General features: G+C 59.0%; 106 protein-coding genes, 2 tRNA genes and 1 pseudogene (2 of these 109 only partly in view). 56 read left to right on the top strand and 53 right to left on the bottom strand.

What is annotated here, in order from left to right; all coding sequences use genetic code 11:
- From QRN31_RS18045 to hutC, 4 genes are all read right to left on the bottom strand, one after another.
- A protein-coding gene (locus tag QRN31_RS18045; RefSeq protein WP_285433515.1) for a purine-cytosine permease family protein crosses the window boundary here: on the bottom strand, window positions 1–1,359 show its 5' portion. It extends 117 nt beyond the left edge of the window; only the first 1,359 of its 1,476 coding nucleotides appear in the window; the start codon lies at window positions 1,357–1,359; its stop codon lies beyond the left edge, outside the window.
- 149 nt (window positions 1,360–1,508) lie between these two features.
- Window positions 1,509–3,197 (bottom strand): urocanate hydratase, encoded by a 1,689-nt coding sequence (gene hutU, locus QRN31_RS18040; protein WP_090176693.1) that lies wholly within the window; start codon window positions 3,195–3,197, stop codon window positions 1,509–1,511.
- A 463-nt stretch (window positions 3,198–3,660) separates the two neighbouring features.
- Window positions 3,661–4,230: a HutD/Ves family protein gene (locus tag QRN31_RS18035; protein WP_285433514.1), complete on the bottom strand. Its 570-nt coding sequence runs from the start codon at window positions 4,228–4,230 to the stop codon at window positions 3,661–3,663.
- Window positions 4,231–4,240: 10 nt separating this feature from the next.
- Complete coding sequence (gene hutC, locus QRN31_RS18030) at window positions 4,241–4,951, bottom strand: histidine utilization transcriptional repressor HutC (RefSeq protein WP_162441046.1); 711 nt, start codon at window positions 4,949–4,951, stop codon at window positions 4,241–4,243.
- A 146-nt stretch (window positions 4,952–5,097) separates the two neighbouring features.
- Here hutC and QRN31_RS18025 point away from each other — a divergent pair, with 146 nt between their 5' ends.
- The gene (locus tag QRN31_RS18025) at window positions 5,098–6,462 is read left to right on the top strand and encodes a formimidoylglutamate deiminase (protein WP_285433512.1); all 1,365 of its coding nucleotides are present in this window, start codon (window positions 5,098–5,100) and stop codon (window positions 6,460–6,462) included.
- Window positions 6,463–6,587: 125 nt separating this feature from the next.
- On the opposite strand, the gene QRN31_RS18020 is transcribed toward QRN31_RS18025, so the two are convergent.
- On the bottom strand, window positions 6,588–7,157 hold the full coding sequence (locus QRN31_RS18020; protein ID WP_285433511.1) for a lipocalin family protein: 570 nt from the start codon (window positions 7,155–7,157) through the stop codon (window positions 6,588–6,590).
- Between the two features lie 31 nt (window positions 7,158–7,188).
- Window positions 7,189–7,443: a hypothetical protein gene (locus tag QRN31_RS18015; RefSeq protein WP_090176709.1), complete on the bottom strand. Its 255-nt coding sequence runs from the start codon at window positions 7,441–7,443 to the stop codon at window positions 7,189–7,191.
- Window positions 7,444–7,728: 285 nt separating this feature from the next.
- Here QRN31_RS18015 and QRN31_RS31610 point away from each other — a divergent pair.
- Window positions 7,729–8,763: pseudogene (locus QRN31_RS31610) on the top strand (HAMP domain-containing protein); the annotation flags it as partial.
- Window positions 8,743–9,621 carry a methyl-accepting chemotaxis protein gene (locus QRN31_RS31605; RefSeq protein ID WP_502942500.1) on the top strand — a complete coding sequence of 293 codons (879 nt, stop codon included), beginning with the start codon at window positions 8,743–8,745 and terminating at the stop codon, window positions 9,619–9,621. The pseudogene QRN31_RS31610 and the gene QRN31_RS31605, both read left to right, overlap by 21 nt.
- A gap of 117 nt (window positions 9,622–9,738) precedes the next feature.
- Here the strand turns inward: QRN31_RS31605 and QRN31_RS18005 are convergent, their stop codons facing one another.
- The 5 genes from QRN31_RS18005 to QRN31_RS17985 all read right to left on the bottom strand — a co-directional run bounded on the left by QRN31_RS18005 (window position 9,739) and on the right by QRN31_RS17985 (window position 19,223).
- Complete coding sequence (locus QRN31_RS18005; protein WP_285433507.1) at window positions 9,739–10,341, bottom strand: DUF924 family protein; 603 nt, start codon at window positions 10,339–10,341, stop codon at window positions 9,739–9,741.
- Window positions 10,342–10,344: 3 nt separating this feature from the next.
- Window positions 10,345–11,355, bottom strand: coding sequence for a class 1 fructose-bisphosphatase (locus QRN31_RS18000; RefSeq protein ID WP_259155756.1), 1,011 nt, complete (start codon window positions 11,353–11,355; stop codon window positions 10,345–10,347).
- Between the two features lie 238 nt (window positions 11,356–11,593).
- Window positions 11,594–12,967, bottom strand: a complete 1,374-nt coding sequence (locus QRN31_RS17995) for a DUF3999 domain-containing protein (RefSeq protein WP_285433504.1) — start codon at window positions 12,965–12,967, stop codon at window positions 11,594–11,596.
- Window positions 12,964–16,551, bottom strand: coding sequence for a DUF2339 domain-containing protein (locus tag QRN31_RS17990; RefSeq protein ID WP_285433502.1), 3,588 nt, complete (start codon window positions 16,549–16,551; stop codon window positions 12,964–12,966). The genes QRN31_RS17995 and QRN31_RS17990 overlap by 4 nt, the downstream gene beginning before the upstream one ends.
- Window positions 16,552–16,772: 221 nt before the next feature.
- The gene (locus QRN31_RS17985; RefSeq protein WP_285433500.1) at window positions 16,773–19,223 is read right to left on the bottom strand and encodes a glycogen/starch/alpha-glucan phosphorylase; all 2,451 of its coding nucleotides are present in this window, start codon (window positions 19,221–19,223) and stop codon (window positions 16,773–16,775) included.
- A gap of 259 nt (window positions 19,224–19,482) precedes the next feature.
- Here QRN31_RS17985 and QRN31_RS17980 point away from each other — a divergent pair, with 259 nt between their 5' ends.
- On the top strand, window positions 19,483–19,923 hold the full coding sequence (locus tag QRN31_RS17980) for a YkgJ family cysteine cluster protein (protein ID WP_285433647.1): 441 nt from the start codon (window positions 19,483–19,485) through the stop codon (window positions 19,921–19,923).
- 215 nt (window positions 19,924–20,138) lie between these two features.
- Here the strand turns inward: QRN31_RS17980 and typA are convergent, their stop codons facing one another.
- Window positions 20,139–21,959: a translational GTPase TypA gene (typA, locus tag QRN31_RS17975; protein ID WP_208670478.1), complete on the bottom strand. Its 1,821-nt coding sequence runs from the start codon at window positions 21,957–21,959 to the stop codon at window positions 20,139–20,141.
- 139 nt (window positions 21,960–22,098) lie between these two features.
- Window positions 22,099–23,553 carry a tRNA uracil 4-sulfurtransferase ThiI gene (thiI, locus tag QRN31_RS17970; RefSeq protein WP_285433497.1) on the bottom strand — a complete coding sequence of 485 codons (1,455 nt, stop codon included), beginning with the start codon at window positions 23,551–23,553 and terminating at the stop codon, window positions 22,099–22,101.
- A gap of 330 nt (window positions 23,554–23,883) precedes the next feature.
- Here thiI and glnA point away from each other — a divergent pair, with 330 nt between their 5' ends.
- The 6 genes from glnA to ntrC all read left to right on the top strand — a co-directional run bounded on the left by glnA (window position 23,884) and on the right by ntrC (window position 29,798).
- Window positions 23,884–25,290, top strand: coding sequence for a glutamate--ammonia ligase (gene glnA, locus QRN31_RS17965; RefSeq protein ID WP_010464555.1), 1,407 nt, complete (start codon window positions 23,884–23,886; stop codon window positions 25,288–25,290).
- Window positions 25,291–25,471: 181 nt separating this feature from the next.
- The gene (locus QRN31_RS17960; RefSeq protein WP_285433496.1) at window positions 25,472–25,894 is read left to right on the top strand and encodes a cupin domain-containing protein; all 423 of its coding nucleotides are present in this window, start codon (window positions 25,472–25,474) and stop codon (window positions 25,892–25,894) included.
- Window positions 25,895–25,919: 25 nt separating this feature from the next.
- Window positions 25,920–26,429 (top strand): DUF4124 domain-containing protein, encoded by a 510-nt coding sequence (locus QRN31_RS17955; RefSeq protein WP_285433495.1) that lies wholly within the window; start codon window positions 25,920–25,922, stop codon window positions 26,427–26,429.
- Window positions 26,426–27,049, top strand: a complete 624-nt coding sequence (locus QRN31_RS17950; protein ID WP_285433494.1) for a DUF4124 domain-containing protein — start codon at window positions 26,426–26,428, stop codon at window positions 27,047–27,049. Before QRN31_RS17955 ends, QRN31_RS17950 begins: the two co-directional genes overlap by 4 nt.
- 230 nt (window positions 27,050–27,279) lie before the next feature.
- On the top strand, window positions 27,280–28,365 hold the full coding sequence (gene glnL, locus QRN31_RS17945; RefSeq protein ID WP_285433492.1) for a nitrogen regulation protein NR(II): 1,086 nt from the start codon (window positions 27,280–27,282) through the stop codon (window positions 28,363–28,365).
- A complete protein-coding gene (ntrC, locus tag QRN31_RS17940) occupies window positions 28,362–29,798 on the top strand; it encodes a nitrogen regulation protein NR(I) (RefSeq protein WP_090176747.1) in 1,437 nt (478 codons plus the stop codon). The genes glnL and ntrC overlap by 4 nt, the downstream gene beginning before the upstream one ends.
- A gap of 552 nt (window positions 29,799–30,350) precedes the next feature.
- On the opposite strand, the gene QRN31_RS17935 is transcribed toward ntrC, so the two are convergent.
- Window positions 30,351–30,791 carry a hypothetical protein gene (locus QRN31_RS17935; protein ID WP_285433491.1) on the bottom strand — a complete coding sequence of 147 codons (441 nt, stop codon included), beginning with the start codon at window positions 30,789–30,791 and terminating at the stop codon, window positions 30,351–30,353.
- Here QRN31_RS17935 and QRN31_RS17930 point away from each other — a divergent pair.
- A complete protein-coding gene (locus QRN31_RS17930; RefSeq protein WP_007949025.1) occupies window positions 30,790–31,245 on the top strand; it encodes a tRNA (cytidine(34)-2'-O)-methyltransferase in 456 nt (151 codons plus the stop codon). The genes QRN31_RS17935 and QRN31_RS17930 overlap by 2 nt on opposite strands.
- Window positions 31,246–31,359: 114 nt before the next feature.
- On the opposite strand, the gene secB is transcribed toward QRN31_RS17930, so the two are convergent.
- Genes secB through QRN31_RS17915 form a run of 3 tightly spaced genes read right to left on the bottom strand, consistent with a single transcriptional unit; the run spans window position 31,360 to window position 32,556 of the window.
- A complete protein-coding gene (gene secB / locus QRN31_RS17925) occupies window positions 31,360–31,845 on the bottom strand; it encodes a protein-export chaperone SecB (RefSeq protein ID WP_150702707.1) in 486 nt (161 codons plus the stop codon).
- Between the two features lie 41 nt (window positions 31,846–31,886).
- Window positions 31,887–32,141 (bottom strand): glutaredoxin 3, encoded by a 255-nt coding sequence (grxC, locus tag QRN31_RS17920; protein WP_222589389.1) that lies wholly within the window; start codon window positions 32,139–32,141, stop codon window positions 31,887–31,889.
- A gap of 1 nt (window position 32,142) precedes the next feature.
- Window positions 32,143–32,556, bottom strand: a complete 414-nt coding sequence (locus QRN31_RS17915) for a rhodanese-like domain-containing protein (RefSeq protein ID WP_285433486.1) — start codon at window positions 32,554–32,556, stop codon at window positions 32,143–32,145.
- A gap of 153 nt (window positions 32,557–32,709) precedes the next feature.
- Here QRN31_RS17915 and gpmI point away from each other — a divergent pair, with 153 nt between their 5' ends.
- The 4 genes from gpmI (at window position 32,710) to QRN31_RS17895 (ending at window position 37,901) form a co-directional block, all read left to right on the top strand.
- On the top strand, window positions 32,710–34,239 hold the full coding sequence (gene gpmI, locus QRN31_RS17910) for a 2,3-bisphosphoglycerate-independent phosphoglycerate mutase (protein ID WP_285433484.1): 1,530 nt from the start codon (window positions 32,710–32,712) through the stop codon (window positions 34,237–34,239).
- A 240-nt stretch (window positions 34,240–34,479) separates the two neighbouring features.
- A complete protein-coding gene (locus QRN31_RS17905; protein ID WP_285433482.1) occupies window positions 34,480–35,778 on the top strand; it encodes a murein hydrolase activator EnvC family protein in 1,299 nt (432 codons plus the stop codon).
- 34 nt (window positions 35,779–35,812) lie between these two features.
- A complete protein-coding gene (locus QRN31_RS17900) occupies window positions 35,813–37,132 on the top strand; it encodes a S41 family peptidase (RefSeq protein WP_285433481.1) in 1,320 nt (439 codons plus the stop codon).
- Between the two features lies 1 nt (window position 37,133).
- A complete protein-coding gene (locus QRN31_RS17895) occupies window positions 37,134–37,901 on the top strand; it encodes a divergent polysaccharide deacetylase family protein (protein ID WP_285433480.1) in 768 nt (255 codons plus the stop codon).
- Between the two features lie 145 nt (window positions 37,902–38,046).
- On the opposite strand, the gene QRN31_RS17890 is transcribed toward QRN31_RS17895, so the two are convergent.
- Complete coding sequence (locus tag QRN31_RS17890) at window positions 38,047–38,802, bottom strand: substrate-binding periplasmic protein (RefSeq protein WP_285433478.1); 756 nt, start codon at window positions 38,800–38,802, stop codon at window positions 38,047–38,049.
- Between the two features lie 211 nt (window positions 38,803–39,013).
- Here QRN31_RS17890 and QRN31_RS17885 point away from each other — a divergent pair, with 211 nt between their 5' ends.
- Window positions 39,014–40,537, top strand: a complete 1,524-nt coding sequence (locus QRN31_RS17885) for a trypsin-like serine peptidase (RefSeq protein ID WP_285433476.1) — start codon at window positions 39,014–39,016, stop codon at window positions 40,535–40,537.
- A gap of 35 nt (window positions 40,538–40,572) precedes the next feature.
- Here the strand turns inward: QRN31_RS17885 and hisF are convergent, their stop codons facing one another.
- The 6 genes from hisF to QRN31_RS17855 all read right to left on the bottom strand — a co-directional run bounded on the left by hisF (window position 40,573) and on the right by QRN31_RS17855 (window position 45,557).
- Window positions 40,573–41,343, bottom strand: a complete 771-nt coding sequence (gene hisF, locus QRN31_RS17880; protein WP_007897430.1) for an imidazole glycerol phosphate synthase subunit HisF — start codon at window positions 41,341–41,343, stop codon at window positions 40,573–40,575.
- 9 nt (window positions 41,344–41,352) lie between these two features.
- The gene (gene hisA / locus QRN31_RS17875) at window positions 41,353–42,090 is read right to left on the bottom strand and encodes a 1-(5-phosphoribosyl)-5-[(5-phosphoribosylamino)methylideneamino]imidazole-4-carboxamide isomerase (protein WP_017336056.1); all 738 of its coding nucleotides are present in this window, start codon (window positions 42,088–42,090) and stop codon (window positions 41,353–41,355) included.
- A gap of 42 nt (window positions 42,091–42,132) precedes the next feature.
- On the bottom strand, window positions 42,133–42,390 hold the full coding sequence (locus QRN31_RS17870) for a DUF2164 domain-containing protein (protein WP_050682512.1): 258 nt from the start codon (window positions 42,388–42,390) through the stop codon (window positions 42,133–42,135).
- Window positions 42,391–43,029, bottom strand: coding sequence for an imidazole glycerol phosphate synthase subunit HisH (gene hisH / locus QRN31_RS17865; RefSeq protein WP_285433472.1), 639 nt, complete (start codon window positions 43,027–43,029; stop codon window positions 42,391–42,393).
- Window positions 43,029–43,622 (bottom strand): imidazoleglycerol-phosphate dehydratase HisB, encoded by a 594-nt coding sequence (gene hisB / locus QRN31_RS17860; RefSeq protein ID WP_003218037.1) that lies wholly within the window; start codon window positions 43,620–43,622, stop codon window positions 43,029–43,031. The genes hisH and hisB overlap by 1 nt, the downstream gene beginning before the upstream one ends.
- Window positions 43,623–43,892: 270 nt before the next feature.
- A complete protein-coding gene (locus tag QRN31_RS17855; RefSeq protein ID WP_285433470.1) occupies window positions 43,893–45,557 on the bottom strand; it encodes an OFA family MFS transporter in 1,665 nt (554 codons plus the stop codon).
- A 221-nt stretch (window positions 45,558–45,778) separates the two neighbouring features.
- On the opposite strand from QRN31_RS17855, the gene QRN31_RS17850 reads away from it, so the two are divergent.
- The 5 genes from QRN31_RS17850 to QRN31_RS17830 all read left to right on the top strand — a co-directional run bounded on the left by QRN31_RS17850 (window position 45,779) and on the right by QRN31_RS17830 (window position 50,002).
- Window positions 45,779–46,183 carry an acetyl-CoA sensor PanZ family protein gene (locus QRN31_RS17850; protein ID WP_285433469.1) on the top strand — a complete coding sequence of 135 codons (405 nt, stop codon included), beginning with the start codon at window positions 45,779–45,781 and terminating at the stop codon, window positions 46,181–46,183.
- 78 nt (window positions 46,184–46,261) lie between these two features.
- Window positions 46,262–48,490 carry an AsmA family protein gene (locus tag QRN31_RS17845; RefSeq protein ID WP_285433468.1) on the top strand — a complete coding sequence of 743 codons (2,229 nt, stop codon included), beginning with the start codon at window positions 46,262–46,264 and terminating at the stop codon, window positions 48,488–48,490.
- Window positions 48,487–49,554: an A/G-specific adenine glycosylase gene (gene mutY, locus QRN31_RS17840; protein WP_285433466.1), complete on the top strand. Its 1,068-nt coding sequence runs from the start codon at window positions 48,487–48,489 to the stop codon at window positions 49,552–49,554. Before QRN31_RS17845 ends, mutY begins: the two co-directional genes overlap by 4 nt.
- A complete protein-coding gene (locus QRN31_RS17835; RefSeq protein WP_090176790.1) occupies window positions 49,551–49,823 on the top strand; it encodes an oxidative damage protection protein in 273 nt (90 codons plus the stop codon). Before mutY ends, QRN31_RS17835 begins: the two co-directional genes overlap by 4 nt.
- A 103-nt stretch (window positions 49,824–49,926) precedes the next feature.
- Window positions 49,927–50,002 (top strand) — tRNA-Phe (locus QRN31_RS17830).
- A 171-nt stretch (window positions 50,003–50,173) separates the two neighbouring features.
- On the opposite strand, the gene QRN31_RS17825 is transcribed toward QRN31_RS17830, so the two are convergent.
- Window positions 50,174–50,635 carry a carboxypeptidase regulatory-like domain-containing protein gene (locus tag QRN31_RS17825; RefSeq protein WP_285433463.1) on the bottom strand — a complete coding sequence of 154 codons (462 nt, stop codon included), beginning with the start codon at window positions 50,633–50,635 and terminating at the stop codon, window positions 50,174–50,176.
- A 216-nt stretch (window positions 50,636–50,851) separates the two neighbouring features.
- The gene (locus QRN31_RS17820) at window positions 50,852–51,301 is read right to left on the bottom strand and encodes a carboxypeptidase regulatory-like domain-containing protein (protein ID WP_285433461.1); all 450 of its coding nucleotides are present in this window, start codon (window positions 51,299–51,301) and stop codon (window positions 50,852–50,854) included.
- Between the two features lie 262 nt (window positions 51,302–51,563).
- On the opposite strand from QRN31_RS17820, the gene QRN31_RS17815 reads away from it, so the two are divergent.
- From QRN31_RS17815 to QRN31_RS17800, 4 genes are all read left to right on the top strand, one after another.
- Entirely contained in the window at window positions 51,564–52,622 is a 1,059-nt protein-coding gene (locus QRN31_RS17815) for a PDDEXK nuclease domain-containing protein (RefSeq protein ID WP_285433460.1), read from the top strand.
- A gap of 69 nt (window positions 52,623–52,691) precedes the next feature.
- Complete coding sequence (locus tag QRN31_RS17810) at window positions 52,692–53,666, top strand: alpha/beta hydrolase family protein (protein WP_285433458.1); 975 nt, start codon at window positions 52,692–52,694, stop codon at window positions 53,664–53,666.
- A gap of 37 nt (window positions 53,667–53,703) precedes the next feature.
- Window positions 53,704–54,120: a hypothetical protein gene (locus tag QRN31_RS17805; RefSeq protein WP_222589373.1), complete on the top strand. Its 417-nt coding sequence runs from the start codon at window positions 53,704–53,706 to the stop codon at window positions 54,118–54,120.
- 6 nt (window positions 54,121–54,126) lie between these two features.
- Window positions 54,127–54,579: a hypothetical protein gene (locus QRN31_RS17800; RefSeq protein ID WP_090176806.1), complete on the top strand. Its 453-nt coding sequence runs from the start codon at window positions 54,127–54,129 to the stop codon at window positions 54,577–54,579.
- Between the two features lie 79 nt (window positions 54,580–54,658).
- Here QRN31_RS17800 and QRN31_RS17795 read toward each other — a convergent pair whose 3' ends face one another.
- Window positions 54,659–54,985: a hypothetical protein gene (locus tag QRN31_RS17795; RefSeq protein ID WP_285433457.1), complete on the bottom strand. Its 327-nt coding sequence runs from the start codon at window positions 54,983–54,985 to the stop codon at window positions 54,659–54,661.
- Window positions 54,986–55,345: 360 nt separating this feature from the next.
- Entirely contained in the window at window positions 55,346–56,737 is a 1,392-nt protein-coding gene (gene gabP, locus QRN31_RS17790; RefSeq protein WP_285433455.1) for a GABA permease, read from the bottom strand.
- Between the two features lie 563 nt (window positions 56,738–57,300).
- On the opposite strand from gabP, the gene QRN31_RS17785 reads away from it, so the two are divergent.
- The 7 genes from QRN31_RS17785 to QRN31_RS17755 all read left to right on the top strand — a co-directional run bounded on the left by QRN31_RS17785 (window position 57,301) and on the right by QRN31_RS17755 (window position 62,827).
- The gene (locus QRN31_RS17785; RefSeq protein WP_027922189.1) at window positions 57,301–58,074 is read left to right on the top strand and encodes an ABC transporter ATP-binding protein; all 774 of its coding nucleotides are present in this window, start codon (window positions 57,301–57,303) and stop codon (window positions 58,072–58,074) included.
- 13 nt (window positions 58,075–58,087) lie between these two features.
- Window positions 58,088–58,834 (top strand): ABC transporter substrate-binding protein, encoded by a 747-nt coding sequence (locus QRN31_RS17780; protein ID WP_222589371.1) that lies wholly within the window; start codon window positions 58,088–58,090, stop codon window positions 58,832–58,834.
- A 78-nt stretch (window positions 58,835–58,912) separates the two neighbouring features.
- A complete protein-coding gene (locus QRN31_RS17775) occupies window positions 58,913–59,608 on the top strand; it encodes an ABC transporter permease (RefSeq protein ID WP_090176818.1) in 696 nt (231 codons plus the stop codon).
- Window positions 59,605–60,294 carry an ABC transporter permease gene (locus QRN31_RS17770; RefSeq protein WP_208670505.1) on the top strand — a complete coding sequence of 230 codons (690 nt, stop codon included), beginning with the start codon at window positions 59,605–59,607 and terminating at the stop codon, window positions 60,292–60,294. Before QRN31_RS17775 ends, QRN31_RS17770 begins: the two co-directional genes overlap by 4 nt.
- Window positions 60,275–61,504: a methyltransferase gene (locus tag QRN31_RS17765; protein ID WP_285433453.1), complete on the top strand. Its 1,230-nt coding sequence runs from the start codon at window positions 60,275–60,277 to the stop codon at window positions 61,502–61,504. The genes QRN31_RS17770 and QRN31_RS17765 overlap by 20 nt, the downstream gene beginning before the upstream one ends.
- Before the next feature lie 344 nt (window positions 61,505–61,848).
- Complete coding sequence (locus tag QRN31_RS17760; RefSeq protein ID WP_285433452.1) at window positions 61,849–62,673, top strand: FkbM family methyltransferase; 825 nt, start codon at window positions 61,849–61,851, stop codon at window positions 62,671–62,673.
- Between the two features lie 78 nt (window positions 62,674–62,751).
- A tRNA-Thr gene (locus tag QRN31_RS17755) sits at window positions 62,752–62,827 on the top strand.
- A 328-nt stretch (window positions 62,828–63,155) separates the two neighbouring features.
- Here QRN31_RS17755 and QRN31_RS17750 read toward each other — a convergent pair.
- The 4 genes from QRN31_RS17750 to QRN31_RS17735 all read right to left on the bottom strand — a co-directional run bounded on the left by QRN31_RS17750 (window position 63,156) and on the right by QRN31_RS17735 (window position 65,697).
- Window positions 63,156–63,998, bottom strand: a complete 843-nt coding sequence (locus QRN31_RS17750) for an oxidoreductase (protein WP_285433450.1) — start codon at window positions 63,996–63,998, stop codon at window positions 63,156–63,158.
- 67 nt (window positions 63,999–64,065) lie between these two features.
- Window positions 64,066–64,776 carry an SDR family NAD(P)-dependent oxidoreductase gene (locus tag QRN31_RS17745; protein WP_285433448.1) on the bottom strand — a complete coding sequence of 237 codons (711 nt, stop codon included), beginning with the start codon at window positions 64,774–64,776 and terminating at the stop codon, window positions 64,066–64,068.
- A 46-nt stretch (window positions 64,777–64,822) separates the two neighbouring features.
- Window positions 64,823–65,479 carry a DsbA family oxidoreductase gene (locus QRN31_RS17740; RefSeq protein WP_285433446.1) on the bottom strand — a complete coding sequence of 219 codons (657 nt, stop codon included), beginning with the start codon at window positions 65,477–65,479 and terminating at the stop codon, window positions 64,823–64,825.
- The gene (locus tag QRN31_RS17735) at window positions 65,476–65,697 is read right to left on the bottom strand and encodes a tautomerase family protein (RefSeq protein ID WP_027922199.1); all 222 of its coding nucleotides are present in this window, start codon (window positions 65,695–65,697) and stop codon (window positions 65,476–65,478) included. Before QRN31_RS17735 ends, QRN31_RS17740 begins: the two co-directional genes overlap by 4 nt.
- Window positions 65,698–66,051: 354 nt before the next feature.
- Between QRN31_RS17735 and QRN31_RS17730 the strand changes: the two genes are divergently transcribed.
- Entirely contained in the window at window positions 66,052–67,200 is a 1,149-nt protein-coding gene (locus QRN31_RS17730; RefSeq protein WP_285433444.1) for an AAA family ATPase, read from the top strand.
- A 139-nt stretch (window positions 67,201–67,339) separates the two neighbouring features.
- Here the strand turns inward: QRN31_RS17730 and QRN31_RS17725 are convergent, their stop codons facing one another.
- Window positions 67,340–67,648 (bottom strand): type II toxin-antitoxin system RelB/DinJ family antitoxin, encoded by a 309-nt coding sequence (locus QRN31_RS17725; RefSeq protein WP_285433442.1) that lies wholly within the window; start codon window positions 67,646–67,648, stop codon window positions 67,340–67,342.
- 458 nt (window positions 67,649–68,106) lie between these two features.
- On the opposite strand from QRN31_RS17725, the gene QRN31_RS17720 reads away from it, so the two are divergent.
- Window positions 68,107–69,033 carry a LysR family transcriptional regulator gene (locus tag QRN31_RS17720; protein WP_090176870.1) on the top strand — a complete coding sequence of 309 codons (927 nt, stop codon included), beginning with the start codon at window positions 68,107–68,109 and terminating at the stop codon, window positions 69,031–69,033.
- On the opposite strand, the gene QRN31_RS17715 is transcribed toward QRN31_RS17720, so the two are convergent.
- From QRN31_RS17715 to QRN31_RS17675, 9 genes are all read right to left on the bottom strand, one after another.
- Window positions 68,950–69,267, bottom strand: a complete 318-nt coding sequence (locus QRN31_RS17715) for an AzlD domain-containing protein (RefSeq protein WP_222589356.1) — start codon at window positions 69,265–69,267, stop codon at window positions 68,950–68,952. The two genes, QRN31_RS17720 and QRN31_RS17715, sit on opposite strands and share 84 nt — an antisense overlap.
- A complete protein-coding gene (locus QRN31_RS17710; RefSeq protein ID WP_208670518.1) occupies window positions 69,246–69,962 on the bottom strand; it encodes an AzlC family ABC transporter permease in 717 nt (238 codons plus the stop codon). Before QRN31_RS17710 ends, QRN31_RS17715 begins: the two co-directional genes overlap by 22 nt.
- Window positions 69,959–70,372: a GNAT family N-acetyltransferase gene (locus QRN31_RS17705; RefSeq protein WP_259157498.1), complete on the bottom strand. Its 414-nt coding sequence runs from the start codon at window positions 70,370–70,372 to the stop codon at window positions 69,959–69,961. Before QRN31_RS17705 ends, QRN31_RS17710 begins: the two co-directional genes overlap by 4 nt.
- A 46-nt stretch (window positions 70,373–70,418) precedes the next feature.
- On the bottom strand, window positions 70,419–71,168 hold the full coding sequence (locus tag QRN31_RS17700; RefSeq protein WP_285433440.1) for a 2OG-Fe dioxygenase family protein: 750 nt from the start codon (window positions 71,166–71,168) through the stop codon (window positions 70,419–70,421).
- 228 nt (window positions 71,169–71,396) lie between these two features.
- Window positions 71,397–72,683: an OprD family porin gene (locus QRN31_RS17695; RefSeq protein ID WP_285433438.1), complete on the bottom strand. Its 1,287-nt coding sequence runs from the start codon at window positions 72,681–72,683 to the stop codon at window positions 71,397–71,399.
- A 468-nt stretch (window positions 72,684–73,151) separates the two neighbouring features.
- Window positions 73,152–73,364 carry a hypothetical protein gene (locus QRN31_RS17690; RefSeq protein WP_222589352.1) on the bottom strand — a complete coding sequence of 71 codons (213 nt, stop codon included), beginning with the start codon at window positions 73,362–73,364 and terminating at the stop codon, window positions 73,152–73,154.
- Between the two features lie 246 nt (window positions 73,365–73,610).
- Complete coding sequence (gene aguA, locus QRN31_RS17685; RefSeq protein WP_285433436.1) at window positions 73,611–74,717, bottom strand: agmatine deiminase; 1,107 nt, start codon at window positions 74,715–74,717, stop codon at window positions 73,611–73,613.
- Window positions 74,718–74,721: 4 nt separating this feature from the next.
- A complete protein-coding gene (gene aguB / locus QRN31_RS17680) occupies window positions 74,722–75,600 on the bottom strand; it encodes an N-carbamoylputrescine amidase (RefSeq protein ID WP_285433434.1) in 879 nt (292 codons plus the stop codon).
- Between the two features lie 240 nt (window positions 75,601–75,840).
- Entirely contained in the window at window positions 75,841–78,753 is a 2,913-nt protein-coding gene (locus QRN31_RS17675) for an aminotransferase (RefSeq protein ID WP_285433433.1), read from the bottom strand.
- Between the two features lie 144 nt (window positions 78,754–78,897).
- Between QRN31_RS17675 and rfbC the strand changes: the two genes are divergently transcribed.
- The 4 genes from rfbC to QRN31_RS17655 all read left to right on the top strand — a co-directional run bounded on the left by rfbC (window position 78,898) and on the right by QRN31_RS17655 (window position 83,244).
- Window positions 78,898–79,443, top strand: a complete 546-nt coding sequence (rfbC, locus tag QRN31_RS17670) for a dTDP-4-dehydrorhamnose 3,5-epimerase (RefSeq protein ID WP_285433431.1) — start codon at window positions 78,898–78,900, stop codon at window positions 79,441–79,443.
- A gap of 105 nt (window positions 79,444–79,548) precedes the next feature.
- Window positions 79,549–81,357 carry a sensor histidine kinase gene (locus tag QRN31_RS17665; RefSeq protein WP_285433429.1) on the top strand — a complete coding sequence of 603 codons (1,809 nt, stop codon included), beginning with the start codon at window positions 79,549–79,551 and terminating at the stop codon, window positions 81,355–81,357.
- Complete coding sequence (locus tag QRN31_RS17660) at window positions 81,354–82,748, top strand: sigma-54-dependent transcriptional regulator (protein ID WP_285433427.1); 1,395 nt, start codon at window positions 81,354–81,356, stop codon at window positions 82,746–82,748. The genes QRN31_RS17665 and QRN31_RS17660 overlap by 4 nt, the downstream gene beginning before the upstream one ends.
- 40 nt (window positions 82,749–82,788) lie before the next feature.
- Window positions 82,789–83,244: a thioesterase domain-containing protein gene (locus tag QRN31_RS17655; RefSeq protein ID WP_285433426.1), complete on the top strand. Its 456-nt coding sequence runs from the start codon at window positions 82,789–82,791 to the stop codon at window positions 83,242–83,244.
- A 100-nt stretch (window positions 83,245–83,344) separates the two neighbouring features.
- Here the strand turns inward: QRN31_RS17655 and cysQ are convergent, their stop codons facing one another.
- Window positions 83,345–84,172 (bottom strand): 3'(2'),5'-bisphosphate nucleotidase CysQ, encoded by an 828-nt coding sequence (gene cysQ, locus QRN31_RS17650; RefSeq protein ID WP_285433424.1) that lies wholly within the window; start codon window positions 84,170–84,172, stop codon window positions 83,345–83,347.
- Window positions 84,169–84,735: an ADP compounds hydrolase NudE gene (gene nudE / locus QRN31_RS17645; RefSeq protein WP_208670534.1), complete on the bottom strand. Its 567-nt coding sequence runs from the start codon at window positions 84,733–84,735 to the stop codon at window positions 84,169–84,171. The genes cysQ and nudE overlap by 4 nt, the downstream gene beginning before the upstream one ends.
- Window positions 84,736–84,826: 91 nt before the next feature.
- Between nudE and yrfG the strand changes: the two genes are divergently transcribed.
- Window positions 84,827–85,489 carry a GMP/IMP nucleotidase gene (gene yrfG, locus QRN31_RS17640; protein ID WP_285433423.1) on the top strand — a complete coding sequence of 221 codons (663 nt, stop codon included), beginning with the start codon at window positions 84,827–84,829 and terminating at the stop codon, window positions 85,487–85,489.
- 119 nt (window positions 85,490–85,608) lie between these two features.
- Here the strand turns inward: yrfG and lysM are convergent, their stop codons facing one another.
- Window positions 85,609–86,049 carry a peptidoglycan-binding protein LysM gene (lysM, locus tag QRN31_RS17635; RefSeq protein ID WP_090176912.1) on the bottom strand — a complete coding sequence of 147 codons (441 nt, stop codon included), beginning with the start codon at window positions 86,047–86,049 and terminating at the stop codon, window positions 85,609–85,611.
- Between the two features lie 136 nt (window positions 86,050–86,185).
- Here lysM and QRN31_RS17630 point away from each other — a divergent pair, with 136 nt between their 5' ends.
- The 4 genes from QRN31_RS17630 (at window position 86,186) to QRN31_RS17615 (ending at window position 91,183) form a co-directional block, all read left to right on the top strand.
- Entirely contained in the window at window positions 86,186–87,073 is an 888-nt protein-coding gene (locus QRN31_RS17630) for a LysR family transcriptional regulator (RefSeq protein ID WP_285433421.1), read from the top strand.
- 94 nt (window positions 87,074–87,167) lie between these two features.
- Window positions 87,168–88,019 carry a formate dehydrogenase accessory sulfurtransferase FdhD gene (gene fdhD, locus QRN31_RS17625; RefSeq protein ID WP_285433419.1) on the top strand — a complete coding sequence of 284 codons (852 nt, stop codon included), beginning with the start codon at window positions 87,168–87,170 and terminating at the stop codon, window positions 88,017–88,019.
- Window positions 88,016–90,364: an FdhF/YdeP family oxidoreductase gene (locus tag QRN31_RS17620; protein ID WP_285433417.1), complete on the top strand. Its 2,349-nt coding sequence runs from the start codon at window positions 88,016–88,018 to the stop codon at window positions 90,362–90,364. The genes fdhD and QRN31_RS17620 overlap by 4 nt, the downstream gene beginning before the upstream one ends.
- 336 nt (window positions 90,365–90,700) lie before the next feature.
- A complete protein-coding gene (locus QRN31_RS17615; RefSeq protein ID WP_285433416.1) occupies window positions 90,701–91,183 on the top strand; it encodes a glycine zipper domain-containing protein in 483 nt (160 codons plus the stop codon).
- 67 nt (window positions 91,184–91,250) lie between these two features.
- On the opposite strand, the gene QRN31_RS17610 is transcribed toward QRN31_RS17615, so the two are convergent.
- From QRN31_RS17610 to QRN31_RS17600, 3 genes are all read right to left on the bottom strand, one after another.
- Window positions 91,251–91,670: an acyl-CoA thioesterase gene (locus tag QRN31_RS17610; protein WP_285433415.1), complete on the bottom strand. Its 420-nt coding sequence runs from the start codon at window positions 91,668–91,670 to the stop codon at window positions 91,251–91,253.
- Between the two features lie 137 nt (window positions 91,671–91,807).
- Complete coding sequence (locus tag QRN31_RS17605) at window positions 91,808–93,034, bottom strand: 3-hydroxyacyl-CoA dehydrogenase (protein ID WP_285433414.1); 1,227 nt, start codon at window positions 93,032–93,034, stop codon at window positions 91,808–91,810.
- A gap of 102 nt (window positions 93,035–93,136) precedes the next feature.
- Window positions 93,137–95,071: a RecQ family ATP-dependent DNA helicase gene (locus QRN31_RS17600; protein WP_285433413.1), complete on the bottom strand. Its 1,935-nt coding sequence runs from the start codon at window positions 95,069–95,071 to the stop codon at window positions 93,137–93,139.
- A 263-nt stretch (window positions 95,072–95,334) separates the two neighbouring features.
- Here QRN31_RS17600 and QRN31_RS17595 point away from each other — a divergent pair, with 263 nt between their 5' ends.
- From QRN31_RS17595 to QRN31_RS17585, 3 genes are all read left to right on the top strand, one after another.
- Window positions 95,335–95,481, top strand: coding sequence for a hypothetical protein (locus QRN31_RS17595; protein ID WP_285433411.1), 147 nt, complete (start codon window positions 95,335–95,337; stop codon window positions 95,479–95,481).
- A 595-nt stretch (window positions 95,482–96,076) separates the two neighbouring features.
- Window positions 96,077–96,373: a hypothetical protein gene (locus QRN31_RS17590; protein ID WP_285433409.1), complete on the top strand. Its 297-nt coding sequence runs from the start codon at window positions 96,077–96,079 to the stop codon at window positions 96,371–96,373.
- Window positions 96,374–96,580: 207 nt separating this feature from the next.
- Window positions 96,581–96,946: a DUF1493 family protein gene (locus QRN31_RS17585; RefSeq protein ID WP_285433407.1), complete on the top strand. Its 366-nt coding sequence runs from the start codon at window positions 96,581–96,583 to the stop codon at window positions 96,944–96,946.
- 130 nt (window positions 96,947–97,076) lie between these two features.
- Here the strand turns inward: QRN31_RS17585 and QRN31_RS17580 are convergent, their stop codons facing one another.
- Complete coding sequence (locus tag QRN31_RS17580; protein WP_285433405.1) at window positions 97,077–98,618, bottom strand: phosphoenolpyruvate carboxykinase; 1,542 nt, start codon at window positions 98,616–98,618, stop codon at window positions 97,077–97,079.
- A gap of 182 nt (window positions 98,619–98,800) precedes the next feature.
- Window positions 98,801–99,703 (bottom strand): Hsp33 family molecular chaperone HslO, encoded by a 903-nt coding sequence (gene hslO / locus QRN31_RS17575; RefSeq protein ID WP_285433403.1) that lies wholly within the window; start codon window positions 99,701–99,703, stop codon window positions 98,801–98,803.
- A gap of 102 nt (window positions 99,704–99,805) precedes the next feature.
- On the opposite strand from hslO, the gene QRN31_RS17570 reads away from it, so the two are divergent.
- Window positions 99,806–100,606: a phosphatase PAP2 family protein gene (locus QRN31_RS17570; RefSeq protein ID WP_285433401.1), complete on the top strand. Its 801-nt coding sequence runs from the start codon at window positions 99,806–99,808 to the stop codon at window positions 100,604–100,606.
- A 50-nt stretch (window positions 100,607–100,656) separates the two neighbouring features.
- On the opposite strand, the gene QRN31_RS17565 is transcribed toward QRN31_RS17570, so the two are convergent.
- Window positions 100,657–101,064: an RNA-binding S4 domain-containing protein gene (locus tag QRN31_RS17565; RefSeq protein ID WP_090176956.1), complete on the bottom strand. Its 408-nt coding sequence runs from the start codon at window positions 101,062–101,064 to the stop codon at window positions 100,657–100,659.
- A gap of 114 nt (window positions 101,065–101,178) precedes the next feature.
- Here QRN31_RS17565 and rimA point away from each other — a divergent pair, with 114 nt between their 5' ends.
- Genes rimA through rimK form a run of 3 tightly spaced genes read left to right on the top strand, consistent with a single transcriptional unit; the run spans window position 101,179 to window position 103,357 of the window.
- Entirely contained in the window at window positions 101,179–101,958 is a 780-nt protein-coding gene (gene rimA, locus QRN31_RS17560) for a S6 modification regulatory phosphodiesterase RimA (protein WP_285433398.1), read from the top strand.
- A 17-nt stretch (window positions 101,959–101,975) separates the two neighbouring features.
- Window positions 101,976–102,455: a retropepsin-like aspartic endopeptidase RimB gene (gene rimB, locus QRN31_RS17555; RefSeq protein ID WP_090176961.1), complete on the top strand. Its 480-nt coding sequence runs from the start codon at window positions 101,976–101,978 to the stop codon at window positions 102,453–102,455.
- Entirely contained in the window at window positions 102,452–103,357 is a 906-nt protein-coding gene (rimK, locus tag QRN31_RS17550; protein WP_007949201.1) for a 30S ribosomal protein S6--L-glutamate ligase, read from the top strand. The genes rimB and rimK overlap by 4 nt, the downstream gene beginning before the upstream one ends.
- A 214-nt stretch (window positions 103,358–103,571) precedes the next feature.
- Here rimK and QRN31_RS17545 read toward each other — a convergent pair whose 3' ends face one another.
- Window positions 103,572–104,885, bottom strand: coding sequence for an ATP-binding protein (locus QRN31_RS17545; protein ID WP_090176964.1), 1,314 nt, complete (start codon window positions 104,883–104,885; stop codon window positions 103,572–103,574).
- 115 nt (window positions 104,886–105,000) lie between these two features.
- Window positions 105,001–105,741, bottom strand: coding sequence for an osmolarity response regulator transcription factor OmpR (gene ompR, locus QRN31_RS17540; RefSeq protein WP_027922237.1), 741 nt, complete (start codon window positions 105,739–105,741; stop codon window positions 105,001–105,003).
- Between the two features lie 360 nt (window positions 105,742–106,101).
- Between ompR and QRN31_RS17535 the strand changes: the two genes are divergently transcribed.
- The 6 genes from QRN31_RS17535 to tauC form a co-directional block, all read left to right on the top strand.
- Window positions 106,102–108,426 carry a Tex family protein gene (locus tag QRN31_RS17535; RefSeq protein ID WP_285433396.1) on the top strand — a complete coding sequence of 775 codons (2,325 nt, stop codon included), beginning with the start codon at window positions 106,102–106,104 and terminating at the stop codon, window positions 108,424–108,426.
- Window positions 108,426–108,809 (top strand): PaaI family thioesterase, encoded by a 384-nt coding sequence (locus QRN31_RS17530; protein ID WP_090176969.1) that lies wholly within the window; start codon window positions 108,426–108,428, stop codon window positions 108,807–108,809. The genes QRN31_RS17535 and QRN31_RS17530 overlap by 1 nt, the downstream gene beginning before the upstream one ends.
- A 278-nt stretch (window positions 108,810–109,087) precedes the next feature.
- A complete protein-coding gene (gene gshA / locus QRN31_RS17525) occupies window positions 109,088–110,671 on the top strand; it encodes a glutamate--cysteine ligase (RefSeq protein WP_285433393.1) in 1,584 nt (527 codons plus the stop codon).
- 182 nt (window positions 110,672–110,853) lie between these two features.
- Window positions 110,854–111,831: a taurine ABC transporter substrate-binding protein gene (gene tauA, locus QRN31_RS17520; protein WP_208670555.1), complete on the top strand. Its 978-nt coding sequence runs from the start codon at window positions 110,854–110,856 to the stop codon at window positions 111,829–111,831.
- Between the two features lie 16 nt (window positions 111,832–111,847).
- Window positions 111,848–112,642 (top strand): taurine ABC transporter ATP-binding subunit, encoded by a 795-nt coding sequence (gene tauB, locus QRN31_RS17515; protein ID WP_285433391.1) that lies wholly within the window; start codon window positions 111,848–111,850, stop codon window positions 112,640–112,642.
- On the top strand, window positions 112,639–113,083 hold the 5' portion of the coding sequence (gene tauC / locus QRN31_RS17510; protein ID WP_259157370.1) for a taurine ABC transporter permease TauC. The gene runs 389 nt beyond the window's last position; the window shows 445 of its 834 coding nt (coding positions 1–445); the start codon lies at window positions 112,639–112,641; the stop codon falls past the right edge of the window. The genes tauB and tauC overlap by 4 nt, the downstream gene beginning before the upstream one ends.

Raw genomic sequence — 113,083 nt, 5'->3', positions numbered from 1 at the left:
CACGTAGTACACGGCTGCGGGAAGCACCAGGCCGATGATCCAGGAAATATCCACATCGCCCAGGGCCGCCACCATCGGACCGGTATAGAACTTGGTAGAGATGAACGGCAGCTGTACCAGCACACCGAACACATAGACGCTGATACCGAGGATATTCCAACGGCCGTAGCGACCGTTCGGATCGGCCAGCGCCGGTACGTCATAGCGCTCGCGAGTGATGCAGTAGTAGTCCACCAGGTTGATCGCGCTCCATGGCGTAAAGAACGCCAGCAGGAACAGGATGAAGGACTTGAACGCACCGAGGAACGAGTGCTGGCCGAGCAACGCCATCAGGGTCGCAGCCCCGACGATGACCAGCACGAACACCAGACGCTGCAAGCGCGATACTTTCAGGTCTCCACGGAAACCGCTGATGATGGTCGCGATGCACATGAAGCTGCCATAGGAGTTCAGCGTGGAGATGGTGACCTTGCCGAACGCGATGCTGAAGTACAGCAACGCAGCGGTGGCACCGGTACCGCCCAGACCCACGATATAGGCCACTTCGTGACCGGCGAATTGCCCATTGGCCGAGGCCGCGGCAAATACACCGAGGACCATCGCCACTTGTGCGCCAATGACCGAACCCGCGCCTGCGGCGAAAAAGGTTTTCACCGAGGAAATCTTGCTCGGCAGGTAGCGTGAATAGTCAGCCACGTAGGGGCCGAAGGCGATCTGCCAGGACGCCGCGAGCGACACCGCAAGCAGGAAGCTGCTCCAGCTAAAGTGACGGATTTGCAGCAGTGCGCCAACGTCAGTCTGACTCATCAGACGAGCGAACAGATAGACGAAGGCAATCACACCGATGACGCTGGCGATACGGCCAATCCAATGGATTACCCGATAACCGAGCACTGTCACCAGTACGATGACGCTGGCAAAAATAAGGATACCGACGCTGTCGCTGACGCCAAACAACTGGCCCAGCGCCTGGCCGGAAAGCACGGTGCCCGTCGCGGTAAAACCCAGGTACATCAGGCAGACCAGTACGATCGGGATGGCCGCGCCATAAACGCCGAACTGCACGCGACTGGAGATCATCTGCGGCAGACCGAGCTTGGGACCTTGCGCGGCATGCAGCGCCATCACGCCGCCGCCGAGCAGTTGGCCGATCAGCAGACCGATCAACGACCAGAACACATCACCACCCAACACCACGGCCAGGGCCCCGGTGACAATTGCGGTGATTTGCAGGTTGGCACCCATCCACAGGGTGAACTGGCTAAACAGACGACCGTGTCTTTCCGCTTCCGGGATGTAGTCGATCGAGCGTTTCTCGATCAACGGTTTACTGCCTGCACGATCGCTGTTAACAGCCATGATTCAACCTCTGTGGATTGTTAATGAAATTACTGTCTGCATGAGATCCCTGTGGGAGCGAGCTTGCTCGCGATGAGGTCGGCACATCCAACATCTACATTGGCTGACACATCGCTATCGCGAGCAGGCTCGCTCCTACAGGGCAAGCATTACTTGCCGGTAATCATCGGCAGGTTCAGACCCTGTTCCTTGGCGCAATCAATCGCGATCTGGTAACCCGCATCGGCGTGACGCATGACACCGGTCGCCGGGTCGTTGTGCAGCACGCGAGCAATACGCTCAGCCGCTTCATCAGTACCGTCGCAGACAATCACCATGCCCGAGTGTTGGGAGAAGCCCATGCCGACACCGCCGCCGTGGTGCAGGGAAACCCAGGTCGCGCCGCTCGCAGTGTTGAGCAGGGCGTTGAGCAGAGGCCAGTCGGACACAGCGTCGGAACCGTCCTGCATCGACTCGGTTTCGCGGTTCGGGCTGGCTACCGAACCGGAGTCCAGGTGGTCGCGGCCGATAACGATTGGCGCGGACAATTCACCGCTGCGCACCATTTCGTTGAACGCCAGGCCAAGCTTGGCGCGCAGACCCAGGCCAACCCAGCAGATACGCGCCGGCAGACCCTGGAAGCTGATGCGCTCACGGGCCATGTCCAGCCAGTTGTGCAGGTGGGCGTCGTCCGGGATCAGCTCTTTGACTTTGGCGTCGGTCTTGTAGATGTCTTCAGCGTTGCCCGACAGTGCAGCCCAACGGAACGGGCCGATGCCACGGCAGAACAATGGACGGATGTAAGCCGGTACGAAGCCTGGGAAATCGAAAGCGTTTTCCACGCCCTCTTCCTGAGCCATCTGACGGATGTTGTTGCCGTAGTCGAAAGTCGGGATGCCCATTTTCTGGAATTCGAGCATCGCTTTGACGTGCACAGCCATCGATTGCTTGGCGGCTTTAACCACGGCAGCAGGCTCGGTCTTGGCACGAGCGCGGTACTCTTCCCAAGTCCAGCCAGCCGGCAGGTAACCGTTGAGCGGGTCGTGGGCGCTGGTCTGGTCGGTGACCATGTCCGGGCGCACGCCGCGCTTGACCAGTTCCGGCAGGATTTCAGCCGCGTTGCCCAGCAGCGCGATGGAAATCGCCTTGCCTTCTTTAGTGTATTTGGCGATGCGGGCCAGTGCGTCGTCGAGGTCGGTAGCCTGCTCGTCGACATAACGGCTGTTCAGGCGGAAATCGATGCTGACCTGCTGGCATTCAATGTTCAGCGAGCAAGCGCCGGCCAGGGTGGCAGCCAGTGGTTGAGCGCCGCCCATGCCGCCCAGGCCTGCGGTCAGGACCCAACGACCTTTCAGGTCATCGTTGTAGTGCTGGCGACCGGCTTCGACGAAGGTTTCGTAGGTGCCCTGGACGATGCCCTGGCTGCCGATGTAGATCCAGCTGCCGGCGGTCATCTGGCCGTACATGGCCAGGCCTTTGGCGTCCAGTTCGTTGAAGTGTTCCCAGCTCGCCCAGTGTGGCACCAGGTTGGAGTTGGCGATCAGTACGCGCGGGGCGTTGGTGTGAGTCTTGAACACGCCGACCGGTTTGCCGGATTGCACCAGCAGGGTCTCGTCGTCGTTCAGGTTGGTCAGGCTTTCGACGATCTTGTCGTAGCATTCCCAGTTACGCGCTGCACGACCGATACCACCGTAAACCACCAGTTCTTTAGGGTTCTCGGCAACTTCCGGGTCGAGGTTGTTCATCAACATGCGCAGCGGCGCTTCAGTCAGCCAGCTCTTGGCGGTCAGCTTGTTACCACGTGCGGCACGGATTTCTACGTTGCGGTACTTGGTAGGTTTCTGGGTATTGTCAGTCACGAAAAAGACTCCTCAGCGATCAATTCAAACCAACCCTGGCGGTGGGCAAGCCAGCCTGTGCGCGTCAACGCGCCACAAGCGAATCAGTGGACGCTGCGGAGAGTCTCGATCAACTCATACGCATACGTCTTTACTTGTACATACAAGCATATGCAATCAAGCGGCCAACTTGCTGGATGGGTGTTCAAGAAAAATTCTCGAACGGGGTTAAAAGCCTGTAGATCAAGGGTTTTGACGCCGAGGAAATTTTTGAGAGGGGATTTGCGGGGTAGGTTGCAGCAGCGTGGCGGCTGTTACTTGAGCGTGGTTTTGCGCCACGCTGGGGCGTTCGGTAACAAATTGGTGCGCATTGGGGAACGGATTCACGGCAACGGAAAGCATCGCGGGCAAGCCCGCTCCCACAGAATCTTCACTGGACCTGTGGGAGCGGGCTTGCCCGCGATAGTGTCGCTTGAGTTCTGGATCAGCGTGCAGTCAGTTCAATCACACAGCACGGGCCATTAGTGGAGACTTCCAACAGGCCAGCATTACCGTCAAGTTGCAGGCAATCGTGACGCCCCAGTTGCGCGTCACTGTTACCGGCCTTCACTTCAAGCCGCTCGGTGACACTGAACACCAACACCGTACCCGCCGAACTGAAAAACCGCTGCTCGCCGTCAAGCCACTGCAGCCGCGCGTTGTAGCGGAGTGGCGCGTAGATCAGGTTGAAATCGCGAATGGCCCCACCGAGCAACGTGCAGGACACCTGGCTCTCACCGCTAAAGGCAAACGGGTCCAGCGGTAACAACGGCCGCGTGTCCTGGCCATCAACGCGCAAGGTCATGCCCTCGCCTTGCAGCACGGTAATCACTCGCTCGTAACCGGCGAATGTGGAAAACCCGCCCGACTCGCCTATATCGGCAATCGACAGGCGCCAGCCGAATCCTTCCAGGCCAGTGCCTGCATCACGGGTGATTTCTTCAGTGCTGCCACCGCCGTTTTTCCACGGCATGCGTGGGTAGTCTTTTGCGCGTAGAACCTTCGTTACATTCATTTATGGCTCTCTATTTATGAAACCGACCTTCCAGACGATGACGGGAACCGGGGTGGATCAAACGGGCGGCGGTCACCGGCTGACGGCCGGACCAGGTGCGGCGGCGAATCAGCAGGCACGGCTCGCCCTTTTCAATCTGCAGCAACTTGCATTCGGTCGCCTCGGCCAGAATCGCCTCGACCACGTGCTCGCCTTCGGTCAGCGGCGCGACCTGGTTCAGGTAGGCGTAGGGCGTTTGCAGGGTGAAATCCTGCTTGAGGTAGTCCGGCGCCACCAGCGCGTTGACGAAACGGTCTTCGATTTGCACCGGGATGTCATTTTCGAAATGCACGATCAGCGAGTGGAACACCTTCTGGCCTTCGCGCATATCCAGGGCCAGTGCGCGCTCCGAGCCGGCAGCCTCTTCTTCGAGGGTGATCACCTTGCAGGTGTGGCGATGGCCGCGGGAGGCAATTTCGTCGGCGATGTTGTGCACTTCAAATAGCGCGGACTGGCTTTTAGGCTCGGCGACGAAGGTGCCGACACCCTGCATTCGCACCAACAGACCGTCGGCGGTCATCTCGCGTAAGGCGCGATTGATGGTCATGCGGCTGAAGCCGAGTTGGCTGACCAGCTCGCTTTCCGACGGAACGCGGTAGTGCGGCGGCCAGTTTCCACTGTCGATTTGCTGGGTAATCATCTGTTTGACGCGGGCGTACAAGGGCGCCGGACTGTCGCCCATGTTCGCGGCCAACGGTGACACTGGGGGCGGAGTCGGCACGGTTAATCCTTGTTCATTTGGAATAGGTTGCTAGCTTGCCGGAGTTTACCGAGCAGGCAAACGTCTGTATATGTATATACAAATAACACACGATGGGGTGCTGAACCATGTCCGCCTTCTTTGCCGAACGCGCACTGCTGCCTAGTGGATGGGCCAATAATGTACGTCTTGAAGTCAGCGCCGACGGCGTTTTGACCCAAATCCAGGCCGATTCTCATGCAGATGGTGCCGAACGGCTAAGCGGTCCGCTGCTGCCGGGCATGCCCAATCTGCACTCTCACGCGTTCCAGCGGGCGATGGCCGGGCTGGCCGAAGTGGCGGGTAATCCGAACGACAGTTTCTGGACCTGGCGCGATTTGATGTATCGCCTCGTCGGAAAAATCAGCCCTGACCAACTTGGCGTGATCGCGCGTCAGCTGTACATCGAAATGCTCAAGGCCGGTTACACCTCGGTCGCGGAATTTCATTACGTGCATCACGACATCAACGGCCAGCCTTATGCAGATCCGGCCGAACTGGCGCTGCGCATCAGCCAGGCCGCCAGTTCGGCCGGTATCGGCTTGACCCTTCTGCCCGTGCTTTACAGCCACTCCGGTTTCGGCGGCCAGGCCCCGAACGATGGCCAGCGGCGCTTTATCAACAGCACCGAAAACTACCTCAAGCTTCAGACGCGTTTGCAGCCGATCCTGGCGCAGCAACCGGCGCAATCGCTGGGCCTGTGCTTCCACTCGTTGCGCGCGGTCACACCGCAGCAGATCAGCGAAGTGCTGGCCGCCAGCGACAAGCAGTGCCCGGTGCACATTCACATCGCCGAACAGCAGAAGGAAGTCGATGACTGCCTGAGCTGGAGTGGCCGCCGTCCGCTGCAATGGCTGTACGAAAATACCGACGTCGATCAGCGCTGGTGCCTGGTCCACGCGACCCACGCCAACCCGGAAGAAGTCACGCTGATGGCCAAGAGTCGCGCCATCGCCGGCCTGTGCCTGACCACCGAAGCCAACCTTGGCGACGGGATTTTCCCGGCGGTGGACTTCCTCGCTCAGGGCGGGCGTATGGGCATCGGTTCCGACAGCCATGTGTCATTGAGCGTGGTCGAAGAATTGCGCTGGCTGGAATATGGTCAGCGTCTGCGCGATCAGCGGCGTAACCGTTTGTATGGCGCGGATCAGCCGATGGTTGGGCGCACACTGTTTGACTCAGCACTGGATGGCGGCGCTCAGGCGCTGGGGCAACCGATCGGCGCGCTGCAAGTGGGCAAGCGTGCGGATTGGCTGGTGCTGGACGGCAACGATCCGTATCTGGCGACCGCCAGTGGCGACGGGATTCTCAATCGTTGGCTGTTTGCCGGCGGCGACCGTCAGGTTCGCGACGTGCTGGTCAATGGTCAGTGGGTCGTGCGGGATGGGCGTCATGCCGGCGAAGAGGAAAGCAATCGCGCATTCACCCAAGTCCTGCGCGAACTGTTGGGCTGATTCTAAACTGATCGTTCCCACGCTCCGCGTGGGAATGCCTCAATGGACGCTCTGCGTCCGCTTGGGACGCGGAGCGTCCCGGGCTGCATTCCCACGCGGAGCGTGGCAACGATCATGCAGTGTCGTCAGTTAGAAGTCTTGGCCATCTGTTTATCCGATGCGCGCCAGATCAATCGCGTCGTGTCGTAACCCTGCTGACGCGCCTTGCTCAGCAGTTCTTCACGCACCACACCATTAACCGTCGGCGTGCGAGACAACAGCCACAGATACTTACGGCTTGGGTCACCGACGATGGCGGTCTTGTAATCGTCGCTGACGTACAGCACCCAGTATTCCCCCTTCGCCACGCCTGGCAGCAATCGCGAGAACCAGGTATCGAACTCGACCCACAATTTGTCGGTCTTGCCCGGTACCTGTGGATAAGCCGTGCCCTTGGCCTCTTCCCACTCCCAGTCCGCCGTCAGGCAGCGATTCAACACCTGGATGTTGCCATCAGGCTTGAGCGAGTAATGAGCTTCGGATTGCGCACAGTTGCGCTGAAAGTACATCGGCAGGCGGGCCAACTCGTACCAGGTGCCCTGATATTTCTTGAGATTGACGCTGTTGACGGTCTTCGGTGCCAGTGGATCTTCGCCAGAAGTGGCGCAGCCGGCCAATACCAGGCCGGCAAAAAGCAGGATCAATAAACGCTTCATTATTTTTCTCCCGTGGGCGTATTGCCCCGGTTTACTTCAGGCCTTGGCCAGAAAACATAAGCACTTTGTCACCGGCGTACTGCACGCTGATAAAGCTGTTCTTGTCACCCCAGGTGCAACTGGACATGCCGAGCGCGCCCGAACAATCAGTGGCTTTACCCAGCAAGGCTTCAACCTCTGCCTTGGGCATGCCGGCCGACAGCTTCGAGTAGTTTTCCTGATTAATCTTGCTGCAAGCGGCCAACAGCACGCAGAACGAAAGCAAGGCGATAGATCGCAGCGACATGGTGTAGCTCCTGGAACGAAGGGGGATGGCATAGCTGCCAAGCAGAAGCTTAGAAGAGAAAACCCCCATCTGGTTCCCCGAGCGCCCGGCTATTTATCGGGCCGCTCGTCTGCATGTTTTTTTGAAAAATCAGCCACTTTCTCTGGCTATTGGGTATTTCGTCGGCTTTCGCAAAAAGACCCCTAATCTTTGGCGCTGCCCAGTCGACATAGAAGCAGCGCAAAGCCCCTAGTGTGGCAAATTGACGCCCCCTCGCTGACCAGCCCCTCCGTGGTAGTGCACTCAATGACCAGAAACATGAAATTCAGCCACAAGATCCTGCTGGCAGCCGCCCTCGTGGTCGCCGTTGCGTTCGCCTGCTTTATCTTGTTCAACGACTACCGCCAGCGCCAGACCCTGCGCAGCAGCACCGAGTCTTCGATGCAGGAACTCGGCAGCCTGACCACCAGCAACATCAAGACCTGGCTCGAAAGCCGTATTCAGTTACTGCAATCGCTGTCCCAACAGATCGCCGTGGACGGCAGTGCCCAAGCCAACCTCAAACGCGCCATCGACTTGCCGGCCTACACCAGCAACTTCCAGCTCAGCTATTTCGGTGGCACTGATGGCGTGATGTTCTCGGTCCCGGCCGGCAATCGCGCCGCGGATTACGATCCCCGCGCCCGTGGCTGGTACAAGGCCGCCAACAGCGCGCAACAGACCATCGTTACCGAGCCGTACATCGCCGCCTCCTCCGGCAAACTGGTGATCACCGTGGCCACACCGGTGCAGCATCAGGGCCAGATGATCGGCGTTGCCGGCGCGGACATCGACCTGTCCAGCGTCAGCGCGATCATCAACTCGCTGAACTTCGGCGGTCACGGTCATGCATTTATCGTCAGCGCCGACGGCAAGATCCTGATCCACCCGGACAGCAAACTGGTGCTCAAAAGCCTCGCCGACGCCTATCCGAACGGCGCTCCGAACGTTAGCCCAGGCATGAAAGAAGTCGAACTCGACGGCAAGACGCAATTCATCTCCTTCACCCACGTCAACGGCGTGCCGTCAGCGGACTGGTACGTGGCACTGGTGCTGGATCAAGACACTGCATTCTCGATGCTCAGCGAGTTCCGTACTTCAGCGATCATCGCCATGGTCATTGCCGTGGTCATCATCATTGCGCTGCTGGGCATGCTCATCAGTTTCCTGATGCAGCCGCTGCTGACCATGGGTCGCGCCATGCATGACATCGCCGAGGGAGAGGGCGACCTGACCAAGCGCCTGACCATCCATGGTCACGATGAATTCGGGGCGTTGGGCATGTCGTTCAACCGCTTTGTGGAGCGTATTCACACCTCGATCCGTGAAGTCGCCTCGGCCACCGGCCAGGTCAATGAAGTCGCGCTGCGCGTGGTGGCTGCGTCGAACTCGTCGATGTTCAACTCTGATCAACAAGCTTCGCGCACCAGCAGCGTGGCAGCCGCCATCAACGAACTGGGCGCCGCGGCTCAGGAAATCGCCCAGAACGCCGCCCTCGCCTCCCAGCATTCGAGCGACGCACGCGAATTGGCCGAAGATGGCCAACAAGTGGTGGATAAAACCATCGCGGCGATGCACCAGCTCTCGGCGAAGATCAGCGATTCGTGCGGCAACATCGAAACGCTCAACAGCAATACCGTGAACATCGGGCAGATTCTGGAAGTGATCACCAGCATCTCTCAGCAGACCAACCTGCTCGCGCTGAACGCTGCCATCGAAGCCGCACGCGCCGGTGAAGCCGGCCGTGGTTTTGCCGTGGTGGCGGATGAAGTGCGCAACCTCGCCCACCGCACTCAGGATTCGGCGCAGCAAGTGCAGAAGATGATCGAGGAACTGCAAGTCGGCGCCCGCGAAGCGGTCAGCACCATGACCGACAGCCAGCGTCAGAGTGAAAGCAGCGTTGGCATCGCCAATCAGGCGGGCGAGCGCCTGAGCAGCGTGACTCAGCGCATTGGCGAGATCGACGGGATGAACCAGTCGGTGGCCACCGCGACCGAAGAGCAGACCGCTGTCGTGGAGTCGATCAACGTCGACATCACCGAGATCAACACGCTGAACCAGGAAGGCGTGGAGAACCTGCAGGCGACCTTGCGGGCGTGCTCGGATCTTGAGCAGCAGGCGGCGCGGTTGAAGCAGTTGGTGGGTAGCTTCCGGATATAAGCTGCTTTCACTGGCCCCATCGCCAGCAGGCTGGCTCCCACAGGGGATTTGTGAACCACACAAACCAAATGTGGGAGCCAGCCTGCTGGCGATGGCGGCATCAGCTACAGCAGAAAACTAAAAGCGAGACCCAGGCCCCGAAAGAAACTCGATTTCCTCTGCCGTCGACTCCCGCCCCAACACCGCATTGCGATGCGGAAACCGCCCAAACCGCGCAATCACTTTCTGATGCTTTTCGGCATAACTCAGGTAATCGGTAAACAGTGCCCGGTCGGCCTCAGGCTGCTGCGCCACCAGATCGATAAACCGCGAAACAGCCTCGTTCTGCACCGCCAGATTCTCGCAATGCTCAAACACCAGGTAGATAAACACCCGCTGAATCGGCCGCAACTGTCGATCGAAATCCGCAGCAATGCCTTGCGCCACCAGCTTTTGGGCTCGTAGATCACCAGAGAACGATTTGGGAGTGTCGCGATAGATCATGCGCGGGAGCTGATCGAGCAGCAGCACCAGGGCCAGCCAACCTTCGGGGCGTTGCGCCCAGTCAGTCAAACCGCCGGCCAGTGCCTGCTCGACCCAGTCCCCGAAACGCTCGCGCGCTTCGAGGTCCTGGCTGTCGCGCTTTCCGAACCATAACCTGCCCTTTTCTGCCGCTATCTCGCTGGGGGATTCGAAGTTTCCGAACCACCAGTCGAGCAACGGCTGCCAGGGCGCGGTCATGGTTTATTCCTTGTGGTAAGCCGTGATGCGTGCGACTTCTTCTTTCGAGCCGAGGAATACCGCGACACGCTGGTGCAAGCCATCAGGCTTGATGTCGAGGATGCGCTGATGGCCATCGGTGGAAGCGCCGCCAGCCTGTTCCACCAGGAACGACATCGGGTTGGCTTCGTACATCAAGCGCAGTTTGCCCGGCTTCGAGGGTTCGCGGCTGTCGCGTGGGTACATGAACAGACCGCCACGGGTCAGGATACGGTGCACGTCGGCAACCATCGCGGCGACCCAGCGCATGTTGTAGTTCTTTTTCAGTGGACCTTCATCTCCCGCCAGCAATTCGCTGACGTAGCGCTGTACCGGCGCTTCCCAATGACGCTGGTTGGACGAGTTGATCGCGAATTCCTGGGTGGATTCCGGGATCGTGATGTCTTCGTGGGTCAGTACGAAGCTGCCCATTTCACGGTCGAGGGTGAAGCCTTTCACGCCATTGCCCAGGGTCAGCACCAGCATGGTCTGTGGACCGTAAATCGCATAACCGGCGGCAACCTGCTGAGTGCCTGGCTGCAGGAAGGCCTTTTCGTTCAAAGGCTCGTTCTGGGTCAGGTATTCATTCGGGCAACGCAGTACCGAGAAGATCGTACCGACCGGCGCGTTGATGTCGATGTTCGACGAACCGTCCAGTGGGTCGAATACCAGCAGGTAGGCGCCTTTCGGGTATTTGCCAGGAATCTGGTAGGCATTGTCCATTTCTTCGGACGCCATGCCGGCCAGGTGACCGCCCCATTCGTTGGCTTCGAGCAGGATGTCGTTGGACATCACATCAAGCTTCTTCTGCACTTCGCCTTGGACGTTTTCAGTGCCCATGCTGCCCAGAACACCGCCCAGGGCGCCTTTGGACACGGCGTGGCTGATTTCCTTGCAAGCACGCGCCACCACTTCGATCAGGAAACGCAGATCGGCAGGGGTGTTGTTGCTACGGGTCTGCTCAATCAAATAGCGACTCAGGGTAACGCGGGACATGGAAGGCTCCGGTGGAATTGGGGGCTAAAAAACCCGCGCAGTTTAACGCGAGTCGAGGCGCATTTCCTCCTATCAGACGTGATCCGCCCAATAGAGTTCATGCGCCCGGTTGAGCGTAGTTCGAAACGGGCATTTTACCGTCAGATATACCGCTATCGCGAGCAGGCTCGCTCCCACAGGAGTTCGCATTCCCCTGTAGGAGCGAGCCTGCTCGCGATCGGGTGCGCAGCACCCGCTTTCAAGGTTTGACAGGCGGTTTTCGCAGCAAGCTGAACGCCATCGCCGCCAGGAAAAAAACGCCCAGCAACAACACCGCCCACAGCCCGAACTTCTTCCAGTTGGTATCAGTCGTCGTTGCCGCTGTCACCGTGGAAGTGCTGCTCACCACTGCCGCGCCCTCGACCGAAGCCTTGCCCAACGCAGCAAACTTCGCGGCGCTGTAATCGGGAACCAGTGTCGACAACGGCAGGTTCGCGGCCTTCACCGTCGCGTTGCCCAGCGCCAGCGTGTAAGGCCCGGCGCCACGAGCCAGGAACACCACCTGCGTCGAGCGCACGGCAAACTTCAACGTTGGCGCTTGTGCACCAAAGCCACCGCCGCGTTCGTCCACGTCTAGCTTCAGTTGCTGTACGGTTTGCCCCGACAGCTGCAATTCGTTCTGCACCACGTCCTGGCCATTCTGGGTCAGGCGATAGAGCAATCCGCTACTCAGGGACTGCCACGGCAGGCTGCTCTCGCGCCGCCCGGACAACGTCACCGGCGCCAGGCTGTTGGGCTGACTCACTTCGACCTGCACGCGCTCGACATTCAGTCCCATCGGCAATTGCCAGGTGTATTCACCGCTCTTCACGCTGCTGCCGGCCAACGGTTGCGACCAGACCAACGGCAGCGGCAGGCTGCGGATACTGGCGCTTTCCAGTTGCGCCGACGTCAGCGTCGGCGCCGATTGCGATGAATTCCACAGCAAGCGCAGATACCGCGCCGATTGCCCCGGCAGGCCCACCTCATGTTGCTCAACCCGTTCGTCGGCAAACGTCAGGCGCGCCACCTGCCCTTCGCCCCACGACTGCCAATGCTGCAAGTCGTCGCTGGCTTCGATGCTGAAACGCTGGAAGCCATCGCGCTCGCTGGTCCAGTCAAGGACCAACTGCTGCAACGGCGCCTTGATGCCGCTGGCGTCGAGCAACCAGCCGCGCAGCACTTCCTCGCCCGCCTCCAGCTCAGTGGAGGGCTGCACTTCGACCAACGTGCCGTTCGCGTTCGATTGCACGCGTATGCCCGGTGCGCGCTCCGTGGCGTCCGCTGAGTTGTACAGCGGGAACCATTTCACGTCGTTCAGTGTGCGGCTCTCGCGGGTTGACGCTATTTCGCGGGCCAAGGCGTAGGCCTGGACCTCGCCAGCGGCGTTGAACACGCGAACATCGCTGAGATCCGTTTGCCGCGCATTGAGCTGCACGGCCAAGGGCAATTCAAGGCGATACCACGGCCCTTCGCCACTCACCGACAACGGCACTTGCGTGGCGAAGTCCGCCGGTTTGTCCTGGGCGTTGGCCGACAGCGCCACACCCAGCGCAACAGCGCCCAACCAGCCCAGGTTCAGCTTATGACTCAAGACGACACTCCTTCGGTTTGCGGGGCCGGTTTTTCAGCATCCGGTGTAGCCTCGGCACGCTTGGGCGGCAGCGGAGCGAAATAGCCCACCACCAGCAGCAAGACGCCGACGCCGATAAACGACACGATCCGCGCCAGGCCGCCGCGGTTACTCAGTTCGACAAAGAACAGTTTGGCCACCACCACGCCGATCAGCGCGGCGCCGATCAGCCAGACTTCGCGGCGATGACGCAGATGGCCGCCGATCATCAGGCTCAGCGCCATCAGGGTCCAGACGATCGACAAACCGGCCTGCACCAGCATCGATTCGAGCAAGGCATCCAGCTCGAACGGCACGCCGCCCCAATGGTGGGCGGTGCGCATCACCAGCGCGGTGAAGAAGGCAAACAGCGAAACACCGGCGATCAGTTGCGTGGCCTGTTCGGCGTAGTCCTTGCGAATCGCCAGTTGCGCCACGGCACTGCGGGACCAGACATACACACCGAACAGGGCAAACAGCAGGCCCAGCTCCAACGGGTTGATCAGCGGCACATAGGGCAGCGGCTCGGCGGTGCCGTCACTGGCGATGTTCGCCAGCCAGAACCAGCCAAGCATCAGCAACGCTAGAGGTGCCGCAGCGTAGACACGATACTCGCGGGCGTAGGTCGACACCGGCCATGGCCAATTGCGCGGCGCAGCCATCAGCACCAGATACAGGCTCGGCAGGATCGCCCAGCCCAGCCAGCGCCAGGCGTTGTACTGCTCGGACAACAGCAGCAAACCGTAACGCAGCTCCAGCGCCAGCACGCCGATCAACAGCCAGGCTCCGAGCACATGGGCGGTGCTCAGAGCGCGCGCCGGCAGCATTGGCGCCAAGCGTCGCAGGGAGACGAAATGCACGGCGAATACGGCCGTCCACACCAGCCAGCCAAAGTCGGCGGCCGGGTGATAACGTGAATGCCACGCGGCGAGCAGCACAAGCGCGGCGGCGGGTATCAGTAAGGTGCAGAGCAGGCCGAGGGACGGCCATTTCAGGCGCAATGCCAGCGCCGCCCACAGCGCCACGCTCACGGCCGCGACCGCCAGCAACAACGTCGCTTGCAGATTCAACGGCGCAAAGCGCAACACTTCGCTGATCCACGCCAGCGCCCACCAACCCGCGCCCCACACCAGCAACACTTCAGATAAGCGCTGCAAACTCAGCGCATCGAACGCCGAGCCGTGATTGCCAAGTTGCAAGCGCCAAGCCCCGACCAACGCGGCCAGGCCCAACACCAATGGCGTCCAGAAACCGCTGTGCGCCAGCGGCCTCAGACCTTCGCTGGCCAGCGGGCCGAGCAGTTCCGGCCCGGCCAGCAGAAACGCGCCGCCGCCGATAACCTGCAACAGCAAGCCGAAGACAAAACTCACCCGCTGCTTGAGGTACAGACTGAGCCAAATGATGAACAAACCGCTCGCCGCCCACACCGCACTCGCGGTTTGCCAAGGCAGCACGAACAGCACGGCCAGATTGATCAGCACCAGACCGGCAAGCAGCACCACCGACAGGCCACGCAACAGTCGAACGTCGTTGCGCACCATGTCGTCACGCGCGGCGAGCAACATGCCGGCGATCAGTGCCAGGCCGATCAGGGACGCGCTGAGCAAGCCGCTCCAGCCCGCGCTGAACACGGCGCCGGACTCACCGCCAGCGCCCTGCAATCGCAGCAGGAACAACGCACCGCCGAGCAACTGCACGGCGAATGCGGTGAACAGGAGCGTGCGCGATTGCAGACGCAGGCCGACAAACAAGGTCGCCAAGCCCGCCAGCGCCCAACTGATTGCAGTGCCTTGGGTGAAAAAGAACAACGGCGCCAGCAAATAGAGGAACGTCAGACCAAGACACGCCAGGACCGGCAATCCTTTGCGCTCCCAGTCCGACGTTTGCTCGGGCAAGGCTTTGCGCAATTGGTAGAAGCTGAACAGCAAGGCCGCCCCGAGCATCAACGCACCCAGCGGAGCGCCGTCGAGCAGGCTGCTTTCGCCCGTGCGCAGTTCACTGAGAAACGCCAGCGCCGAACCGAGTTGCAGCAGTAAGGCAAATGCACGGGCCAGCGGTCGATGCTGACGCAGGCCAAGCCAGAAAATCCCCGCCCCTTCTACAGCCCAAGCGGCTGAAGTCCAGCGAGCGTCGAGCCCCAGTGGAATCGCCAGGCTGGCGAAGATCACGCCCAGCGCCAGACAGGTTTCCGCCAGCAGCAACGCCCGTCCGCCCATCAGCAGACGAGCGAGCCCCATGTAGATCATGCCTAACGCCAATGCGCTGAACGCCGCGGCAAATTCCAGATGCTGAACCAGTGCGAACTGCAAACCGAAGCCCACCAGCGGCGGGCCGAACAACATCGTTCCGTCGACGTAATCACCCTTGCGCGCCGACCAGCGCAGCAGCGCCTCGCGGCTGTCGTCTTCGGGCGCATCGCTCATTTCCAGCAGTTTGCGCCGGGTGAACAGCAGGCCGATGGCCAGGTACATCAGGAAGAACAGAATCAGGAACGGCTCGGTGCTCCATAGCAATTCCGGCGTGTAGGAGCGCAGCCCCCAGGCGAAGCCGATGCCGAAGGTGCCGACAAAGCCAATCAGGTTGAGCACACGCCAGGCCTTGAACCAGGCAATGGCGAGGATGCCGGCATTGAGTAAGGCGAAATAGCTGAACAGCGCAACATGGTTGCCGGCGCCGGTCGACGTCAGGATCGGCGCAGCGAAACCGCCCAGTGCGGCGACGCACGCCAGCGCCAGGGAATCCTGGGTGATTGCCAGAATCGCGGAGAACACGGTCACCGCCACCAACAGGCCCAGGGCTGCCGTGGGATCGAGCAGCGGATGCAAACGCATGGCGGCGAACACCGTCAGGTACAACACGGCAATCCCGGTGCCTTGCAGCATCAGTGCGTAATTATTATTGCGATGGCGCAGCCACCAGCCCAACCCGAGCAAGCCCAGCGCAGCCGCTGCCACCCCGGCGTAACGCAGTTCGATCGGCACCACCATGCCTTCAGTGGCATAACGCAACAGGAAGGCCAGGCCGAGAAACAACAGAACCACGCCGACGCGCAGCACGGTGTTGCCGCCGAACAGCCAGTTACGGGCGCCGCTGATGGCTCGGTCAATGAAATTGGGGCCACGGGGGATGGCGGGTTGTTGCGGCTCGCGTGCGACCGGTTCGGGCTTCCAGACATCGACTGGCAGCGGGCGACTGGTTTCAGTGGCTGCGGCAGTGATCGGCTGGAGTTCGGGTGGGAGGTCCCAGATCAGCTCCGGGGTCTCGACGGGGATTTCGTCGAGTGTAAATTCAGCTGTCGGGGCCGGTTCGCTGACCGCCGAATCGCTGGCCTCAGGCGCCTTGACGCCAGACACTTCGAGCAATGCCAGGCGTTGCTGCACGGCATTGAGCGCAACCTGTGCCTGCTCCAGAAGAACGCGCTGCTCGGCGGTTTGTGAGCCCAAGCGAGCGATACGGATGGCCTGGCCAATACCCAACCCGAGCAACGCGCCCAACAGCGCATCGCTGAACGACTCGTCAAGTATCCAGCCCAGCACCAGCCCAATCAGCATGAAAATCCATTGCATGGTCGATATCCCTAAGCGGCCCATTGCCTTGTAGCGCCTACGCTGACGCCATCGCGGGCAAGCCACGCTCCCACAGGTCATATGCGATCTTGCGACCCATAAACATCCTGTGGGAGCGTGGCTTGCCCGCGATTGAGCGCGCAGCGCTCACTGAAACTGGTGCTTAGTATATCGATCAGGCCCAACAACCGTCGGGCCTTACTCGCAATTATTGCTAAAAGTTACTCCAGAGCTTTCCAAATCTCCGTGGCGTACTCGCGAATGGTCCGGTCGGAAGAGAACCAACCCATCCGCGAAGTGCTCAAGACTGCCGAGCGCCACCAAGCCTGGGAGTCGTGCCAATGGGCTTCCACGCGCATCTGCGCTTCCCAATAGGAATCGAAATCGGCGCAGACCAGGAAGCGGTCGTAGTCGATCAGCGAATCGATCAACCCTGTGTAACGGGCCGGATCATCCGGCGAGAACACCCCGCCACGAATCGCTTGCAGCACATCGTTCAGACGGTGGGACGCGGCAATGTCCGGCGTCGCGTTGAACTCGTGGTTCTGCTTGCGCGCCTCAACCTGCTGGGCGCTGAGGCCGAAGATGAACATGTGCTCGGCACCGATGCGCTCGCACATTTCCACGTTGGCGCCGTCGAGGGTGCCGATGGTCAGCGCGCCGTTGAGGCCGAACTTCATGTTGCTGGTGCCCGAGGCTTCGAAACCAGCGGTGGAAATCTGCTCCGACAAATCCGCCGCCGGGATGATGCTCTCCGCCAGGCTGACGTTGTAGTTGGGCAGGAACACCACTTTGAGCAAACCACGCACAGTCGGGTCGTTGTTCACCACACGCGCAATGTCATTGGTCAGTTTGATGATCAGCTTGGCCTGGTGATAACTGGCCGCTGCCTTGCCGGCGAAGATCTTCACCCGCGGCACCCAGTCGATTTCCGGCTCGGCGCGAATCGCCTGATACAACGCCACGGTGTGCATCAAGTTGAGCAACTGGCGTTTGTATTCGTGAATCCGTTTGACCTGCACGTCGAACATCGCCGCCGGGTTGACCGCAATACCCAGCCGTTCATGAATCAGGTAAGCCAAGGCTTTTTTGCTGTGCAAACGCTGTTCGGCGAACGCCTTGCGGAACGCGGTTTTTTCGGCGAAAGGCTCCAGGCCCGCCAAGCCTTGTTCCGGGTCGTCCAACAGTTCCGGGCCAAGGGCGTCGACCAGCATCGACGTCAGTTCAGGGTTGGCCTGGTAGAGCCAGCGGCGGAAGGTGATGCCGTTGGTCTTGTTGTTGATCCGCTCCGGGTAGAGCTTGTGCAGTTCCGAGAACACGGTTTTGCGCATCAACTGCGTGTGCAGCGCGGACACGCCGTTGACGCTGTGAGAACCCAGGAACGCGAGGTTCCCCATGCGCACGCGGCGGCCGTTGTCTTCTTCGATCAGCGACACCGCGCGCAGCACGTCAAAGTCGTGAATGCCTTTGGCGCGCAGCGAGTCGATGTGCTGGGCGTTGATCAGGTAGATGATCTGCATGTGCCGTGGCAGCATGCGCTCCATCAAACCGACCGGCCAGGTTTCCAGCGCTTCGGGCAGCAACGTGTGGTTGGTGTACGAGAGCGTGTCGACGGTGACTTGCCATGCCGCATCCCACGCGACGTCGTAGACGTCAACGAGTTGGCGCATCAGCTCGGCCACGGCAATCGAGGGGTGAGTGTCGTTGAGCTGGATTGCGGCGTGATCGCCCAGTGTCAGCACGGAGGTGTGCATGTTCCGGTGGCGGCGCAGCAAGTCCTGCAAGGACGCGGCGACGAAGAAGTATTCCTGGCGCAGACGCAGTTCCTGGCCGGCTTCGGTACTGTCGGCCGGGTAGAGGACGCGCGAAATACTTTCCGCCCGGGCAACTTCAGCTACCGCGCCCAAGTGGTCACCGGCGTTGAAGCGCTCCAGGTGCAAATCTTCCACCGCCCGGGCACGCCACAGGCGCAACGTATTGACGCTCGCTCCGCGCCAGCCAACCACCGGCGTGTCGTAGGCAATGGCGCGAACGGTTTCCACCGGGGTCCAGACCTGCTTGGTCTTGCCTGCTTCGTCGGTGACGGTTTCGACACTGCCGCCAAAACCGATCGGGTAAACGACCTCTGGCCGTTCGAACTCCCAAGGGTTGCCGAAATCCAGCCAGTGCTCGGTTTGCTCCTGCTGCCAGCCATCGACGATGGCCTGACGGAACAAACCGTGTTCATAACGAATGCCATAGCCATGGCCGGCGATACCCAGGGTCGACATGCTTTCCATAAAGCACGCCGCCAGGCGACCGAGGCCACCATTGCCAAGGGCCGCGTCGGGTTCCAGCAGGCGAATGCGTTCAAGGTCGACGCCCAGTTCGGTCAGGGCTTCGCGGGCGACGTCCAGCAGGCCGAGGTTGCTCAGGCTGTCGTAGAGCAACCGGCCAATGAGAAATTCCAGGGAGAGGTAGTAAACCCGTTTCTGACCTTTGCGGTAGATCTGCCGGGTGTGATCCATCCAGTGCTCGACCATGTGATCGCGCGCTGCCAATGCAATCGCTTCGAACCAGTCGTGGTCAAACGCGTGATCCGGGTCTTTGCCCACCGCGTAGGTGAGTTTCGTCAAGACGGCATCGCGGAATGCGGCCACCTCTGCTTCGCGAACAAGTGGTTCTTGAGTCATCGATAGGACCTCGAGCGAGCGTGAAGTTGTTGAGCCTAGACGGTCTGACCGGCCGCGGGGGCTCTGGTTCGGCAGTTTTTCCTGATAGTGCGAGATAGGTCGACATTACATTGTCATGTGCCTTAATCAATGCAGGGCCCGTGCCGGATTAACGGTGCCATCGGGCGGTTGTCGAAAAAAACTGGCGAAAGGTTGTTCAAAAATCCACCAGTCCCGGTATGATCGCGCGCCCTGATGCACACGCTGGTAACAACCGATGATGAAGTCCAACCTGATCGCTGCCGCCGAGATCGATCGCCTCGACACCTGGGCCAAATATTCTGCGCCAATGTGCGGCTCCTGTGTGTCCAGTTGCTGCACGCTGCCGGTCGAGGTCAAGATCAAGGATCTGATCCGTATCGGTATCGTCGACGAGTTCGAGCGCGGCGAACCGGCGAAGAACATCGCCAAGCGCCTGCAGAAGGAAGGGATCGTCGAGCGCTATAACCAGAAATCCGAAATCTTCACGCTCCAGCGCATGAGCAACAACGATTGCCTGTACCTGGATCGTAAGAGCCGTCTGTGCACTATTTATGAAAAGCGCCCGGACACTTGCCGCAATCACCCGAAGATCGGCCCGCGTCCGGGTTACTGCGCTTACAAGCCTAAAGAAGTGGCGCGTGAGAGCAGCGAGAGCCGCAGGCCGCTCGATAAATTCTGATCCGCAATCTCGTTGCCCGATAGGGCCTCATCGCGAGCAAGCTCGCTCCCACATTGGATCTTCAGTGTTTGCACTATCGAGTGAACACCATAAATCCCTGTGGGAGCGAGCTTGCTCGCGATGAGGCCAGCACAAACACCGCACAAACCCCAGACAAACAAAAACGCCCCCGACCTTGCGGTCGGGGGCGTTTTTTTTGCAGCTAACTAAATGACTTAGTTACCAGCTTTTTTCGCAGCGCGGGTACGCTCGCTTTCGCCCAGGATCTTCTTGCGAAGACGGATGGACTTAGGAGTGACTTCGCACAATTCGTCTTCTTGAACGAATTCCAGAGCCTGCTCCAGGGTGAAGCGGATAGGCGGAACCAGAGCGATGGTTTCGTCTTTACCCGAAGCACGCATGTTGTCGAGCTTCTTGCCTTTGGTTGGGTTAACGCCCAGGTCGTTGTCGCGGCTGTTGATGCCGACGATTTGACCTTCGTACACGTCTTCACCGTGACCCAGGAACAGTTTGCCGCGAGCTTGCAGGGTTTCCAGCGAGTAAGTCAGAGCCTTACCGGTAGCAACCGAAACCAGCACGCCGTTCTGACGGCCGGACATGTCGCCGGACTTCATCACATCGTAACGGTCGAAGATCGAGGTCAGGATGCCTGCACCGGAGGTCAGGGTCAGGAACTCGTTACGGAAACCGATCAAGCCACGAGCCGGGATGTTGTACTCAAGGCGCACACGGCCCTTGCCATCCGGAACCATGTTGGTCAGGTCGCCTTTACGGATACCGATCTGTTCCATGATCGAACCTTGCGATTCTTCCGGCAGGTCGATGGTCACGTTTTCGTACGGTTCGTGCTTGACGCCGTCAACCATGCGGATGATCACTTCAGGACGACCAACACCCATTTCGAAGCCTTCGCGACGCATGGTTTCGATCAGTACCGAGAGGTGCAGCTCACCACGGCCGGATACTTTGAACTTGTCGGCGGAGTCGCCTTCTTCAACGCGCAGAGCAACGTTGTAGAGCAGTTCCTTGTCCAGACGTTCCTTGATGTTACGGCTGGTGACGAACTTGCCTTCACGACCGCAGAACGGCGAGTCGTTAACCTGGAAGGTCATGGAAACAGTTGGTTCGTCAACGGTCAGCGGCTTCATCGCTTCGACGTTCAGTGGGTCGCACAGAGTGTCGGAGATGAACAGCTGGTCGAAGCCGCTGATGCAGACGATGTCGCCGGCAGCTGCTTCGTCAACGTCGATACGGTGCAGACCGTGGTGACCCATCAGCTTCAGGATACGACCGTTACGGCGCTTGCCGTCGGCGTCGATAGCCACAACTTGAGTGTTCGGCTTGACGCGACCACGGGCGATACGGCCAACACCGATAACACCCAGGAAGCTGTTGTAGTCCAGTGCCGAGATTTGCATCTGGAACGGACCGTCACGGTCGACTTTTGGAGCCGGCACGTGGTCAATGATCGCCTGGTACAGCGGGGTCATGTCTTCAGCCATGTCGGTGTGTTCCAGACCGGCAATGCCGTTCAGGGCCGAGGCGTAGACGACTTTGAAGTCCAGCTGTTCTTCGGTAGCACCGAGGTTGTCGAACAGGTCGAAGATCTGATCCAGAACCCAGTCCGGACGCGCGCCTGGACGGTCAACCTTGTTGATGACCACGATTGGACGCAGGCCGGCTTCGAAAGCCTTCTTGGTCACGAAACGGGTTTGCGGCATAGGGCCGTCTTGAGCGTCAACCAGCAGCAGAACGGAGTCAACCATCGACATTACGCGTTCAACTTCGCCGCCGAAGTCGGCGTGGCCCGGGGTGTCCACGATGTTGATGTGGTGGCCGTTCCAGTTGATGGCGGTGTTTTTCGCCAGAATGGTAATACCGCGTTCTTTCTCCTGGTCGTTGGAGTCCATCACGCGCTCGTCGTTGAGCTCGTTGCGCTCCAGGGTGCCGGATTGACGCAAGAGTTTGTCTACCAGGGTGGTTTTACCATGGTCAACGTGAGCAATGATGGCGATGTTGCGTAGATTTTCGATCACTTGTGTATCTCGATCAGAGGATTCGGTGTGCTGACAAGTCTTGGCAGCGATTTACAGTAGAGTCAGGCCTTGCCGTTACAGCTTGACGGCAGAGTCGGGGGGCCGGTGACGCAGGCCACAGGCATACAGCCCCGGGCTCTTAGCTCGGTCGATAAACGCGCACATTGGCATGCCCCTCACTGAGCAAATGGTGGGCATGCAGGCGACTCATCACGCCTTTGTCGCAATACAGCAGGTACTGGCGAGTAGGGTCCAGTTCCTTGAAACGAGCGTTCAATGCATAAAACGGCATCGTTTGTACCTCAATGCCAGCAAGCTCCAGCGGGTCGTCTTCAGCGGCATCCGGATGACGGATATCGATGATGATTTGCCCCGCCAGCGCTTCGCTGACTTCTTCGATCTGCAAGTCCTGGCCCAATTCGTCGATCACGCGATCGATCGGCACCAGCTTGGCATTCTCGAGCGCACGCTCAAGGACTGCCATGTCGAACTGTTGTTCTTCGTACTCCACGCGCGGTCGCTTGGCGTGGGTTTTCGGGTTCACCGAAATGACCCCGCAATATTCCGGCATGTGCTTGGCGAAGTCGGCGGTACCGATTTCGTTGGCCAGATCAATGATGTCCTGCTTGTGACTAGCGATCAGCGGACGCAAGACCAGCTTGTCGGTCACGCAGTCGATCACGGACAGGTTCGGCAATGTCTGGCTCGACACCTGGGAAATCGCTTCGCCGGTGACCAGCGCTTCGATCTCCAGCCGATCAGCAATACGGGAAGCAGCGCGCAACATCATACGCTTCAAAACTACGCCCATATGACTGTTATCGACTTTACCGAGAATTTCTCCCAGTACTTCCTCGAACGGCACACTCACAAATAACACGCGTTGGGAGCTGCCGTACTTCTTCCAGATGAAGTGCGCGACTTCCATGACGCCCAGTTCATGGGCACGTCCGCCCAGATTAAAGAAGCAGAAATGGCTCATCAGCCCGCGGCGCATGATCTGGTACGCGGCAACGGTGGAATCGAAGCCGCCGGACATCAGTACAAGCGTCTGTTCCAGGGCTCCCAGCGGATAACCGCCGATGCTGTTGTGCTGGCTGTGGATCACGAACAACCGTTTGTCGCGAATTTCGATGCGAACTTCGATTTGCGGCTCTTTCAGCGAGATTCCGGCGGCACCGCACTGACGACGCAGTTGACTGCCGACGTATTTCTCGACATCCATCGAGCTGAATTCATGCTTGCCGGCGCGCTTGCAGCGCACCGAAAAAATCTTCCCGGCCAGCGCATCACCGAAGTGCTGCTTGCACTTGGCGACGATGTCGTCGAAGTCGCCCAGCGGGTATTCATCGACCTGCAGGAAATGCGCAATGCCGGGCATGCAGCTCAGGCGCTCGGTCATCTCCTTCAGGGCCTTGGGCTCGCTGACGCGGGTTTCCAGCTCGAGATTGTCCCACACACCGTTCACCACCACAGCCGGGTCCAGGTCACGGAGCACGGTACGGATATTTTTGGCCAACTGGCGGATGAAACGCATCCGTACCGGGCGGCTCTTGATGGTGATCTCGGGAAAGACTTTTACGATTAATTTCATGAAAACAGCGCGCGCAGGCCCAGCCGAAAAAGGGGGGCGCGGATTATAGCGGAAATTGCTCAAGGTTTAACCAGTTAATGTGCAGAAGGTTTTGCGCGCACCAAAACGGGTCATTTAGCGAATTAAGCGCTACATTACAGGGCGCAATTTTCGGCTTTGCGCCGCTTTGTACCTTTATAAGCGTGAAATTGGGGCAAAAAACCCATGGTGGGGCACTGGCATGCAATTTGCTCCCTTGTGAGGCAGGTTGCCTTGGCAGAGTATTCGCGCCGGCATCACCCACATTCTAAGGGCATCCACTACTAAGCCCGAAGCCACCCGGAGGACACTATGTCGAAGTCGGTTCAACTCATCAAAGATCATGACGTCAAGTGGATTGATCTGCGCTTCACGGACACCAAAGGCACTCAGCACCACGTGACCATGCCGGCTCGCGACGCGCTGGATGAAGCTTTCTTCGAAGAAGGCAAAATGTTCGACGGTTCCTCCATCGCTGGCTGGAAAGGCATCGAAGCTTCCGACATGATCCTGATGCCGGACGACAGCACCGCTGTCCTCGACCCGTTCACCGAAGAGCCAACCCTGATCCTGGTTTGCGACGTGATCGAGCCTTCGACCATGCAAGGCTACGACCGTGACCCACGTGCGATCGCCAAGCGTGCCGAGGAATACCTGAAGTCGACCGGTATCGGCGACACCGTATTTGTTGGCCCAGAGCCAGAATTCTTCATCTTCGACGAAGTGAAGTTCAAGTCTGATATCTCCGGCTCCATGTTCAAAATCTACTCCGAACAAGGTTCGTGGATGTCCGACCAGGACGTGGAAGGCGGCAACAAAGGCCACCGTCCAGGCGTCAAAGGCGGCTACTTCCCGGTTCCGCCGTTCGACCACGACCACGAAATCCGTACCTCCATGTGCAACGCCATGGAAGAAATGGGCCTGGTCATCGAAGTTCACCACCACGAAGTGGCCACTGCCGGCCAGAACGAAATCGGTGTGAAGTTCAACACCCTGGTTGCCAAGGCTGACGAAGTTCAGACCCTGAAATACTGCGTACACAACGTTGCTGATGCATACGGCCGCACCGCGACCTTCATGCCTAAGCCGCTGTACGGCGACAACGGTTCGGGTATGCACGTCCACCTGTCCATCGCCAAAGATGGCAAGAACACCTTCGCTGGCGAAGGTTATGCCGGCCTGTCCGACACCGCCCTGTACTTCATCGGCGGCATCATCAAGCACGGTAAGGCCCTGAACGGCTTCACCAACCCGTCGACCAACTCGTACAAGCGTCTGGTCCCAGGTTTCGAAGCTCCAGTAATGCTGGCCTACTCGGCTCGCAACCGTTCCGCTTCGATCCGCATTCCTTACGTGTCCAGCCCTCGCGCTCGCCGTATCGAAGCCCGCTTCCCGGATCCAGCAGCTAACCCGTACCTGGGCTTTGCTGCACTGTTGATGGCTGGCCTGGACGGCATCCAGAACAAGATCCACCCAGGCGATGCTGCTGACAAAAACCTGTACGACCTGCCGCCTGAAGAGGCGAAAGAGATCCCACAAGTTTGCGGCAGCCTGAAAGAAGCCCTGGAAGAGCTGGACAAAGGTCGTGCGTTCCTGACCAAAGGCGGCGTTTTCAGCGACGACTTCATCGACGCTTACATCGCCCTGAAAAGCGAAGAAGAAATCAAGGTTCGTACCTTCGTACACCCACTGGAATATGAGCTGTACTACAGCTGCTAATCCGGTAGCGCCGCGTCACGCGGCGTAAAAAAGAGAGGCCTCCTTCGGGAGGCCTTTTTTTTTTGGAGCCATTTCCGACAACGACTTTCCCCATCTCCTCGGGCATTCACAGCATCGTCCGGCATAAACCTCTTTGAGTTGCTCGTAGCCTTGGGGCTGCTTTCACTCAAAGGATGGGACAATGAATATCTATTCGCTCAAGGCATTACTTCTCGCTCTCGTGCCCCTGGCTCTGCTGGCATGCACCACGCCCTCCGCACCGACAGGCATAGAACGCAGCCTGTTGCTTCAAAGCAGCACTTCCTGGGACGGCACGCGTTACGCGCACTACCCCAGTACCGCGCCAGAACTGTCCCTGCTCAAACTCAAGATACCGGCTAACACCGAACTTCAATGGCACACTCACCCCATCTCTAATGCGGCGTACATTCTTGCCGGAGAGCTGACCATTGAAAGCAGGGACAGCGGCCAGACTCGACGTTACAAGCGAGGCGAAGCATTGGCCGAAATGGTCAACATTACTCATCGTGGGAAAACCGGTGACGAGCCGGTCGAACTTATTGTGTTCTATGCTGGCAGCCAGGGTATTCCATTATCGGAGTAATCCTCGCTGTCCACAGGGAGTCTGAATGCGGCCATTTTTTATGTTTATGCTGCTGTCTTTGGCTTTTCCCGTGATGGCCCAGATTTACAAATACACCGATGCCGACGGCAACACCGCCTATAGCAATCAGCCGCCTGATGGCGTCGCAGCGCAGGCGGTCGAGCTGCCACCGCTTAACAGCGTCGAGCCTCAGCGCCCTTCTGCGCCGCCCAGCGAAGCCTTGAGCCGCGAACAGCCCCATAGCGCTTACGAGGTGCTGGAGCTGACCAACTTGCCCACCACCGAAGCGTTGCGCGCCAATAACGGCACTTTCACCGTCAGCGTCATGATCAAACCGCGGCTTCAAGCGCCGCATCTGCTGAGGTTGCTGCTTGATGATCAGCCCTACGGCCAATCGAGCAACGTGCCGATCCTGCAACTGGTCAATATTGATCGCGGCACGCACAGTCTCGCAGTGCAGGTCATCGACGGAGAAAACATCGTGCAGCAAAGTCCCGGCGTGACCTTCACCGTGCAACGGGTGCACAAGCCGTGAGGTTATGGCTTCTGGTCGCCTGCTTGTGCGCCCTGCCGGCGGCGGCCGAGGTTTTCACCTACGTCGACGCCCAAGGCAATCGTGTCTACACCGACCAGCCAGGCTCCGGCAGCGCCAAACGCGTGCCGCTGGCGACAGGCAACCGTATGTCCGCTAAACCTGGCGGCGGTGCAGCACCGGTGATCGCTGACAAGAAGACTGAAACAAAGCCGCTGTTCCACTACGACATGCTCAGAATACTGGTGCCAGAGCCCGACGCCACGGTTCGCAACAACGCTGGCGAGCTGATCGTCAGCGTCACCAGCGAACCCGGCCTGCAACGCGGGCATCGCTACCGTTTGCTGCTCGATGGTCAACCCACCGCCGAACCGGGGCCGAGCCCGGTTTTCGCGCTGAATAACATCGACCGTGGCAGCCACAATCTCTCAGTGGAAATCCTCGACGAGCAAGGTCGCACTGTCGAACGCACCGCCAACCAGCCCTTCCACATGCTGCGTATCTCCCTGGCGCAAAAACGCCAAGTCAAACCCTGCGTCCTCGCCGACTACGGCCAACGGCCGGAATGTCCGCTCAAGGACAAGCCTGAAGAAGAAAAAAGTCCCTTCTGGCGTTTCTTCTAACCTCGTTCAGGTTTGCGCACTATATTGGTGCAATAGATTGCACCGTACTCACATCGCATCCCATTTTGGTTCGAAACTACCCGCAAAAGCTGGCAGAACGCCACGCAAACGAGCGTCAAACGCCCGTTTCAGGCCTTAAACGCTTCTTTTCGGAGCCTTGGTTTGGTTTTTGCATTTTCCTCGTATCGGCGCGTTATTCATGCGCATGCCCTGCTCCAAAAGAGGTCCTGATGACCATTAGCGACGCACTGCATCGACTGCTACTCGACAACCTGACCACCGCCACCATCCTGCTCGACGCCGACTTGCGCCTCGAGTACATGAACCCGGCGGCGGAGATGCTCCTGGCCATCAGCGGCCAGCGTAGCCATGGGCAGTTCATCAGTGAGTTGTTCACCGAATCCACCGAAGCACTGAATTCATTGCGCCAGGCGGTGGAGCATGCGCACCCCTTCACCAAGCGCGAAGCGATGCTCACCGCCCTCACCGGCCAGACACTGACCGTCGACTATGCGGTGACGCCAATCCTGGCCAACGGCGACACCATGCTGCTGCTTGAAGTCCATCCCCGTGACCGCTTGCTGCGGATCACCAAGGAAGAGGCGCAGCTGTCCAAACAGGAAACCAGCAAGATGCTGGTGCGCGGCCTCGCCCACGAAATCAAGAATCCACTGGGCGGCATTCGCGGTGCGGCGCAATTGCTCGCCCGTGAGCTGCCCGAAGAAAGCCTGCGCGACTACACCAACGTGATCATTGAAGAGGCCGACCGTCTGCGCAATCTCGTAGACCGCATGCTCGGCTCCAACAAACTGCCGTCGCTGGCCATGTGCAACATCCACGAAGTGCTGGAGCGCGTCTCTCATCTGGTGGAAGCCGAAAGCCAGGGCTGCATCACGCTGGTGCGCGACTACGACCCAAGCATTCCCGACGTATTGATCGATCGCGAACAAATGATCCAGGCGGTCCTGAACATCGTGCGCAACGCGATGCAAGCCATCAGCAGCCAGAACGAGCTGCGCCTGGGGCGCATCAGTTTGCGCACCCGCGCCATGCGCCAGTTCACCATCGGCCACGTACGCCATCGCCTGGTGACCAAGATCGAAATCATCGACAACGGTCCCGGCATTCCCGCGGACCTGCAGGAAACCATCTTCTTCCCCATGGTCAGCGGCCGCCCGGACGGTACCGGGCTGGGCCTGGCCATTACCCAGAACATCATCAGCCAGCACCAGGGCTTGATCGAGTGTGACAGCCACCCAGGCCACACCACCTTCTCGATCTTTCTGCCACTGGAACAAGGAGCCACATCGACATGAGCCGTAGTGAAACCGTGTGGATCGTCGATGACGACCGTTCTATCCGTTGGGTCCTGGAAAAAGCCTTGCAGCAAGAAGGCATGACCACGCAAAGCTTCGACAGCGCCGATGGCGTGATGAGCCGCCTGGCGCGCCAGCAGCCGGACGTGATCATTTCCGACATCCGCATGCCGGGCGCCAGCGGTCTGGACCTTCTGGCACGGATTCGCGAGCAACACCCACGGTTGCCGGTGATCATCATGACTGCGCACTCCGATCTGGACAGCGCTGTCGCGTCCTATCAGGGCGGCGCGTTTGAATACCTGCCAAAGCCGTTCGACGTTGACGAAGCGGTCTCTCTGGTCAAACGTGCCAACCAGCACGCCCAGGAACAGCAAGGCCTGGAAGTCCCGGTCGCCCTGACCCGCACCCCGGAAATCATCGGTGAAGCTCCGGCAATGCAGGAAGTGTTTCGTGCCATCGGACGCTTGAGCCACTCCAACATCACCGTGCTGATCAACGGCGAGTCCGGTACCGGTAAAGAGCTGGTGGCCCACGCCCTGCACCGCCACAGCCCACGCGCGGCGTCGCCTTTTATTGCCCTGAACATGGCGGCGATCCCCAAGGATCTGATGGAGTCCGAGTTGTTCGGCCATGAAAAAGGCGCGTTCACCGGTGCGGCGAACCTGCGTCGCGGTCGCTTTGAGCAGGCGGACGGCGGCACCCTGTTCCTTGATGAAATCGGCGACATGCCGGCCGACACTCAGACCCGTTTGCTGCGCGTACTGGCCGATGGCGAGTTCTACCGCGTCGGGGGTCATGTACCGGTGAAGGTCGATGTGCGAATCATCGCCGCAACCCACCAGAATCTGGAAACCCTGGTGCACGCCGGGAAATTCCGTGAGGACTTGTTCCACCGTCTCAACGTGATCCGCATTCACATTCCAAGGCTGTCGGACCGTCGCGAAGACATCCCGACCCTCGCCAAGCACTTCCTCAGCCGCGCCGCGCAGGAGCTGGCGGTGGAGCCGAAGCTGCTCAAAAGCGAAACCGAGGAATACCTGAAGAACCTGCCGTGGGGCGGCAACGTTCGCCAGTTGGAAAACACCTGCCGCTGGATCACGGTGATGGCATCGGGTCGCGAAGTGCACATCAGCGACCTGCCGCCAGAGCTGTTGAACCTGCCGCAGGATTCGGCGCCTGTGACCAACTGGGAGCAAGCGCTGCGCCAGTGGGCTGACCAGGCATTGGCTCGCGGTCAATCGAGTCTGCTCGACAGCGCCGTGCCGGCATTCGAGAGAATCATGATCGAAACCGCCCTCAAACACACCGCCGGCCGCCGCCGCGACGCCGCCGTCCTGCTGGGCTGGGGACGCAATACCCTGACGCGCAAGATCAAGGAACTGGGGATGAAGGTCGATGGCGCGGATGATGATGAGGGAGAAGAGGGTTAATCACCCCCCAGATCTTCGCTGACGGTTACATCCAATCGCGGGCAAGCCCGCTCCCACAGAGGACTTCGGTGTCGTCACAATTTTGTGAACACCTTTGAACCTGTGGGAGCGGGCTTGCCCGCGATGCTTTTGGGGCCGGCGTGCACCGCCTGAATGCACCGTGAACCGCAATCGCGCACGGCTACTGACCTTGAATCCCGCCTGCTTTCGCTATCAAACCCTTATCTAAAAAACGCGAAAGCCCCGTAATACGGGGCTTTCAGCGTTTCAGCGAGACTTTCTGTTTCAACTTGTTAAGACCTGGCACGCCGCCTGCAATAGTCCATTCAGTGATTCAGTTCACTACCCGGTTTCGGGGACCTTGGTACAGGCAGGCCGGGGATTCCCCTCTTTACATCGGGCTCACACCGCACACAGCGACGAGCCCACCCCGTTTTGGGGCCCTTGATACAGGCAGGTCAGGGGTTCCTTCTTTACACCGGGCTTGCGACGCAATGCGCAAGCCCTGCCGTTTTGGGAACCTTGGTACAGGCAGGCCGGGGATTCCCTCTTTTATTGCTCTCGGAGATGGATCTCCAGCCGCCAGCGGCCATCGACCTCGCTGCCAGCCCACTCACCCAGCAGTGGCCGGGCCGCCACCACCGTCAACAGCAACCCTCCATCACTCAAACGCGTACGCCAGTTCACAACTTTGTCGTTGAGCTTGAGCTGACCTTTCTGCGCCTTGCCTTCAGCCTCGAACAGCAGTGCGAGGCTACCGTCCACGAACTCGCCGTGGGACTTGGGTTCGTTGTTGAACCACACCACCAGGCCGTCGCTCGTTACTTCAACCTGCTGCAGTTCGCAGGGGTCGGGCGTCGTCAGACGGCCAATCATCAACCCCACCATCAGTCCGACAATTGCCAGCGAAGCCATCACGCGCGGGAATAGTTTCGAACGTGTGTCGGTTGGCGGCGTAGAATGCCGCTCATCTTTACCTTCGGAGCCGTGCATGTTTCACGTCATCCTTTTCCAACCAGAAATTCCGCCGAATACCGGCAACGTTATCAGGCTGTGCGCCAACAGCGGCTGCCACCTGCATTTGATCGAACCGCTGGGCTTCGAGATGGACGACAAGCGTCTGCGCCGGGCGGGCCTCGATTACCACGAGTATGCCACCTTGCAACGCCATGCCGACCTTGCCAGCTGCCTGGAGAGCCTTGGCCATCCTCGCTTGTTCGCGTTCACCACCAAAGGCTCGCGTCCGTTCCACGATGCCAGTTTTGCCGAGGGTGACGCCTTCCTGTTCGGCCCGGAAAGCCGTGGTTTGCCAGCCGAGGTACTCGATGCCCTGCCCGGCGAACAACGCCTGCGCCTGCCGATGCGCGAAGGCTGCCGCAGCCTGAACCTGTCGAACACCGTGGCGGTTGCCGTGTATGAAGGCTGGCGCCAGCTTGGCTTCAAATAACGCGGCATAAAAAAATGTGGGAGCGAGCTTGCTCGCGATGGCGGTGTGTCAGCCAACATTAATGTTGAAGCTGATGACCTCATCGCGAGCAAGCTCGCTCCCACATTGGAACGCTTACTGAACGGTTGGAGTTTCGCCCGCGGCCTGCATGCGTTGCAGTTCTTGTGCGTACAGCGCGTCGAAGTTCACCGGAGCCAGCATCAGGGCCGGGAACGAACCGCGGGTCACCAGGCTGTCCAGGGTCTCGCGAGCGTACGGGAACAGAATGTTCGGGCAGAACGCGCCGAGGGTGTGGCTCATCGAAGCGTCGTCCAGGTTCTTGATCAGGAAGATCCCGGCCTGTTGCACTTCAGCGATGAACGCGACTTCGTCACCGTTTTTCACGGTCACGGACAAAGTCAGCACCACTTCGTGGAAGTCGCTTTCCAGCGCCTTCTGGCGGGTGTTCAGATCCAGACCGACGCTCGGTTCCCACTGCTGGCGGAAGATTGCCGGGCTTTTCGGGGCTTCGAAGGACAAGTCACGTACGTAGATGCGCTGCAAGGAGAATTGCGGTGCGGTTTCTTCTTCGCTAGCTGCAGTGTTCTGTTGGTCAGTCATCTCAGATCCTTTCTGATCTTGGGGTCTTATAGGGAAGGCGTTCAGGCCTTGAGCATGGCGTCGAGCTTACCGGCGCGCTCAAGCGCAAACAAATCATCACAACCGCCGATATGGCGTTCGCCGATCCAGATTTGCGGCACGGACGTACGTCCGGCCTTCTGGGCCATGGCGGCACGCACCTGCGGCTTGCCATCGACCTTGATCTCTTCGAAGGCCACGCCTTTGTTCTCGAGCAGGTACTTGGCTCGCGAGCAGTAAGGGCAGTAATCGCTGGAATAGACGATGACGTTGCTCATATCACTTCACCAACGGCAGGTTGTCGCCTTTCCAGCTGGAAATACCGCCGGACAGCTTGGCGGCGGTGAAGCCGGATTTCATCAGTTCGCGGGCGTGGGTGCCGGCAGTCTGGCCCAGGGCGTCGACCAGGATGATGGTCTTGGCCTTGTGCTTTTCCAGTTCGCCGACGCGTGCCGCCAGTTTGTCGTGCGGAATGTTCAACGCGCCAACAATGTGACCGGCGGCGAAATCCTTGACCGAACGAATATCGACCACAATGCCCGCGTCCTTGTTGACCAGGCCGGTCAGCTCACCGGTACTCAGGCTGCGGCCGCCGCCTTGCATCTGATAAGCGATCAGCAACGCCAGCAGTACGACGAAGATACCGACGAGCAGATAGTGGTTAGTGGCAAATTCAATCAGGTGAGCAACCATCGAAGGAGGTTCCAGGGCGTTAAAATGTCGGCCAGTATACACAGCCCCTATGGTGGGCCAAACCCCGTCCGGCGGTGACGCCGCAGGAACTTCGCTTTAAACTGCCACTCCCTTTTCCATCGCCCTCTTTTAATTCAGCCACGAGTGGAATCCATGACTACCACGCCTAAACCTTTGGTCCTGATTATTCTCGACGGCTTCGGTCACAGTGAGAGCCCTGAATCCAACGCCGTGTTTGCGGCGAAGAAGCCCGTACTGGACCGCTTGTGGGCCACCGTGCCGAACGGCCTGATCTCGGGCAGCGGGATGGACGTCGGCTTGCCGGACGGCCAGATGGGCAACTCCGAAGTCGGCCACATGAACCTCGGCGCCGGCCGCGTGGTGTATCAGGACTTCACGCGCGTGACCAAATCGATCCGTGACGGTGAGTTTTTCGAGAACCCGACTATCTGCGCCGCCGTCGATAAAGCCGTCGCCGCCGGTAAAGCCGTGCACTTCATGGGCCTGCTGTCCGATGGCGGCGTTCACAGTCACCAGGACCACCTGGTGGCCATGGCCGAACTGGCTTTCAAGCGCGGTGCTGAAAAAATCTACCTGCACGCCTTCCTCGATGGCCGCGACACGCCGCCGAAAAGCGCGCAGTCGTCCATCGAACTGCTCGACGCGACCTTCCAGGCCCTCGGCAAAGGCCGGATCGCCAGCATCATTGGTCGTTATTTCGCCATGGACCGTGACAACCGTTGGGATCGCGTGGCCCAGGCCTACAACCTGATTGTCGATGGCAACGGCGAATTCAACGCCGCCACCGCTCAGGAAGGCCTGCAAGCAGCGTACGAGCGTGGCGAGAGCGACGAATTCGTCAAAGCCACTTCCATCGGTGAACCGGTGAAAGTCGAAGACGGCGACGCCGTGGTGTTCATGAACTTTCGCGCCGACCGCGCCCGTGAGTTGACCCGCGTGTTCGTTGAAGACGACTTCAAGGAGTTCGAGCGTGCACGCCAGCCGAAACTGGCTGGCTTCGTCATGTTGACCCAATACGCCGCCAGCATTCCTGCGCCATCGGCCTTCGCTGCCGGCAGCCTGGAAAATGTGCTGGGCGATTATCTGGCGAAGAACGGCAAGACTCAGCTGCGCATCGCCGAAACCGAGAAATATGCCCACGTGACCTTCTTCTTCTCCGGCGGTCGTGAAGAACCGTTCCCGGGCGAAGAGCGCATCCTGATCCCGTCGCCGAAAGTCGCCACCTATGACTTGCAGCCCGAGATGAGCGCCCCGGAAGTCACCGACCGCATCGTCGATGCCATTGAAAATCAGCGTTACGACGTGATCGTGGTCAACTACGCCAACGGCGATATGGTCGGCCACAGCGGTGTGTTCGACGCAGCCGTCAAAGCCGTTGAATGCCTGGACCTGTGCGTTGGCCGCATCGTCGATGCCCTGGAGAAGGTTGGCGGCGAAGCGCTGATCACCGCCGACCACGGCAATGTCGAGCAAATGTCCGACGCCTCCACCGGTCAGGCCCACACCGCCCACACCACCGAGCCGGTGCCGTTCATTTATGTCGGCAAGCGTGATTTCAAGGTGCGCGATGGCGGCGTGCTGGCGGATGTCGCGCCGACCATGCTGATGTTGATGGGCCTGGAGAAGCCGTCTGAAATGACCGGTACGTCGATTCTGGTGTAAGAGATCCCCTCAAACACCACCAAACCCTGTGGGAGCGAGCTTGCTCGCGATGGCGTCCTGACAGTCAACATCATTGTTGAATGTAAGACGCCATCGCGAGCAAGCTCGCTCCCACAGTGGTTTTGGAGTGTTTTCAGAGGCAACGCTGCTCCGGTTATCACACAGCCCCAATTGGGCATTTTTTTTGCGGCGCTTGGCGGGCATACTAGGCCGTCCCTTTCCCTGGTATCACCCGCCTCTATGCTTCGCGTCCTGATAGCCCTCGCTCTGACCTGCCTGCTCCAACCGGCCTTTGCTGACGAGCGCGCGCAAACCCAACAACAGTTGGACGCCACGCGTCAGGACATTGCCGAGCTGAAAAAAATGCTGGGCAAGCTGCAGGAAGAAAAATCCGGTGTGCAGAAGGACCTCAAAGGCACCGAGACCGAGATGGGCAAGCTCGAGAAGCAGGTCGAAACCCTGCAAAAAGAGCTGAAGAAAAGCGAATCCGAGCTGCAGCGACTCGATGGTGAGAAAAAAAAACTCCAGAGCGCACGCGTTGAACAGCAAAGACTGATCGCCATTCAGGCCCGCGCGGCCTATCAGAACGGCCGCCAGGAGTACTTGAAGCTGCTGCTCAACCAGCAGAATCCGGAAAAATTCGCTCGCACCCTCACCTATTACGATTACCTGAGCCAGGCTCGCCTGGAGCAGCTGAAGAATTTCAACGAAACCTTGCGCCAGCTGGCCAATGTCGAAAAAGACATCAACCTGCAGCAGGCGCAATTGCTGGTGCAGAAAAGCAGCCTGGACACCCAGCGCGATGAGCTCGACAAGGTTCGCAAAGAACGCCAGCAAGTCCTGGCCAAGCTCAGCGACGACGTGAAGGCGCGCGATCAGAAACTCGCCGCCCGCGAGCAAGATCAGGCAGACCTGTCTAAAGTCCTTAAAACCATCGAAGAAACCCTGGCTCGCCAGGCTCGAGAGGCTGAAGAAGCGCGACAAAAAGCGCTGATCGCCCAGCAGGAAGCCGAAAAAAAGCGTTTACGTGAGGCCCAGGCGGCTGCAGACGCAGAGACCACCGACGCCCCACGCAAACCTGTTAAATCAACACCTGGCGCGCTGGTTTCAAGTTCAGGCGAAACCTTTGGCGGTCCTTTTGCGTCCTCCCGGGGAAAACTTCCCTGGCCTGTTGATGGTCGACTGTTGGCACGCTTTGGCGAAACCCGTGGCGACGATGCCCGGACCAAGTGGGACGGCGTGATGATCAGCGCTCCCGCCGGTAGCCAGGTGCATGCCGTGCATGGCGGTCGTGTGGTGTTTGCAGATTGGCTGCGGGGCGCCGGGCTGCTGGTGATCCTCGACCACGGCAACGGATTTTTGAGTCTTTATGGTCACAACCAGACGCTGCTCAAGTCTGCGGGTGACGTGGTAAAAGCCGGTGAGTCCATCTCCACTGTCGGCAACAGTGGCGGGCAGGACACGCCAGCGCTGTATTTCGCTATTCGTCAGCAGGGTCACCCGAGTGATCCGGCGCAATGGTGCCGCGCGCAAGGATAGGCGTTGAGTCACCTACATTAGGAGTTCGTTCGACATGCTGCATTTGTCCCGCCTTACCTCGCTGGCCCTGACGATCGCCCTGGTGATCGGCGCGCCTCTGGCGTTCGCCGCTCAACCTGCCCCGGCTGTCGCGCCTGCGGGCACCGCTGCGACCACCAAGGCGCCATTGCCTCTGGAAGAGTTGCGCACCTTTGCCGAGGTCATGGATCGAATCAAGGCAGCCTATGTCGAACCGGTGGACGACAAGACCCTGCTGGAAAACGCCATCAAGGGCATGCTCAGCAATCTCGATCCGCACTCCGCCTACCTGGGTCCGGAAGACTTCGCTGAATTGCAGGAAAGCACCAGCGGCGAATTCGGCGGCCTGGGCATCGAAGTCGGCGCCGAAGATGGCTTCATCAAAGTGGTTTCGCCCATCGATGACACCCCGGCCTCCAAGGCTGGCATTCAGGCGGGCGACTTCATCGTCAAGATCAACGGCCAGCCGACCCGCGGCCAGAGCATGACCGAAGCCGTGGACAAGATGCGCGGCAAGATCGGCCAGAAAATCACCCTGACCCTGGTTCGCGACGGCGGCACGCCGTTCGACGTGGTCCTGACTCGCGCGATCATTCAGGTGAAGAGCGTGAAGGCCCAACTGCTGGAGTCGGGCTACGGCTACATCCGCATCACTCAGTTCCAGGTCAAGACCGGCGAAGAGGTCTCCAAGGCCCTGGCCAAGTTGCGCAAGGAAAACGGCAAGAAGCTCAACGGCATCATTCTCGACCTGCGCAACAACCCGGGCGGCGTGCTGCAAGCGGCGGTGGAAGTGGTCGACCATTTCATCACCAAGGGCCTGATCGTTTACACCAAGGGCCGCATCGCCAACTCCGAGCTGCGCTTCTCCGCCACTGGCAAAGACGAAAGCGAAGCCGTGCCAATGGTTGCGCTGATCAACGGCGGCAGCGCCTCGGCCTCGGAAATTGTTGCCGGCGCCTTGCAGGATCAGAAACGCGCAGTGGTCATGGGCACCACCAGTTTCGGCAAGGGCTCGGTGCAAACCGTGCTGCCGCTGAACAACGACCGCGCACTGAAGATCACCACCGCGCTGTACTACACCCCGAACGGCCGCTCGATCCAGGCTCAGGGCATCGTCCCGGACATCGAAGTGCGCAAGGCCAAGATCACCAGCGAACAGGACGGCGAGTATTTCAAGGAAGCCGATCTGCAAGGTCACCTGGGCAATGGCAACGGCGGCGCCGACAAACCGACCAGCTCCGCCAGCAAAGCCAAGGCCATGCCGCAGGATGATGACTACCAACTGGCTCAGGCTTTGAGCCTGCTCAAAGGGTTGAGCATCACCTCCGGCCGCTGAGATGCGCCTGCGGTTGCTAATCGGTCTGTTCTGCTGTCTGGCGGGTGTTGCTCACGCAGCGCCCGCCCCTCAAAAGGCCTACATCACTCTGATCATCGATGACCTGGGGCAGAACCTGCCCCGGGATCGCCGTGTGCTGGCCCTGCCTGGCCCTGTGACCACGGCAATCATGCCCGACACTCCCCACGCCACCGAGTTTGCGCGCGAGGCCTATCGCGCCGGCAAGATCGTCATCCTGCACATGCCCATGGACCCGGCCACCGGCCCGTTCGCCTGGCACCCCGACCTGCCCATCGACGAGCTGGAAAAACGCCTGAACGCAGCATTCAAGGTCGTGCCCTACACCGCTGGCATCAACAACCACATGGGCAGTCGCATGACGGCACAACCGGCGGCCATGGCCTGGCTGATGGCGGACTTGCAGCGCCGGCACAAGTTCTTTGTCGACAGCCGCACCAGCGCGCAGACAGTGGGGGCGGCCGAGGCACAGAAGATCGGATTGGCGAGCGTTTCGCGGGATGTGTTTCTGGACGATGAGCGAACTGAAGCAGCGATCCTGACGCAGTTGCAAACGGCGATCAGTTTGGCGCACAAGCAGGGTTCAGCGGTGATGATCGGGCATCCGTATCCGCAGACGCTGGCCGTGCTGGAACGTGAGTTGCCCAGGCTGAAGGCTCAAGGGATTGAGTGGATCGACATCAAGCAGATGATCAGCGTGCGCAGCAATCGCGCGACGGCTGCGCATGGAAAGGACGGCGTGTACCGCTAATCGCTAGACATTAAAATCAAACGTGGGAGCGAGCTTGCTCGCGATGAGGCCATAACATTCAACCTCTGCGTTGGCTGTCAGACCGCAATCGCGAGCAAGCTCGCTCCCACATGGATTTGTGCATGACACAGGTTCGGCGTTCGTTTTAGAGATACCGCGCCATGATGTCATCCACTACACCTTCCTTGCGCAGTTGATCCAGCGCCGCCTGAAGCTTGGCCACCAGTTCATCCGGTACATCCTTGTTCAAGGCCAGGTAAAGCTCCGCACTGTTGAAGCGCAACACCGTCTTGAGGCCGTTAACCCCTTCCTGACGCGCCAGATAACGCCCGGCCGGGTCACCCGTCGCCCACAAATCAATCTGGCCACTCTCCAGCTTTTTCGCGTTGTCCTGATCGCGCAGCACAACGATCGGCTTCAACCCTTGCTTGGCCAGCGTCTCTGCGATTGCGTCACCCTTGTACGCGCCGATCTTGTATTTGCGCGCCTGTTCGAGCGACTCGATGCTGATCTTGCTGTCGGCCTTGGCCAACATGATCCAGTCATCCGGGCCTATCGGGCCGACCCACTTGAAGAGCTTTTCACGGTCCGGCAAGCGCGCCATCACGAACACGCCATAACCGGGCCTTTCGAGGGCGAGTTTGTAGATTCGCTCCCAAGGAAAACGCAGCGTCAGGCTGTAGGAGACTTTGGCACGCTTGAACATCGCACGGACAATGTCGACGGCGATGCCATTGATGTTCTCGTCCTGAGCGAAATTCTTGCCGTTCTTCGCCATGTTGTACGGCGGGAAATTTTCCGTCAGCAGCACCAGGTCGGTGGCGGGACTTTCTTCAGCATGCACGCCATTGATGAGCAATAGCGAAGCACTGGCGAGGGCAAGAAGCAGGCGTTTGATCATGTCGGGCTACCGAAATCCATGGCGTGCCCAAGAGTGCCTTGAGCCTGCGATGATGTCTACTGGCCCTTTGATAACACTGCTACCCGAACTGCAAATCACAAGAGCTTCGTTGAGGTAAATAGTTACCGCCACTCCTGACCCTGTCCCTGATTAATTAGTGATGACCGGCAACAGTCTGGTTTTTCAATCACGTCATCAGAGGCACCTGGCAATGAACTCGATCCCTGGCATGCTTTTCGGCACTTTGTGCTTGCTGTGTACACCCTGTTTTGCAGGCAGCCACGATTATGGCGAAGGGTTGCAAAACCTGTCCTCTTCCAGAGTCCTCGACAATGGCAACGGGTCGCATGACCACTGGCAAGGCATCGGGCGCCTGGCAATCAACCAAGGCAGCTGCACCGCATCGCTAATTGATACACGCGATGAGACCGCCTCTGAAACTCCCGCTTACGTACTGACCGCAGGACACTGCGTAGAGTTGAGCAATGGAAACATTGTGACCGACAGCCCCTTCAGTGGAACCATGGATTTCAATTACTTCGCCGATGTTTCCACGTTCAAGCGTTATCCATTGAAGACCGTGACATGGCGGAGCATGCAAGGCGTTGATATGGCGATTATCGAACTCGACGCCAGCATTCAAAAGCTCATCGATGAGGGCATACAACCCTTGAAGCTGGCTCGCGACATACCACCATACGATACGGATATGTTGATCGTGGGTGCCCCCAAGGGCTTTGACCAGATTACGTTGCGCATGGCGGCGTGCACGCTACAGCCGGCCAAGGAGATTGTTGAAGGGGCATGGGTATGGCGAAACACCTTTATGACGCGCTGCCAGGATGTTCGGGGCGGTGGGTCCGGAAGTCCTGTACTCGAACGCTATACCAACGAGATCATCGGCATTATAGGCACGGGAAATTTTGAGGAGGGCATTGTTCCGTGTCTCGACAACGCGCCATGTACACCGATTGGCGATACCTTTCAGGCTGTGCCGGGGAACGTGTATGGCAACGCTACGACGCTTCTAAACGGATGCTTCTTGCAAGGTCGTATTGCTACAAATCCGCCGTCGTCCTGCCAGCTCTACCCAACCTTTACCATTGAAAGCACGAATCATCTGGAAAGCTACAAAAGGGCCAAACAGCTGGATGACCGTTCGTTTGTCGTACCGACCTGGAATTATCGATTTTCGATCAGCACCGCGTTTTATCGCTTTAAATCTGTTCGCAGCGCAATGGAGTGCGAGAGCACACAACACTATAGCGATGCCATCAGTGCCACGGACGCGTTCATCAACGCGCAGATAGGAACGACACCCGGATTCTATTTTCTGTGCATCGTCGGTGTAGATTCTGCGACACAACGGCCTGAAGCGGGCCTGCTTAAAAACGCTTTATCGTTACCAATAGAGATATTGGATAACAAGCCAACAGCGCCGCCTGATTTGTCGATCGAGGCCGAAGTCTTTGTAAAACTGGCGGAAGCCGAAGCGCCGTATCGGACCTACTCGATTAAATATGGTCCTGTGGAAACCACCGATTGTCATGCGCCCGATAAATACATCGAGAACATGCCAATGGATTTCTTTATTGCGAATGACAAACTTCCGGGAAAACTTTGCGTCATCGCTTATGACAAGTCGGGACAAGCGTCCGAACCCAGGATTGACGTGTTCAACCGCGTGACTGGGGCGCAACAGGCCACATCAGCCGACGCCGACGCGGCTCGTTGACTACGGCCCGGAGAATGTTCCCGGGCCGTCGGCCGTTATCGCATGACGATGCCGCGATGCGCCATGTAGGCCTTGGCTTCCTGCACGGTGTATTCGCCGAAGTGGAAAATACTCGCCGCCAACACCGCGCTGGCGTGGCCTTCGAGGATGCCGTCAGCCAAGTGCTGCAGGTTGCCGACGCCGCCGGAGGCAATCACCGGGATGCCAAGCGCGTCGCTGATGGCGCGGGTAACGCCCAGGTCGAAACCGTTTTTCATGCCGTCCTGGTCCATGCTGGTCAGCAGGATTTCGCCGGCACCGAGGCCTTCCATTTTCTTCGCCCACTCAACAGCATCGAGGCCGGTAGGTTTGCGACCGCCGTGTGTGAAGATCTCCCAGCGCGGGGTTTCACCCGGTCCCGAGACCTTCTTCGCGTCAATGGCGACGACGATGCACTGCGAACCGAAATGCTGGGCAGCCTCGCCAACGAATTCCGGGTTGAACACCGCCGCGGTGTTGATCGAGACCTTGTCCGCGCCAGCATTGAGCAGGTTGCGGATGTCCTGCACGGTGCGTACGCCACCGCCCACGGTCAGCGGGATGAACACCTGGCTGGCCATGCGCTCGACGGTATGCAGCGTGGTGTCGCGACCGTCGACGCTGGCGGTGATGTCGAGGAAGGTAATCTCGTCGGCACCTTGCTCGTCGTAGCGACGGGCAATTTCCACCGGGTCGCCAGCATCACGAATGTTCTCGAACTTGACGCCCTTGACCACCCGGCCGTTGTCCACGTCCAGGCAAGGGATGATGCGTTTGGCCAGCGCCATGGTCAGTCCTCAGCCTTTGTACGAATCGCAGAAAGCTTGCGCTTCAGCGACGTCGAGGGTGCCTTCATAGATCGCCCGGCCGGTGATCGCGCCGATGATGCCTGGCGCCTTGGCGTCGAGCAGCGATTTGATGTCACCCAGATTGTGGATACCGCCGGAAGCGATCACCGGAATGCGCGTGGCAGCGGCCAGCGCAGCCGTGAACGGAACGTTGCAGCCCTGCATCATGCCGTCTTTGGCGATGTCGGTATAAACGATCGCAGACACACCGTCGGCTTCGAATTGCTTGGCCAGGTCGATCACCTGAACGGTGCTGATTTCAGCCCAGCCGTCGGTAGCGACGAAGCCGTCCTTGGCGTCCAGACCAACGATCACCTTGCCCGGGAACGCGCGGCAGGCTTCGGCAACGAAGGCCGGATCTTTCACGGCTTTGGTGCCGATGATGACGTAGCTCACGCCCGCTTTGACATAGTGCTCGATGGTTTCCAGGGAACGGATACCGCCGCCGATCTGGATCGGCAGGTTCGGGTAGCGCTTGGCAATCGCGGTAACGACTTCGCCGTTGACCGGCTGGCCTTCGAATGCGCCGTTCAGGTCGACCAGATGCAGACGGCGGCAACCGCCTTCCACCCACTTGGCAGCCATGCTCACCGGGTCATCGGAGAACACTGTGGAATCTTCCATGCGGCCCTGGCGCAGACGAACACAGGCACCGTCCTTGAGATCGATAGCGGGAATAATCAGCATCTGGCAAACCTTCAAATTCGAGTGTTCAGCTTCGCTCGGAAATCAGTTTTTCTCGAGCGCCCACAAGTCGCTTTCGATGCTTTCGAACCTCTCTTTGAGGTGCGTCTGCACATCGAAAATCGCCCTGTTGTAATAATGCGGCGCAATTTCACGGGTAAACAGCTCAAGGATTTCAGCCGCTTCGAACGAACCCAGGTCCAGTTCGAAGCGATCTTCCATGAAGCGTTTGATCTTCTGGTTCGCCTCGTTCTCCTGTTCGGGAGTGAGGGTCAGGATCGGTGGCTTCTTCTTGACGGCCATTTACCAGCGACCATCCCACGCGGCGAAGTTCTGCAGCAATTGCAGGCCATGGGTATGGCTCTTCTCCGGGTGGAACTGCACGGCGAAACGCGAGCCATCGGCCAGCGCTGCGGCGAAATCGACACCATAGTGACCGCCACCCACCACCTGCCGCGCATTGCCGGCGGCGATGTAGTAGCTGTGCACGAAGTAGAAACGCGCCATGTCCGGAATGTTGTGCCACAGCGGGTGACTCACCGTCTGCTTCACTTCGTTCCAGCCCATGTGAGGGACTTTCAGGTGTTCGCCGTCTTCATGCAGGTCTTTGCCGAAGAACTTCACCGCGCCCGGGAACAGTCCGATGCAATCGACGCCATCGTTCTCTTCACTGCTGTCGAGCAAGGCTTGCATGCCGACGCAGATGCCGAGGAACGGACGGTCCTGACTGACTTCGCGCACCAGCGCATCGAAGCCCAGGCGACGGATCTCCGCCATGCAATCGCGAATCGCGCCGACACCGGGGAAAACCACCCGGTCGGCTTCGCGAATCACATCGGCATCGCTGGTGATCAGCACCTTGCCGGCACCGACGTGCTCGAGGGCCTTGGCCACCGAGTGCAGGTTGCCCATGCCGTAATCGATAACCGCGACCGTCTGCATTACAGAACGCCTTTGGTCGAGGGCATCTGACCGGCCATGCGGTCATCGAGCTCGACGGCCATGCGCAGCGCGCGGCCGAAAGCCTTGAACACGGTTTCGATCTGGTGGTGGGTGTTGGTGCCGCGCAGGTTGTCGATGTGCAGGCTCACGAGCGCATGGTTGACGAAGCCCTGGAAGAATTCCTGAAACAGGTCAACGTCGAAGCCGCCAACGGTGGCGCGGGTGTAGGGAACATGCATCTGCAGGCCAGGACGGCCGGAAAAGTCGATCACAACGCGCGACAGCGCTTCATCGAGCGGCACATAGGCGTGACCGTAACGACGGATGCCTTTTTTGTCGCCGATGGCTTTGGCAAAGGCCTGACCCAGGGTGATACCGACGTCTTCCACGGTGTGGTGGTCGTCGATATGCAGGTCGCCCTTGCTGACAATATCCAGGTCGATCAGCCCGTGACGGGCGATCTGGTCCAGCATGTGCTCAAGAAAAGGAACACCGATATCAAATCGGGCCTTTCCGGTGCCATCCAGGTTGATCGAGGCTTTGATCTGGGTTTCCAGAGTGTCGCGCTCGACTGACGCCTTACGTTCGGCCATCACCAGCTCCGCAAAAATCATTGGGCGAAAAAGGCAGCCATTATAGGGGGGCGGGCGCGAAACAGAAACACGAGAGGTGATATGACTGACGGAGTGAATTCCGTGCTGTCGGGGATAGACATGTCCATACAAGCGGAATTGAAGGCACCTCAAACAAATGTGGGAGCGAGCTTGCTCGCGATGAGGCCATCACATTCAACATTTCTGTCGATTGTAAGACCGCCATCGCGAGCAAGCTCGCTCCCACAGGTTATGCGTTAGGCAGGCGACTTAGTGGAACAGGACCGCAGTTTTCTGCAGGGTGACCCAGACACCCCACGCCAACGGAATGCCCACCACCAGCCACGCAGCGATCGCAAGCGGCTTGGTGCCTGGCGCGGCTTTCCATTCAAGAACGGTGGTCGCATCGGCACCCTTGTCGTGACCCAGCGCCTGTTCGGCAGCGAGTTCAGCGTCGCTCATGAAGTACTTATCGGCTACCGGGCGCACCATCAAGTTGCACAGGAAACCCAGCACCAGCAGCCCCGCGAGGATGTACAAGGTGATGTCGTAAGCCGCGGCACGTTCAACGCCGATGCTCAGCTGATATTCACGCAGGTAGTTCACCAACACCGGACCCAATACGCCCGCCGCCGCCCACGCGGTCAACAGACGACCGTGGATCGCGCCAACCATTTGCGTACCGAACAGGTCTGCCAGGTAAGCCGGCACCGTCGCAAAACCACCGCCGTACATCGACAGGATGATGCAGAACGCCGCTACGAACAGTGCAACGTTGCCCAGGTGACCGAGGTTGGGGATCAGCGCATACAGCGCGAAACCGAGGGCGAAGAACACGAAGTAGGTGTTTTTGCGACCCAGGTAGTCCGAGAACGAAGCCCAGAAGAACCGGCCACCGATGTTGAACAGGCTCAGCAAACCGGTGAAACCGGCAGCAATCGCCGCAATCGAGGCCAGTTGCGCAGCGTCCAGCTGACCGAACGTTAGATTGTTGCCCAGCAATTTACCGGCAAACACTTCCTGCAAAAGCGGCGACGCCATGCCAAGGATGCCGATACCGGCGGATACGTTCAGGCACAGCACCAGCCACACCAGACGGAATTGCGGAGTTTTCCACGCTACATTCACGTGAACGTGACGATGAGTGATCATCGCGTTCGAAGCTTTTTTCGCCGGGGCGGTCCAGCCTTCAGGCTTCCAGCCGGTGGGCGGAACGCGGTAGGACAGTGCGCCGCCGATCATGAACACGAAGTAGATCGCGGCCATCACCAGGAAGCTCTGCCACACGCCGACGCTGGTTGGCGAAGCGAAGTGGCCCATCAGGGCCGCGGCCAGCGGAGCACCGACCATCGCACCACCACCAAACCCCATGATCGCCATGCCGGTGGCCATGCCACGCTTGTCCGGGAACCACTTGATCAAGGTCGAGACGGGCGAGATGTAACCCAGGCCCAGACCGATACCGCCAATGACCCCGGAGCCAATCCACATCAGCCAGATCTGGTGGGTATAAACCCCCAGCGCGGAAATCAGCAGACCGCCACACCAGCACAGCGCCGACACGACGCCAGCCTTGCGCGGCCCGGCATGTTCCAGCCAGCCGCCCCAGATCGCTGCCGAGCAACCCAGGAAGATGAAAAACAGGGTGTAGATCCAGCCGAGCATCGAGATCGGCCAGTCACATTGCGACGAGAAAACCTGCGAGATGAAGCTCATGTCCGGCGCGCAAGCCACTGGAGCGGTCACACCCAGGGCTTTGGACAGTGGCAACCAGAACACCGAAAAGCCGTAGGCCATGCCGATGCAGAGGTGGATGGCCAATGCGGCAGGTGGCACCAGCCAACGGTTGAAACCGGGCTTGGCGATGATGCGTTCCTTGGACAGGAACGCGGGCTGATCGGCGCTGAGGCCGTCCGCCGTGATGCTCGTTGTCATTGTGTATCCCCCAATTATTAGTAGAGTTCGCCAGCCATTCTTCCCCCTCAGCCTTTATGCGCACGCATGGCTGTTTTTTCGGGGAAGCTCCCTTTTGGTGCGACATCACGCCGCGGAAGGACGGACGAACTGAGAGAGGTTAACATCTGTACGTGACAGAAAAACCAAAGTGATATCACCTTTTGTCTGTCATCTGTTCTCGTACCACTGAAGGAACCACCATGCCGATCATTGTCGAGCCGCTGAACGAAGCCACCTATCAGGATCAGCAAGATCTGCAGAAGATCTATCGCGATGCCCCGGACTGGCTGTTTGCCCCGTTTTCAGGGGACATGCAGTTGATTGAAGGCTGCCTGCGCGACGGTTCACTGATTGCCGGACGCTTCAATGATCGGCTGCTCGGCGCGGCTCGTTTGCAACGGCACCCTGGTGTCTGGCACCTGTCCCAATTATGCGTACGAAAAATTACCCGTCGTCGCGGTGTGGCCGAACGCCTGGTGAATGAAGCACAGAAAATGGCGGCGCAATCAGGTGCGGTCCTGCATTTGCTGGCACCGGCCGGGCATCTCGAAGCACAAGCGCTGGCCGCCAAGCTGAAGGTTGCGCTCGATGAACTGCCGGTGTGATCGCTGACCGGTCGTGCGCTTTGGAGCGCTATACTCCCCGGCTAAATTTCGAATTCGACTAAATACAAGGACTCGCCCATGAAAGCGTTCGGCAAAATCCTGGGTCTGGTACTTCTCGGGCTGTTGCTGATCATTGTGGCGCTGGGCTTTGCCCTGACCCACCTCTTCGATCCCAACGACTACAAAGACGAGATTCGCCAGATTGCCCGCGACAAGGCCCACATCGAGCTGACGCTCAATGGCGATATCGGCTGGAGCCTGTTCCCGTGGCTGGGGCTTGAACTGCACGAAGCCAGTGTCGCGACCCTGGCCAAGCCCACCGAGCCGTTCGCTGACTTGCAGATGCTCGGCCTCTCTGTCCGGGTTTTGCCGCTGCTGCGCCGTGAGGTGCAGATGAGCGATGTACGCGTCGAAGGCCTGAACCTGCGCCTGAACCGCGACAAGGATGGCCATGGCAACTGGGAAGACATCGGCAAAGTCCCGTCCGCCGTGCCGGCCACACCACCAGCCACCTCTGACCAGTCCGCCCCTGCCCCGCAAACCACCGTCCAGGTAGAAAAGCCGCCGCAGCCGGCGCGCCTGGACATCGACAGCCTCACCGTGAACAACGCCCGCGTTGAATACAACGATGAGAAAACCGGCAAGCAGTTCAGCGCCGAAAGCATCCAGTTGAGCACCGGCCCGGTCCATGACTCGACCAACATCCCGGTCAAACTCACAGCATTCCTGGGCACTAACCAGCCGGTCTTGCGTGTCCGTACCGAGCTCAATGGCGAGTTGCGCTTCGAGCGCGCACTGCAGCGCTACAAATTCGAAGACATGAAGCTCTCCGGCGAAGTCGCTGGCGATCCACTGCAAGGCAAAACCATGACCTTCGCCGCCCAGGGCCAGTTGCTGCTGGACAAAGCCGCTAACGTCGCCGAGTGGACCGGCATCAAGATTTCCGCCAACCAGTTGCGAGCGCTGGGTGAGTTGAAGGTCAACGACCTCGACAAGACCCCGCAGATCAATGGGGCCATCTCGATTGCCCAATTCGACCTGGCAAAATTCGTTGACAGCATCGGCCAGAAACTTCCAACCATGGCCGATGGCAGCCTGAGTAAAGTCGAGCTGGTCAGCCGTGTGGCAGGTACGCCGACCAGCGTGTCCTTCGACAATATCAACCTGAAAGTCGATGACAGCAGCTTCAGTGGCCGCATCGCCGTCGAGGATTTCGCCAAGCAATCACTGCGCGTAGTGCTCAAGGCTGACACCTTCAACGCCGACCGCTACCTGCCGCCCAAATCCGCCGAAGCCAACAGCGCGACGCAGGTGCGTCAGGCCGAAGTGGCCAACACCGAAGCCAGCGCCATGGCCGGTGCCGGCAGCACCCCGCTGCCCGAAGCACCGACCAAAACCGCGTGGAGCACCGAACGCCTGTTGCCGGTAGAGCGCTTGAGCAAACTCGACGTGGACGCTGATCTGACCTTCGGCGAGTTGACCCTCGACAAACTGCCGATCCACAACGCAGCACTCAAGGCCACCGGCCAGGGCGGCTTGCTGACGCTGGAGAACCTGCGCGGCGATCTGTACGACGGCAACTTCGAAACCAAGGGCACGCTGGACGTGCGTCAGGAAGTGCCGGCGCTGGCCATGCAAACGCGCATCACCCGAGTACCGGTGGAACAAATCCTCGAAAGCCAAGGCAAGAAGCCTCCGGTCAAGGGACTGGTGACGCTCAACAGTGCGTTGACCGCCAGCGGCAATAGCCAGAAAGCGCTGATCGAGAGCCTCAACGGCAACGCCGGTTTTGTCATCAACAATGGCGTATTGCTCAACGCCAACCTTGAGCAACAACTGTGCAAAGGCATCGCCACCCTGAACCGTAAAACCCTCAGCGGCGAGCCGAAGGGCAAGGACACTCCGTTCCAGGAACTCAAAGGCAACCTGACCTTGCATAACGGCGTGGCCAGCAACCCGGACCTCAAAGTGCGCATCCCGGGCATGACCGTCAACGGCAACGGTGACGTCGACCTGCGAGTACTGGGCATGGATTATCGCGTGGGCATCGTCGTCGAAGGCGACACCAGCGCCATGCCCGATCCGGCCTGCCAGGTGGGTGAAAAGTACGTTGGTATCGAGTGGCCGCTGCGCTGCCGTGGCCCGCTGGAACTCGGCGCCAAGGCCTGCCGCGTGGACAACGAACGCATGGGCCAGGTCGCCGCCAAACTGGCTGGCGAAAAGCTCAGCGACAAAATCGACGAGAAGCTTGGCGACAAAGTCAGCCCCGAACTGAAAAACGCACTGAAGGGGCTGTTCAAGCGATGAAAGCCGAGCAGTTTTCATCGGCGGTGCTGGATTGGTACGACCGCCACGGCCGCCACGATTTGCCCTGGCAACAGGGGATCACCCCGTACCGGGTGTGGGTCTCGGAAATCATGCTGCAGCAAACCCAGGTCAGCACCGTACTGAACTACTTCGACCGTTTCATGGCTTCGCTGCCAACGGTCGAAGCCCTGGCCGCCGCACCGGAAGACGAAGTGCTGCACCTGTGGACCGGCCTGGGTTACTACACTCGCGCGCGCAATTTGCAGAAGACCGCGAAGATTGTTGTCGCCGAGCACGGCGGCGAGTTTCCACGCGATGTTGAAAAGCTGGTTGAGCTGCCGGGCATCGGCTTGTCGACGGCGGGCGCGATCGCCAGCCTGAGCATGGGCCTGCGGGCGCCGATCCTCGACGGCAACGTCAAACGGGTGCTGGCGCGGTTTACGGCGCAAGAGGGTTATCCGGGCGAGCCGAAGGTTGCCAAACAGCTGTGGGCGAACGCCGAGCGCTTCACGCCGCATGACCGGGTCAACGCCTACACCCAGGCGATGATGGACCTGGGCGCCACGCTCTGCACCCGTAGCAAACCAAGTTGTCTGCTTTGCCCGCTGGAAAAGGGCTGCGAGGCACACATGCTCGGCCTGGAAACCCGCTACCCGATCCCCAAGCCACGCAAAGCGGTGCCACAGAAGCGCACGCTGATGCCAATGCTCGCCAATGGCGAAGGCGCGATTCTGCTTTACCGTCGCCCTTCAACGGGCTTGTGGGGCGGTCTCTGGAGCTTGCCGGAACTCGACGACCTCGATGACCTGCAACACCTGGCCTCGCAGCACTCGCTCGAACTGGGCACCCAACAGGCACTGCCGAGCCTGGTGCACACCTTCAGCCATTTTCAATTATCCATCGAACCCTGGCTGGTTCAGGTCCAGGAGGCCGGCCACCACGTGGCCGAGGCCGACTGGCTCTGGTATAACCTCGCCACCCCGCCGCGCCTGGGCCTTGCCGCCCCGGTCAAAACCTTGCTCGAACGCGCGGCCGCCGTATTGAACGCAGGAGAGTCGTCATGACCCGCACCATCATGTGCCGCAAGTACAAAGAAGAATTGCCCGCTCTGGAGAAAGCCCCCTTCCCGGGCGCAAAAGGTCAGGACATTTTTGACCATGTCTCGGCCAAGGCCTGGGCTGACTGGCAAAAGCACCAGACCCTGCTGATCAACGAAAAACGCCTGAACATGATGAACGCCGAAGACCGCAAATACCTTCAGGGCGAGATGGACAAGTTCTTTTCCGGCGAGGAATACGCCAAGGCTGACGGCTACGTCCCACCTGCTCAATAATTGATCAAAATCCGGGGTCGACACGTAAGCGACGGTAATAATTAAATATTTTTTGAAAACTTGCTTGACGACCCCCTGAAAAACCCGTTTAATGCGCCCCGTTGCCCAGATAGCTCAGTCGGTAGAGCAGGGGATTGAAAATCCCCGTGTCGGCGGTTCGATTCCGTCTCTGGGCACCAAATACCGAAAACCCTGAATCGCAAGATTCAGGGTTTTTTTATGCCCGGGATTTGATGGGGCCCGGGTTTTGCGCCGAGCCGCCCTCCCCCGCGGAAATCGGCAGACGCATCAGACACCCACAAAAAAACCGCTTCCTGCGGTTTTTTTGTATGACTGCATTTTTGAAGTTATTAGCCCGAGACATATTGCTGGCCTGTCCAGTGAAGGTTCAGGTCACGGGCCGGACCGCTTCCGATGTCCACGGTATTGCGCCGTTCCTGGCCGTTACGCGTGGTGACTACCGTGTACTTGCCCGGAGGAAGCTGCACGTACACCAAGGGGCCGGCCTGATCCAGGCTGAACACAGGATGTCCTTGTGCGTTCTGAACGACCACATTCACGTCGGGCAGAAATTCGTTTGCAGGTCCGATAGAGAAACTCATGTGCAAGTTGTACCCATGAGATTGTTGAACGAAGCGTGCCTCATCCTCACCAATGCCTCCTGACAGGTATCTGATTCCATTCTGCTGTTCTGGCTGAATCTGCACACCGGCGGTGTCAACAGGTCCCGGCTGTATTGCCGGAGCCATGGAGGGAAACATCAACACACCGACAGCAGCGATGGGCAGTATCAATGAATGGATGTGTTTCATGATGACGACTCCCGGGTTCTACAGAACCCTATCGTTACGTCATTTAGATTTCTGACGGGACGTTCAAGTTTTATATCGATTAGTACTGTGATGAGCCTCAAATAGGACTACACGACGTATTCCAAGGGAGCGTGCCTAGAGGCAACTCATACTGCGTGGCCAAACGACGCAAGCCTGATCAACTTGGCCAGAGGCAGTGCCGACGGACTGCCACCGTCACTCATCACCCTTCCAGTTGAACACCAGATTACGCACGTTATCCTTGCCGACATCTGTCGTGTCGCGCTTTGTCTCACCGTGACGGGTGGCGACCACGGTGTACTTGCCAGCAGGTAACTGGACATAAACCAGCGGCCCTGCCTGACTGAGTGTCAGCACTGATTGACCTTGCGTACTCTGGATAACCAATTCCACATCCGGCACATATTTGCCTTCCGACCCAGTAGTAAAGGTCATGTGCAGGTTGTAGCCGGTCGTTTGCTGAATGGCCTTCGTTTCATCCTCGCCAATACCGCCGGACAGATAGGCAATCCCATTCTGTTCCTGCCGCTGAATTTGCACGCCTGTGCTGTCGATGGGCTCGATGCTGGCGGGCCACGTCATGGAGGGAAACATCAGCACACCGACAGCGGCGATGGGCAACATGAGGGAATGGATGGACTTCATGATGGCGACTCCCGGGCTCCACGGAACCCAATCGTTAATCCATTTAGATTTCTTGTTGAATGCTCAAGTTTTAGATTGATTGGTACTTGGGCTCACTGCGAATCGGACTACACGTTGTATTCCTGAATCACGTGCTGCAGTCGGTTGGTTCCTGCAAAACGAATCCACCCCTTCCTTCCGCTTTTCCATCCGCGCCCTGCATCGCCGACGAGTGCTTACTTGTCATTCTCTTTCGCCTGACTCTCCAGCTGCGGAAGACTCCATGAGCCTCGTCAAACCCGATAACACTCAAGATCCACAACTCACTTCACTGGTGGGCAATCTCGGCGAACTGATACGCCAGGCACGCCTTACGGTGCTGCGGGCGGTCGATACCGCTCAAGTGCACACCTGCTGGCAGATCGGGCGGCATATTGTCGAGTTCGAGCAGGAGGGGGCTCGGCGGGCCGAGTACGGCAAGCAGTTACTGCCGACGTTAGCGAAAGTATTGACGGCGGAATTTGGGAAAGGCTTTGACGCATCCAACCTTCGTTACATGCGCCTGTTCTATCAAGCATTCCCAAAGTGTGACGCACTGCGTCACGAATTGAGCTGGACCCACTACCGCAGGCTACTGCGTGTCGATAACGAACACGCACGCCACTGGTACATGAACGAATCGGCCATCCAGAACTGGTCAAGCCGCGCCCTGGAGCGCCAGATCAATACCTTGTATTACGAACGCCTGCTGGCAAGTCGTGATCGCCCCGCCGTCAAACAGGAAGCAGCAACCAACCTTCAGAACATGAACGCGCATCCTCGGGACTTCATCAGGGATCCGGTGATGCTGGAGTTTCTTGGATTACCCAATGCGGGGCTGACCCAGGAAACCGATCTCGAACAAGCACTGATCCATCAGCTTCAAGCGTTCCTGCTTGAACTGGGCAAAGGCTTTGCCTTCATTGCCCGCCAACAACGCATCAGCACCGAAAGCAAAGATTTCTACATCGACCTGGTGTTCTACAACTACCTGCTCAAATGCTTCGTCATCTTCGATCTCAAACGCGGCGAACTGACTCACCAGGATGTAGGGCAGATGGACATGTACGTGCGCATGTACGACGACCTCAAACGCGGGCCGGAAGATGGCCCGACCGTCGGCATCATCCTTTGTGCGCAGAAGGACGACTCCGTGGTGCGGTACTCGGTGCTAGAGGGAAATGAACAGCTGTTCGCCAGCAAATACAAACTGGTGCTGCCGAGCGAGGAGGAACTTCGAGCGGAAATGGATCGGGAGCGGGCAGCTTTAGAGGTGCGACTGTCGAATCAGAAGCTCCGATAAATACGCGCGGATTGTCCATTAGCGACGTGAAGACTATCGTTAGCAGCTACCCGCAAAGGTCCGGAAAAGATGAATCTGCAGGACACGTCCGCACTGCCGTCCGCTCAGATCGAGTCGCCATTGCCTACGGCCACTCCCATCGAACCCTTCAAGGAAGCGGCCGCTGACGGTTTCATCCTTGGCGGTTTTACCTGGAAGCACGTCTTGCCGGACACAACCCGCCCGGTAGTCATCATCAACGCCGCCACTTCCGTGCGTTGCCGTCACTACTCGCGCTTCGCTGATTACCTGTTTGCCAACGGCTTCGACGTGATCACGTTTGACTACCGAGGCATCGGTGAATCACGCCCGGCATCGCTCAAGGAACTCGACGCCTCATGGACCGACTGGGGATCGCTGGACTTTGAAGCGATGCTCAGACGCGCTCAGCGTGAATTCCCCGGGCAACCCATCGATGTCGTCGGCCACAGCTTTGGCGGCTGCGCAGCAGGCCTGGGAGCCTCAGGACATGTAATCCGGCATTTGGTCACCGTAGGTGCCCAGTTTGCTTACTGGCGCGACTATGCGCCCGCCCATCGCTGGAGAATGTTCGGCAAGTGGCACCTGGTAATGCCTCTCGTCACGATGATTTACGGCTATTTCCCCGGCAAACGCCTCGGCTGGCTGGAAGATACACCCGCTGGCGTCGTCCGTGACTGGAGCACGCCCACCGATCGCTACGAGAAGCGCCCCAGCGGCCGCCTGGCCCACGCAACACACGGCCAACTGCCGTTCGCCAGGGTCAGCGCAAAAACCCTCGCCATCAGCATCAGCGACGATCCTTACGGCACCATCGCGGCCATCGAGCGTCTGCTCGGTTACTTCACCCACAGCACAAAAACTCACTTGCGAATCGAGCCGCATGACATCGGCGAAGAAGAAGTCGGACATTTCGCCTTTTTTCGCAGCGCATACCAAGCCACACTATGGCCCATTGCATTGTCCTGGCTGCAGAACGGCGAACTGGCCCCCGACACACCCGGGCGGCGAGTGCCACGCAGCTGACGCCTGTGCCCACTCAACGAATTACGGAACGACGCTCATGGCCTCCGCCAACAAGCAGAACAAACGCGCCACCCGCGCCAAAGCCAAGGCCAAGCAGAACCGCACCCAACGGGCTGCCGCACCGGTCGAGCTGGACCCGAACGATGATCGCATCGACTTCGAATCGGTGGACCTGACCGAACTGTTCAAGAAAATGATCGACGCCGAGAAAACCAGCCAGCAAGCGATGTGCGTGGCCTTCCTCGAAGACCCGCTGCTGGAACTGGTGTACGAACAGGAAGGCGAAGAAGGCGCGATGGACTTTATCCTCGCGGCGCTGATCGAATATCGCCAATGGTCCACCGAAGTCGATGAAGCCGGCGCCCTGGCGTGGATTGAATCACCAGCCTTCCAGGCTGACTACGTGGCGGCGTCCGACGCCATCGCAGCCCAAACCCAACAGAAACCGAACTGAGTTCCCATGGCCTCCCTGAACAAACAGCAAAAACGCGCCAAACGCGCCAAGATCAAAGCCAAGCAAATCAATATCCACGGCCGCAAACCTGCCGCACTGGACGATGACCTGGGGGAAATCGGCGAGCCGATCCCGGAATACACCCTGGCGATGTTCAGCAAAATGCGCGACGCGGAAGCCATCAGCCGTGGCGACATGCTGAAGATCCTGCTGTCGGACCTCGCCGGGATTATCAGCGACCATCCAGAATTGCTGGACATGGAAAACGCCGACAACGAAGCCATGGCCGCCACTCACCTGGCCGCCGACATGCTGATCGACTACCGCATGTGGACCGATGGCATGGACCGCGATACCGCACAGGCCTGGCTGACCGATCCACAATTCATCACCGACTTCGGCGATGCGCTGGACAGCTATCGCCAGGCGCTGGATGCGCAGGAAGAAAAGGCCGAGTAAGTACTCGCCTTCGCAAACAAAAACGGCCGTTTGTCATCACTGACAGCGGCCGTTTTTTTTGTAACTTTCAACACCACAATCAGGCAGCAACACCTTCCAGGCGCGGGATTTCAAAACCCAGTTTGGCGCTGGCATAACCCAGTTCGCCTTTAGCGATGGACTGAGCCTTGAAGCCTGCAGCGATCAGGTCCTGCACATACAGCTTGTTATAGATGAACATGAAAACGAGATTGCTGAGGCTGAACGTGAAGCAAGCAATGACGAACATGATCGCCGCCCACTTGATGTCACCGCGGAACAATGCCGGGAAAAAGCCGAAGAAAAACACGGTCCATGAGAAGCCGATTGGCGCTTCTTTCATGGCTCCGGTTTGAGGGTTTTTGAATACAACCGATGTAAACGCCATGCCTGACTCCTTGATGCCCCGATGGGTTGGCTGAATGACCGGGCTAGCTCCATGCAGCTCTTTAAACGGCAAACACACGCAAATGCATCGTGACTGACGTCAGATGAGAGAGCAGGCAAGGAAGGGTCGAGGGCTGTAGCCAGGGAAGGCTGGTGGTGTCGAACAATCCATGTCCTGAAACTCCATCGCATCCCGCAACAGCGAGATACACATTCGACGAGAAGGCTACTATCTCGCCATCATCGTGCCCATCAGATAGCCAGACGATCAATCGACTGATTGAAAGCAAAAACGACCGCGATCATTGCTGAAGGCGGTCGTTTTTGATGTTTCACCCGCACCAGGGTGCGTTTAGATCACTCAGCGAACTACCGCTGCAATCAACTGCTCGTTGCGACGACGGCGGGCGACAAACAAGCCCGCAGCCACGACCAGCAAGCTCAGCAGGCCGGTCGCTAGGATTTCCACGCGATGGGCTTCCTGGAACAGCATGATGGTCAGTGCGCCAACGATGAACACGATCACCGCGTAGGTCAGGCCCGGGAACAGCCACATGCTGAAGGCGATTTTCTCGCCGCGCGCCATGCGCTGCTTGCGCATACGCAGTTGCGAGAAGGCGATCACCAGGTACACCAGCAACGCGATTGCGCCGGAGCTTGCCAGCAGGAATTCGAACACGGCAGCCGGGGCCACGTAGTTCGCAAACACGGCCAGGAAGGCTGCGCCGGTGGACAACATGACGGCCCAGTACGGCGTGCCGCTCTTGTTGGTGCGTTGGGAAACGGCCGGTGCATCACCGCGTTTGCCCAGGGAGAACATCATGCGCGAAGCGGTGTACAGCGCCGAGTTCAGGCAGCTGGTCACAGCAACGAGTACGACGATGTCGACGATCAGCTTGGCGTTCGGGATGCCCATGCGCTCAAGGACGGTCTGGTACGAACCGACGCTGGCCAGAATCGGGTCGTTCCATGGCACCAGGGCCACAACGATGAAGATCGACACGAGGTAGAACAAGCCAATCCGCCAGATCACCGAATTGGTGGCCTTGGAGATTTGCTGGCCAGGGTTCTTCGATTCGGCCGCTGCGATAGTCACAATCTCAGTGCCCATGAACGAGAACATGGTCGTCAGAATCGCGCCCAACACCGCGCCCATGCCGTTTGGCAGGAAGCCCTGAGTGTCGAACAGGTGCGAAACGCCGCTGACCTGGCTGTTCGGCAGGAAACCGAAGATCGCCATAATGCCGAGACCGATGAAACCGATGATCGCGATGACTTTGACCAGGGCGAACCAGAACTCGAACTCACCGTAGTTCTTCACGCTGAACAGGTTGGTCACCGTCAGCAGCAAGGTGATGATCAACGTGAACGCCCAGATGGCCACGTTGGGGAACCAGGCATGCAGGATAGTCGCGGCAGCGTTGGCCTCTAGCGGGATGACCAGGACCCAGAACCACCAGTAGAGCCAGCCAATGGTGAAGCCGGCCCAGTGACCGATCGCGCGATCGGCGTAAGTCGAGAAGGAGCCGGTGTCCGGAGAAGCTACGGCCATTTCGCCGAGCATGCGCATCACCAGCACCACCAGGGCACCGGCGGCAGCGTAGGCCAACAGCACGGCTGGGCCTGCAGCGGCGATGGCGTGGCCGGAGCCGACGAACAGGCCGGCGCCGATAACACCGGCGATCGACAACATAGTCACATGACGCGGTTTGAGCCCCTGTTCGAGGCCATTAGAGCTTTGGGTACTGCTCATTGAAACTACCTTTGTAAGGGAAAGCGATTTGCATACATCCCGCTCGGTGATCCTTCTCGTAAAAAGAAACCAACGGGGCGTTTCGAAATCTGCACGCAATATTTGCGCCAAAATGTTTCAAAACCGTCTACCACGGTGATCTCGTCTTGACCGGACAGTCATCGCAAGTCATTGAGAATAATGGCAATTTGCCAGAACGTTACCCTGCGACTCACTTTAATGAGCGAGCTGGCGCACCGGAAACACACCCAAAAATCTCCTGACGCACAATAAACGTGCACAGGAGGAACGTTTGGCCGGTTAGCGCTTCCAACACCCCGCCAAAGCTGGCAACATCGCGCCCTTTTTTGGGACAGCCCCGCCCTTTTTATCAACAGGCAGGGTTCAAACGGCTGTTCGGTTGATAGCAGCGCGACAGTCTGCTGTACCGATGCGACAACCTGCCATACGCCACCCGTTTACCGCCCGAAGCGCTGTTGGCTGCCATTCAGACGCTATGCTAGCTTGGCCGCCTCGCCAGGAAGGCCACCAACAGCAGGAGCGAAACACTATGAGGAACGCACATGGCTGAGGCCACGCCCGCGCTTGAAATCCGCAACTTGCACAAACGCTACGGACAGCTTGAGGTGCTCAAAGGCATCTCGCTAACCGCCCGCGACGGCGACGTGATCTCGATCCTGGGTTCTTCCGGTTCCGGCAAGTCCACGTTCCTGCGTTGCATCAACCTGCTGGAAAATCCGCACCAGGGCCAGATCCTGGTAGCCGGCGAAGAACTCAAGCTCAAAGCCGCCAAAAATGGCGAACTGGTCGCAGCCGACGGCAAGCAGATCAATCGCCTGCGCAGCGAGATCGGTTTTGTATTTCAAAACTTCAATCTCTGGCCGCACATGAGCGTGCTCGACAACATCATCGAAGCGCCGCGCCGCGTACTCGGGCAAAGCAAGGCCGAAGCCATCGAAGTCGCCGAAGCCTTGCTGGCCAAGGTCGGCATCGCTGACAAACGCCATGCCTACCCGGCGCAACTGTCCGGCGGCCAGCAGCAACGCGCCGCCATCGCCCGCACGCTGGCGATGCAACCCAAGGTGATCCTGTTCGACGAACCCACCTCCGCCCTTGACCCGGAAATGGTCCAGGAAGTACTTAATGTCATCCGCGCACTGGCCGAAGAAGGCCGCACCATGCTGCTGGTCACCCATGAAATGGGCTTCGCCCGTCAGGTTTCCAGCGAGGTGGTGTTCCTCCACCAGGGCCTGGTAGAAGAGCAAGGATCGCCACAGCAGGTGTTCGATAACCCGCTTTCGGCACGCTGCAAACAATTCATGTCCAGCAACCGCTAACGGAGCTACCCGCATGCAGAACTACAAAAAGGTCTTCCTGGCCGCCGCCGTCACCCTGGCCTTCAGCGCCGGTGCCATGGCCGAAACCTTGAAGATGGGCATCGAAGCGGCCTACCCGCCGTTCAACAACAAAGATGCCAGTGGCAATGTCGTCGGCTTCGACAAAGAAATTGGCGACGCCCTGTGCGCCAAGATGAAAGTCGAGTGCACCGTGGTCACGTCCGACTGGGACGGCATCATCCCGGCCCTGAACGCCAAGAAGTTCGACTTCCTGATCTCCTCGATGTCGATCACCGACGAGCGCAAGCAAGCGGTGGACTTCACCGACCCGTACTACTCCAACAAGCTGCAATTCATCGCGCCAAAAGACAAAGAGTTCAAAACCGACAAGGAATCCCTGCAAGGCAAAGTGATCGGCGCACAACGTGCGACCCTCGCTGGCACCTGGATGGAAGACCACATGCCCGGCGTTGAAGTCAAACTCTACGACACCCAGGAAAACGCTTATCTGGACCTGACCTCCGGTCGTCTGGACGGCATCCTGGCGGACAAATACGTCAACTACGAGTGGCTGAAAAGCGACGCCGGCCGTTCGTATGAGTTCAAGGGCGATCCGGTGGAAGAAAGCGACAAGATCGGTATCGCTGTACGTAAAGGCGACACCTTGCGTACGAAGCTGAACCTGGCCCTGAAAGAAATCGTTGAAGACGGCACTTACAAGAAGATCAACGACAAGTACTTCCCGTTCAGCATCTATTGATTCTGACCTGCCGGACCGGCGCCGTGCCTTGACGGCGCCAGTCCCTGGCATTGCCTGCCGCGATTTGAAAAGAAATCCATGACTATCGATCTCTACGGATTCGGCCCGGCGCTCGCCGCTGGCGCGCTGATGACTGTGAAACTGGCACTCTCGGCCCTGTGCCTGGGGCTGGTGCTCGGTCTGCTCGGCGCCTTGGCCAAGACCTCCCCGTACAAGCCGTTGCAATGGCTTGGCGGCACTTATTCGACATTGGTTCGCGGCATCCCGGAATTGCTCTGGGTGCTGTTGATCTACTTCGGCACGGTCAACCTGATGCGTGCCCTGGGCGAGTTCTTCGGCAATCCCGACCTCGAACTGAATGCCTTCGCCGCCGGCGTGATTGCGCTGGGGCTGTGCTTTGGCGCGTACGCCACGGAAGTGTTTCGTGGCGCGATCCTGGCGATTCCCAAAGGGCACCGTGAAGCCGGCGTGGCCCTGGGCCTGTCGAAATTTCGCATCTTCACTCGACTGATCATGCCGCAGATGTGGCGCATCGCCCTGCCCGGCCTCGGCAACCTGTTCATGATCCTGATGAAGGACACCGCGCTGGTGTCGGTGATCGGCCTGGAAGAAATCATGCGTCACGCGCAAATCGGTGTGACCGTGTCCAAGCAACCGTTCACCTTCTATATGGTGGCCGCGTTCATGTACCTGGGCCTGACCGTGCTCGCCATGAGTGGCATGCACTTGATGGAAAAACGCGCCGCTCGCGGCTTCGCGAGGAGCACCCAATGAACTGGGAAATCATCATCAAATGGCTGCCGAAACTGGCCCAAGGTGCAACACTGACCTTGGAACTGGTGGCCATCGCCGTGATCGCCGGCTTACTGCTGGCAATTCCACTGGGCATCGCACGTTCGTCGCGTCTGTGGTGGGTGCGAGCATTTCCCTACGGCTACATCTTCTTTTTCCGTGGCACACCGTTGCTGGTTCAACTGTTCCTTGTCTATTACGGCTTGGCCCAGTTCGATGCGATCCGTAACAGCTCGATGTGGCCGTACCTGCGCGATCCGTTCTGGTGCGCCACCGCGACCATGACCCTGCACACGGCGGCGTACATCGCCGAGATCCTGCGCGGGGCGATTCAGGCGATCCCGCCGGGTGAGATCGAAGCGGCGCGGGCGCTGGGCATGTCCCGGGCCAAAGCACTGTTCTACATCATCCTGCCGCGTGCTGCGCGCATCGGCCTGCCGGCCTACAGCAACGAAGTGATCCTGATGCTCAAGGCCAGCGCCCTGGCCAGCACCGTGACCCTGCTGGAACTCACCGGCATGGCCCGCACCATCATTGCCCGGACCTACCTGCCAGTGGAGATCTTCTTCGCCGCGGGCATGTTCTATCTGCTGATGGCTTACGTGCTGGTGCGCGGCTTCAAGCTGCTGGAGCGCTGGTTGCGCGTCGATGCCTGCCAAGGGCGCTGATTCCCACGTGCTGACGGGCGAGGCCCTACTCGCCCGTTTCGCTGCGCTGGATGCTTTTCTGATTGAGCATCAGGCGCTGTGGAAACCTCGACCGTTTACTTATTTGCACCTTCCTTGGGAAGCGTCCTACCCGGAGTTGGCGCTTTGGCTACGCGGTCGGTCGCTGGAGGACGCGGAAAGCAGCCATAACGAACCGTGTTTGCTCGATGCGCCGCAGCCGTTTGCAACATTGGCGGCACTGTCGCTTGAGCTGAGTTCGGTGGGGGAACTGCCCGCTCATACACTAGAAGCCGCCGGGCACCGCTTGAATGTCGATGTGCCGGGCCGTAAGTGGCAGCAGATCGAAGCCTTCGCCAGTCGCTTGTCATTTGCCGCGCCACCGAAGCATTGGCTGGATTGGTGCTCGGGCAAGGGGCACTTGGGCCGACGCCTGCTGCAAACAGGGCAACAACTGACCTGCCTCGAATACGACCCGGCGCTGGTTGCCAGCGGCGAAGCGCTCAGCCAACGCCATCAACTGCATGCGCTGCATGTCGAACAGGATGTGCTCGCACCAGACGCGGCGTCTTTATTGAAGGCTGATCACACCCCCGTCGCACTGCATGCCTGTGGGGATCTGCACGTACGGTTGATCCAGCTGGCCAGTGCGGCGGGCTGTAAACAACTGGCCATCGCGCCGTGCTGCTACAACCGGATCAGTCTTGCTGCTTACCAGCCACTTTCCTCGGTCGGTTCGCGATCCGACCTACAACTATCCCTCGACGATCTCTCACTGCCGATGAGCGAAACCGTCACCGCTGGTGCACGTGTCAGACGTCAGCGCGACAGCTCCATGGCCCGGCGCCTGGGTTTCGACCTGCTGCAACGGCAACTGCGCGGCATTGACGAATATCTGCCGACCCCTTCCCTGCCCAGCGCCTGGCTGGATAAATCCTTTGCCGATTACTGCCATCATCTGGCCGCACTCAAAGAGTTATCCACAATCGGCCCGCAAGATTGGTCAGGACTGGAAGCCGCAGGCTGGCAACGCCTGGCCGAAGTGCGCAATCTGGAGCTGCTGCGCGGCCTTTTCCGACGCCCGCTGGAGCTTTGGCTGGTGCTTGATCGGGCACTTTTCCTAAGCGACCAGGGTTACACCGTTCGCCTCGGCACCTTCTGCGAAACCCCGCTCACGCCGCGCAATTTCCTGCTGCTGGCGGAACGTCCTTAAATAATCGCAGCCTGTGGATAACTCTGTTGATGAAATCATCGTGGATCCAAGATAACCGCCTGTTTCAGCGCTGAAACGCAGTGTTCATTTTTCGTACACATTGCTAAAAAAATCGAAAAAACAGGTATTTGCGGATAAATGAGAACGGCTCCACAAAAAGCGTAATGAAGGCAGCAAGCCACCGCGCCCGTTGTGCATAAGCGTTCAATGCAAAGGACATAAGTGCCTAATCCGGGACGCCACTGGCGGAAAATTGCGCCGCTTCGCCACTCTTGTTATACAAACAGCCAACAGCGCCGACAGCGCGGCCACGAACAAGAAAATCCGACCGACAGGATGCGACAGTGACGTTTATTTCCTACGCACAGAATTTCGAAGACATACGCCTGTGGCGCGCCCTCAAAACCGTTGAAAACGGCTTTTATATCGACGTCGGCGCCAACCACCCCACCCACGACTCCGTGACCAAAGCCTTCTACGACCGTGGCTGGACCGGCATCAACGTCGAACCGATGCCCAATTACTACGAAGCCCTGCGCCAGGAACGTCCCAAAGACACCAACCTGCAATGCGTGGCCGGCGAAAGCGCCAACGACCTGACCTTTTACGGCATCGCCGGCACCGGCCTCTCAACGCTCGACCCGACCATTGCGCAAATGCACAAAGACGCCGGCATGGACGTGCGCAGCCAGACCGTCCAGTCCCGCACCCTGACCTCCATCTGCGAAGAACACGCCCAAGGCCGCCCGATACATTTTCTGAAAATCGACGTCGAAGGCCACGAAGAAACCGTCCTGCGCGGCATGGACTTCACCCAGTGGCGGCCGTGGGTCATCCTCATCGAAACCCCATGGGACCGCGACCAGACCTGGGAAACCCTCGTCACCGGCGCCGGCTACCACTCCATCCTGTTCGACGGCATCAACACCTACTACCTCGCCGAAGAACACCTGAACCTCAAACCCGCCTTCGACATCCCGCCGTGCAACCTGGACGAGTTCCAGTTCTGCAAAGGCCACAACTTCAGCCACCCCGTCAGCGACGCCGAACACCAGCTCGCCGCCGCCCTGCAACGCGCCGAACAGGCCGAAGCACAGCTGCGCGCGATGCAAAATAGCCGAGCCTGGAAAGCCATTCAGAAACTCAAGAAAACCCTGCTTGGCGCCTGACTTGAAGGCTGCGTAAAAATAGTCTGAATTCAGGGGTTTACAGAACCAATCCAATCGCTATAATCGTCGCCCTAACACGCCGGTATAGCTCAGTTGGTAGAGCAACTGACTTGTAATCAGTAGGTCCCGGGTTCGACTCCTGGTGCCGGCACCATACAAAACAAAGCCCCTGCAGAAATGCAGGGGCTTTGTTGTTTTTGGAGATTGGAAATTATCGCCGCGTCTGCCTGATTAGAGCCCTGACCGCCATTCTTCAGCCAGTATTGCCCCCTCCCGTCGCTCGTTACAATTTCACATCAGCACGACGTTGCTGGTGTTCCTGACATACCTATAATGCACACCAACATACCCGCCAAGCCTAGGCTGACCCTGTCAGCAAGCTCAAATCGTGCGGGTTTTTTTCGACTCAAAAAAAAAGCCCTCGTAAAAATACGAGGGCTTTGTTGTTTCCGGTGTTTTGATTTTTATAAAGCAGGCACCAATCAATCAAACCCCATAGAAACCGAAAGCCCCTCCCAAGCATCAATCTCCCCCCGCAACCACGCAATCTTTCCCCGCACCAACCTCACCGCATCCTCCCCCAGCAACAAATGAACCGGCGGCTTTTCAGCAGCAACCAAAGTCAGCAACGCCTGCGCAGCCTTCTGCGGATCTCCAGCCTGCCTGCCACTCTTCTCTTCCCGATACTTGCGCACTGGATCGAACACCGCATCATAGTCACCCAAGGTGCGGCCGGATCGGATCATCGAGCGCCCCGCCCATTCGGTACGAAATGAGCCAGGTGCCACGGCGGTCACGTGGATGCCCAGGCTTTCGACTTCTTGGGCCAGCGCTTCGCTGATGCCTTCCAGGGCGAATTTGCTGCCGCTGTAGTAAGCGATGCCCGGTAAGGTGATGAAACCGGCCATGGAGGTGATGTTGACGATATGCCCGCTGCGCCGTTCACGCATGCCGGGTAGGACTGCTTTGATCATTGCCACTGCGCCAAACACGTTGACGTCGAACTGGCGCTGCATTTCGGCCAGTGGCGATTCCTCGAGAATGCCTTCGTGACCATAGCCAGCGTTGTTCACCAGCACGTCGATCTGCCCCACTTCGCGCAGGATGTCAGCCACCAGCGGTTCGATTGCCGGGAAATCGGTGACGTCGAGCACGAACGCTTTAGCCCGACGGGCGTCCAGCGCTTCGAATGCGGCACGTTCGGATTCGCGCCGCACCGTGCCAACCACCGTGTGCCCCGCCGCCAGCGCTGCTTGGGAAAAGGCCAGGCCGAAACCTGAACTGACTCCGGTGATCAGGAAAACCTTGTGAACGTGGGTGTTCATGCTGCGTTCTCCAATAAAAACGCCGTCGATAGTGATCGACGGCGCTGTGGACAAGCTAACTCTGGTCTTAGTGACCAGCGCTCTGGCCGCCATCGACGTGCAGGATTTCGCCGGTGACGAAGTTGGCGTTGTCCAGATACACAACCGCCTGAGCGATGTCGTTGATTTCGCCCATGTGGCCGACCGGGTGCAGACTGCCCAGCGCTGCATGGGTTTCTTCGCCGTGCATCGGGGTCTTGATGATGCCAGGGGAAACCGCGTTCACCCGAATCCCGCGCTTGGCGTACTCAATCGCCAGGGATTTGGTCGCTGCGTTCAAACCACCTTTGGTCAGCGAGGCCAGTACCGACGGCACACCGTCAATTGCGTGGTCTGTCAGGCTGGTGGTGATGTTAACGACGTGCCCTTTGCCTTGTTTTTCCATCTCGTTGATCGCGAGTTGGGTGATGTAGAAAAAGCCGTTCAGGTTCACCGACAGCACGTTGGCGTAGTCTTCGGCAGTGTACGCGGTGAACGGTTTGGCGATGAAGATACCGGCGTTGTTGACCAGCGTGTCGATGCGGCCAAAACGTGCGATGGCTTCACGGATGACTTGTTGTGCGACTTCCGGGTTGCCGATGTCGCCCGCCACGGTGAGGATGTCCGGGTCGGTGGACGGTTTGATCGAGCGCGAAGTGGCGACGACTTTGTAATCCAGTTCGCGGAAGGCTTTGACCATACCGGCGCCGAGGCCTTGGGATGCGCCAGTGATAACGATGACTTTTTTCGAATTGCTCATGATGAACCTCTACTAATTAATAATGGTTTGAAAAAGTAAGTAAAAATCAGGCTTCGGCGGGGGCCTTGGCCATTTGTCTCAACATCTGTTCGTAGTACTCGACCGACTGCGAACCGGACACCAGGTGACGGCCGTTCAGCACCATGGCCGGGACCGAATTGATGCCGCGCTGGCGGTAAAACGCTTCAAGTTCACGCACTTCTTTGGCGAACGCGCCGGACGCCAACACCTCTTGTGCGGTCGTCGCATCCAATCCCGCTTCAGCCGCCAGACGAACCAGCGTCTCGCGATCGCTCGGGTTCTGGCCGTCGGTGAAGTAAGCGCGGAGCAGGATTTTCTTGAGCGCGACCTGCCGCCCTTCCTGCAACGCCCACAACAGCAGTCGATGCGCATCGAACGTGTTGTAGAAGTGGGTACGCTTCTCCAGATCGAACTTGAAGCCGATGGCCGCGCCACGTTCGATCTGCATCGTTTTGCCGGCGGCGACGTCTGCGGCGGTGCGTCCATATTTGCGCATCAAATGCTCGACCGCTTTCTCACCGACCACCGGCATGTCCGGGTTCAACTCGAAAGGCTTGTAGGTCAGTTCCACCGAAATCTCACCGGCCACGTTCTCGATCGCTTGCTCCAGCGCCGTCGCGCCCAACGCGCACCACGGGCACACCACGTCGGAGATGAAATCGATTGAGACGGTCGCGGTCATGACTTGCCCTCCGCCTCAGCCAGCTGCTTTCGATACTTGGTGGTGGTGATGCCGGCATAGCCCCAGTTATCGGTGTCGACTTCTTCGATCACGATGTGGGTCAGGTGCGGATCCTTCTTCAGGACGCGTTCCAGGGTTTCAGTGATTTCGGCGATCACCTGAGCTTTCTGCTCAGAGGTAACGCCATCGCGAGTGATGCGTACGCTTACGAAAGGCATGAGGAATCTCCAATTGACCTTCCCTTCGGAATGAATGGGTCGGCGTTGGAGCTCAATGTATGGAGTTGGGTGGAGGGGATAAAGGTGGGGGCGGGAACATCATTAGTTACTTGGTGTAATGAGCTAGACGCGTATTTTTTGTACCCGACAACAATTTATTTGGCTCGAACGTTTAGCTATTTTTCAATTTCTGCGACACATATTTGATGTTATGTCGCTACCCGCAGCATGTAGGTAAAACTTCCTTTTCGCTCTGAAAATGGCGATTGGAGCGCCCTCAGGCCAGCTCCCAGTCTTTATGCTAAATTATGGCTGGCCAATAATTATGGCGTATCCATAAAAAGAGGTAATTGCATGAGCAGCATTTTTCAGCGCCCTGAACTGGCCGAAGAGATGGCGAATCAGCTCCTCAATCCGGGCGTTCTCGATGAAGGTTTACGCTCAGGTTTGTTTTTATCCGGCCTGCGCAGGACCGGTAAAACGACATTCCTGAGGAGCGACCTCATCCCTGCACTGGAAGAAGCCGGTGCTCTCGTCATTTACGTCGACCTGTGGAGTGACACGCTGGCCAATCCAGCGACATTGGTACATGACGCCATCCGTAAAACCCTGCAGGAGCTCCAAACACCAGGATCCGGCTTGCTCAAGCGTGTCAGCGGTGTTGATGTAGGCGCTGCGGGATTCAAATTTGGTTTCAAACTCGACAGCATCGGGAACTCAGGTGGGCCAACGCTGGCTCAGGCGCTGACAGAGGTTGTTGATCAAGCGAAAACCGACTTGGTGCTGATTATCGACGAAGTACAGCACGCCATTTCTTCCGACGATGGTAATCAGCTGCTTCTGGCACTCAAGGCGGCTCGTGATGCGATCAATCCCAGACCCAATACGCCAGGTTATTTTTTGTTTATTGGAACGGGATCGCACAGGGCGCAAGTCAGCGAACTGACGGCGAAGAGGAACCAGGCGTTTTCCGGGGCGACATCGACAGCCTATCCGGTGCTGAAAGGGGATTACGTTGAATACTTGCTTAACCGACTCGCTGCGACGGTGAAGAAAGAAAAACTACCTTCACTCGAAGTCGCCATTGACGCCTTCAATACCTTGGGAAACCGGCCCGAGGAAATGCTCAAAGCGTTGCGACAACTCATGCAGCAAGAAGGTAATCCTGATCTTTTCCTGCCTGTTATTGCCAGCACATTACGCTCGGCGGCGGCCAGCATCGAACTTGAAAAAGTGGAGCTGCTAGGTAGCCTGGCTCAGGCTATTTTCAACAAAATCGCGTCTACGAAAGGCGATGCCCGGGGTATTTTCTCCATCGATGCTGCGGCTGAGTACTCGAAGATTGTCGGGCGCGAGGTACGTGTTGAAGAGATTCAACCGGTGGTGATTGCGCTGGTCGCCGAGAACATCATCATGCGACGCGGGCATGGAATTTATGCAATTACGGACCAGTTTGTTCAGGAGATTTGGTTGGAAGAACGAGCGTTGATTGAAGCAAGCTAGTGTTTTCTAAGCTGTTGCCGTCGATTGGGGGAGTGTCAGTTTTTTTGTGTGCGGGCCGGTAACGGCCTGCCGTAGGGCAAGCTCTCATTTCACCAGTTCAACCTGGTAAATCGATCTCCATAAAGAATCGCAAACTGATTCATCGCTGTCTTCCAGTCGTGCGCGCTTTTGCTTGTTCGCCGGTTTCGCCATCAGCATCCCTCAGCATTTCGTCTATCGAATCGAACTGCTGGCGAATATTTCGTGCTTCCATCATGGCGCGGGCTGTCTTCTCCGACGGGACGCGTACCTCAAAAGGGAGCCCCTGAGTCGCAACAACCTGACGGAGAAATAGACGCATGGCATCACTGATGCTCAGGCCGCACGCGCTCAAGACTTCAGTTGCACGCATCTTCAAATCCTCATCAATGCGGCAACGCACATCAGTGGTTTTCAGCAATACACCCATAAAAACGTCCTCACCGTTATTTTGTAGCTACATTGGCGCTACCTCTGCATTGTGGTCGAGCGTACCGTTTTCGGTCAATGTCGAGTTGATAAGCGGAGTCATAGACTGGATTGTCATGTGCCATTTCAGCTGTTTCCGCAGACGCTAACTATCAGCTCGATCCCCATTTTTTTAGAGATACGTCCGAAGACAACGCAGGAAATAATCCCCAGCGCTGTGAGTTTCAAACCCAAAAAAAATGCCCAAGCCTCTCGGCCTGAGCATTTTTTTGACCCTGATCACCCACCCTTCCCGAAAAACCTCGACTCTATGTAAGCCTCCAGCCATCGGACGCAGCATCATTTCGCTACTAAACTCGGGACAAGCGTGTTCATGTGCAGGATTATAGCCAGCACGTATCGCCCAACCGGCGGCCAGGTACTCAACAATAGCCAGCCCACATTAGAGGGCATTACCCAATGGATAGCAGAACCCTACGCAACCTTATGCGCATTGTTCAAACCGGCTCCTTGTCGGCGGCAGCAGAGCATTCGTGTTTAACCGTGCAGGCATTGGCTGCGCAGTTGAACAAGGTCGAAGAACAGTTTGGTTTCAGGTTATTTCGTCGCTCCAACAAGGGATTGACCTTGACCACGCAAGGCACGGAACTCACGCCTTATATGGACAAGGTGTTGGTTGCCACGCGGCAACTTGAGGAAAAAGTGGCGGCATTGAAGGTGCCCGGGCAGCGCACGCTCAAGGTGGCGCTGAACACCACGCTGTCGGGAGACTTCAATCGACGCATGATCGGCCGCCTGATTGAGGTGTTCCCCGACTATCAGCTGGAATTCAGCTACGCCGAGTCGATGGAAAACCTCAGCAAGCTGAAGAACGAAGACTTCGACCTGGCCGTGTTGATCGGCCCGCAGCAGCCGGGGTTGCCGAGCATTATCCTGCCCGAGGTCCAGGTGCAGGTGGTCGGTGCACATTGCGGTCAGGAAAATGACCCGCTGGTGTTGCTTGGCAACAAGTTTCAGGTGCGTCCGGCGGATGATTGTCCGTATTCCCACAGCTTCTTGCGCTTTCTCGACGCCGGTCTTGGCAATTACGAGTCGGGCAAGCGGATGGTCTATTCCTGCAGCGAAACCCTGACACTGTCGTTGATTACGCAAATGGATGGCCTCGGCATGGTCTCGCGTGATGCGGCCCAACGTAACGGCTTGACCATTTTCCCCGGTTTCGAGGATGCCCTCGAAGTACGGCTGGCGATCAATAACCCTGAGTTGTCGGGCCAGGCCTTGCACGATGTGGTCGACCTGCCGCTACATGAACGAGCCGAGCGCAATGTACGCAGCCGTTCCCAGCGCAACGGAGAGAAAGAGGTTTTTGCTGAAATACGCACATAACAACGTCGGAATCGCGGCATAAAATTCCGGGCGATCGAGCTGCACGTGCTGATCCTTGATCAACAACGGCGTAACGCTGATTGCAGCGACGATCGCCACCGGCAGGTATTCCAGCGCCCGGGCGACGAAGGGCGGCCAATGATCGGTGTTCACTTGCAGCGGCAATGCGCGTGGCAAGAAGGTCACCGCCATCATCAGCGCGACGACCAGAATCAGGAACGTTTGGTCAGGCATACGCCCACTCCACAGCCGACGAAAGTGGCGGTAAACACGTTAAACGGCGAACTGCCGACCAGGCTCAGCGCGCCCATGCAGGCGACAGCGGCCAGTGCGGCGATGAGTTTGTTGCGCGTGTTGCACAGCGACACCAGCACGTAGAGCATCATCGCGGTCAGCGCGTAGTCGAGCTGATATTTGATCAAGTGCGCCGCGTACTGTGCGCAAATCGCCCCCAGCAAACCGCCGAGCACCCACGAGGTGTGGCAATACAGATTGAAACCGATCAGGTAACGCACGTTGACCGGCGAGCCCTTGCCCAGTTTGACGCTGTGGAAAGCGAACGATTCATCGGTCAGCCCGCCCGCGTAACACCAGCGCTCAAGCCGGCTGAGCCCCATCGCCTGCAACGCCTTGGCCATGTAGACCGACATCAGCATGTGCCGCGCGTTGATCAGAAACGTGGTGAGGATGATGGTGGTCAGCGAAGCGCCGCTGGAAATCAACGCCAGGGCGGCAAACTGCGAAGCGCCGGCATAGACAAACAGGCACATGGCAACGGGCAGCCATACGGGCAACCCGGCATTCACCGCCATCAAACCGAAGACAAACGACACCGTGAAGTAACCCGCAACCACAGGGCTTGCTTCGGCGAAGGTGCGCGAAGCGTGCGGCTCGACCATCAGCGGCGGGCTGCTGGACGTCTCATTCATAGGTCCCTCTCAAATGTTCTTTCGCCGCGCGGTTCGCAAAAACCCTGGGCACTCCAAAAGCGTTGGCCGGCAAGGTTAGCATCGTCGACAAACAGGAACATGCGCAGCACGCCCACGCGTTTCATGTCGGCCGAAGCGGCTTCGACCAGTCGCTGGCCGACGCCCTGGCTGCGATACTCCGGGCTCACTGCCAAGTGGTTGATCGTGCCCCGACTGCCGAGCATTCCGCCCAGCACCGCGCCGACGATTTCGCCACTGACATCCAATGCGATAAACGCGGTGGTGGTCTTCTGCACCAGCACACCGCGCAGGCATTTGGCGTCCTGCCATTCACAGAAAGAGACTTCTTCGAATTGCCGAAAGAAGCGTTCCAGGCGCTGTGCATCCTTTGCCGTGGTGCGCCGCAGCATCACCGGTGCAGGGCACTCGGCGAGGCTGGTCACGGTGTTGTACTGTTCAGCGAACAATGTCGAAAGCGGTCCCGGGCCGCGAGAAAGAGATCGCCAGAATCTGCCGGTACGCCAAGTCGTGAGAATGGGTATTGCGGGCAGGGGTCACGTAGTGACGCATATCGCGATCGAGAAAGTAGGTGGTGTCGAGGATTTCCTGATAAGTCGTCGAGGCCAGGTGCTCTTGATTATCGGTGTCGTACAAACGGCTCTCTGCGCCGTCTACATTATTGCGTCCCCAGAAGTGCACGCCGCTGAACGGATAACCGTCGCAGTGAATCCCTTCCGGGGTGATTTCCACTTGTTTGCCTGGCTTGATCTCGATGCGGATCTGATGAATCTGGCATTGCCAGATTTCGTCGTGCAACTCCGGCGGCAAGACGTTCTTGTACACCTCGAAATCCGTATCGATCAGGCTGCGCATCACCGGCGAATTGATAATTTCTTCGGAGAAGTCCTGGAAGTGCCGAACCATTCCGCCAACATAACTGTTGTTGGCTTTGGACTGGATATAGGCGCGGTGCTCAAGCTGCTTCAGGTCGCGGGTGACCGGGTTGTATTCAAAATCGCTGTAGCGACGATAGCGCATGCCCGCCTCGGCCTGACCGTAGTAGCTGTCCGGCTCCATGTTTTCCCAACTTCTGGTCAGTCTGACGAAATCATTGAAATGACCGTAGAGATTGAAGTCAGCACCCCGGACATTGGCATATTTGTCACGCCGTAGAAATTCGCCCACTTCTTTGTTCAATACGATCATTTTCAAAATCTCCGTGCATTTAGCAGCCTAATCTAGAGAGCACAGGATTTACGTCCATGAGAAAGAATTTGAGGCATATCAAGCGCTGCTTGAAACGGAGCATGACGTTGCTCAAATTCGACTTTTCATGATCGAAAATGACCGTTTTATGCGTTTTTCGACGGTTCTCAGTCAAAAAAAACCCCGAACCAGTCGGGGTTTTTTTTGAGTAAAAAACTCAATCGATCATCAGAAGATGTTGATCGGGTAATCCACGAACACACGCACTTCGTTACCGCTGACGTTGTACTCGCTGGATTTCTGCGACACGCGCAGGATCGAGCTGCGCAGTTTCACGCTCAGGTCTTTGGCCGGACCGCTCTGTACGACGTACTTGAACTGGTTGAAAATTTCGCGCTCGGTGCCGCCGTCGCTGGTGGAGGTGGTGATGTTGTCACCGCGCACGTACGCGACGTTATAGCTCAGGCCTGGAACACCGAAGGTGCCGAAGTCCAGACCATAGCCCAGTTGCCAGCTGCGTTCGTCTTCGGCGTTGAAGTCGGACCAGTAGGAGTTAGCCAGCAAGATCGTATTGCCACCGTCGCCGACGCGGCCTTGATCTTTCTGGTAACCGCCATACGGGTAGCCCAGGTTGCTGTCGCCGGTGCTGCGCTGGTGAGCGAGCGTGAACGAGTGCGGGCCGGTGACGAAGGTCGCTGCCAGGCTCCAGATCTTGTTGTCGTCACCGGTCGCGCCGCTCTCGCGGACGTAGGAATCATCCAGCTTGGTGCGGTAGCCGTTGAAGTCCAGGGTCAGTGATTGATCCTTGTCGATCGGGAACACGTAGTTGGCGTTCACGTACTGCTTGTTCAGCACGTCTTCGACATCGGAGGCGTACAGCGCAGCCTTGAATTGTTCAGTGAACTGGTAGCTGCCGCCCAATACATTGATCGACTTCAAGCCACCGCTGTCACGGCCTTCAGCGCTTTTACGCGATTCGGCGGTGAAGCGACCGGCGTTCAGTTCCAGGCCTTTGATCTCCCGGGAGGTGATCAAGGTGCCGGTGTAGCTTTCCGGCAGCAGGCGCGAGTTGTCGTAGTTCAGAACCGGCAGGACCGGCATCTGATCGCCGTAGGTCAGCGTGGTGCTGGAGAGACGGAATTTGACCGCTGCGCCGCCCTTGGACAGGTCGTCAGCCGCGTTACCGCTGTCGCCCTTTTTAAAGAAATCGATACCTTGAGCGCCGGTGCGACCTTTGCCGCCATCCAGGCGCAGCGCGTACAGACCGAAGGCGTCCACACCCACACCGACGGTGCCTTGGGTGAAGCCGGACGAGAACGTGCCGATGGCCGCTTGGCCCCACTCGGCTTTGTCGGCCCGACCGTCTTTGTAGTCACGATTGATGTAGACATTGCGCAGCAGCACGTTGAGGCTGCTGTCTTCAACGAAGCCCTTGGATTGGGACTGATCGTCCGCCAAGGCCTGTGTAGCGCTCAACATCCCCAGAGCGATCAGGCTGATTCGCTTGTTCAACATTTTGTTTTTTTCCTTAAGACCGGTTGAAACGCACTGTGTCGAACGGCTGAAACGGCGCTATCGCACTCTTTTTTCACCCCTAAAACAAAAGGCCCGCCCACGAGCGAGTCGGGGCGGGCCTTTTTATTGTTTTGTCAGTCATGGCGGTTAGCCACAGGCGTTGGGCGCGATCGTAGCCGCGCCCCGAACACTGTGTCAATTTGATGAAAGGCCTATAGACGGCAACTTGCAGACTCTGAATATCGCTGATCCGGCGCGGCCAGAAATACTATTTCACACCAATCCCCTGTGGGAGCGAGCCTGCTCGCGATGGCGGCCGAACAGCCAACTTTAATGTGAACTGATCCGCCGCTATCGCGAGCAGGCTCACTCCCACAAAGTAATCGGCGGTGGTCACTAAAAACCTTCGCCCATAAAAAAAGCGCCGCCTTCCCGGCAGCGCTTTTAGCAATCCTTTGTTTATTCTTCTTATCCTTCCATCACATCCCACAACGCGTCCAGTTCTGCCTCGCTGAATAAACCAGCAGGGTAGCGCTCGATCATCATCCGGCGCGGATCAGGTTTTCTGATCTGACGCGTTCCATTGGACTTCAACCAGTGCGCCAGAACCTGGAGCGATTCGCTATTAATTGCCAGGGGATGCAACGCCCGCTCGCTCACTACGTTCATTTCGGCGTTCATTTCAGCGCTCTCTCCTGGTTCGTGAGCGGCTAACTTATCCAAGGTTTATGACAGAACATCGAAGTTCGCCCCCCTCCCTGTTTCACCTCTTGGGGGATACAAGAGCTGTGCCAATGTTTCTGAGGTGTCGACAAGTGGATACAAAGAAGCCCGCAGTCCTGTCGGGCTGCGGGCTTGCTGATGAACGCCGTTGCTTAAGCTGAGCGTGAGCGGTTTTTCAATCGACTCAAGCTGTTACAACCCCACTCACTCCTTGTGCGGTGCCGGCTGTTGTTGGGTAAGGCAGTGGATGTTACCGCCCCCCAGTAACAGTTCGCGGCCCGGCACCATCACTACTTCGTGCTGTGGGAACAGCGACTGCAAAATCTCCTTGGCCGGACCGTCCAGCGGATCGTCAAAGCTTGGCGCGATGATGCCGCCGTTGACGATCAGAAAGTTCACGTAGGAACCGGCCAGACGAACGGTCGGATTGCGTTCCTGAGTGCCGTCCACCGGATCGACGCCGGCGCACTCTTCCTCGGTCGCATACAGCGGCCCCGGAATTGGCATCTTGTGCACCGTAAATGGGCGCCCCTTGGCGTCGGTGCTGCTTTCCAGCACCTTCATCGCGGCCTGACAGCGCGGGTAATTCGGGTCTTGCGGATCATCAGTCCAGGCCAGCAATACTTCGCCTGGACGCACGTAGCAGCAGAAGTTATCCACATGACCGTCGGTTTCGTCGTTGAACAAGCCGTCCGGTAGCCAGATTATTTTATCCACAGCCAGATTCGCGCTGAGCACCGCCTCGATTTCTGCACGGTTCATGTGCGGGTTGCGATTGCGGTTAAGCAGGCATTCTTCGGTGGTGATCAGGGTGCCTTCACCGTCGACGTGAATCGAACCGCCTTCGAGCACGAAACCCTCGGTGCGGTAGCGCGGGCTGCGTTCGATCTCAAGGATCTTGCCGCCGACTTGCGAATCGCGATTCCAAGGCGAATACAAGCCGCCGTCAAAACCGCCCCACGAATTGAAGTCCCAGTTCACGCCACGGACTTCGCCACTGTTATTGATGACGAAGGTCGGGCCGGTGTCACGAACCCAGGCATCGTCGCTGGACATTTCGACCACGCGAATATTCGGCACGTCGAGACGGGCGCGAGCGTTTTCGTACTGACCGGCGGAAACCGCCACGGTCACCGGCTCGAAACGCGCGATGGCCTTGGCTACCGCCACGTGAGCGGCTTGCGCGGGTTTGCCACCCAGGCGCCAGTTGTCCGGGCGCTCGGGCCAGATCATCCAGGTCTGTGTTTGCGCTGCCCATTCGGCGGGCATGTAGAAGCCGTCGGCGCGAGGGGTGCTGTTTAAAGTGGTCATGCGGTCAGGACTCCAGGGAACCGTCGAGGGTCTTTAGTGTGCCATACAGGTTCGGGCGACGATCACGGAACGAACCCCACGCGCTGCGAATGTGTTCCAGTTCGTCGAGGTCGAAGCTATGAACCAGCACGCCCTCTTCGATCTTGTCGAGCTCCTGGACCTTCTCGCCGAACTGGTTGGCGATGAACGACGAGCCGTAGAACGTGATGTCGTAGCCGTCCTGCTCTTCGTTGCCGATGCGATTGCTGGCGATCAGCGGCATCAGGTTGGCGCCAGCATGGCCTTGTTGTACGCGCTGCCAGTGGTCACGGGACGAAATGGTCTTGTCGTGCGGCTCGCTGCCGATGGCGGTCGGGTAGAACAGGATTTCCGCGCCGAGCAACGCCATGCTGCGGGCGCACTCAGGGAACCACTGGTCCCAGCAGATGCCCACGCCGATTTTCGCGTAACGGGTGTTCCAGACTTTGAAGCCGGTATCGCCCGGATTGAAATAATACTTCTCGTGATAGCCAGGGCCGTCAGGGATGTGGCTTTTACGATAAATCCCGAGGTTGCTGCCATCGGCATCGATGATCGCGATGCTGTTGAAACGGGCACGACCGGCCAGTTCGTAAAAGCTGATCGGCAGCACGACTTGCAGTTCTTTGGCGACTTTCTGGAAATGCTTGATGGCGACGTTGTCTGCAACCGTGGTGGCCAACTGCAGATAATCCGGGTTCGGCTTCTGGCAGAAGTACGGGGCCTCGAACAGCTCCTGGATCAGGATGATCTGCGCGCCTTTGGCTGCAGCCTCACGGACCAGTCTTTCGGCGGTCTCGATGTTGGCTTCAAGGTCCCAGGAACAGGCCATCTGGGTGGCGGCAACGGTAACGATACGACTCATGAATCATCTCCGGGCAAGTGCTTAACGTTGGCAGTGACGACTTTATAGCCGATAAATATCGGCTTTAAAAGCGATCAATCTTCCATCTGTCTATTTTTAAGCACTTAACACCGATAACAATCGAATTAACACAGAGCCCTTGTGGGAGTGAGCCTGCTCGCGATAGCGGTGGGTCAGTCGATACACATGTTGAATGTACAACCGCCATCGTGAGCAGGCTCGCTCCGACAGGGATAGTGTTTACAGGCCTTCGGCGAGCACCTTCGACAAGGTGTCGACAAAGAAATCCACGCTCTGGCGAGAGGTCACCATCGGTGGCTTGATCTTCAGCACGTTCAGGTAATCCCCCGTCGGCTGCATGAAAATCCCCAACTCGCGCAGGCGATCACACAGCGCGGTGGTTTCTTCGGTCGCCGGCTCCAGGGTTTCGCGATTGCGGATCAGCTCCACGCCCAGATAAAAACCAGAACCATGCACCGCACCCACCAGCGGATGAATATCGATTAACGCCTCAAGCCGCTCCTTGAAATACCCGCCCACCACCTGGGCGTTTTCCCAGAGCTTTTCTTCTTCCATCACGTCAAGCACTGCCATACCGATCTGGCAACTGACCGGACTGCCGCCGGCCGACGAGAAGAAGTAGCCCTCGGCCTCCAGCGCCTCGGCGATTTCCCGGCGGGTGATCACCGCGCCCAATGGCTGACCGTTGCCCATGCCTTTGGCCATGGTGATGATGTCCGGCACCACGCCTTGCTCTTCGAAACCCCAGAAGAAATGGCCCATGCGGCCGTAACCGACCTGCACTTCGTCCGCAATACACACGCCGCCCTGGGCGCGCACCATTGCATAGACCTGTTTCAGATAACCCGGCGGCAGCGAGATCCCGCCGGCATTGCCGTACACCGGTTCGCAGATGAAACCGGCCAACTGGCGTTTCTGCTCGGCGATTTTCGCCAGGTTGTGTTCGACGCTGCGCACGTAGTCCGGGGCGCTGTCCGGCCCACGGAATTCACCGCGATAGGTGTTCGGTGCGGTCACCGGATGCACCCAATCGGGACGGCTGCTCAAGGCTTTGGGGTTATCGGCAATCGAGGTCGAGACGGCGTCCGCGCCCACGGTCCAGCCGTGATAGGCCTCCAGCACGCTGAGCATGTCGCGACCGCCGCTGTAGGCCCACGCCAGGCGGATCGCCAGGTCATTGGCCTCGCTGCCGCTGTTGACCAGGAACACCCGGTCCATGCCGTCCGGCGACAATTTCAGCAGGCGCTCGGAAAACTCGGCCACTGCGGCGTAATTAAAGCGCGAGTTGGTGTTGAGCAGCGACCACTGACGACTGGCCACCGCGGCCATGCGCGGATGACCGTGACCCAGCACCGCGACGTTGTTGAGCATGTCGAGGTAGGAGCGCCCCTGCATATCGATCAGGTGATTGCGCCAGCCGCGCTCGATGCGTGGCGGGTCGACGTAATAGTGCTTCTGGGTGCGGGCGAAACTGGCATCGCGGCGGGCCAGCAACGTTTGCGAATCAAGTTCCTCTTCGGCGTCACAAGCCAACCCAAGCAGCGCCGCCGGTGATGGGCACAACGCTTGCCAGGCCAAGGCGCGAGATGGCGTGCAAAACAGCGGCGCATTCAACGACGCGCCTCGACTCAATTGCACGATCAACGGTCCGCTGACCGAACCCAGCACCTGGCCTTTGACCAGCGCCGCACCGGTGTGCAGCGAAGGGGTCACACCCCACAAGCGCACGCTCAATTGCGGACCGTCGAGTTGCAGCACACCTGCCGCCGACTGATGGACCACGCCGGCAAACGGCGATTCGACAGCCGTACCATGCGGCACTCGCAACTCCACGTGCAGCGGACAAGTGTCGGGCTCGGTCGAGCTATCGGGCCGTGTACGGGACAGTCGATACTGACCATAACGACTGGCCGCCAGGCCGTGAGCCACCGCTGCCTCGGTCAACAGACGCTGATCAATCCCTTCCTGCTCCCAGTTACCGGCCTCGAAGTGCGGGCTGAGGACACCGAGATCGATCAAGGCAAACTCGCGCCCTACCAGGCTTGGCAGCAACGGCGCAAAACCTTCGCTGCCGATTCCCGGCAGTGTCTGGCCAACGCACGTCAGAATCGCCGCTTCCATCAATTCCAGCGGCACCGATGTGGCCACGCGGAAGATCTCCCACTCGTGGGTCAGGTTGTCGCGGCTGTAATCATTGCCCGGATCAATGCTGACCTGCTGCTCGCCGCTGAGCACCAGCACCGCTGCACGCGCAACGATCAGCGGCCAGAGCGCCTGCAATTCTCCACGAGTGAGCGGATTGACCACGTGATAAGCCTGAACCGCTGGCAAGATATAAAACGGGTCGCCATCGGCGTGGTGCAGCAACGCCGCGCACGTCACCGACAAATCGGTAATGCGCCAGGTGCGGATCAAGTCGCCGAAATCGATTACGCCCTGCAATTGCCACTGGCGTTGTGCGTCCCGCTGCCAGACCACGTTGTCATCGGTGATGTCCATGTGAATGGCCTGCACTGGCAGCGTGTTCACCAGCGGCTGCAAATGGCGCTCGGCCAACTCGGCCGCATCGGCAATCAACCGGCGTTGCGCGTCATCCTTGATCACCGGTAACAAATGACCGATTAACGCATTGGCGTGGCGGGCATCCCATTGAAGGGTGCGCTCAAGGCCCGGATGCTCGAACGCCGCCAGCGCCAGGTCCATTTCGCCGCAGAGTCGACCAAAACCGGCCACCACCGCACCGGGCAGGTGATCGAGGTGTGTGAGCGACTGGCCTTCGATGTAATCGAGCAGGCGCATGTGCACCGCTTGACCACCGACATCAAGCGTAAGCAGGTCAGCGCCATTTTTCGCGGGGATCACTCGCGGTACGTGCACACTGGATGTTTCAGCCAAGTGCTTGAGCCCGGCATGCTGGGCTTGCAGCTCCAGCGCCGAGTAGTCGCCACGGCAGATCTTCAGAACAAAACGCCCCTGATCGCTGTCAATACGAAAGTTGAGGTCCTGCTGACTGCCCAGGGCCTGCAACCTGCCGCTCAACCCGTAATGCCCCTCCAGCAGCTCTAGCGCTTGCTCCGCAGTCACTTGCGGGCTGGGCAAACTGGCGCGGTGAATCAACGTGGCGAGCGGCATACAACGACCCCTTAAATTTTATTAGGCGCTTATATCGCCACTGCTTGAGGCGTTACGCAACCCCCTTTAAATGCAGTGCCCTCTCGCGCTGGTTTACACTTTGCGGGAGAATGCCGCCATCAACGCCATTGCTGGAGAGACACCATGAATGTAGTCACCACCGACCTCCCCGGTGTTCTGATCATCGAACCCAAGGTATTTGGTGACGATCGCGGCTTCTTCTATGAAAGCTTCAACGCCAAAGCGTTCGAAGACGCCACTGGCCTGAACCCCACCTTCGTTCAGGACAACCACTCCCGTTCGCAGAAAGGCGTACTTCGCGGTCTGCATTACCAACTGGAAAACACCCAGGGCAAACTGGTCCGCGTTACGGCCGGTGAAGTGCTGGATGTGGCGGTGGATATTCGTCGCAGCTCGCCGCATTTTGGCAAATGGGTTGCCGTGCGATTGTCCGCTGACAACCATCGCCAACTTTGGATCCCGGAAGGTTTCGCCCACGGCTTTGTGGTGCTGAGCGATTTTGCCGAATTCCTCTACAAAACCACCGACTACTACACCCCATCGGCCGAGCGCAGCATCCGTTGGGACGACCCGGACCTGGCCATTGATTGGCAACTGGACGAAGCCCCGCAGTTGTCCGGCAAGGATCAGAACGCCGCTTTCTTCAAGGACGCCGACGTCTTTTCCTGAAATCCGGTCTGAACGTTCGCCACAAGAGCGACTTGACCCAAGGTGCGCAGACTGCGCCGTCAAGCCTAGGCATAATGCGCCTGTAACCACAGGCGCCCGATGCTCATGACTCCGACCCTCCCCCGCAGACCCCGCTGGCGTAGCCTCGCACTGCTTGCGCTGTGCCTGGCGCCGTTGCTGTGGCCGCTGGAACATCTGGCCGAGCGTTATTACCGCAGCGAACTGGCCGGACAGAACCGTCAGACCCTCGACCTGTACGTCGCCAACCTGTTGGGCACGCTGCACCGTTATGAAGTGTTGCCACAGATTCTCGGTGATCTGCCGGCCCTGCGCGCGGTGCTCGGGGCGCCGGACGACAGCGTCACCCAAGGCAATGCCAATCGCCTGCTGAAAAATATCAGCGCCCAGACCGGCGCTGAAGTCATGTACCTGATGGACACCACCGGCAAGACCCTCGCAGCGTCCAACTGGGACAAGCACGACAGCTTCGTCGGGCGTAATTTTGCCTTTCGACCGTATTTCAGCGAGGCCATGGCCGGGCGGCTAGGACGCTTTTTCGGCTTGGGCACAACATCGGCCAAACGCGGCTATTTTTTCGCCGCCGCCGTGCGTAACGGTGAAAAAATCGTCGGCGTTCTAGTGGTCAAGGTCGACCTGGACCACACCGAAAGCCTGTGGGGCAAAACCCCGGAACAACTGCTGCTGACCGACCAAAATGGCGTGGTCATTCTCACGTCGCGGCCTGAATGGCGGTTCCGCTCGACCCGCCCCTTGAACGAAACAGAAAGCAAAGCGATCACCGCGATTCAACCGTATCCCACCCGCGACCCGAAACCCTTGACGCTCAACCCCAACGCCTGGCTGACACAGACGCAACAGATCGCCGAAACCGGCTGGAACGTCAGCATCCTCGCCCCGCGCACCCTGATCGACCGCCCGGTTCGAACGGTTGTCGCCATTGGCGGTGCGACGCTGTTGGTGTTGATGTTGCTGCTCGGCCTGATGATGCAACGGCGCCGTCACTACCTTGACCGCATCGCTTTCGAAGCCAAGGCCCGGCGGGAGCTCGAAGGCCGGGTCGCCGAACGGACCAGCGACCTGGAAGGCCTCAACCGTCGCCTGAAACAGGAAGTGCTGGAACGCGAGCACGCCCAGCAAGAACTGGTGCGTGCTCAGGATGATCTGGTCCAGGCCGGCAAGCTGTCGGCGCTGGGGACGATGTCGGCGAGCATCAGCCACGAATTGAACCAGCCGCTGGCAGCCATCCGCAGCTACGCGGAAAACGCCGAAGTGCTGCTCGACCATCAACGCACCGACGACGCGCGCGGCAACCTCAAGTTGATCAGTGAACTGACCGGTCGCATGGCCTCGATCATTGCTCATCTGCGCGCCTTCGCCCGGCGCGATCGTCATGCGCCGGAAAGCGTGGCGCTGCAGCCGGCGCTGGACGATGCCCTGGCGTTACTGGCCAAGCGCCGGCGCAGCATGGAAGTCGAGCTGATCCGCGATTTGCCGGCCGCCACGTTGTGGGTCGAGGCCGGGGAAACCCGTCTGCGTCAGGTGCTCGGCAACTTGCTGGCCAACGCACTGGACGCGCTGACCGAAAAAGGCCCGCCGCGTAAACTCTGGTTGAGTGCCCAATCCACCGCGGACGGCGTCACTCTGTACATTCGCGACAACGGCCCCGGCTTTTGCATGGAAGCCCTTGGCCGCGCCAGCGAGCCGTTTTACACCACCAAGACCCGCACGCAGGGCCTCGGCCTGGGGCTGGCGATTTGCGAAACCCTGATGCGCGCCTTCGGTGGTGAACTGTCGTTCGCCAATCACAAGGAAGGTGGCGCCCTGATTACCCTGAAGCTGCGCGCCGGCGCACCGGGCGTGAGCCTGCAACCGTCCGAGGACCGAAGTGCATGACCATCGATAACCGCGTCCAGGTCGTGTTGATCGACGACGATCCCCATCTGCGTCAGGCCTTGAGCCAGACGCTGGATCTGGCGGGCTTGAAAATCCTCCCGCTCGCCGAAGCCAAAGGCCTGGCTGCACAACTGGAGCGCGACTGGCCGGGCGTAGTGGTCAGTGACATCCGCATGCCCGGCATGGACGGTCTCGAATTGCTGAGCGAACTGCATGCCCAGGACCCGGAGCTGCCGGTGCTGCTGATCACCGGCCACGGCGATGTGCCGCTGGCGGTGCAAGCGATGCGCGCCGGGGCTTATGACTTCCTCGAAAAACCCTTCGCCAGCGATGCCCTGCTCGACAGCGTGCGCCGCGCATTGGCCCTGCGCCGACTGGTGCTGGATAACCGCAGCCTGCGTCTGGCCCTCAGCGACCGCAATGAACTGAGCACCCGACTGGTCGGGCAATCGGCGCCGATGCTGCGTCTTCGCGAACAGATCGGGGCGCTCGCGGCAACCAAGGCTGACGTACTGATCCTCGGTGAAACCGGTGCCGGTAAAGAAGTCGTCGCCCGGGCGCTGCACGATTTGTCGAGCCGCCGTAGCGGTCCGTTTGTGGCGATCAATGCCGGGGCACTGGCCGAATCGGTGGTGGAAAGCGAACTGTTCGGGCATGAGCCTGGCGCATTCACCGGCGCGCAGAAGCGCCGCATCGGCAAGTTCGAATTCGCCAATGGCGGCACGCTGTTTCTCGATGAAATCGAAAGCATGAGCCTGGACGTGCAGGTGAAGTTGCTGCGCTTGCTGCAAGAGCGGGTGGTCGAACGTCTGGGCGGCAATCAGTTGATCCCGCTGGACATCCGCATCATCGCCGCGACCAAGGAAGACCTGCGTCAGTCTGCCGACCAGGGACGCTTCCGCGCCGACTTGTATTACCGCCTGAACGTCGCGCCGCTGCGTATTCCGCCGTTGCGCGAGCGCGGTGAAGATGCGCTGATGCTGTTCCAGCACTTTGCCGACGAAGCCAGCGCCCGCCACGGTTTGCCACCCCACGAACTGCAACCGGGGCAGCGCGCCCTGCTGCTGCGCCATAGCTGGCCAGGTAACGTACGCGAACTGCAAAACGCCGCCGAACGCTTTGCCCTGGGCCTGGAGCTGGCGCTGGACAACAACGCACCGCAGGGTGCGGCCGGCATGACGGTCGACGTGGTCAGTGGCGGTCTGAGCGAGCAAGTGGAAAACTTCGAGAAGAGCCTGATCGCCGCCGAACTGGCGCGCTCTCACAGCTCGGTGCGCAGCCTTGCTGAAGCACTCGGCATTCCGCGCAAAACCTTGCACGACAAACTACGCAAGCATGGCCTGAATTTCGCCGACGGCGGCGCCAGCAGCCACACCGACGACCTCGATTGAGCTACCGTCCAATCATCATTTTCAAACAAGAGATCAATGCATGAGCCGCGACAGTCGTCACCTGGAATCAGTTCTCCATCACGACATTCCCCTGACGCGGGCCATGGGCATTAAAGTGCTCGACTGGCACGATCAGCAATTGCGCCTGTACATGCCGCTGGACGCCAACGTCAATCACAAGAGCACCATGTTTGGCGGCAGCCTGTATTGCGGCGCGGTGTTGGCGGGTTGGGGCTGGCTGCACTTACGCTTGCGTGAGGAAGGGGTTGAAGGCGGGCATATCGTGATTCAGGAAGGGCAGATCAGCTATCCCTTGCCGGTGACCATGGACGCAACGGCGATTTGCCAGGCACCAAGCGCGGCGGTGTGGAAGAAGTTTCTGGCAATGTATCAGCGCTATGGGCGGGCCCGATTGACGCTGCATTCGCGGATCGTCAATGCGGACAGTGATGACGATGCCGTGACATTTACCGGGCAGTACGTCCTCCACAAATGATCGTTCCCACGCTCTGCGTGGTAACGCCTCTAGGGACGCTCCGCGTCCAGTGACGCGGAGCGTCACGGGCTGCATTCCCACGCAGAGCGTGGGAATGATCTCAGGTACGGGCGAGCTCCAGCAGTTTTTCGCGCCAGGCAGCCTTGGCCGGCAGTGCCAAAAAGAACTCATTCAGCAACGATTCCCGCGCCGGGTAACAGAACGGCGCGCCGCTTAAATCCAGCACCTCACCGCCCGCCCCTTCCAATACCCCTTGAGCGGCAGCCGTGTCCCACTGCGAAGTCGGCGCCAGTCGCGGATAACAATCCGCCGCCCCTTCCGCCAACAGGCAAAACTTCAGCGAACTGCCGATATTGGCCAGTTGCAACTCACCCAGACTGTCGCTCAACCCGGCCAGCAAGCGCTCTTGCTCCGGACTTGAATGACGGCGGCTGGCGACCACGGTAAAGGCTTCACCCGCCGCCAGCACTTCGCGAACCTGAATCGGCAGCGGCTCAGCATTTCTATCTCCACGCCAGGCGCCCAAACCGGCGCCACCGACGTAAAAGCGCCCGTTGGTCGGCATCGACACCACGCCGAACACCACCCGACCTTGTTCGATCAGGGCAATGTTGACGGTGAACTCTTCACTGCCGGAAATGAACTCCTTGGTGCCGTCCAGCGGATCGACCAGCCACCAGCGCTGCCATCCGGCACGCACGCTCTGGGGAATGTTGGCGTCTTCTTCGGACAGAACGGGAATGCTTGGGTCCAGCGCGGTCAGCCCGGCGAGGATCAAATGATGAGCCGCCAGGTCCGCGGCAGTCACCGGCGAATCGTCGGACTTGGCCGTCACAGCAGTCCCCGTGCGCCAGAACGGCAGGATCGCTTCGCCAGCCTTCAATGCCAGTTCAACGACCGGCGCCATCAATGGATGCGGAAAATTCATGGCAGGAACACCCCGCGCTGGGTCAAAAGATCACGGGTCAGGTACAGCGCCGCCAAGGCACGGCCCTCGGTGAATCGTGGGTTCTGCGCCAGGGACGACAATTCACGCAGGTTGATCTTGTCCACACCCATCGGCTCGGGCTCGTCGCCCTCAAGGCGCTCTTCGTACAGATCGGTGGCGAGCACCACCTGAATCTTCTGGCTCATGTAACCGGGCGACAGTGAAAGCTCGGTCAGATGCTCCAGCTGCCGCGCGCCATACCCGGCCTCTTCCTTGAGCTCGCGCTCGGCCGCCGCCAGCACGTCTTCGCCCGGCTCGATCAAGCCTTTAGGCAAGGACAGCTCGTATTCATCGGTGCCACCGCAATACTCTTCAACCAATACCGCGTGATCGGCGTCGAGCATGGCCACGATCATCACCGCGCCATAGCCTGCGCCCTTGCCGACCAAACGCTCGTAGGTGCGCTCCACGCCATTGGAAAAGCGCAGCTTGAGCTCCTCGACGCAGAATAAACGGCTGGTGGCGACGATCTCGCGAGCGAGTACGGTGGGTTTCTGGCGCATGAAAGGCTCCTTGGCGTAAGCGGGTTACTATACCCGGCCTATCCTGATTGTTGACCTCGGATATCTTTTTTACCGTCTGGAGAAGTTTTTTATGTCCCTGCTGCCCTGGCGCGACATCGACACCGTTCTGCTGGATATGGACGGCACGCTGCTGGACCTGCACTACGACAACCATTTCTGGATGGAACACCTGCCACAGCGCTACGCCGAGTTGCACGGGGTGAGCCGGGCCATGGCCGAGATGGAATTACAGCCACTGTTCGAACGCAATGCTGGCCAGTTGCAGTGGTACTGCCTGGATTTCTGGAGCGCGGAACTGAAGTTGCCGGTGCGTGAATTGAAACTGGAGACCGCGCATCTCATTGCCTTGCGCCCGGATGCGGATACGTTTCTGGCGGCAATCAAAAAGGCCGGCAAGCGTGTGGTGATGATCACCAATGCGCACCGGGACTCGCTGTCATTGAAGCTGGAACGGATTGAACTGGCGCCGTACTTCGAACGGTTGATCAGCTCGCATGACTACGGTTTTCCCAAGGAACATCCGCAGTTCTGGGAAGCGTTGCAGGCCGATATCGACTTCGATCCGTCGCGCAGTCTGTTTATCGACGATACGTTGCCGATCCTGCGCAGCGCACGCGGTTTTGGCGTGGCGCATCTGTTGGCGGTGAGTGAGCCGGACAGCCGCAAAGGGCCGAAGGACACGGCGGAGTTTGCGGCGGTCGGGGATTATCGTGAGCTGATTGCGGGGCTCTAGACCGAGTCGCCTGCATCGCGAGCGAGCTCGCTCCCACAAGGGATTTTCGTCGTACACATATTTTGTGTTCACTGAAGATCAAATGTGGGAGCGAGCTTGCTCGCGATAGCAGTTGTGGACTACTCAGGAATCCGCAACGACTGCCCCGGATAGATCTTGTTCACATCCTTGAGCATCGGCTTGTTGGCCTCGAAGATTTTTTGATACTTGTTGGCATCGCCATACACGCGCAAGGAAATAGCGCTGAGGGTGTCGCCCTTCACGACGGTGACAAATTTTGCGGCCACGACCACCGGCCCGGTCACGGTAATCTGATCGTCCACGCTGCCAACACCGGCAATATTACCCACCGCCAGCAGAATTTTTTCCTTCTCTTCCTGACTGCCAACTTCACCGGTGACAGTGACTTTGTCGCCGTCCACCGTAGCCTGCACATTCGGGTTACCCAGGCCGACCTTGCTGATGTGTTCCTTCAACTGCTCACTGGCATTGGCGTTGCCCGGCGTCAGTAGATCGATAAGTTTTTCGCCTGCTTCTTTCACAAAGCTAAAAATACTCATGGTGCACTCTCCTTGGGTTTTAAGTTCCAGACGCAAAAGCCTAGACCAAGGTTTCAACATACGGTTCCCACCCGACCAATGACGCCGGTTGCACCCAGGCGCTAGAATCCAGACCTTCCCGTGCCCTGGAGCGAAGATGGACATCAAGCAGCTGAAATTCCTCATCGCCCTCGACGAAACCCGCCACTTCGGCCAGGCCGCCGCGCGCTGCCACATCACTCAGCCGACCCTGTCCATGCGCCTGCGCAGCCTCGAAGAAGAGCTCGACTTGCCGTTGGTCAATCGCGGCCAGCGCTTCGAAGGTTTCACCGCGCCGGGCGAGCGAGTGCTGGCGTGGGCCCGCACCGTGCTGGCGGCTTACGACGGGTTGCAGGCCGAGGCCGCTGCGTGTCGCGGCAATCTGGTGGGTACGTTGCGGCTGGGCGTGGTGCCGTTGTCGAGCTTCGATCCGCTGGCGTTAATGCAACGGCTACACACCCAACACCCGAACCTGCGCTTTGAACTCTCGTCCCTGAGTTCCGAGCAGATCCTCGAACAACTGTCGAACAACCGCATCGACCTTGCCGTCTCGTACCTGGAACGCCTGGACGGTGAGCGTTTCGACTCAGTGGCCTTCAGCGAAACCCACATGGGCCTGCTCTACGATCAGCGCTTTTTCAGCTTCGGTGAGGCACCGCTGAGTTGGGAGTCGTTGATTGAACTGCCCTTGGGCATGCTCACCAGCGGCATGCATTTTCGCCAGTCCATCGACCATAACTTCCACAGCCGTGGCCTGATGCCGCAACCTTTATTGCAAACCGATGCTGTCCACCAATTGTTACAAGCGGTACACGGCGGCTTCTGTTGCGCGGTGATGCCGTTGGACGCCGGCCTCGAAAACCTCACCGATCATTTGCGTCTGCAACCCATCGAAAAGGCGCAAACCCTTGCCCGGCTTGGGCTGATCATGCGTCGCAGTGCCCCGCGTTCGGCGTTGGCAGAGGCCTGTTTTGCGCTGTATCAGAAATCGCCGAAGAGCTCTTGATCGACGCCATCTATCGGTACATCAGTAATAGCGATTAGACGCGACCTATTGACGCGCCTAGGCTTAAAGCTGACCAAACCGTCGGTGATGCCCCATGAACGCCAAGCGCCCTGTCTGCGCGGCGCCCGCCCTTGAAACGCCCGCGCCCGCCGCTAGCCAGACATACACCTACAGCGACCTTCAATACACCGAATCCGCCAGCACCGCGCTGGCCGAGGAAGTGGCGTTGGCGATCGCCTATAACGGCATCAGCCAGGCTGTGATGCTGGTGACACCGACCGACCTGGAAGACTTCATCGTCGGCTTCAGCCTCGGTAGCGGCATCATCGAAGACGCCACCGACATCTACGACTTGCAACTCAGCGGCTCGGGCTCGGGCTCGGGCTCGGCGCAATACGCGCAAGTGACCATCGCCAATCGTGCGTTCTGGAACCTCAAGCAACAGCGTCGGCAACTGGCCGGCACCAGCGGCTGCGGGCTCTGCGGAGTGGAAGCGGTCGAGCAGGCATTGCCGGACCTCAAAGTGTTGCCTGGGGCGCCGTTGCCGCCCGCCGAATGGCTCGATGGCTTGCGCCAACGTATCGGTGCCTTTCAGCCGTTGGGCCAGCATTGCGGCGCGGTGCATGCGGCGGTGTTCATGAACGGTCAGGGCGAATTGCTGCTGGGCCGTGAAGACATCGGCCGGCACAACGCCCTCGACAAACTGATTGGCGGACTGATCCGTCAAAAGATCCCGACCACGGGCGGCCTGGCGATTGTCACCAGCCGTTGCAGCCTCGAACTGATCCAGAAAGTTTTACGCGCAGGTATCCAGACCCTGGTCAGCCTGTCGTCGCCTACGGGCCTTGCCGTGCAATGGGCCCGTCGCCACAACCTCAATCTCATCCATTTGCCACAAAAGAATGCGCCACGGGTCTACAGCCCGGCTTCGGAGAATCAAGCGTGAGTCAACACCAACAAGCCGACCAGAAACCCGTCCCACGTTACAAGCCCTATAAAGGCGCGGCCGGTGGCTGGGGCGCGCTGGCCAGCGTTGCCCGGGCCTGGCTGACCAGCGACAACGCGTTGAAAAATCTGCGCATGATGCTCAAGACCAACAAGAACGGCGGGTTCGACTGCCCCGGTTGCGCCTGGGGCGATTCGAAGGAAGCCGGCATGGTGGCGTTCTGCGAGAACGGCGCCAAAGCAGTGAACTGGGAGGCGACCAAACGGCGTGTCGATGGCGCGTTTTTCGCCAGGCACAGCGTGAGTTCGTTGCTCGAGCAAAGTGACTATTGGCTGGAGTACCAGGGCCGTCTGACCGAGCCGTTGAGCTACGACGCTGAAACCGATCGCTACAAGCCAATCAGCTGGGATGCTGCGTTCGCCTTGATCGCCAAACATCTGCAGGGCTTGTCGAGTCCCCATCAGGCCGAGTTCTACACCTCGGGCCGTGCCAGCAACGAAGCGGCGTTCCTCTATCAATTGTTCGTGCGTGCCTACGGCACCAACAATTTCCCCGACTGCTCGAACATGTGCCACGAGGCCAGTGGTGTGGCGTTGGCGCAAAGCGTTGGCGTCGGCAAAGGCACCGTGACCTTCGAAGACTTCGAACATGCGGATGCGATTTTTGTCTGGGGCCAGAACCCAGGCACCAACCACCCGCGTATGCTCGAACCGCTGCGCGAAGCCGTACAACGCGGTGCGCAGGTGGTGTGCATCAACCCGCTGAAAGAGCGCGGCCTGGAACGTTTCCAGCACCCGCAACACCCGATCGAAATGCTCACCAACGGCGACAAGCCAACCAACACTGCCTATTTCCGCCCCGCATTGGGCGGCGACATGGCAATCATGCGCGGCATGGCCAAGTTCCTGCTGCAATGGGAGCGTGACGCGCAGAAGGCCGGTGAGCCTGCGGTGTTCGATCACGACTTCCTCAATGAACACAGCGTCAACGTGCTGGAATACCTGGGCACCATCGACGACACCCCTTGGGAACAGATCGTCGAGCAATCCGGCCTGCCCCTGGTGGAAATCGAGCAAGCGGCGCGCATGTATGCCAAGAGCAAGAACGTCATCATGTGCTGGGCGATGGGCATCACCCAGCATCGCCACTCGGTGGCGACCATCCAGGAAATCGCCAACCTGATGATGCTGCGCGGCAACATCGGCCGGCCGGGCGCCGGTCTGTGCCCGGTGCGTGGTCACAGTAACGTGCAGGGCGATCGGACCATGGGCATCAACGAGCGTCCCCCGGCGGCGTTCCTCGATGCCCTGGAACGACGCTTCCAGTTCAAAGTGCCCCGTGAAAGTGGCCACAACGTGGTCGAGGCAATTCACGCGATGGCCGACGGCCGCGCCAAGGTCTTCATTGGCCTGGGCGGCAATTTCGCCCAAGCCACCCCGGACAGCCCACGGACTTTCCAGGCCCTGAGCAACTGCGACCTGACCGTACAGATCAGCACCAAACTCAACCGCAGTCATTTGACCCACGGTAAAGAGGCGCTGATCCTGCCGTGCCTGGGCCGTACCGACATCGACATCCAGACCGAAGGTCCGCAAGCGGTGACCGTTGAAGACTCGTTCAGCATGGTCCACGCCTCCAACGGCCAGTTGCAGGCACTGTCGAACCAGATGCGTTCGGAGCCAGCGATCATCGCCGGCATCGCCGCCGCGACCCTGGGCAGCCAACCCGTGGACTGGAACTGGCTGGTGGCCGATTACGGCCGCATCCGCGACTTGATCGCCGACACCATTCCGGGCTTTCGCGACTTTAACGAGAAGATCAAGAATCCGGGCGGGTTCTACCTTGGCAACAGTGCCGGTGCACGCAAGTGGACCACCGCGTCGGGGCGAGCCAACTTCCGTGCGAACGCCCTGCCCAAGGACCTGGTTCACGAACGCACGCGCGCCACGGGTGTGTTGCCGGATCTGATCATGCAATCGATGCGCTCCCACGATCAGTACAACACCACGATTTATGGTCTTGATGACCGTTATCGCGGGGTGAAGGGGCAGCGTGATGTGTTGTTTGTGAACGAAGCGGACATCATTCGCCTGGGCTTCAAGCCAGGGCAGAAGGCGGACATCGTTTCGATCTGGGACGATGGTCGTGAGCGTCGCGTGAAGGGCTTCACGCTGCTGGCATTTGATATTCCTGCGGGGCAGGCAGCGGCTTACTATCCGGAAGTGAATCCGCTGGTGCCGCTGGAAAGCACTGGTGATGGCAGCCATACGCCGACGTCGAAGTTTGTCGCGATCAGGCTGGAGGCGGCGAGTGAGACCGGGCTGATCATGGCCAAGTCGGCCTGACGCGGCCCTTGATCTACCGATATCGCGAGCAGGCTCGCTCCCACAGTGGTTTTGTGTCCGACACCGGTCATATGTGGGAGCGAGCCTGCTCGCGATGACTGCAGATGATTCAACAGGCTTTTGGATCAGCCACTTTCCAAACGCCTACAAAAAAGGCCGTTTCTGCATAGAAACGGCCTGTCCGAAGTAGCTAAAGACCGGCGAAAAACACTTAAGTTCCGCTCAAAAAACAGTAACTTATACAAATGTGCTGAAGTCGTGTTATTCGTCGGAATTCGATTGTCACAACTATGACACAGCCTCAGGATCGCGCCGTCATCCCCTTGAGGTTCCTCTATGAAGTTCTCCTCGATTCTCTTGTTGTCCCTTGGCCTGGTCAGTGGCTTCGCTTCTGCCGGAGGCACCACCGAAGCAGGTGTGGGCGGCGCATTGGGCGGGGTTCTTGGCTCGGTCGTCGGTCAGTCCTTAGGCGGCAATACAGGTTCAACCATTGGCGCGGCCTTGGGCGGCGCGGGCGGTAGCGCCGTCGGCGCCGACAAACGCAGCCGTGGCCAAGCCGCCATTGGCGGTGCGCTGGGCGCAGCGGGCGGTAACGTGGTCGGCCGCAGCATGGGCGGCACCACCGGCAGCCTGATCGGCTCCGCGGCAGGCGGCGGCGCCGGTGGCGCGCTGGGTAACTACATGGGCAACCAGAGCAATGACGAAGATGATCGTCGCTCCTATCGTGGCCATGATGATCGCCGCTATTACCGCGATGACCATCCAGGTCGCGGCCATGCTTATGGCCACCGCAAGCATCACCATCGCTATCACGACTGAGGCTTGATCGCCTCGCTTACGGTAGATGAAAAAATCGCAGCCCAAGGGCTGCGATTTTTTTTGCCGGTCAAACCACCAAACGTTCCAGCGCATCGCGCAACCCGGCAGGAATCGCCAAGGGTTGATTCGACGCACGATCCACAAACACGTGCACGAAGCGTCCGACCGCGCAGGCTTCATCTTCCCCCGCCTTGAACACCGCCAGTTCGTACTGCACCGAGCTGTTGCCCAGCTTGCCCACCCGCAGGCCGATCTCGATGCGATCCGGAAAGGCGATGGAAGCAAAGTAATCGCAAGACGAACTCACCACAAAACCCACCACCGCGCCGTCGTGGATATCCAGGCCACCGACTTCGATCAGGTAGGTATTCACCGCCGTGTCGAAAAAACTGTAGTAGGTGACGTTGTTGATGTGGCCGTAGGCGTCGTTGTCATGCCAGCGAGTGGTGATGGGCTGGAAGTGCGGGTAGTCGGTGCGTTGATTCATGGGTTCTCGCCTTAAGGATCATTCCCACGCTCTGCGTGGGAATGCAGCCTGGGACGCTCCGCGTCCCGACAGCGGACGCAAAGCGTCCATGGAGGCGTTCCCACGCAGAGTGTGGGGACGATCAGTATTCGTGGAGTCTACCGATCAGCAAACCCTTTACCCACCGCCTCCAACTCGCCGATCAAGCGAGCGGGATTCCAGTGATCGCCCTGTCGGGTCTCCAGCGCCCTCAAGCGCTGATGAATATCCGTCAGCCCTTGCTGGTCCGCCCAAGCCATCGGCCCACCTTTGTCTGCCGGAAAACCATAACCGTTGAGGTACACCAGGTCGATGTCGTGGGCCGAGCCGGCGATGCCTTCTTCAAGGATCTTGGCGCCTTCATTGACCAGTGCCAGCAGACAGCGCTCCAGAATCTCCTCAGGTGTTATTTCCCGACGCTGAAACCCGAGCCTTTCGCTGACCTCCAGCACCAGCGCATCGACTTGCGGATCGTGCTCAGCCTGGCGACTGCCAGGTTCGTAGTGGTAATAGCCGTCGCCGCTCTTCTGCCCAAAACGCCCCAGTTCGCACAAGCGGTTATCCACCTGAACCTCCGGCGCATCCTGGCCTTGACCCGCCAGTTCCCGTGCACGCCATCCCAGATCGATGCCGACGACGTCGAACATGCGAAACGGCCCCATGGCAAAACCGAAACCTTGCAGCGCCGCATCCACCTGATAAGGGTAGGCGCCTTCAAGCAGCATCTTGCGCGCTTCAAGGACGTAGGTATTGAGCATCCGATTGCCGATGAAACCCTCGCAATTACCCGCCACCACACTCACCTTGCCAATGCGCTTGCCCAACGCCAGCGCCGCGTCCAGCACCGCTGGCGAAGTCTGGGCACCTCGGACAATTTCCAGCAATTTCATGATGTGCGCCGGGCTGAAGAAATGCAGGCCCAGGACCTGGGGCGCACGACGTGTAGCCGCGGCGATGGCGTCGATGTCCAGCGCCGACGTGTTGCTGGCCAGGATGGCTTCGGGCTTGAGCAGGCCGTCCAGCTCTCGGAAAATTTTTTGCTTGAGCTCCAGATTTTCGTAGACCGCTTCGATAACCAGGTCGACATCGCGGATCGCCGCATAATCAGCCGCCGCCGTGACCCGGGCAATGCGGGCGTCGGCTTCGGCCTGATCGATCCGTCCCTGACGCACATTGTGAGCGTAGGTATCCGCTACGGCGGACAGCGCCTGTTCCAGCATCTGTGGATTGTTATCGACCCACTGCACCGGCACCCCGGCGTTGGCCAGGCACATCACGATGCCACGGCCCATGGTGCCAGCGCCGATCACGGCGGCGCGCTGAATATTGAACGATGTCTGGCTCATTGTTGTTCTCTTGTTGGCGATCCGAAGACAGCCCTCACCATAGTCAGCCACCGCGTGTTTTTGAAATTTATTCCTGTGATGAGCGACATTCAGCGGATGGATCTACACCGGCAAATGCGCCTGGGCCCACCCGCGCACCTCGGCATACGGGTAATTTTCCAGCGCTGCAAAACCTGGAATCGATCGTGCCTTGAGCTTGGTAAATAGCGGCACGCTGATCCCACACAGGAAACGCGTTACCCGTTCCGCCGAAGGCACATTGCCGGTGTGCTGTTCGTGCCTGTGGATAAAATCACCACACAGCGCTTCAAAGTTTTTATCCACAAGCGCCGGCAGCTCAGGCGGTGCTGGCAACCGCGCGACCTGACCATGACAGACCGAACAGTGCCCACATTGCCGAGGCGCATTGTCGTCGCCAAAGTACTCGGCCAAGCGAAAACCCAGGCAATGATCGGTGGCGAACAAATCCAGCATGGCGTGAATCCGCGCAATCTCTGTGCGTTCGTGATGGGTGAAAGTGGCATGCAGTTCGGCGCTCAGTGCCTGACTGTCGACATTTGTATCAAGCAGGCTGTAGACCTCGGTCATCTGCTTGCTTTCCAGCTCGACCCAACCTTTCTCCTGAAAATAATCCAGTGCCTTGACCACCCGGCTTCGCTCGGCCTGATGCTGCTCGTACAGCGCATCGAAATTCACCGTGGCCCAGGTCCGCGCGCGAGTGGAGGTCTGGATGATCGCTGCGACAAAGTCTTTGCGCTCTCCCTCAAAACGGGCCAGCAAGTCCTCGGGCTCCTGTAAATACTTGAACCGGTATTCAGCGTAATAGGCATAACGCGGGGCAATGATCCGGCGCAGCTCAAGCTGTACCAGCAAGGTTTTAAGCGGCAGTTGCCGGATATTGCTCTGATCCCCCAGCGGCCCCAGCAAAAACTCCCATTGCCCTTCGGGCGCAGCAGCTTTCAACTCATCCAGCACGCAGCGGATGCCGTCCAGCTCAGGCGTATCACCGTAGACGAAGTTTTCCAGCACGTTGAGGCTGTCGCGGTTGGCCAAGACCAGACAGTCGGACGGCAGGCCATCACGCCCGGCGCGACCAATTTCCTGGCTGTAGTTTTCGATGGATTTGGGCAGGTCGAAATGCACCACGTTGCGAATGTCGCTCTTGTCGATGCCCATGCCGAAGGCAATGGTGGCAACGATGCAATTGGACTGCCCGCCCATGAATCGCTTTTGGATGGCTTCGCGTTGCTCGTGGGGCAATCCAGCATGATAGGCCTCGGCCTGTATGCCGTTGCGGTTCAGGTGTTCGGCGATGTGTTCGGCGGTTTTCTGCAGGGTGACGTAGACGATGCTGGGCTGGTCAGGGCGCTCGCCCATCCATTCGACCAGACGTCGGCGTTTGTCCTGGCCGCGGACAGGTTCGACCAACAGGTTGAGGTTCGGCCGATAGAACCCGGTGGTCACCACGTCTTCCGGCGCGATGGAAAATTTGGCCTCCATGTCCGCGATCACCTTGGGCGTCGCGGTGGCCGTCAGCAGCAATGCCTGGGGAATATTGAACTGACGCTGATAGTCCGGAAGTTTCAGGTAGTCAGGGCGGAAGTTATGGCCCCACTCCGAGATGCAGTGCGCCTCGTCGACGACCAGCAACGAGATCGGCACCTGCTGCAAGAAATGGCGGAAGCGCTCGTTCTTCAGGCGCTCCACGGAAATCATCAGAATCTTCAGCTCGCCGGACTTTGCCCGCGCCATCACATCGCTGGCGTCATCGCGGCTCTGGGCCGAATCAATACTGCCGGCCGCAATGCCGTGGCGCTTCAGGAAGGCCAACTGATCCTGCATCAACGCCAGCAACGGCGACACCACCAGCGTCAAGTGCGGCAGCAACAGGGCGGGCAGTTGATAGCAAAGGGATTTGCCGGAGCCTGTAGGGAAAATGGCCGCCGCCGAACGCCCGGCCAACACCGCGCTGACCGCCGCTTCCTGGCCGGGTCGAAACTGTGAAAAACCGAAAACCTGTTCCAGGGTGTTGTGCATAAGCTGTCACTCCGTTGACCGCTGCGAAGCCCAAAGCGTAGCCGGCAGACGCAGCGAGTCGAGAAAAGGTCGGGGACCAAAACGATACGGGATGATACAGCCTCGCCCCAATGTCCTTCGCCACAGGATGAAACAAACGAAACACTTTGTAGCTCGCGGCATTGCTCAATCTGGCGTTAAGGTCTCCCCGCACAACCACCGTCCGCGCACCTCACATCACGGCAGGACGCCTGATGAGCGCGGCATTTGAAGAAGGAACGACCATGCCTCAAAAAACATTTTTTGCCTTCGCCCTGATCCTGACAACCCTGCTGTCGAGCGGCTGCAACAGGATTCCCGAAGAGCCACCGTTGCTCGCGACGTGCGACACCCTGGAGTGTTCGGCGCAACAGGCTTGGCGCACATCCTGACGGCGGCGGGATAAGTGGCTACGGCACCCTCGCAGGCACCCGTCCACGCCAACAAAATCGAGGCCATACGTTGCCATTGCAAATCTGGCTCCCTTTAGGACGGCAACGAACTGCTCGACATCGCCCGGCAACGCCAGCCGAAAACCAACACCGGCTAACGCCCGAACGAAAATCCCTGTGGGAGCCGGGCTTGCCCGCGATAAACGATAACGCGGTGCACCTGACAACAAACGAGAGAATTTGCGTCTGGGGATAAGTCCGTAGGCAACGCCCTATCAAAGCTTCGTCCCTGTCCTACAAGAGACGAGGCTTTGTCGCCTATCGCGACGTGGCGGCTCACACCTATAGTCGTGACTGTCGCTGCCAAATCAGCGACTCGGGCTTGGTCACCCGAATTAGATCCACGCACGCACCCGTTGTATGCTGCCGGCGCTTTTTTGCGTCAGCACGCTTTATGGCGGCTGTGTTTGGGACGTCCTCGGACGTGCCGGGTTTACGTGTGATCTCACCGGTTGACCAACCTGAACACAGTCCGCCTCCCATCGCTTGGTCACGATGGCGGCGATTACTTCTGATGCATTTGAGATTACATAAAATGAAGACATGGAACGCTTTCACTGATCGCTACTGCCCACTCCAAACCAACCTAACCGATTCCCGGCCCCTAATCATCGACACAGAGGCCAACCCTCAGGACATCCTCGAAGCCGCCCTCCAGCGCATCCGAGCCTCCAGTGACCTCCTCAAAACCCTGCACTGCGTTTGCTTCAAACACGGCGACGTCGAAGACATCCCCCACATCACTCACGCGCTCTTCCTCCTAGCTCAGGACGGTTGCGACCTGCTGCAAGTCGCACAGCAACGCATGATGGGCTGGAAAGCACCCGCCTGACCCCAATGAAGATCGTTCCCACGCTCTGCGTGGGAATGCCTCTACGGACGCTCCGCGTTCGGCTCCTGGAACGTCGAACATCAAACACCGGAGATAACCATGAGCAAATTTTTCGATGAGTTACTGAAAAGTGATCTACAGATCCTCCCTTCCCCCCAAGCCTGACGCCCAATAAGATCCGCGCAAACCCGACCGGACACCTGCACCATGAACCTCGCCCCCAATTTCCCCGACGACCACACCATGCACCTGCTCATGCAGCTGCTGCACGAAGAACTGGGCCTGCCCGAACGCAAAACCATCAGCCTCACCACCTCGATCAATTTCGACCTGGGCTGTAACGGCGCTGATGCGCGGCATTTGATGGAAGCGCTGGAAGAGCAATTCGGGATCGACTTCGTGGACTACGACGCCTATCGCTATTTTCAGCCGGAAGGATTTGATGTGCATCTCAAGCGCCGGGCAAAGGGTCGCGGCGACAAAGTCCCGCTGACCATCGGCATGCTTTATCAAGCGGTGAAGGTGCAACGGTGGGATACACAGCGTTTGGAAGGCATGGAGCTCAACGCATAAGTGCCATTATTCTGGTCGTTTAGCGGCAATTCAGCTGGAATATTGGCAGTTGCGCACTCGATGGTTAAAAGCGAACACCCACAAAAAAGCCGCCCCAAAGGGCGGCTTTCTCATTACATCAAACCAAATCTTACAACTTAGGCCCAGCAGCCTTGATCGCGTCGCTCACTTCGAACTTCTTGAAGTTCTCAACAAACAACCCGGCCAATGCTTTAGCAGCTTCATCGTAAGCAGCCTTGTCAGCCCAGGTATTACGTGGGTTCAACAGGCCAGTCTCAACGCCCGGCACGCTCAACGGCACGTCGAGGTTGATGGTGTCGAGGTGTTCGGTTTCAGCACCGATCAACGCGCCGCTCTGGATCGCTGCGATCACGCCACGAGTGGTCGGGATGTTGAAGCGCTTGCCAACGCCGTAGCCGCCGCCGGTCCAGCCGGTGTTGACCAGGTAGACCTTGGAGCCGAAGCCGCGGATGCGTTTGATCAGCAGTTCTGCGTATTCGCCAGCCGGACGCGGGAAGAATGGTGCGCCGAAGCAGGTGGAGAAAGTCGACTTGATGCCGCTGCCGGAACCCATTTCGGTCGAGCCCACCAGTGCGGTGTAGCCGGACAGGAAGTGGTAGGCCGCTTGTTCTTCGCTGAGGATCGAGACTGGCGGCAGAACGCCGGTCAGGTCGCAGGTCAGGAAGATCACAGCGTTTGGCTCGCCACCGAGGTTTTTCTCGGAACGCTTGGCAACGTGCTCCAGCGGGTAGGCTGCACGGCTGTTCTGGGTCAGGCTGACATCGGCGTAGTCGGCGTGCTTGGCGTCATCGATAACGACGTTTTCCAGGACAGCGCCGTGCTTGATGGCTTTCCAGATAACCGGCTCGTTCTTCTCGGAGAGGTCGATGCACTTGGCATAGCAACCGCCTTCGATGTTGAACACCACGCCTTCGCCCCAGCCGTGCTCGTCGTCACCGATCAGGTAACGGCTTTCGTCGGCGGACAGGGTGGTTTTACCGGTGCCCGACAGACCGAAGAACAGGGTCACGTCGCCCGCTTCACCGATGTTGGCAGCGCAGTGCATTGGCAGCACGTCGGCCGCCGGCAGCAGGAAGTTCTGTACCGAGAACATGGCTTTCTTCATTTCACCGGCGTAGCGCATGCCGGCGATCAGCACTTTCTTCTGTGCGAAGTTGAGGATCACGCAACCATCGGAGTTGGTGCCGTCACGCTCAGGAACGCATTCGAAGTTGGCGACGTTGAGAACTTGCCACTCTTCACGGCCAGCCGGGTTGTACTTTTCCGGGTTGATGAACAGGCAACGACCGAACAGGTTCTGCCAGGCAGTCTGCGTGGTCATTTTCACGGCCAGGTAGTGATCAGCAGACGCACCTACATGAACGTGGGAAACGAAATGCTCTTGTGCGTTGTTGAACGCTTCTACGCGGTCCCACAGGGCATCGAACTTGTCGGCCGGGAACTTGCGGTTGATCGGGCCCCAAGCAATGGAAGCCGAAGTGGATGGCTCGTCAACAATGAAACGATCGACTGGCGAGCGGCCGGTACGGTGACCGGTACGAACAACCAGCGCGCCGGTATCGGCAAGCTCGCCCTCACCGCGACTCAGAGCTTCTTTTACCAGATCATCAACACTCAGATCGGTGTACACGGCGTTATTGGCTTGCGTCATGAGATTCCCCGTCGGCCAGTGGCCGAGTGTGCTCCAAACGTTTTGTAGTAGAAAGTCGTGCACTACTACCGCGACAAAAAGTGGGCCGGATTATGCCAGAAAAGCCCAAAAATAGTAGAGCCCTCCGGTCAGAACGGCGTTATTCCGGCGCTATCCAGTGAATTTACCTACGCTGAACCGTTTTAGTGACGGGTATCTGACGGCGTATCAACCCCCGCTCCCGCGAACAATTGGGTGATATCCGCGGCATCAAACAGGTAGCGATGGTTGCAGAACTGGCAATCGATCTCGATGTGCCCACCATGTTCGATGACCAGCGCCTGGGCATCTTCCATGCCCAAGCTGACCAGGGCATTGCCCGAACGTTCGCGTGAGCAACTGCAATGAAAGCGCAGTTTCTGCACGTCGAACAGGCGCACCTGTTCTTCGTGGTAGAGGCGATGAAGCACGGTTTCGTTGTCCAGGCTCAGCAATTCATCGGCGGTCAGGGTGCTGGCCAGCGCGGTGATGTGCTGCCAACTGGCGGCGCGTTCTTCTTCGTCTTTCAAGCGGTCGGCGGGCAGTTGCTGCAGCAACAGGCCACGGGCACGACGGCCATCGGCGTACAACCAGAAACGCGTACCGACCTGCTGGGACATCACGAAGTAATTAGTGAAGCACTCCGACAGGGTTTCGCCATCCAGATCAACAATGCCTTGATAACGCTGGCCCTGGGTCGGATCAACAGTGAGCGCCAAGACACCATTGGGCATCAGGTCGGCGAGGGTCGCGCCGGGGGCGATCTGGTCGGCCTCGTAACGGGCCAGGCCACGGATTTCGCGCTCGCTGGAGCACTCGATCATCAGCAGCGGAATGGGGCCATCGGAACGGGCCTGGAGAATCAGCAAGCCATCGAACTTCAATGTGCCGACCAGCAATGAGGCGGCCGCCATCAACTCGCCGAGCAGTTGTGCCACCGGTTCCGGATAGGCATGTTTGGCGAGCACTTCGGCATAGCTGCGCTCCAGCCCGACCAGTTCGCCGCGAGTGTCGCTGTCATCGAAGATGAAGCGCTGGGTGTAGTCGGTATCCGGTAGATCGGTCATAGGTCTGGGTATCTGAAGTAATGACAATAGGGTTACAAAACATGAAAATCGCGCCTATGCGGCGCCGTTTTGTGCGCAATGTTCAGCCATGGGAGGCATTTTATGAACAATCAGGGTTTGTTCCAAGCAAGGTGGAACCTCCGCCGACTGGTTCTGTGCAATTTTTTGCCCTTGGCGCTGCTGGCCTTCTGGTTATGGCCTACCGGCCGGATGCTGTGTGTGATTTTCGACGAGTGGCTTTTTCATCGATTGAATGCACCGCTGGCCAGTCACCCGATATGGCTACACAGTTGGGCGATTACAAGTCTGCGCCCATTCGATACGCTGGTCGGCGTGATTCTGCTGGCGCTAACAATCAAAGGCGACTGGGTGTTCGAAAGGGTTGAGGTGCGCCAGGCATTTTTTGGCTTTCTCTCGATTCTGCTGGTGCTGGTGTTTATCCGCCTGCTGTTTTCAAAGCTTGTCGGGTACATGGACTGGCAGCACAACAGCCCATCGATGGTGATCAAGGGAGCCGTGCGCATGAGCGACTACTTCCCGGACCTTGAGAACCGCTGGGAATTGAAGGATCGGTCGACGCAAAGCTTTCCCGCCGATCACGCTTCAGTTCTGTTGATCTGGGCGCTGTTCATGACCGTGTTCAGCCGAAACTCATGGCAGACCTTGCTGATCTGGTCCTTGACGCTGCTGTTCATGATGCCGCGACTGGTTGCCGGCGCAAATTGGGGCCAGGACGATTACATCGGCGGCGTGCTGCTGGCGGTGTGGGCGCTGGGCTGGGGTTACTACACGCCGTTTGCGTATCACGCTTCGGCGTTTTTCCTGAAGGTGACTGCGCCGGTATTTAGGTTGTTGGAGAAGTTGCCGGTGGTGTCGCAGATGAGTGTGGTGCGTGGCGCCTGATCGAGCCCGCTGGCGAAAGCGTCAGCCCGCACGACACAAAAACACCTGATTCACTCGTCGTTGCTGCTACCACGAAACTTGAACAAATCCCGTCGCTGCTTCTTGCTTGGCTTGCCATCCGTGCTCACGCCCAGGGCGCCAGCCTTGCGCATCGCCGCGGCGGCTTCGCGCTTGGCAATACTGGCTTCGGTTTCCGCGTACAAGGTCTGAGCCTCTGGGGCGCCACGGCGCACTATCGACAGCGCCTGAACCACCACCGTACGTTCCTCGAACCCCGCACGAATCTGAAACTCGTCGCCGATCCGCGGCTCCTTGCCCGGTTTGCAGCGCTCGCCCCGGCAATGCACCTTGCCGCTTTCAATCGCTGCCTTGGCCAAAGCACGTGTTTTATAAAAACGTGCCGCCCACAACCACTTATCGAGACGGACCTTGTCGTCCTCTTCCTGTTTTTGTCCCACTTGAATTCCTCGCTCGGTGAATAGTCGGAACTGTACTACCGTTTCTGTCGGGCGCAAGAACCCGGCCCCCAGATAGAATGTGATCTTGGCCGGCCCCCGGCATGGAGTGATCAAATGACTATATTCCCTTCTTCGTTGACTTCGCCTCAGACTGGCTGCCAGGGCTGCCGGCAAAGCGAGCCTTTGGGTTTTGATTTTGCCTTTGCCTACCAACCGATCGTCGATCTGCGCGATCAATCGATTTTCGCTAACGAAGCATTGGTGCGCGGAGTCAACGGTGAAGGAGCATTGTCGATTCTGGCGCATGTCAATGACGACAATCGCTATCGTTTCGACCAGCTATGCCGCACGCGCGCCATTGAAGGCGCGGCAAATTTAAATATGCAGACACACTTGTCGATCAACTTCATGCCCAACGCTGTGTACCGTCCCGAGCTGTGTATTCGCAGCACCCTGGAGGCGGCGAAAAAGTACAACTTCCCGATCAATCGTCTGATTTTCGAAACACTCGAAAGTCAGCCTGTAGATAACTATCGCCATTTGACCAATATTCTGCGTGAATACCGCGAATTCGGCTTCAAGACCGCCATCGACGATTTCGGCGCGGGCTACTCGGGGCTCAATCTGCTGGCTGATTTCCAACCGGACCTGATCAAACTCGACATGGCGCTGATCCGCGATGTCGACCGCGATCGCGTTCGTCAGGCTATCGTTCGAGGGATTGTCACAATCTGTGCGGAGTTGAACGTTACAGTCATTGCCGAAGGCATCGAAAGCGCCGGAGAACGGGATTTCCTGGCGGACTGTGGAATATTTCTGATGCAGGGTTATTGGTTCGCCAAACCTGCATTCAAAGCGTTGGCCCAGGTCACACCTGAAGCCTGGTCGCGTTAATCGCCGGTTTTTTCCTATTGAAGACATTTGACCATTTGACCGTTGTCGGTCTGCGCGAGTGGGTGGCGCTCCCGGATTTGGGAGTGGCGGGCCTGCGGGCAAAAATCGACACCGGTGCCAGCACCTCCAGCCTGCACGCCACGGACATTGAACCGTTCGAGCGCGATGGTGAACGCTGGGTGCGTTTTACCGCGCACCTGGGGACGGTGGTGCAACTGCGTCACCGACGTTGTGAAGCGCCACTGGTGACGATGAAAACCATCAAAAGCTCCAACGGTCACGCGCAGATGCGCTACGTGGTCAGCACCACGCTGGCCTTGGGTGATCGGGTCTGGCGGGTCGAGTTCACCCTCGCCTGCCGCAAATCCATGCGTTATCGCCTGCTACTCGGTTCCAAAGCCCTGATCGACGGCCAACTGGTGGTCAATCCGGGTATCAAGTACGTACAAGACAAGCCGGTGTTCCCGGTATCTACCTCCTCCACAGGTGTTGCATGAAGATCGCTGTGCTGTCGCGGAACCCGCGTCTGTATTCCACTCGTCGTCTGGTCGAAGCCGGTACCGAGCGTGGCCATGAAATGGTGGTGATCGACACCCTGCGCGCCTATATGAACATTGCCAGCCACAAGCCGCAGATCCACTACCGTGGAAAGCCGCTGGAGGGCTTCGATGCGGTGATCCCGCGGATCGGTGCGTCGGTGACGTTTTATGGCTGCGCGGTGTTGCGTCAGTTCGAAATGATGGGGGTTTTTCCCCTTAACGAATCGGTGGCCATCGCCCGGTCACGCGACAAACTGCGTTCGCTGCAATTGCTCTCGCGCCGCGGTATCGGTTTGCCGGTCACCGGTTTTGCGCACTCCCCGGATGACATTCCCGACTTGATCGACATGGTCAACGGCGCACCCCTGGTGATCAAGGTGCTGGAAGGTACCCAAGGCATTGGCGTGGTGCTGTGTGAAACGGCAACAGCGGCAGAGTCGGTGATTGAAGCGTTCATGGGCCTGAAGCAGAACATCATGGTTCAGGAATACATCAAGGAAGCCGGTGGCGCAGACATTCGCTGCTTCGTGGTCGGCGACAAGGTGATTGCGGCAATGAAGCGCCAGGCCAAGCCTGGGGAGTTTCGCTCCAACCTGCATCGGGGCGGCAGCGCCAGCCTGATCAAGATCACCCCGGAAGAACGCATGACGGCATTGCGCGCGGCGAAAGTGATGGGGTTGGCGGTGGCGGGGGTGGATATCCTGCGCTCCAATCACGGACCGCTGGTGATGGAAGTGAACTCCTCGCCGGGTCTGGAAGGGATTGAGACCACCACCGGGAAGAACGTGGCGGGGATCATCATTGAGCACCTTGAGAAGAATGGTGGGCCGAATATGACGCGCACCAAAGGTAAGGGCTAGACGCCCAGCCTTGAGCGGCAAGCTACAAGCCTCAAGTGAAAAGCAACGGCAGTTCCGCGCAGGATTTGCTGATCGTTCCCACGTCGAGGCGTCGAACCGTCTGCGTGGGAATGCAGCCCGGGACGCTCCGCGTCCCATTCAAAGCCGAACGCGGAGCGCCCGTTGAGGCATTCCCACGCAGACGGTTCGACGCCTCGACGTGGGAACGATCAGGTCAGACAGCATCCCGCGGCAGCATCAACCCAAGCGGCAACCGCACCCGCGCTTCCAGCCCGCCTCCCGAGCGATTGCGCAACTCGACATTGCCGCCATGCATCGAAGCAATCCGCTTCACGATCGCCAGGCCCAACCCGGTGCCCTTCCCACCCCGGGCACGATCGCCCCGAGTGAACGGGTTAAAGATCGCCTCCAGCTCTGACGGATCAATCCCCGCGCCACGGTCCATGACACTCAGCACTACGTATGGCGCGCTGGTATCCCCGGAGACATACGCCGCCACCTCCACCCCGCTGCCCGCGTGGTGAAGGGCGTTGCCAATCAGGTTGTTCAACAACCGCTTCATTGACACCCGACGCAATGGGAACGGCTGGATCGGTTCCAGGCGCAGACGCACCTTCTCTTCGTTCTGGTTATACGGCGCAGCGACTTCGCGAACCAGATCACTCAGATCCACTTCCTCAACCGACTCGTCGCGACCATCGCGGATAAACGCCAGGAACTGATCGAGAATCGCGTCCATGTCTTCGATGTCGCGCACCATCGCGTCGGTCAGGTCGTTGTGGTCACCCATCAACTCCAGGGACAGCCGCAAACGGGTCAACGGCGTACGCAAGTCGTGCGACACCCCCGCCAACATCAGCTCCCGCTCGCGTCCGGCCTGTTCGACGTCCTCGGCCATCTGGTTGAAGGCGCGGTAAACCTCGGTCATCTCACTCGGCGTGTCGCTGATCGGCAGGCGCACGCTGCGCCCCTGGCCAAGCTGCCTCGCGGCGTAGACCAGACGTTTGAGCGGCTGGTTGAGCTGGCTGACGAAGATCCACGCCGAGGCAGTGGAGAGCAGACCGATCGCGAGGAACCAGCCAAGCACGTTCCAGATTTTCTGGCCGCGCAGCGGGTGAGGATAGAGCGGCACTTTCAGCCAGCCATCGCCCAGGCTAGGCGCCCGAACCCAGAGGGCCGGTGGCGAGTGCATGCGTAAGCGCACTTCTGTGTCGGCCCCCAGCTCTGCTTGCATCTGCCGCTGATAAATCTCGCTGTAAGGCCAATGCTGCTCACCTTCCGGCACGCCGGCGCCCACCACCCGGATCAGGGTCGCGGCATCGGCAATCTTTGCGCGGTTTTCTTCATCGGCGGCCCAATAGGCGCGCAGTGTCAGGGCGACGCCGTGGCTGTATTGGCGGTCCACCAGCACGTCTTCGTTCATCAACAGATAAACCAGGGTCAGTGCCTTGGAGAACAGGACGACGATCAGCACCAGCCACAGGGTGCGGGAGAAGAAGCTCTGGGGGAACCAAACGGGGGTTTTCATGGATAACCGCTACACACTTGCAGGAGCGAGCGATGCTCGCATATTGCGGATCGCGAGTCTGCGGACACAGTCATCTGACCCGTTGCCCGCAAGACCCGCTCCTACAAATCGCCGATCACTTGGTGGCGGCGCCATCCGGAACGAACACGTAACCCACGCCCCAGACCGTCTGGATGTAGCGCGGCTTGGAAGGATCGGGCTCGATCATGCGGCGCAGTCGGGATATCTGCACGTCGATCGAACGCTCCAGCGCATCCCATTCACGACCACGGGCCAGGTTCATCAGTTTGTCGCGGGTCAGTGGCTGACGCGCGTTCATGACCAGGGCCTTGAGGACCGCAAACTCGCCGGTGGTGAGCATGTGCACTTCGTCACCGCGCTTCAATTCACGGGTGGCCAGGGACAACTCGTAATCACCAAACGTCACGCTTTCGTCTTCGCTGCCCGGTGCGCCCGGCACAGGCGTCGACTGACGGCGCAGAACCGCTTTGACGCGGGCCATCAGCTCATCCGGGTTGAAAGGCTTGGCCAGATAATCGTCGGCACCCAGCTCCAGGCCCTTGATACGACTCAGCTCATCGCCCTTGGCGGTCAGCATGATGATCGGAATCTGATTGTTCGCCGTGCGCAGGCGGCGGCAGGCGGTCAGGCCGTCTTCGCCGGGCAGCATCAGGTCGAGGACGACCAGGTTGAACACTTCGCGCGCCAGCAGGCGATCCATTTGCTCGGTGTTCGGTACGGCACGTGCGCGGTAGCCCTTGCTGACGAAAAAACGCTCCAGCAGGCTGCTTAGCCCTGGATCGTCATCAACAATAAGAATTTTTTCGCCTTCAGCAATGTTTGCAGTGCTGCTCATTAGATGCTCCTTTTAGCTCGGCGCGCATTATGGCGTAGCTGCCGTTATACGCACCGTGTGCATTGTTAGCAGATTTTTCCTTCACCGTTAGAAATCCGCCCTTGGCGCGACAGCCTGCGATGTCCCTGAATGATAGAACGCTGGTTATAATGCGCGGCCTTTTGTGTCAGGCAACGTCTGATCATTACTGCAGATGGCCGTTTTTTATTTTCATGCCGACGGCAGTAATTGTTCGATTTCACGGGTCAACGGGATACCTGTTGATCCAGGTAGCGGCGCACGCCAGGCCGCTCAACCAGACTCGCCGAGCCTTTATTTCTGCGCCTGCGAGCCTGCTTTCACAATTTGTCAGGTGGTTTTATGGACAGCATCAACAGCCGCATCGCCGAGGAACTCGGTGTACGCCCACAACAGGTCGAAGCGGCCGTCGCGCTACTCGATGAAGGCTCTACCGTTCCCTTCATCGCCCGTTACCGGAAAGAAGTGACCGGCAGCCTCGATGACATCCAGTTGCGTCATCTGGAAGAGCGTCTGCGCTACCTGCGAGAACTCGACGAACGGCGCATCAGCATCCTCGCCAGCATCGAAGAGCAAGGCAAGCTGACCCCTGCACTCGAGCGCGACATCAAACTCGCCGACACCAAGACCCGCCTCGAAGACTTGTACCTGCCGTACAAGCAGAAGCGCCGCACCAAGGGCCAGATTGCCCTGGAAGCCGGCCTCGGTGAGCTGGCCGACGGCCTGTTCAACGACCCGACACTGACGCCAGACGTTGAAGCCGCACGCTTCATCAACGCCGAAAAAGGCGTGGCCGACGTGAAGGCAGCCCTCGAAGGCGCCAAATACATCCTCATGGAGCGCTTCGCCGAAGACGCCGGCCTGCTGGACAAGCTGCGCAGCTACCTCAAGCAGGAAGCCACCCTCAGTGCCCGCGTGATCGCCGGCAAGGAAGAGGAAGGCGCCAAGTTCCGCGACTACTTCGAACATGACGAACCGCTCAAAAGCATGCCGTCGCACCGCGCCCTGGCGATTTTCCGTGGCCGCAACGAAGGCATTCTCAGCTCCGCGCTGAAAGTCGGCGACGAGCTGCCGGGCACCATGCACCCGTGCGAAGGCATGATCGGCCAGCAATTCGGCATCCAGAACCAGAACCGCGCCGCCGACAAATGGCTGGGCGAAGTGGTGCGCTGGACCTGGAAGGTCAAGCTCTATACCCACCTCGAAACCGACCTGTTGGGCGAGCTGCGCGATGGCGCGGAAACCGAAGCGATCAACGTGTTCGCCCACAACCTGCACGACTTGCTGCTGTCGGCCCCGGCCGGCCCGCGCGCCACGCTGGGTCTCGACCCGGGCCTGCGCACCGGTTGCAAGGTCGCCGTGGTCGATGCCACCGGCAAGCTGCTGGATCACGCCACGGTTTACCCGCACGTGCCGCATAACAAGTGGGACCAGACCCTCGCGATTCTGGCGGCACTGTGCGCCAAGCACTCGGTGGACCTGATCGCTATCGGCAACGGCACCGCCAGCCGCGAAACCGACAAGCTGGCCGCAGAGCTGATCAAAAAATACCCAGCGATGAAAATGACCAAGGTCATGGTCTCCGAAGCCGGCGCATCGGTTTACTCGGCGTCGGAACTGGCTTCCAAGGAATTCCCGGACCTCGACGTGTCGATCCGTGGCGCGGTGTCGATTGCCCGCCGCCTGCAGGATCCACTGGCAGAACTGGTGAAGATCGATCCGAAATCCATCGGTGTCGGCCAGTATCAGCACGACGTGTCGCAGCTGAAACTGGCGCGCGGCCTGGACGCGGTGGTCGAGGACTGCGTAAACGCCGTGGGCGTGGACGTGAACACCGCTTCGGTGGCGCTGCTGGCCCGCATCTCCGGCCTCAACGCGACCCTGGCGCAGAACATCGTCAGCCACCGCGACGAGCACGGCGCGTTCAAAACCCGTGCTGCACTGAAGAAAGTCGCGCGTCTGGGCGAGAAAACCTTCGAACAGGCTGCCGGTTTCCTGCGCGTGATGAACGGCGACAACCCGCTCGACTCGTCCGCGGTTCACCCGGAAGCCTATCCGCTGGTGCAACGCATCGCCGCTGAAACCGACCGCGACATTCGTTCGCTGATCGGCGACGCCGCGTTCCTCAAGCGCCTCGATCCGAAGAAGTACACCGACGAGACGTTCGGTCTGCCGACGGTCACCGACATTCTGCAAGAGCTGGAAAAACCGGGCCGCGACCCACGTCCCGAGTTCAAGACCGCCGAGTTCCAGGAAGGCGTCGAAGACCTCAAGGACCTGCAACTGGGGATGATCCTCGAAGGCGTCGTGACCAACGTGACCAACTTCGGTGCATTCGTCGATATCGGCGTGCATCAGGACGGTTTGGTGCACATCTCCGCGCTTTCGGAGAAGTTCATCAAAGATCCGCGCGAAGCGGTGAAGGCCGGTGATGTGGTGAAAGTGAAGGTCATGGAAGTAGACATCCCGCGTAAACGTGTGGGCTTGTCGATGCGAATGAGCGACACGCCGGGCGAGAAAATCGACGGTGCTCGCGGTGCACGTCCGGGTTCGGCGCCACGCCAATCCCAGAACAATGCGCCACGTAAAGAAACCACGGCAGCGGCTCCGGCCAACAACGCCATGGCTTCGCTGTTCGCCAACGCCAAGCAATTGAAAAAACGTTGATGGACATTCCTGCCGGGCTGACCGAAAGCGCGTTTTTCAAGCTGCTGGGGTGTCGCTTGCACAGCCTGGAAACCGGGGTGGCGCAAGTCGCCCTGGGGCTGGAACCGCAACTGCGCAATCGAGGCGGCAAGCTGCACGGCGGGGCCTTGTTCAGTCTGGTGGACATTGCCATGGGGCTGGCCTGTTCCAGCACCCACGGCTTTGACCAGCAGAGCGCGACCATCGAGTGCAAGATCAATTACATTCGCGCCGTTTCAGACGGTGAGGTGATGTGCACGGCGCGAGTGATTCACCCGGGCCGGCGCACGCTGGTGGTCGAAGCTGATGTGATGCAGGGCGACAAACTCGTCGCAAAAGCACAAGGCACGTTCGCTGTCCTGTAGCTAGATGTCATCGATTTGAGTTAATTTCGGCGCAATGCAACCTGTGGGAGTGAGCTTGCTCGCAATGGCGGTGTGTCAGATGACGTAAATGTTGACTGATACACCCTCATCGCGAGCAAGCTCGCTCCCACAGGGATTTGCGGTGATCGATTCTTAACTGACCGGCATGAGGTCTGTGCCGCTCAAAAACCAGGCGAAAACGCCAGTTTCAACTTCACCCTTGTAGACCGTCTTGCCCACCCCCATATTGGGGCGACTGACGCGTGAAGGAATCCAACTTGAGCGAACTTCTCAACCGCCGCCTGGCTCTGCTCGGCGAGCGCGCTAACCTCTCTCTGCTCGAACAGTGCCTTCACGGCATCGAACGTGAATGCCTGCGCGTGACCGGCGAAGGTCGCCTGGCGCAAACGCCGCACCCGGAAGAATTGGGTTCCGCGCTGACCAACGAACAAATCACCACCGACTATTCCGAGTCGCTGCTGGAGTTCATCACGCCCGCCCTGCCCGACCCGGCGGATACGCTGGCGAGCCTGGACAAGATTCACCGCTTCGCCTACAGCAAGCTCGGCAACGAGTTTCTGTGGAGTCCATCGATGCCGTGCCCGCTGCCGGCCGAGGAAGACATCCCGATCGCCTATTACGGCACGTCCAACATCGGTCAGCTCAAGTACGTCTACCGCAAGGGCCTGGCCCTGCGTTACGGCAAGACCATGCAATGCATCGCCGGGATCCACTACAACTTTTCCCTGCCGGAAAAGCTCTGGCCGTTGCTCAAGGAAGCCGAAGGCTTTGTCGGCACCGACCGCGACTATCAGTCCTCGGCCTATATCGCGCTGATCCGCAACTTCCGGCGCTACAGCTGGCTGCTGATGTACCTGTTCGGTGCCTCGCCTGCCCTGGACGCCGGTTTCCTGCGCGGTCGCTCGCACCAGCTGGAACAACTGGACCCGGACACGTTGTATCTGCCTTACGCCACCAGCCTGCGCATGAGCGATCTGGGTTACCAGAGCAACGCCCAGGCCGGTCTGACGCCGTGCTACAACGACCTGGCCAGCTACACCGACAGTTTGCGCAAAGCGGTGGCCACGCCGTATGCACCGTACGTAGAAGTCGGCACGCACAAGGACGGTGAGTGGGTTCAGCTCAACACCAACATCCTGCAGATCGAAAACGAGTACTACTCCAACATCCGCCCAAAACGCGTGACCTACACCGGCGAACGGCCGATTCAGGCGTTGGTGGCCCGTGGCATTCAGTACGTTGAAGTGCGCTGCCTGGACATCAACCCGTTCCTGCCGATGGGCATCGACCTGCCGGAGTCGCGTTTCCTCGACGCGTTCCTGCTGTATTGCGCGCTGAACGACAGCCCGCTGCTGACCAACACCTCATGCAGCAACGCTACCTCCAACTTCCTCAGCGTGGTCAAGGAAGGTCGTCGTCCGGGTCTGCAACTGCAGCGTGACGGTCAACCGGTGGACATGAAGGAATGGGCCACTGAGCTGCTGGAGAAGATTGCTCCGCTCGCCGCGCTGCTCGATCAGAGCCATGGCGGCGATGCGCACAGCAACGCGCTGGACGTGCAAATGGAGAAGGTCAAGGATTCGTCCCGCACACCTTCAGCCCAGGTACTGGCGGCGATGGCCGAGCATAAGGAAAGCTTTGCTCAGTTCTCCCTGCGTCAGAGTCGGGTGCATGCGGAGTACTTCCGCAGTGAGCCGCTTTCTGGCGAAGACCAGGCGAAATTTGAAGAGCGGGCGCGTTCCTCTCTGGCTGAGCAAGCGGAGCTGGAACAGAACGAAGTCGGCGATTTCGATGTGTTTGTCGGCTCGTATCAGGCGAGCATTCTGTCGATCAGCAACTAATCTCCCTGGCAATGATCGTTCCCATGTCGAGGCGTCGAACCGTCTGCGTGGGAACGATCAACGCGACCCCCTTAGAATTTTCCGCTCATAAGCTCATTCGAAAAAGTTATTTATTTTCGGATTCTTAGATCATTTAGTCTCCTTTCACGCCGACTCTCGGTCGCCTGACAAGGAGCTTTTCCATGAAACTGACTTTCCCTCTTCGCCTCCTGGCGGCCGCATCGCTGGCTGCGGCGAGTTTCTTTGCCCAGGCGGCTGACGTCACTGTCGCCTACCAGACCACCGTTGACCCGGCAAAAGTTGCCCAGGCCGACGGCGCGTACGAGAAGGCCACCAACGCCAAGATCGACTGGCGCAAATTCGATAACGGTGCCGACATCATCGCGGCCATTGCCTCCGGTGACGTGCAGATCGGCTACCTCGGTTCCAGCCCGCTGACGGCTGCGATCACCCGCAAGGTTCCGGTAGAAACATTCCTCATCGCCACACAGATCGGCGCTGCTGAAGCCCTGGTCGCCCGTGACGGATCCGGGATCAAAACGCCTCAAGACCTGATCGGCAAGAAAATCGCCGTGCCATTCGTGTCCACCGGTCACTACAGCCTGCTGGCTGCGCTGAAGCACTGGAACATCGACCCGTCGAAAGTCACCGTACTCAACCTTGCCCCGCCCGCCATCATTGCCGCCTGGAAACGCGGTGACATCGACGCCACTTACGTCTGGGATCCGGCGCTCGGCGTGGCCAAGGAAAACGGCAAAGTGCTGATCACCTCCGGCGAACTGGCCAAGTTTGGCGCACCGACCTTCGATGCCTGGATCGTGCGTAAGGATTTCGCCGAGAAGCACCCGGAAATCGTCACCGCCTTCGCCAAAGTGACCCTGGATGCGTACGCCGATTACCGCAAAGACCCGAAAGCCTGGCTCGCCAATCAATCCAATGTCGACAAACTGGTGAAACTCTCCGGCGCCAAGGCCAGCGATATTCCGTTGCTGCTGCAAGGCAACGTCTACCCGTTGGCGGCTGACCAGGTGATCACCCTCGGCGCACCGACCACCAAGGCCATCACCGACACCGCCGCGTTCCTGAAAGAACAAGGCAAGGTCGAGGCCGTGCTGCCGGACTACGCCCCGTACGTCAGCGCCAAGTACATTACCAACTGATCGGGAGTTAACCGCAATGGCTTTGCTACAGCTGGAGCGCATCAGCGCACAGTACCCCGGCAGTCCGGAACCGGTACTGGCGGATATTTCCCTGAGCCTTGGGCCCCAGCAATTGCTGGTCGCCCTTGGCCCGTCCGGCAGTGGCAAGACTTCGCTGTTGAACCTGATCGCCGGTTTCGTCGAGCCCAGTGCCGGGCGCATCACCCTTGACGGCGTGCCGGTCAAAGGCCCGAGCGCCGAGCGCGGCGTCGTGTTTCAGGACGATGCCCTGCTGCCTTGGCAGGACGTGTTGGCCAATGTCGGCTTCGGCCTGGAACTGGCCGGCGTGTCCCGGGACATACGCGAAATCCGTGCAAGGGAAATGCTCGCGCTGGTGGACCTTTCCGGTTTCGAAAATCGCCGCATCTGGCAGCTCTCAGGCGGTCAGAAGCAACGTGTCGGCCTCGCTCGCGCGCTCGCCGCCGACCCTCGGGTCTTGCTCATGGACGAGCCCTTCGGCGCCCTCGACGCCTTTACCCGCGAACAAATGCAGGAGCTGCTGCTGCAAGTCTGGCAGCGCACCGCCAAACCGGTGTTCCTGATTACTCACGACATTGAAGAAGCGGTGTTTCTCGCCACGGACCTGATTCTGCTGGCACCGAATCCTGGGCAAATCGTCGAACGCCTGAGCCTGGATTTCGGTCAGCGTTACGCAGCCGGCGAGTCGGCACGGGCAATCAAATCCGACCCGCGCTTTATCGAAACCCGCGAACACGTGCTCGCCAAAGTGTTCTCCCAACGCAGCGCCGCCCAGCGGCAGGAGCGCGCATGAGCAGCTACGAAATTCCGGCCGTGACGGTGAAACCGGGTTCGACAGTGATTCCGGTTCGTCGCAGCTTGAGCACGCGCTGGATCAGCGTATTGACGCTGGTCGCACTCGTGACCCTGTGGTGGGCGGTTACCGCTACCGGCATGATCGAACCGCTGTTCCTGCCGCCACCGTCCGCAGTGCTGCAAAAAGGCTGGCTGCTGGTAACCACCGGCTACATGGATTCGACCCTGTGGCAGCACTTGGGCGCGAGTCTCAGCCGCATCGGCCTGGGCCTGGGCTTTGCCGTGCTGACCGCCGTGCCTGTCGGCATCGCCATCGGCCACAACCGCATTGCTCGCGGCATTCTCGATCCGCTGATCGAGTTCTACCGACCGATTCCGCCATTGGCTTATCTGCCGCTGATCGTGATTTGGTGCGGCATAGGTGAGCTGTCAAAGGTCT

This window comes from Pseudomonas sp. fls2-241-R2A-110 (assembly GCF_030209165.1).
In the GTDB taxonomy this organism is placed as follows: domain Bacteria; phylum Pseudomonadota; class Gammaproteobacteria; order Pseudomonadales; family Pseudomonadaceae; genus Aquipseudomonas.
This window is presented reverse-complemented; position numbering and strand designations above follow the sequence as displayed.

What these genes read in the sequence shown, in the direction of transcription:
- QRN31_RS17595 (WP_285433411.1), top strand. Translation starts at nt 95,335, where the DNA reads ATGCCTCAAAAAACATTTTTTGCCTTCGCCCTGATCCTGACAACCCTG.
- thiI (WP_285433497.1), bottom strand. Translation starts at nt 23,553, where the DNA reads ATGAAATTAATCGTAAAAGTCTTTCCCGAGATCACCATCAAGAGCCGC.
- fdhD (WP_285433419.1), top strand. Translation starts at nt 87,168, where the DNA reads ATGAACGCCAAGCGCCCTGTCTGCGCGGCGCCCGCCCTTGAAACGCCC.
- hisA (WP_017336056.1), bottom strand. Translation starts at nt 42,090, where the DNA reads ATGCTGATTATTCCCGCTATCGATCTCAAGGACGGTGCCTGTGTTCGT.
- QRN31_RS17720 (WP_090176870.1), top strand. Translation starts at nt 68,107, where the DNA reads ATGGATAGCAGAACCCTACGCAACCTTATGCGCATTGTTCAAACCGGC.
- QRN31_RS17805 (WP_222589373.1), top strand. Translation starts at nt 53,704, where the DNA reads ATGGCCTCCGCCAACAAGCAGAACAAACGCGCCACCCGCGCCAAAGCC.
- secB (WP_150702707.1), bottom strand. Translation starts at nt 31,845, where the DNA reads ATGACTGACCAACAGAACACTGCAGCTAGCGAAGAAGAAACCGCACCG.
- grxC (WP_222589389.1), bottom strand. Translation starts at nt 32,141, where the DNA reads ATGAGCAACGTCATCGTCTATTCCAGCGATTACTGCCCTTACTGCTCG.
- QRN31_RS17530 (WP_090176969.1), top strand. Translation starts at nt 108,426, where the DNA reads ATGGACATTCCTGCCGGGCTGACCGAAAGCGCGTTTTTCAAGCTGCTG.
- QRN31_RS17750 (WP_285433450.1), bottom strand. Translation starts at nt 63,998, where the DNA reads ATGAACACCCACGTTCACAAGGTTTTCCTGATCACCGGAGTCAGTTCA.
- QRN31_RS17930 (WP_007949025.1), top strand. Translation starts at nt 30,790, where the DNA reads ATGTTTCACGTCATCCTTTTCCAACCAGAAATTCCGCCGAATACCGGC.
- QRN31_RS17770 (WP_208670505.1), top strand. Translation starts at nt 59,605, where the DNA reads ATGAACTGGGAAATCATCATCAAATGGCTGCCGAAACTGGCCCAAGGT.
- QRN31_RS17665 (WP_285433429.1), top strand. Translation starts at nt 79,549, where the DNA reads ATGACTCCGACCCTCCCCCGCAGACCCCGCTGGCGTAGCCTCGCACTG.
- QRN31_RS17915 (WP_285433486.1), bottom strand. Translation starts at nt 32,556, where the DNA reads ATGGTTGCTCACCTGATTGAATTTGCCACTAACCACTATCTGCTCGTC.
- QRN31_RS17890 (WP_285433478.1), bottom strand. Translation starts at nt 38,802, where the DNA reads ATGATCAAACGCCTGCTTCTTGCCCTCGCCAGTGCTTCGCTATTGCTC.
- QRN31_RS17800 (WP_090176806.1), top strand. Translation starts at nt 54,127, where the DNA reads ATGGCCTCCCTGAACAAACAGCAAAAACGCGCCAAACGCGCCAAGATC.
- QRN31_RS17810 (WP_285433458.1), top strand. Translation starts at nt 52,692, where the DNA reads ATGAATCTGCAGGACACGTCCGCACTGCCGTCCGCTCAGATCGAGTCG.
- QRN31_RS17735 (WP_027922199.1), bottom strand. Translation starts at nt 65,697, where the DNA reads ATGCCTTTCGTAAGCGTACGCATCACTCGCGATGGCGTTACCTCTGAG.
- QRN31_RS17820 (WP_285433461.1), bottom strand. Translation starts at nt 51,301, where the DNA reads ATGAAGTCCATCCATTCCCTCATGTTGCCCATCGCCGCTGTCGGTGTG.
- QRN31_RS17740 (WP_285433446.1), bottom strand. Translation starts at nt 65,479, where the DNA reads ATGACCGCGACCGTCTCAATCGATTTCATCTCCGACGTGGTGTGCCCG.
- QRN31_RS17795 (WP_285433457.1), bottom strand. Translation starts at nt 54,985, where the DNA reads ATGGCGTTTACATCGGTTGTATTCAAAAACCCTCAAACCGGAGCCATG.
- QRN31_RS17980 (WP_285433647.1), top strand. Translation starts at nt 19,483, where the DNA reads ATGAAGTCCAACCTGATCGCTGCCGCCGAGATCGATCGCCTCGACACC.
- aguA (WP_285433436.1), bottom strand. Translation starts at nt 74,717, where the DNA reads ATGACCACTTTAAACAGCACCCCTCGCGCCGACGGCTTCTACATGCCC.
- QRN31_RS17825 (WP_285433463.1), bottom strand. Translation starts at nt 50,635, where the DNA reads ATGAAACACATCCATTCATTGATACTGCCCATCGCTGCTGTCGGTGTG.
- QRN31_RS17580 (WP_285433405.1), bottom strand. Translation starts at nt 98,618, where the DNA reads ATGACGCAAGCCAATAACGCCGTGTACACCGATCTGAGTGTTGATGAT.
- hisH (WP_285433472.1), bottom strand. Translation starts at nt 43,029, where the DNA reads ATGCAGACGGTCGCGGTTATCGATTACGGCATGGGCAACCTGCACTCG.
- gpmI (WP_285433484.1), top strand. Translation starts at nt 32,710, where the DNA reads ATGACTACCACGCCTAAACCTTTGGTCCTGATTATTCTCGACGGCTTC.
- rimA (WP_285433398.1), top strand. Translation starts at nt 101,179, where the DNA reads ATGACTATATTCCCTTCTTCGTTGACTTCGCCTCAGACTGGCTGCCAG.
- QRN31_RS18020 (WP_285433511.1), bottom strand. Translation starts at nt 7,157, where the DNA reads ATGAAGCGTTTATTGATCCTGCTTTTTGCCGGCCTGGTATTGGCCGGC.
- glnL (WP_285433492.1), top strand. Translation starts at nt 27,280, where the DNA reads ATGACCATTAGCGACGCACTGCATCGACTGCTACTCGACAACCTGACC.
- QRN31_RS18035 (WP_285433514.1), bottom strand. Translation starts at nt 4,230, where the DNA reads ATGAATGTAACGAAGGTTCTACGCGCAAAAGACTACCCACGCATGCCG.
- QRN31_RS17655 (WP_285433426.1), top strand. Translation starts at nt 82,789, where the DNA reads ATGAGCCGCGACAGTCGTCACCTGGAATCAGTTCTCCATCACGACATT.
- QRN31_RS17885 (WP_285433476.1), top strand. Translation starts at nt 39,014, where the DNA reads ATGAACTCGATCCCTGGCATGCTTTTCGGCACTTTGTGCTTGCTGTGT.
- QRN31_RS17570 (WP_285433401.1), top strand. Translation starts at nt 99,806, where the DNA reads ATGAACAATCAGGGTTTGTTCCAAGCAAGGTGGAACCTCCGCCGACTG.
- nudE (WP_208670534.1), bottom strand. Translation starts at nt 84,735, where the DNA reads ATGCGCCAGAAACCCACCGTACTCGCTCGCGAGATCGTCGCCACCAGC.
- tauB (WP_285433391.1), top strand. Translation starts at nt 111,848, where the DNA reads ATGGCTTTGCTACAGCTGGAGCGCATCAGCGCACAGTACCCCGGCAGT.
- QRN31_RS17585 (WP_285433407.1), top strand. Translation starts at nt 96,581, where the DNA reads ATGAACCTCGCCCCCAATTTCCCCGACGACCACACCATGCACCTGCTC.
- QRN31_RS17605 (WP_285433414.1), bottom strand. Translation starts at nt 93,034, where the DNA reads ATGAGCCAGACATCGTTCAATATTCAGCGCGCCGCCGTGATCGGCGCT.
- QRN31_RS17730 (WP_285433444.1), top strand. Translation starts at nt 66,052, where the DNA reads ATGAGCAGCATTTTTCAGCGCCCTGAACTGGCCGAAGAGATGGCGAAT.
- QRN31_RS17610 (WP_285433415.1), bottom strand. Translation starts at nt 91,670, where the DNA reads ATGAATCAACGCACCGACTACCCGCACTTCCAGCCCATCACCACTCGC.
- QRN31_RS17630 (WP_285433421.1), top strand. Translation starts at nt 86,186, where the DNA reads ATGGACATCAAGCAGCTGAAATTCCTCATCGCCCTCGACGAAACCCGC.
- rimK (WP_007949201.1), top strand. Translation starts at nt 102,452, where the DNA reads ATGAAGATCGCTGTGCTGTCGCGGAACCCGCGTCTGTATTCCACTCGT.
- QRN31_RS17855 (WP_285433470.1), bottom strand. Translation starts at nt 45,557, where the DNA reads ATGACAACGAGCATCACGGCGGACGGCCTCAGCGCCGATCAGCCCGCG.
- QRN31_RS17695 (WP_285433438.1), bottom strand. Translation starts at nt 72,683, where the DNA reads ATGTTGAACAAGCGAATCAGCCTGATCGCTCTGGGGATGTTGAGCGCT.
- QRN31_RS17700 (WP_285433440.1), bottom strand. Translation starts at nt 71,168, where the DNA reads ATGATCGTATTGAACAAAGAAGTGGGCGAATTTCTACGGCGTGACAAA.
- QRN31_RS17545 (WP_090176964.1), bottom strand. Translation starts at nt 104,885, where the DNA reads ATGAAAACCCCCGTTTGGTTCCCCCAGAGCTTCTTCTCCCGCACCCTG.
- QRN31_RS17955 (WP_285433495.1), top strand. Translation starts at nt 25,920, where the DNA reads ATGCGGCCATTTTTTATGTTTATGCTGCTGTCTTTGGCTTTTCCCGTG.
- tauA (WP_208670555.1), top strand. Translation starts at nt 110,854, where the DNA reads ATGAAACTGACTTTCCCTCTTCGCCTCCTGGCGGCCGCATCGCTGGCT.
- QRN31_RS17775 (WP_090176818.1), top strand. Translation starts at nt 58,913, where the DNA reads ATGACTATCGATCTCTACGGATTCGGCCCGGCGCTCGCCGCTGGCGCG.
- QRN31_RS17935 (WP_285433491.1), bottom strand. Translation starts at nt 30,791, where the DNA reads ATGCACGGCTCCGAAGGTAAAGATGAGCGGCATTCTACGCCGCCAACC.
- QRN31_RS17725 (WP_285433442.1), bottom strand. Translation starts at nt 67,648, where the DNA reads ATGGGTGTATTGCTGAAAACCACTGATGTGCGTTGCCGCATTGATGAG.
- hisF (WP_007897430.1), bottom strand. Translation starts at nt 41,343, where the DNA reads ATGGCGCTGGCCAAACGCATCATCCCTTGCCTGGACGTGGACAACGGC.
- QRN31_RS17765 (WP_285433453.1), top strand. Translation starts at nt 60,275, where the DNA reads ATGCCTGCCAAGGGCGCTGATTCCCACGTGCTGACGGGCGAGGCCCTA.
- QRN31_RS17905 (WP_285433482.1), top strand. Translation starts at nt 34,480, where the DNA reads ATGCTTCGCGTCCTGATAGCCCTCGCTCTGACCTGCCTGCTCCAACCG.
- QRN31_RS17845 (WP_285433468.1), top strand. Translation starts at nt 46,262, where the DNA reads ATGAAAGCGTTCGGCAAAATCCTGGGTCTGGTACTTCTCGGGCTGTTG.
- QRN31_RS17745 (WP_285433448.1), bottom strand. Translation starts at nt 64,776, where the DNA reads ATGAGCAATTCGAAAAAAGTCATCGTTATCACTGGCGCATCCCAAGGC.
- QRN31_RS17990 (WP_285433502.1), bottom strand. Translation starts at nt 16,551, where the DNA reads ATGCAATGGATTTTCATGCTGATTGGGCTGGTGCTGGGCTGGATACTT.
- QRN31_RS17960 (WP_285433496.1), top strand. Translation starts at nt 25,472, where the DNA reads ATGAATATCTATTCGCTCAAGGCATTACTTCTCGCTCTCGTGCCCCTG.
- QRN31_RS17900 (WP_285433481.1), top strand. Translation starts at nt 35,813, where the DNA reads ATGCTGCATTTGTCCCGCCTTACCTCGCTGGCCCTGACGATCGCCCTG.
- QRN31_RS17705 (WP_259157498.1), bottom strand. Translation starts at nt 70,372, where the DNA reads ATGCTGCGGCGCACCACGGCAAAGGATGCACAGCGCCTGGAACGCTTC.
- QRN31_RS17785 (WP_027922189.1), top strand. Translation starts at nt 57,301, where the DNA reads ATGGCTGAGGCCACGCCCGCGCTTGAAATCCGCAACTTGCACAAACGC.
- QRN31_RS17615 (WP_285433416.1), top strand. Translation starts at nt 90,701, where the DNA reads ATGAAGTTCTCCTCGATTCTCTTGTTGTCCCTTGGCCTGGTCAGTGGC.
- QRN31_RS17660 (WP_285433427.1), top strand. Translation starts at nt 81,354, where the DNA reads ATGACCATCGATAACCGCGTCCAGGTCGTGTTGATCGACGACGATCCC.
- QRN31_RS17600 (WP_285433413.1), bottom strand. Translation starts at nt 95,071, where the DNA reads ATGCACAACACCCTGGAACAGGTTTTCGGTTTTTCACAGTTTCGACCC.
- QRN31_RS18025 (WP_285433512.1), top strand. Translation starts at nt 5,098, where the DNA reads ATGTCCGCCTTCTTTGCCGAACGCGCACTGCTGCCTAGTGGATGGGCC.
- QRN31_RS17780 (WP_222589371.1), top strand. Translation starts at nt 58,088, where the DNA reads ATGCAGAACTACAAAAAGGTCTTCCTGGCCGCCGCCGTCACCCTGGCC.
- QRN31_RS17590 (WP_285433409.1), top strand. Translation starts at nt 96,077, where the DNA reads ATGAAGACATGGAACGCTTTCACTGATCGCTACTGCCCACTCCAAACC.
- yrfG (WP_285433423.1), top strand. Translation starts at nt 84,827, where the DNA reads ATGTCCCTGCTGCCCTGGCGCGACATCGACACCGTTCTGCTGGATATG.
- QRN31_RS18000 (WP_259155756.1), bottom strand. Translation starts at nt 11,355, where the DNA reads ATGTCCCGCGTTACCCTGAGTCGCTATTTGATTGAGCAGACCCGTAGC.
- mutY (WP_285433466.1), top strand. Translation starts at nt 48,487, where the DNA reads ATGAAAGCCGAGCAGTTTTCATCGGCGGTGCTGGATTGGTACGACCGC.
- QRN31_RS18005 (WP_285433507.1), bottom strand. Translation starts at nt 10,341, where the DNA reads ATGACCGCGCCCTGGCAGCCGTTGCTCGACTGGTGGTTCGGAAACTTC.
- QRN31_RS17835 (WP_090176790.1), top strand. Translation starts at nt 49,551, where the DNA reads ATGACCCGCACCATCATGTGCCGCAAGTACAAAGAAGAATTGCCCGCT.
- QRN31_RS17895 (WP_285433480.1), top strand. Translation starts at nt 37,134, where the DNA reads ATGCGCCTGCGGTTGCTAATCGGTCTGTTCTGCTGTCTGGCGGGTGTT.
- ntrC (WP_090176747.1), top strand. Translation starts at nt 28,362, where the DNA reads ATGAGCCGTAGTGAAACCGTGTGGATCGTCGATGACGACCGTTCTATC.
- cysQ (WP_285433424.1), bottom strand. Translation starts at nt 84,172, where the DNA reads ATGAATTTTCCGCATCCATTGATGGCGCCGGTCGTTGAACTGGCATTG.
- QRN31_RS31605 (WP_502942500.1), top strand. Translation starts at nt 8,743, where the DNA reads ATGTCGTTCAACCGCTTTGTGGAGCGTATTCACACCTCGATCCGTGAA.
- hslO (WP_285433403.1), bottom strand. Translation starts at nt 99,703, where the DNA reads ATGACCGATCTACCGGATACCGACTACACCCAGCGCTTCATCTTCGAT.
- QRN31_RS17690 (WP_222589352.1), bottom strand. Translation starts at nt 73,364, where the DNA reads ATGAACGCCGAAATGAACGTAGTGAGCGAGCGGGCGTTGCATCCCCTG.
- hutC (WP_162441046.1), bottom strand. Translation starts at nt 4,951, where the DNA reads ATGGGCGACAGTCCGGCGCCCTTGTACGCCCGCGTCAAACAGATGATT.
- rfbC (WP_285433431.1), top strand. Translation starts at nt 78,898, where the DNA reads ATGAATGTAGTCACCACCGACCTCCCCGGTGTTCTGATCATCGAACCC.
- QRN31_RS17850 (WP_285433469.1), top strand. Translation starts at nt 45,779, where the DNA reads ATGCCGATCATTGTCGAGCCGCTGAACGAAGCCACCTATCAGGATCAG.
- aguB (WP_285433434.1), bottom strand. Translation starts at nt 75,600, where the DNA reads ATGAGTCGTATCGTTACCGTTGCCGCCACCCAGATGGCCTGTTCCTGG.
- gabP (WP_285433455.1), bottom strand. Translation starts at nt 56,737, where the DNA reads ATGAGCAGTACCCAAAGCTCTAATGGCCTCGAACAGGGGCTCAAACCG.
- QRN31_RS17710 (WP_208670518.1), bottom strand. Translation starts at nt 69,962, where the DNA reads ATGAATGAGACGTCCAGCAGCCCGCCGCTGATGGTCGAGCCGCACGCT.
- QRN31_RS17715 (WP_222589356.1), bottom strand. Translation starts at nt 69,267, where the DNA reads ATGCCTGACCAAACGTTCCTGATTCTGGTCGTCGCGCTGATGATGGCG.
- QRN31_RS17815 (WP_285433460.1), top strand. Translation starts at nt 51,564, where the DNA reads ATGAGCCTCGTCAAACCCGATAACACTCAAGATCCACAACTCACTTCA.
- QRN31_RS17985 (WP_285433500.1), bottom strand. Translation starts at nt 19,223, where the DNA reads ATGACTCAAGAACCACTTGTTCGCGAAGCAGAGGTGGCCGCATTCCGC.
- QRN31_RS17535 (WP_285433396.1), top strand. Translation starts at nt 106,102, where the DNA reads ATGGACAGCATCAACAGCCGCATCGCCGAGGAACTCGGTGTACGCCCA.
- ompR (WP_027922237.1), bottom strand. Translation starts at nt 105,741, where the DNA reads ATGAGCAGCACTGCAAACATTGCTGAAGGCGAAAAAATTCTTATTGTT.
- glnA (WP_010464555.1), top strand. Translation starts at nt 23,884, where the DNA reads ATGTCGAAGTCGGTTCAACTCATCAAAGATCATGACGTCAAGTGGATT.
- QRN31_RS18015 (WP_090176709.1), bottom strand. Translation starts at nt 7,443, where the DNA reads ATGTCGCTGCGATCTATCGCCTTGCTTTCGTTCTGCGTGCTGTTGGCC.
- lysM (WP_090176912.1), bottom strand. Translation starts at nt 86,049, where the DNA reads ATGAGTATTTTTAGCTTTGTGAAAGAAGCAGGCGAAAAACTTATCGAT.
- hisB (WP_003218037.1), bottom strand. Translation starts at nt 43,622, where the DNA reads ATGGCCGAACGTAAGGCGTCAGTCGAGCGCGACACTCTGGAAACCCAG.
- QRN31_RS17870 (WP_050682512.1), bottom strand. Translation starts at nt 42,390, where the DNA reads ATGGCCGTCAAGAAGAAGCCACCGATCCTGACCCTCACTCCCGAACAG.
- QRN31_RS17675 (WP_285433433.1), bottom strand. Translation starts at nt 78,753, where the DNA reads ATGCCGCTCGCCACGTTGATTCACCGCGCCAGTTTGCCCAGCCCGCAA.